The organism is Paralcaligenes ginsengisoli, from assembly GCF_054781135.1.
In genome coordinates this window covers 57672-171580 of sequence record NZ_BAAGUZ010000002.1, presented here as the reverse complement: position 1 = coordinate 171580, position 113909 = coordinate 57672, and the positions used below count along the sequence as shown (strand labels likewise).

The following is a 113909-nucleotide window of genomic DNA, read 5'->3' as shown; positions in this document are numbered from 1 at the left end:
CCCGCTGGATATCCACCGAACAATGATTGCAGGTTGGCTGGTGGGGCGCCGCTTCAGCCAATGGGCGGATGCAAGCACCCCGCTTTAGCAGATTGACGGCGCGATTGAATTTACAAACACAAAAGGAGACAAATCGTGATGAATTTAAAATGGAATCCCGCAGCATGTGTGGCGCTGGCGGCAGCCTTGATTGCCGGCAGTGCGGTGGCCGCTCCAGAGCGGACTAAAGTCACCATCGCCATCGGCACCAGCGTCATAGACGCCTCGCAGGCGAACAATACCTCTGTTCCCATCTACACGGGCTGTTGGCAACGCGAAGGCCTGGATGTGACGATCCAGCCGACCAACTCGTCCTCAGCCATGCAAGCCGTGCTCTCGGGTCAGGCACAGTTCGTGAACATGGGGCCGGGCGCCGCAATCCTCGCTCGGGCCAAAGGCGCGCCCATCAAGGCGGTATACCTGAACATGCGCCGCAACTTCCAGTTTCCGGTTGTACTCGCGTCCAGCTCCATCAAATCCATTCAAGACTTCAAGGGCAAGACGATAGGCGTGATTTCCTATGGTGCGCAGTTGGTGGAGATCATCAAGGGCATGCTTGCGGAGGCCGGCCTGGATCCCAATAAAGATGTTACCTTTGTGGAAACCGGTGCAGGCGCGCAAGCCATAGCGGCGTTGACCAGCGGCAGGGTGGATGTATGGGGTACCTGGGATTCGCAGATTGCAACGGCGGAGAACATGGGCATCAAGCTGCGCCGCTTCACCACCCCGGAAGCCGAGAAACTGGTTTTTGGCGGTTCCTACTTTGTGCGAGACGACTACGTCAAAAGTCACCCGGAAGTCATTGAGAAAGTGCTGCGCTGCGTGGCAGAAGGCTCCGCACTGGTGCTGGCCAATCCCGAAGGCGCGGTCAAGGCGCACTGGAAGGTCTATCCCAGCAGCAAGCCGACGAATCTGAGCGATGCGGAGGCCATGAAGCAGGCACTCAATCTGATCAAGGTTCGCAGTGAATTCCTTCGGCTTGAGCCCGGCATGCGCTGGGGTGAATTTCCTCCCAAGGCGGCAAAGGTGATGGTGGATTTCATGCGTGCCAACAAGCGTCTGAAAGGTGAGCTGGACCCCGAAACGCTGTATACCAACCAGTTTGTTCCCGCCATCAACAAGTTTGATCCGCAGTCTATCCAGCAACAAGCGGCATCGCTGGGGAAGTGATCCCGCGGTCTTCCGGAAGAGGTCCAGTCTATGCACAATCGAACTGCAACGCCGACGCCCATGGCGCGCCTGAGGGCACTGCTGGAAAGCCGATCCGCTGTTCCGGCCCCTGGCTGTCATGACCCTTTGGGGGCGTTACTGATCGCGGAGGCGGGCTTCGAGGCTGTCTCGCTGTCGGGGTATTCCGTGGCCGCAAGCCACGGCAAGCCCGATATCGGCTTGATCAGCGGAACTCAAATGGCTGCGCATGCCGGGGCTATCGCCGAAATAGTATCCCTGCCGGTGGTGGCGGATGCGGACACCGGGTACGGGGGCATCAGCAACATCGCCGAGACCGTAAAAGCCTATGAGCGCGCAGGAGTCGCTGCGCTGCATCTGGAAGACCAGCTCAACCCCAAGCGCTGCGGCGCGATGGCGTCAAAGTCCCTGGTTTCGGACGAGGAAATGTCCCAGCGCCTGCGCGCCGCCATTGCCGCCCGCGGCGAAATGCTGATCATCGGACGAACCGATGCATTGACCATCGCCGGCTTGCCGGAGGCCATCCGGCGATGCAAAAGCATGGCGGATAGCGGCGTGGATGCGGTCATGGTGCCTTCGCTATCTTCTTTGGAGGACATCGAGCGCGTCGTTCAGGCATCCCCGGTACCCGTCCTGCATACGGTAGCGGAAACCGTGCGGCCGCTTTATACCCAGTCGCAACTTGAATCGACGGGGCTGGGCATGGTGTTGTACTCGATTTCGCTCATCCAGGCCATCGTTCACGTGCAACGCGCGATCCTGTCCGAGTTGAAGCAGCGCGGCAGTACGGCGTCATTTGTCGATGCCATGCTTCCCCTGTCCCAGCTCTCTGATTTTCTCGGCGCCAGGCGCTACGCTGAATTCGAATCGCAAGTGCTTGCGAAGGCGGGGTAAACCATGGCAATGTCGCTGGCGCAAAAAATCCTTGCACGGGCAAGTGGAAAAGCCGTCGTGGAAGAGGGTGAAATTATCTGGGCCAAGCCAGACCTGGTCACGGTTCCCGAAGTGTCATTTCCCGCCTATGTGAAGCGCTTGAGGGATATAGGCATAACAAAGTTTGCCTATCCCGAGCGCATCGTCGTGGCCATCGACCATGAAGTGCCGGTGCACAGTCAGGCCGGCGCCGAGCGAAATCGCCTGACCCGGCAGTTGGCCGAGTCGTGCCGGGTGGGTCATTTTTTCGACGGAGAGGGCATCACGCATCCGCTCGTTGTCGAACGCGGCCTGGTGTCTCCCGGGATGTTCGTCGTCGGGGCGGACACGCATACTTCGGGCATCGGCGGAACCGGTGCGCTGGCCATACCCTTCGGCATGGAAGTGACCATGCCCATGGCCCGCGGCGACATCTGGATTCGCGTTCCGGGCACCGTGCGGGTACAGGTGAACGGAGTGCTTCCGGCCGGCGTCGGCGCGCGCGACATTGTATTGGCGGCGCTGAAACAGATCGATGAAGAGATGGCGAACTACAGGGTCATTGAATATGTGGGCGATACGATTCCCACCCTGTCCATTCCCGAGCGCATGACGATCGCCGGCCTGAGTATCGATTGCGGCGCGGAAACGGGCATTGTGCCGGCCGACGCCGCCGCTGTGCGGGCCTTGCGCGCGTTGGGCGTGAGCGATGCGGCAATACTCGCGGGCGATAGCGCGGCGCCGGTGCACCACGAGATCTACATCGACGCCAACCGCCTGGCGCCGCAGGTAAGCATTCCGCCCTCGCCCACGCAGGTTCGCGATGTGACGGAGCTGGAAGCGGTGCGGATCGACCACGCCTATATAGGCAGCTGTGCTTCCGGCAGCCTGGTCGAGCTGCAGGAGGCCGCCCGATTGCTGGACGGGCGTCGCGTTCATCCCGAAGTCCAGCTCCTGATCATCCCCGCCACACGCAAGATACATGAACAGGCCATGCAGGACGGCACTCTGAGTATCTTGATGCGCGCGGGCGCCCAGTTGGCGCCGTCCACCTGCGGGCCATGCTTTGGCGGGCTGGCACAGCTGGGCGCGGGCGAAGTCCGCATCAGCACAAGCACGCGGAATGATCGCGGCCGAATGGGCAGCCCCGACGCAAACATCTATCTTGCAAGCGCCCTGACCGTCGCGGCTTCGGCGCTTACCGGGCACATCACGGATGTGCGCACCTTCCTTTCTTCTCATGGATAGACCGGGCATGAATCTAGTTTACGAAGGACGATGCTGGAAACTGGACGCCGATGTTTCCAGCGACGAGCTGATCTCGGCGCGCCATGTGTTCGAGTACGACCCCCAGCAGCTGCGCAAACACCTGCTGGCGGAGCTGCGCCCCGCCTTTGCGCAGGAAGCCAAGGAGGGGGACCTCATCGTCGCCGGCAAGCGATTTGCGCATGGCAGCCAGCATACGCATCCCTTCCTGGCCATGAAAGCAATGGGGCTGGGATTGGTGGCGCACAGGCTTTTGCGCCCACCTTTTCGCCTGGCCATTTACTGCGGGGTTCCGCTGCTGGAAATAGGCGATGAGGCTTTGACAATGTTCGACGATGGAGACCGGATGCGTGTCGATTTCGAGACCGGCCAAATCAGCAACCTGAGCCGCAACCGGCAGGTTGAGGTAGCGCCCCTCCCGGCCTTTTTGTTGCAGATCGTTCAAGCCGGCGGCGGCTTGGGCTATTTAAGCACGAGCCACACCCGCTCCGCCTCAATGGAAGCCTCGCATGATTCCTGACATCAAAGATCGACACGCTGTCGCCTCCATGCCAAACCCGGCACAAGCCACGCCCCTGATTCAGATCGAAGGCCTGGAGAAATCCTATCGATCGCAGGACGGCGGCAGCATCCGGGCGCTGGGCCCCATAACGCTGGATATCCACGAAAAGGAATTCCTGACCATAGTCGGTCCGTCCGGATGCGGAAAGTCCACCTTGCTCAGGCTTTTGGCCGGGCTCATAGAACGAAGCTCGGGCAGCATTCGGATACGTGGCCAGGCGATCTTCGGCCCGCAGCAGGACATCGGTGTGGTCTTTCAATCGCCCGTGCTCCTGCCCTGGCGAACCGCGGTCGAGAACGTAATGCTGCCGGCCGCGGTAAACAAGCAGGACCCCACCCGCAGCAAGGCTCGCGCCCTGGACCTTTTGTCCATGGTGGGCCTGGGCGATTTTCATGCCAAATACCCGAATGAGCTGTCGGGCGGCATGCAGCAGCGCGTCGCCATTGCCCGGGCACTGATGCACGAGCCTTCCACGTTGCTGATGGACGAACCTTTCGGCGCGCTCGATGCGATGACCCGGGAAAACATGAACGTTGAAATTCGACGCTTATGGGCTGAAGCCGGGAAAACCGTGATTTTTGTGACCCATTCCATTCCAGAAGCGGTTTTCCTGGGAACCCGCGTCCTGGTGCTATCCAACCGGCCAGGGCAAATCGCAGAGATTGTCGAGGTCGACCTCGACGATGACCGCACACTGGATATTGTCGCGAGCGACGTCTTCGGTACCTATACGCGCCGCATACGCCGTCACTTCAATTCACATGGAGCTATCGAATGAGCGGCGCCAGCGTACCCAAGCACACCCGCGTTCCGCAGGGGGAACCCGCGAACAAGCAAGCCCAACCAGCGGCATTGGAGCCCTTGCCGTCCGACGACCCGCGTGGTCGTGGCAATTGGCTCGAATGGGTGTGCATACCGCTTTTATTTGTGGTGGTCGTCGGCGGCTGGGAGGCAACCGTAAGACTGCTCAAAATACCCATCTATGTCGTGCCGGCGCCATCGGCCATCTGGCAGTCATTGGTCAGGGGAATTTCGAGCGGACTCTTTATTTCCAATGGCCTGGTAACCCTGGGCGAGGCATTTCTGGGCTTTCTGGGTGCTTCCGTGCTGGCCATATTCCTGGGCAGTGTCATTGCGCAATCGCGATTCATGGAGCGGGTCATTTACCCGTATTTGATTGCAATTCAAACCACACCCAAAGTGGCTATCGCGCCCTTGTTCATTATCTGGTTCGGCTTTGGCATTTCATCCAAAGTGATTATTGCGGGAATCATCGCCTTCTTCCCTATTCTGGTGAACGTGATTGCCGGATTGCGTTCCACCGACCCGCAACGGATCGAACTGATGCGTTCGCTGCGGGCCTCTCGCTGGCAGATCTTCAAGATGGTGATGCTGCCCAGCGCCTTGCCCATGATCTTCGCCGGGCTTCAGGTCGCGGTGATCTTCAGCCTGCTTGGCGCGATTGTCGGTGAGTTCGTGGGGTCGCGGCAAGGGCTGGGGAACCTGATCATGCAGATGAATATCAACCTGGATACCGCGGGTGTTTTCGCTGTGCTGGTTTGCCTTTCCAGCATAGGGATCACACTGCACTTGATCATGCGTTGGCTGCAGCAAAAGCTGCTGTTCTGGGCTGATCAGAACAAGATTCCAGGCACCTGAACAATCCACGGATTCTATTAGGGAGGGAACGAATGAGCTTCAAAGTACGTAAACTGGGCTCCGCACTCGGAGCGGAAGTCATAGGGCTGGATCTTACGCAAACACTGGATGACGACACCATCGCCGCGCTGCTTGCCGCCTGGTCCGAACACCTGATTCTATTGTTCCGGGACCAATCCTTGACGCCGACGCAGCAGATTGCGTTCAGCCGGCATTTCGGCGAACTGGACGACCATGCAGCCATCCCGAAATTTCGCCATGCCGAGTACCCGGAGATACTGATGGTCAACAACCGCGAAGCGGCGACCAACAAGCGGCTGTCCGTCGGCCGCCAATGGCATTCAGACCTTTCCACGACCCTGCGGCCAGCCAAAGGGTCGCTGCTGCACGCCATCCAGCTGCCCGTGGTCGGCGGGGACACCATGTTCTGCAATATGTATCGTGCCTGGGACGGGCTGTCGCCCTTGTTGCAGGAATGGCTGTCCGGCAGGGACGCGATCCACGACATGACCATCGCCCGCGAGACACAGTTACAGCGTACGCATGCCGAACTGGAAGAAATCCGCCTGCGGAATCCCCGTGTCTATCAGCCCATCTGTCGAATTCATGAAGCCACAGGGAAAAAAGCGCTATACGTCAGCGAGATGACCACTTCCCAGATCGATGGCTTGACCAGGGAAGAGAGCCAACCTATCCTGGAATACCTGTATCGGCAAAGCACCGTGCATGAAAACGTTTATCGCCACGTCTGGCGTAAAGGCGACTCCGTGTTATGGGACAACCGCTGTGTAATGCATATCGCGCTGGCCGACTACGACGATTCTGAAAGGCGCACCATGCATCGAACCACACTGAAGGGCAGTCCGTCTGGACGCCTGGTCCAAGCCGCTTGAGCCCAATCGCCGACTTCAACCTTTTTTGGATAAGCTTCCGCCAGCCATGAAAATTCGTGAAATTGCCTCGGGGCTGCACTTTCCAGAAGGCCCGATCGCCATGGACGACGGATCCATTCTTTTGGTGGAAATTGCGGGCGGCACGCTTACCCGGGTGTCGGCAGATGGAAAGGTCCAGCGCCTTGTGGAATTGGGAGGAGGCCCCAATGGGGCCGCGCTCGCGCCCGACGGCAGCGTCATCATATGCAATAACGGCGGCATGCAATTTACAAGCCTGGGAGACGGCACCTTGCGCCCCGGGCATGAACCGGCAGACTACTCGGGCGGCCGAATCGAGCGTGTCGATCTCGCCACCAAACGAGTGGAACGCCTGTTCGATGCGGTCGAGGGCGAAAGGCTTAAAGGGCCCAACGATATCGTCTTCGACAAGCATGGCGGGTTTTATTTTACCGACCTGGGCAAGGCCAGGCCGCATAACCTGGATTGGGGCGGCGTCTTTTACGCACCGGGAATCCGGGCCGAACCCAAGGCCGTCGCCTATCCCGTCATGACGGCCAATGGCGTGGCACTGTCTCCCGACGGGGCCACACTGTACTATGCGGAAACCGAAGGGGCGCGCCTGTGGGCATTCGACATTGAAAGCCCCGGATGCGTCAGGCGCGAGCCCTGGCCATCGATGCAGGGAGGCCGACTGGTGGCGGCAGCGCCTGGTGGCCAGTACCAGCGTTTCGATTCCATGGCGGTGGATGTGCTGGGCAATTTGTATATTGGAACCCTGCTGCACGGCGGCATCACCATCATCTCCCCCGACGGGCTGATCTGCAAACACCTGCCTTTGCCGGATCGTTATCCAACCAATATGTGCTTCGGGGGACCGGATATGAGGACGCTGTACGTGACCTTGAGTGCCTCGGGGCGCCTGATTGCCATTGATGATTGGCCGGTGCCGGGGTTGAGGTTGAATTGATGGAGTGGGGGGCGAGGTAGGTGTTGATATGATTATTGGCCGGCGACTGGCTGCTGCTAGGACGTTTCAGTTGGTGCTTGCCGAATTGGTACGCCTTGGTGATGTGATAAGTCTTCCAGAATGACAATTTCTAAGGCCAAAAAGTCATCCACGTCTCGTTGACCGTTTGTACGTTCTCGGTAATTGCGGTCTCTGGGCCGACATCACCTTAACGGCAGCTATAGACAGCTCAACGAACAACAACTTGGAGACTTAGGTGAACGGTCGAAGGTGTTGAAGGGAATATCACCAGTAGCCGGTATTTGATACGGCATAGTTTTTGTAAAGTACTTTCATTTTACGATGTTCTTCTTAATACCGCCTCTTCTGGGTGTTCAATTGCGGAGAGGATATTTTCAGCAACCTTGTCCAGAAGTTTGCTACCCCAGAAAGGGTCCATCACGTCATAGTAGATGACGCGAATGTGCTTTAGATCGAATGGAATGTCGGCTTCGTTTGATGACACAAGAACAACTGGTTTCTCTAACGCATGAGCCAATCCCAACTCATAGAAGACATTTGGATTTCGTGTGGTCAGTTCTGCGACGAGAACTTTCGCGGCATTTATACCTGCCCATATTTGCTCAATAATTTTTCCTGTTCCAAATATTTCGGCGTCCGCTCTTACTGGACGCAAACCAGCCTTTTCAATGGCCGGTTTATATATTTTGGCGTAGTAGTCCCCAAGCGGAGACGCGAAAGGCATCATGACGAAACATGTGTCGCCAGCGTCAATCTTCACAGATTTTTCGAGCTTCTTTAACGTTGGAGACCGTGCGCCCGAAACGTTAGAGCCTTGAGAGACATCAAGTATCCTTAACTTTCCTTCAGTGTCGACTAGAAGTTCAGCCGCTTTTAGTGATTCGATAAAAATATCCTGAAACTCGAGAACTTTGTCAGCTGGAATAGCGAATGTATCGGTCAGAGCATTGTGAAAAAACTGGCTATCTGGAAGGTTCTCTCCGCGATAATGTCCGTAGACCTCCGATATAACGGGTGCATTCAGCACTGCTTCTCTCAAGCCGTCGAGCTTGTCTTGGGGATCCTGCGGACGTAATACACGCTTCGCACGGTCCGTTACAGCGATCTGCCCTGGGCTCGGCCGTTCGAGGAAGCCGTATTTAATGCCCGAGCTTACTTCTACTTGATAGGCACCTACAGATCCAACCCCCAAGAAAGTAGCCGACTCCTTGACCGTGCAAGCTTTCCCCGCATTCTGCTCGAGTATGGCTTTCGGTATTCGCAACGACTTATCAACAGCGTTTCGAGGATATTTTGCTGGAGCGGAGACGTTTTTTTCCCCAGATGCTTTAGCAATGGTTTTTTTTCTTGCAGGCTTACCTTGGGCGATTTTTTTGGCCACCATTATTATCCCTTTTTGCTTATATCCAACGGCTATGAAGCTCTACCAGCATGACGTGACATCGGAACCCTTGCAAATATCAGATAGAACTGATCGATGTGCCTAAAATATCAATTCATTAAGAGCGCTGCAATGAATGCGGCGTTTTCAAAGGCTAGTTGGCGCACGAAGAACAAAAGTCATGTGAAAAATTTTGCAATTTGTAAATGCATGTTATAGGAATCCCTTGTAGGCTGTCCAGCGTCACCTCTGGGTCGTGCCGTGCCTAAAGCTGCTGGCTTCGTCCGGATTTCTACACCATGGTCAGCTGAGTTGCTTATAGCTGTCGTTGAACTGACATTGGGCCAGTGGCGTCAATCGCGGAGGATATGACATAGGCTGTCGGCGCGTGAACGACTATTATCTGGGTTCATGCGACACGCAAGCGCCTGAATTGAGGGCCAAGGCACTGAATTCAGATGATGTTCAGGCCGGCCTGGGAAACTCTAGGTCGTAGTGATTAATAAGATGGTGGTTGCAGTAGCATGAGCCATAGTCAGCAATATTTCCTTCACTGCTAAGTTGAGCTATACGTGTGGCCATATCACATAAGAAATCAGTGAAGCCGATAATCATCTGGCTCAAGTTCACGTTGATTTCCTCCAGGCCTTTTTTTCCGTTTTTGGGCCTGACATTCATTAACAATGTAGGGAAATCGTCTCCTATTTTGGCTCTCACTGTCGTATTGAAATAGGAATGCTTGGCACTATTGTTGGCATCTGTCAGAGTCCTCAGAAAGCTATCGTTTTCCCCGATGAATAATTGCTTCAGCAGTTGGCGTTTACGTTTCAGCTCATCCTTTTCCTCTGTATTGAGAAGAAGGTTTTTATAGTTTGGCCAGTCCTTGAATGGCTTCTTGCTGCATAGCCATTGGAACGAATCTACATCGTAAAATCCTAGCTTTATGGTTTCGCTTCTGAACTGTTTATAGAAGTAGCTAACGAAAATATCATCAATCACCCGCCTCATCTGCATAAGAATGGCATCAATGCGGGAGTGGTATCTATAAGTAGCAGAACCATTTGTACGCTCTCTGTGACAGGTACGCCATTGATCCCAAGCGAGTTCCACGTTAGCGTTAATTTCATGGATTCGTTCTTTCAAATCCAAGCGGGCCATGCTGTTCGCCTTAACGCTTCGATCCCCTTTTGGGTATATCAGTTCTGTAAAATGCTCAACGCCGTTTAATGCAATGCTAGTATTGTTTTTTTGCCTAGCGTAAAAACTGATCAATGTGGGGCACGCGGTACTGTCCCGTCCTGAGTGGAAACAGGCCTCACTCCATACTAGCGGTGTGTGAGGCAACTGGTCGACAAAGCACCATTGATGTGTCGCAAAGTCGAAGATTGGCCATTTATTTGCTGGCCATAAGCCCCATGGTTTCGGAGACACCAGGGTCGCCTGATTCCGTCTTATTACTTCTTTAATGTTCTCGCTGACTACCATCTCGCTCCCAGCATATAAGCGATCGTCTGGATTAATGTAATGCAGCAATACGGAAGCTATTTTTTGTGCCATCTTGTCAATTGTAAAAAAATTCAATAAGTATCAATATAAATTGGGGGGAAGGGTTGGTCATATTGCCCGGTTTCAAGAGAGCATCCCCAAGAAGATGGTGTGTAATGAACTATATGTTGTTGCGCTTCAGGCACGAAGATAACGGTATATGCCGCCATCAACGTGTATTGCGTGTCTTTTTATGTTCGGCAGTCAGGGTGGCGCGTACATCCTGGGCGGCAATGCCACGCATTGGGCCCGCCTTGATGGTATCGTAAGCTGATGCACCTCATTGACTAACCAAGCGTGTATCGCCTTATCGCGGGCAGGCAATGCGCGCAGACCATCGCGGATCACTTCGCTTTCGCCGGCATATTCGCCAGAGGTGACTTTGCCGCGCACTAGCTGTGCCATCTCGGCCGATGTGCGTGAAGAGCCGGCAGGCTGTGACTACACATGATCATGTTCCAATGGTCGAATCTTGGCAAGCACATCAGCCAAAGCATCCTTGGCATATGCCTAGTCGTAGCTTAGCTGCAGGCCGGTCCAGAACTCATCAGAGGTCCCGAGTAGCGTGATAAACGCAGCCCGGTATCCACGGTTACCGCGCGCTTACCAGCAACAATCTCGCCGATGCGTCTTTGCGATACGCCGATCTCTTTGGCTAGCCGGTATTGACTGACGTTCATTGGCCTCAGGAATTCTTCCAGCAGAATTTCGCCAGGGGTGGGATAAGGTACGGTGCGCATGGCCGGCTCCTTAGTGGGTAATCCGCAATTTTCGGATAACTGAGCTTTTTGCGCGAGTACGAATAGGGGGCCGGCACATCAAAGTCTACTGTTATGCGAACGGTTATGGGAGCGATAGTGTCATGTGTAGACCGGTCACGCCAGCCGGATTGATCGACCCTGGCACGCTTCTGTTTCCCAAATTTCGCTTGATTTTATATCTTAAGATATATATCGTACGATATATTATCTTATGCAAGGACAGTCAAGATGAGACACGAACATTCCCATTCCCGGCCGGATTGCGAGGGCGGCGGTGCCGGCTTTCTTTCCCTCGATCGCTTTTCGCTGCACGCGCTGTGGCATGCCATAGGCCGCGGCCATCATGGTCACTACGGTCCGCGCGGCGGTGGTCCGTTTGGAGGCGCCGACTTCGGTTTCGGTTCGGGCGACGGGCGCATGCCGCGCGGGCGCAAGTTCACTTCCGACGATCTGCAGTTGCTGCTGCTGGCCCTGCTGGCGGAAGAGCCGCGCCACGGCTATGAATTGATCAAGGCACTGGAAGTGCGTTCCAACGGCTTTTACACCCCCAGCGCTGGCATGGTGTATCCGGCGCTCACGCATATGGAAGAACTGGATTATGTGACCGTGGAGGCGCAAGGCAACCGCAAGCGCTATGCGCTGGCCGCGGTGGGCCAGGCGTATCTGGCGGCGAATCGCGAGCGGGTCGATTTGATGTTCGCGAAGCTGGGGCACTTTGCGCGCAAGATGGATTCGGTGCGGCGTGCCTTTGCAGGCGAAGGTGGTTCGGACGATGTGTCGGACAACCCCGGTGGCTGGTTGCCGCAGTTCACACAGGCACGGCGTGCGCTGAAGCATGCGCTGCTGCTGCGTGATAACGCCTCGGTGGACGAGCAGCGGCGGCTTGCGGGCATTCTTGCCCGCGCCACGGCGGAGATAGAGTTGGTGGCTGCGCCTGCACGGGAGGGCAACGGCGATGAATGACATTGCTGCCTATCAAGCGGATTTGAGCGTCGTGCGCGTGCGGCATGCACTGAAGGCACGCTTGCTGCGGGTGACGCGTGTGCAGTCTGTCACGCCGCATTTGCTGCGCGTTACCTTGGCGGGTGGGGATATTGAAGGGTTCGAGTCGGCGTCGTTCGACGACCATGTGAAAGTGTTCTTTCCTGTGCCCGGGGAAGACAAACCGCTGATGCCGGTGTTTGGGCCGAATGGTCAGATCTTTTCCGCGCAGGAGCTCAGGCCAGTATCACGCGATTTCACGCCGCGCCGCTACGACGCTGATGCGGGGGAGCTGGATATTGAGTTCGCGCTGCACGGCACGGGGCCTGCCACACACTGGGCTGCACAAGCTCGGGTGGGGCAGTATCTGGGCATAGGTGGGCCACGTGGGTCGATGATTATTCCGACCGGTTTTGACTGGCATATGTTGATTGGGGATGAAACGGCACTGCCCGCGATTGTGCGGCGTGTCGAGGAATTGCCGGCGGGGACGCGGGTTATGGTACTGATGGAAGTTGGGCAGCCGGAGGCTCGGATCCCATTCGACACAAAGGCGGATCTTAGTGTGGAGTGGTGCTTTCGCAGCGAAGCCGAGTTTCCCGGCGCTGGCTTGTTGGCAACCCTGCGCGAGATCGCCATGCCCGAGGGGGAAGGGTATGTGTGGGCGGCCGGAGAATCCAGCCTGATCCGTGCCGCACGCCAGGTGCTGTGCGACGAACGCGGTATCGACAAGAAGCGTATTCGCGCAGCCAGCTACTGGAAGCGAGGATCGGACGCCGTGCATGAAACGATTGATGATTGAAAAAGCCTTTGTCGGATATTGGCCTGCAATGCAGGTCGCCAATAGCGATGCTCATCTGAAAAATCTGAGCTTTCTGATATTGAAAGAGGGCATTGCGCTTGCTCCGCATTATGACCTGCTGAGTGTGGCATGTTATGAGTGACCTGGGGTTTGACCATCCGTGGCGGATGCGCCAAATATGTAGCAGTCGTCAAGAGTGTTCCATGTCCTGGCTCATCCAGCCATGCAGGCCGGTAACCCAGGTTTCCGCCGGAAGGCCTAGCGTCGCGTGTATTTCCACAGCGCGTGCATAGAGGTCGTCAAAATCTACGGAGGGTGGCTGCTTGAATGCGATCGCCACCATGTTGCCGTCGTGTACTTCAGGCAGCCATGCCACTGCCTCGAAGGACTTCTCCATCATCTGGATATGGTGCAGGTGATCCGGCCAGTCGCAGTACAAGTTCACAGTCATCATGCCCTTGGCGGTCAGGCAGTTCGCGCATGCCGCATAGAAGGCGTCAGTGCTCAGCAGGGGGCCTTTCGCTTGTGCGTCGTACAAATCAACTTGCAGAATGTCGATTGAACGGCGACGGGAAAAGTCCGTCACATAATCCAAGGCATTCATGTTCAATACGCTTAGGCGCTCATTGTCGGGCGGCAGCGCGAAGTGGGTGCGGCAGATATCGACGACGTCGGGATCAAGCTCGACCGCGGTGACCGTGGCCGGCGCCAGGTGGCGGTCGCAGAATTTTGTTAGCGCCGCTGCGCCAAGGCCAAGCTGGACAATGTGCGCGACGTTGGCGCGAAACAGCAACCACATCATCATTTGCTGGACATATTCCAGTTCAATGTCGTCCGGGTGATCGATGCGCATGGCGCCTTGCACGGCAGGTGAGCCAAAATGCAGGGTGCGCACGCCATCGTTTTCCAGGATGTTCAGCATGGTCTTATTGGTGGGATGGGGAGATGGCATTATCGCCAATTCCTGTGGTCGGCGTTGTGTTGCCGGGATGCGTTGTGGGGGTTGACGGCTTTGAGCTTACAAGAGGTCAACGGCCTTTGTGGTAGGAAACAGCGTTAAGTGTGTATTGCGGCGGGGGATTTTTAGTTGGCGTGCGAAGGCGTTTTCGTAGGGAAGCGGGGTGAAAGTGAGCGTAGATTTATATAGTTAAAAATAATTATAAATCAGCAGGTTAGCGTAATTTCGTAAAAACCGAAAGAACTGATGTGTGTACCTGTACTGTACCGAAATAGGGTGCAGAGGTACAGTTCAGTACAGTCATCTCTGTGACGCGCTGTTGGTTAATGGGCGCCATCCAGGTTGTAGTGCTTGATGCGGCGTCGAACCTGACGTTGGCCTTCTTTTCGAACTACTAAGAAATCCTTAGTAGTTGCGCGACAATCGCGGCGGCCTTCAAGCGCTGATGGATGATACCTGTCAGTGCTTTTTACTCTTGTGTTTAAGGTCTTGTTCCAGCTGTTCGATTTCCTTCAAATCCGTAGCATCCGCTGCCTTGGCTTCCGCAATACGCCGCTGCTGATCGAAGACCTCATAACGCTCACGAGCAATCTTTTCCATGTTCTCGCGGCTAGCTGAGCCGGCACCGTCAAGGACGGCCTGGTCGTTGAAAGCCAGCATCCTGTCGATGTTGTTACGCCAGAAGTCCAAGGTCAGTTCCTTCTGCTGCTTGATTCGCAACTCGGCTTGCTCAAGGAAGATCACCACCAACCTATTCAGTGTGTCTATCTCATCAGCTGTCAGGTAGTTTTTGGCGACGATGACATCCTGTTTGCGCACCCGCGAGCCACTCCAGCTGGTCAATGCCATATTGGGCTGGCTGGGATCAGAGCGTTTCAGAATCAGCTCGGCGGCGGTGTGAGCAGTGGTAGCATAGAGCAGCTTGTTCTGTACCTCGGCAAAGAACAGCGCCGTTTCCCGCTCGCGAGCCCGGTAGTCAGAACTGAGCGAGAATAGATCACGAACCTTCTGGTAAAAGCGCTTCTCCGAGGCCCGTATGTCCCGGATCCGTTCTAGCAGTTCATCGAAGTAATCCCAGCCGCCGGGGTTTTTCAGGCGCTCGTCATCCATCACGAAACCCTTGCGCAAAAACTCCTTGAGGTGGGTGCTGGCCCACTGGCGGAACTGCACGCCACGAGGCGAACGCACGCGGTAACCGAGAGCCAGGATCAGGTCGAGGTTGTAGTAAGTAATCTTCCGCTTGACCTGCCGGCCACCCTCAGACTGAACTGTCAAGGATTCCTTGACAGTTGCCTCAGGGGCTAACTCATTGTCCTCAAATATGTTTTTTGCATGCAGGGAGACATTCTGCTTGGTGGTCTGAAACAGTTCGGCGATTTCCAACTGACTCAACCAGATCGTCTCAGTCTCCACCCGAAGGTGAAGCCGGGTTTGGCCGTCTTCGCTGGTGTACAGAATCAATTCACTCATGCCCTGTTCCCTTTGGCTTTTTTTCATCGCTGAAAACCGTAATGACGTACTTCGTAGTTCGTGCTTCGCCCACCGGCGGCAGTTTTCTGAAGCACGTCGTACTGCACTAACTCAGTAATGTCGCGAAGTGCTGTGTCTTGCGAACACTTGGCAATCGCAGCCCACTTGCTGGTTGTCAGCTTCCCTTCAAAGCCATCAAGTAGCCGATTCAGCACCTTAATTTGGCGCTCATTCATCGGAATAATCGCAGCCTGTTGCCAGAACTTCGCCTTGGCCAGCACTTGATCCAGGGTGCCATGTGCTTGTTCGACTGCTTTTAGCAAAGTTGTCAGGAACCATTCCAGCCAGCCAGTCACATCCATGTTGCCCTTTTGCGTGCGTTCAAGAATGTCGTAATAGGCTTTGCGTTCCCGCTGAATTTGCGCGGAGAGACTATAGAACCGCTGCGTACTTCCGTCAGCCCGTGCCAGGAGTAGGTCGCCTATGGCACGGGCAACCCGTCCATTGCCGTCATCTAATGGGTGTAGCGTGACGAACCATAAGTGTCCCAAGCCGGCACGCAGTAGGGTGGGTTCTTTGACGTTGGTGTTATTCAGCCAAGCCAGGAAGCGCTCCATCTCTGCAGACAGGTGTTTGGCCGGTGGCGCTTCAAAATGAACTTTCTCACGACCAATGGAGCCAGAAATTACTTGCATGGGACCGGTGGAGTCGTCGCGCCAAGTGCCGACGTGAATGTGGCTCATGCCTGAATAGCCGGTCGGAAACAATGCGGCGTGCCAGCCGAACAGGCGCTCAGCAGTTAGTGGGGTGGTCGCATGGCTGGTTGCGTCCAGTACCATATCTACTACGCCCTCGACGTGACGATCTACAGGGGCCAGAGCACCGATGTCTATGCCCAGGCGACGAGCGACCGAGGATCGAACAGAAGCTACATTCAGTGTTTCGCCTTCGATAGCGCTTGTTTGGACGACATCTTGGGTGAGTGCAGACAGGCTGGCTTCGGCACGCAAGGCCATGCCCACGTCTGCCAAGCGGCCGAGTAGCAGTCCTTGGGCGCGGCTAACCGCCGCCAAGGGTTCAGCCAGGGCGGCAAGGTCGTACTGCCAGTTTGGCCAATGCGGCGATTGCCAGATATATTCACCGTAGTTCATGCGGTGATTATGGGGTGTTTTCGCCTGACTGTCAATTGCTGCGTGTCTCCTTCAATGCTAACGCCAGGGGATGCTATTCAGTGCAACTTGGATTCGGGCAAGTTACTATCCCTTCTATTAGGTTAAGCCAGAACAGGTTAAGCAAATGGACCAAGTCATGCAAAGGTTGCGCCAGTTTCGCGATGATCGCGACTGGAAGCAATTTCATAACCCTAAAGATTTGGCGATGGCCTTGAGCATTGAAGCCAGCGAGTTGTTAGAAGCTTTTCTATGGAAGGCACCGGAAGCAGCCGATACCGAAAAAGTAAAGGAAGAGCTGGCGGATGTGCTGGCCTATGCCCTGCTGCTATCCGATGCTTACGGTTTTGATGTTCAAAAAATCGTCTTAGATAAAATTGAGCGCAACGAAGCAAAGTACCCTATAGATAAAGCCAAGGGTAGCGCCAAAAAATATACTGAGCTATGAGTCAGCAGCATCTTGTCGAAGTGAACCGATACGGTTTTTCGGTCGACACTTTGAACGGCATAAAGGCCAACGCCTACGCCACCAATAATTGGCCTCTGGTGTATATACTCAGCGATGGCATCACGCACCGTGCCTACGTTGGCGAAACCACCGACACGCTCACTCGTTTAGGCACGCATCTAAAGCATGTAGACAAAAAATCGTTAACTACGGTGCACCTGATCAGCAGTGAGCGTTTCAACAAATCAGCGACGCTTGATATCGAGTCGGGGCTTATTAAATATATCGCGGCCGACGGTCGCTTCAAGCTACTGAACGGCAATCTGGGTCTGGTCGACCACAATTACTACCAGAAAGACGAGCTTTATTCGCCGATCTTTCGTGAAACCTGGAACAAATTGCGGGCACAAGGGGTTGCAGAACACTCGCTCGAAGCCATCGATAACTCTGATGTCTTTAAGTACTCGCCCTACAAATCTTTATCAGTCGATCAACGGCAAGGCTTAATAGAGATAATGCGTGCCCTGCTGAACCCTGGGTTGAAGAATCTGGTGGTGGAAGGTGGCGCGGGAACCGGAAAGTCAGTTCTTGCCATCTTTCTTTTCAAGCTTATCCATTCCGATAATACCGACCTGAGCTTGCGCGAATTTTCTGAAGAAGAAACTGAGCTGCGCGACCTGCTGATGCGGCTTAAACAACGATACATAAAGCCGCGCATGGCGCTGGTCGTACCGATGGGTTCGTTCAGGAGCACTTTGAAAAAGGCGTTCAGGAATGTGGTTGGCTTGCATCCAGACATGGTCATCAGTCCTTCGGAGCTGGCAAAGCAGCGATACGATATTGTGCTTGTCGATGAGTCACACCGGTTGCGCAAGCGCGTTAACTTGGGGGCATACTTTGGCGCCTTCGACAAAGCCTGCACGACACTTGGGCTGGATAAGCACACCTGCAGCGAGGTTGACTGGGTAAGTCAGCAGGCAGATAAGGCGGTTTTCTTCTATGACCCGAACCAATCAATTAAACCATCTGATGCCAATGCCAGCGATTTCCAGAAAATTAAATCGTCGCCCGAATCGAAGGTAATGGCTCTGGTTTCCCAGTTTCGTGTTCAGGGAGGTCAGCACTATGTGGAGTTCATTGACGGTCTTCTGAATACACGCTTGGCAATAGACGAAGAATTCCGCTCAAAGAAATACGAGTTTTTGTTGTTCGACGACATGTCCGAACTGGTGAAGCAAATCGGACTGAGGAATAAACAATATGGTTTGGCGCGCTTGGTCGCAGGTTATGCGTGGAAATGGCGATCACAAGATGATCCGGATCAGCACGATATCGAAATTGACGGCGTCCAGCTCTACTGGAATCGCACCAATATCGACTGGATCAATTCCGCAGGCGCTGAAAACGACGTTGGCTGTATTCATACTACCCAAGGCTATGACCTTAACTACACTGGCGTCATTTTTGGGAAAGAAATCCGCTATGACAAAGAGAGCGGCCAGATTGTTATTTATAAGGACCATTATTTTGACCGCTATGGCAAACAAGCTATAAAAAACCCGGCTGAGCTGAAGCAATACATACTGAATATTTACCGAACCATTATGTTGCGCGGCATAAAGGGTGCTTTTGTTTACGCTTGTGATGATGGTCTTCGTGATTATTTGAAGCAGCATATACCCGTGTACAAACCTGCCGTTGGCAAGTTGATCAAGCCAGTTGCAACGCTAGTACCCTACGTCAATGCCGTGCCTTTCTACGACTTGCAGGCTGCTGCCGGCGGTTTCAGCGAGTTTCAGCACGTCGAGCATAAAAATTGGGTTGCTGTGCCACAAGGTGTAGTGGCGGGTGAAAACCTATTTGCCTGCCAGGTTGTGGGCGAATCAATGAATAAAATTATTCCTAATGGCTCAATCTGCCTTTTTCGTTTGAATCCAGGCGGGAGCCGAAACGGCAAAATCGTGCTGGTTGAGTGCGCCGACACCCAAGATGGTGATGCAGGCTCTCGGTACACAGTCAAGGAATACGAAAGTATCAAGATTGATACTGAAGAGGGGTGGCATCACGAGCAAATTCGCTTGAAACCACGGTCGACCGATCCAAACCTTGCTACGCTTGAGCTTAGCAACGACGACGAATATCGTTATCGTGTTGTTGGTGAATTCATATGCGTCATCAGTTAAGTTGCGTTTTTTAACGGAATGGACATTCATGTCGGCTGCCCACTGCCGTTAGTAGACGGAGCCAGTCTGATCCAAGCCAGCGACCAAAGCATCGGCTTGTACAGAAAAATCTTTAGGTTGGCGTTTACGGAGGGCTTCGAGATTGGCGAGCTTCCAGCGCAAGGCGGGAGGGTCGGCAGCATGGGTGCATTGCAGTAAAGACCAATCAGGTTCTGCACGCACCAACCCGGCCAGGAACTGCTTGTGTTTGTCAGTCAATCGCTCGGGAAGGTCTTGCCGTAACCGGGCGCGTGCTTCAAGTAGCACCTCCAGCGAGCAGTCCACTTTGGTCATGCCTACAAAAGCACGTTCGTACTCTGCCGCAATATCTTTGTCGTTGCCAAACAGCACCTCATGCGGCGGGCGATTGTGTCCAGCCAGGTAGATCACGAAGCATTCAGCCATGCCGTCGCTGAGGCCGCCCGACTCATACAGTTGCCACACATCGAACAAGTCGCATGGATGTTGTCGGTCCAAGGCGGCAACCAGTTTACCGGCGTACAGTGCATCACGAGCGACGATAGGTGTCTCGAACTCGACACCGAACAGGTCGCTGGGCTCTGGCGCTTAAGGGGCGATGTTCGACCGGCAGCACCGTACCTCGGAAAACAATATTTACTTCGATTTTGACTTGGCTGGTGTCATTCACGACGATCAACTTGGTGTCATTCAGATCCTTGCTGCGAATCAGGCGTGTCTGTACTCCAAGCGGTTCGACCCGTTGGGCGATAGCGGCCAGTTCATCGTTGATGGCTTTCAGCGCTTCATCGCGTTGTGTTTGCCAAGGCCGATTGAACCACGTCGATATCGACGGATAGACGCGGCATATCTTGTATGAAAAGATTGATCGCCGTGCCTTTCATCGCGAAAATATCGTTGTCGAAAACGGCAGGTGTAACGGCCAGCAGCACGCGAACCGTATCAACGTAGGTTTTATCCCTGTGGGTTCAGGCTTAATAATGTGCCGTCGGAGAGCTGGCTCATCCAACGCTTGTTGCTACCCGTGCGCAGGGGATAGCGAGCCAGGAGGTCATCAGAGTTCACCACCTCGGTTTCCCGCGCCCAGGTGAGGAACAGGCGAACGGTTTTCACGCTGGTGCAGCAAGCTAGCAACTGGCCGAGCAGTTCCTTGCGTGGTGAACGCAGGCCGTCAAAAAGATTGCGTGCTTCTTCCAGGCTTTGCCTGGTACCGGCGTCGTACAGCATTTCCAGCACGGCGCGTTCCGCAACCGGTACGCGCAGTCCATCGGGTTGGCCGGGCGGCGTGCCCAAGGTCTTGGCAGGCAGCGCGTTGTCGGACCAGTCGAAAAGGCTGGCGTAGACGTAGCGTGCCGGAAAGCGCGCGGTGAACCAGGCGGGCAGGGTGTGGCGGACATCACCCCACAACATCAGCGTATCGCGGCTGCCCAGGTTATGCCTCACGCCATGCAAGGCCAGTGCGCTCTTGCCCCCGACATGCAGGTCAGGCACGTGTTGCTGGAGAAGCTGTAATGCGCCGTAGACGCTGAAGTGGTCATTGGGGAAAGCGTAGACGCCTTGAGCCAAGCGCACGAGCCATCCATTGTTGGCATAGTCTGCGGCGAGCTTGGGCGACACCCCTAGCGCGGCCAGGGTGGTCAAGTCAAATGGCGCACCGCGTGGAAGGTCGGATTGCAGCCGTTTGATTAGATTATGTCGTAAATTTCCAGCCATAGGTTAAAACAACACAAAATCCAATCATTTTGTTGGGTTTTCAAAGACAGGCTATACGGCGTCAATCAAATCGGCGACATCGCTCGCACGGACGTAAACGCGTCGACCAACTTTTCGCTGTGCTGCGTTCGGTCTGTTTCAAGATGGCAATGATTTGGCTATCGGTAAAACGTGAGGTCTTCATGCAAAATTCCCTAAATGCTGCGGTTAGAAAATCCTACCTGTAACGCCGTTCATTTTTCGGGAGGATTACGACTATGGGAGGCGGATATCAAGGGCAAGCTCAAGCGAAAAAAACTTCGCGACTGAGCTGTAGCACCGGCTCAATGTACCAGGATGTATCGCCAAGACGGTGGATCAGGATGATGGGCGAGGTAGCGCGTTCTTCCTGTACTTCACGGTAGACCACATCGGTACGGATGCGTGCTGAAGAGGGAATCAGGCACACGCCGCCTTCGGCGGCGACCAAACCCAGCGCGGTCTGCAGTTCGCGTACTTCGATGACTTCCTTGGGGTGGATGGAGCCATCTCGCAACAAGCTGATCACGTAGTCGGCAAAGCTGGGCCTGGGCTCCTGCGGGTAGACGATCAGACTCTGACCCGCCAGTTCAGCGAGGCTTACTGCCGCCCTGGACGCCGCCAGGGCATGACCAGGCGGGGCGGTCAGTACCAGCTTTTCCTCGCCCAGCACGATGCGTTCCACGGACTCATCGGCGCTGCGGATACGACCTACGCCAATGTCAATGCGCCCTGCCTGCAATGCGCTCACCTCTTGCAAGGACGTAGTCAGTTCCAGCATTTGCAAATCAATGTCAGGAATGCGCTGGCGCAGCTTGCGGATCAGGATCGGCAAGCCACCATACAGCACGGAAGGCACGAAACCGATGACAAGCCTGCGCCGCTGATTAGCACCGCTTTGTTGTGTGGCCGATTTCATTTGCTCGATGCGCGCCAATACCTGGAGCGCTTGCTCATAGAACACGCGACCCGTTTCGGTCAAGCGTACCGGCCTGCTGTTGCGAAGAAGCAGCGTCACACCCAATTCGGCCTCCAGCATCTGGATTTGCCGACTCAGGGGGGGTTGGGCGATATGCAATTGTTTGGATGCAAGGGTGAAGTTGCGGCATTCAGCGACAGCAACAAAATAACGCAGTTGACGCAGTTCCATGCGAGATCCTTGGTTTAGGTAGATTTTGAAGTGCTTAGCGAGTATCTGAAAAGTCGCTTTTGAAGTCCATGATACTGAATTGAACCATTGAGCCAATAGCGTCTTGCCAGCATTCCTTGCAGTCTCCGGAGCGCTTCCTACAAGACAGAACAAATCAGCGCTGGTCGTTGACCTCGACATCACTCATGGCTTTCGGTTGCATGGATTTCCATTTAAATGGACGCCGGCGCTATTGGGGAAAACGATAGCTTATTCATTTCAAGCAATTCTAATGCATTGATATCTGTGATGGATTCAAATAATAATACCTTTTTGGTATCAAATAATACTGAAACAGCATTGGAGGCCAGGATAGCGCTGCGCTTTAATGACGCACATGTCCAGTATCAGTTCGCCGTCTGTCGCCACCTGAGTGGACTAAAGATTTCAAATTTAAAAAAGTCGATCATCCACTCACAGGATATTCAAAATGAGCAATCGATTTAAAGGGAAGGTGGCTATCGTTACAGGTAGCGCCCAAGGAATTGGCGCAGTTCTAGCCGAAAAATTTGCACAAGAGGGGGGAGCCGTCGTGCTTGCGGACCGTTCCTCTTTAGTCCGAGAAGTAGCACAAAGAATTGAGGAATCCGGTGGCACGGCATCTGCAGTTGAGGTGGATCTGGAAACCTACAGCGGCGCCGAGGAGATGGCGCTTCATGCAATAAACGCTTACGGCCAGATTGACGTGTTGTTCAACAATGTTGGCGGAACAATATGGACGAGGCCGTTTGAAAAGTACGATCCATCACACATTGAGGACGAGATCAGACGATCGCTCTTTCCAACATTGTGGTGCAGTAGGGCCGTTCTGCCGTTCATGGTGGAACGCGCAAAAGGCGTGGTGGTCAATGTTTCATCCATAGCAACCAGAAGCATTTACCGAGTTCCATATGCTGCGGCAAAGGGCGGAGTCAACGCATTGACTGCATCACTTGCCAAGGAAGTTGCCTCGAAGGGTGTCCGTGTCGTGGCTGTCGCTGTTGGTGGAACTGAGGCTCCTGTGAGGAGAGTCCCCCGCAATCCACTTGGAAATCCGTTTGACCTCCCGGATCAAGATCAGGCGTGGTACCAGGAAATTATCGATCAAACCAGGGAAAGCACATACCTTGGCAGATACGGAACGATAGACGAAATGGTTGCGCCATTGCTATTTCTTGCTTCCGATGAAGCTTCCTATATCACTGGATCAGTCTTACCTGCGGGAGGGGGGGATCAAGGGTGACGTCCCCATGATCCTCGTACTAATTAAATTTTTTTATGGATGAGACAAAATGAACGAATACACTCCATTCGATCGGTTCTTGCTGCAAGTTGGAAAAATCCCAGGGGCCCTGATGATCGTGCCACTCTTTCTGGGGGTAGTGGTCAACACCGTGGCCCCAGAAGCACTGATGATAGGTAGTTTTACCACTGCATTGTTCAAGAATGGACTCGCAGTTCTGATCGGACTGTTTTTTCTTGCGGTGGGCTCTCAGATCAGTTTCAAAGCTGCGCTTCCGTCCGTGGAGAAAGGGCTGGTGCTGTTATTGGCGAAGTTTGGCGTCGCTGTATTGTTTGGCCTGTCTGTCGCTTTCTTTGCCACTGATGGCACGTTCCTGGGGATGCTCCCCCTGGCCATCATCGCTGGGATGTCAAACTCAAATGGTTCTTTATACGTAGCGCTGACCAGCCAATTCGGAAACAGGACCGACAAAGGCGCAATCTCGATTCTTTCGATCAATGACGGCCCGTTTCTGACGTTGGTGGCTCTTGGGGTTGCGGGCTTGGCGGCTTTCCCGTTGATGGCTCTTTTTTCCGCTATTTTTCCAATGATTTTTGGATTTATCCTTGGGAATATCAGTTCCATTGCGCGAAAATTTCTTGAGGCTGGCGAAAAACTCATTATTCCATTTGCCGCATTTGCCATCGGCGCCAGCATCAACTTGCAAGTGCTCGTTGGCGAAGGTTCTGTTGGAATTCTCCTTGGTCTGGCAACGGCTATATTTTCAGGCGGAGCTGCCATTGCATCGCTTTACGTGTGGCACGTTGTTCGGCGTCATCCCGCACCATCAAGAAACCTGGTCAGCGCTGCCTCCGAGGCGAGCGTGGCAGGAAACGCCATTGCAACACCGGCGGTGGTGGCTGCGCTTGATCCTAGTTATCTTGCCGTTAAAGACGCTGCGACTGCTCAGATTGCCGCTGCAGTCGTGGTCACCGCATTCGTGCTTCCTTTCTTCGTCGCTTGGCTCGCCAACTGGCAAAAGCGTCGTGGCGTGACGCCCGAGAACGAAGAAGTTCTTTACGAATGCGGAAGTACCAAGGTTGTTCTGGAGGAAGCCACTGCTTAGTTGTAATTGTCTACCCATTCCCATATCTCGATCTGGCGGGACGTGCTGACACAAATGGCTCGGACCTATCCAAGTCGAGACGGGTTACAGAATAACCTGCTCGAATATCACCAACATGCTCGCTAAGTGCATGTTGGGTATTAAGGACATCATGCTGCAAAATACTATTTCCCCGACAACAGGCTCGACAGTTATTGAGCGGGTTGAAACTCTGCTGCTGGATTTACCGACGATCCGGCCCCATCAGCTTTCGATGACTATCATGCAGAGCCAGACTTTGATGCTGGTGCGCATCCACTGCTCGGATGGTAGTATCGGCGTGGGCGAAGGCACAACAATTGGCGGCTTGGCCTATGGCGCAGAATCGCCCGAAGGCATGAAGCTGGCTATCGATACTTATTTCGCCCCTTTGCTGATAGGCGCTGATGCCGATGCGGTACCGGCGGTGATGGCCCATATTGGTAATGCTATTCGCGACAATCGTTTTGCCAAATGCGCGGTGGAAACGGCCTTGTACGACGCACTTGGGCACCGGCTCGGTTTGCCGCTGTCCCAGCTACTGGGTGGGCGCCAGCGCGATCGGTTGCCTGTGGCTTGGACGCTTGCCTCTGGCGATACTGGTCGCGACATCGAAGAGGCGGAACAAATGTTGACTCAGCGCCGCCATCAGATCTTCAAGCTCAAGATCGGTCGCCGCAGCATACAACAGGACGTGGCCCATGTGGCTGCCATCAAGCAGGCTTTGGGGGATCGCGGCAGCGTGCGCGTGGATGTGAACATGGCTTGGTCCGAACTCCAGGCGCGCCAAGGTCTGGCGGCGCTAGCCGATGCAGGTTGCGAGTTGGTCGAGCAACCTGTGGCTACTGCCGAGGCATTGGCGCGGCTGCGCGGACGCTACCCGATTGCTGTGATGGCGGATGAATCCCTGACCGGTCCAGCCTCGGCGTTGGCGCTGGCGCGCGCCGAGGCAGCCGATGTGTTCGCGATCAAGATCGAGCAATCCGGCGGCTTACAGGCTGCCCAACAGGTCGCTGCAATTGGTGATGCCGGGCAAATTGAGTTGTACGGCGGTACGATGCTGGAAGGCCCCGTTGGTACTATTGCTTCGGCACATGTGTTTTCCACCTTCACCAACTTGCAATGGGGTACTGAATTATTTGGTCCTTTGTTGTTGACAGAAGAAATCCTGCAGCAGCCGCTGGAGTACAAGGATTTTCATCTTATTGTGCCGCAAGGCCCAGGACTAGGTATCACATTGGACGAAGAGCGCGTGCAACGCTTCAGGCGTGATCGCACTCAGGGCGTCAGCGTAAGCGTGCCGGCAGTGGCTGTGACGGCACTCTGACCAGGGCCTACACAATTCCCACACTGTTTTCCATTCTCGCTGCCATTCAGTGCAGCATCTTTATTCCGACAAGCAAAAGGAGAAGATCATGAGCGTCAAGATTTTTAATACCCAGGAAGTACAGGATTTTCTGCGCACTGCCGCAGGCCTGCCCAACGAAGGAGGCAGCCCGCGAGCCAAAGAGATCGTGCACCGCATTATCTCCGATTTGTTCAAGGCCATCGACGACCTGAACATCACTCCGGATGAATACTGGGCCGGTATTGCCTATCTGAATACCTTGGGCGCGCGCGGCGAAGCGGGGCTGTTGTCCCCCGGCCTGGGCTTTGACCGCTTCCTTGACATGCGCATGGATGCAGAGGACGAGCAACGTGGCGTCCAAAGCAAGACTCCGCGCACCATTGAAGGTCCGCTGTATGTGGAAGGCGCTCCAGTGGAACAAGGATTTGCCCGACTTGATGATGGCACCGACAAAGATGGTCATCCGCTCATTATGCAAGGTACGGTGTTTGGTGCTGATGGCAAGCCAGTTCCTGGCGCCAAGGTCGAGGTCTGGCATTGCAACACCAAAGGCTTTTACTCGCACTTCGACCCCACTGGCGAGCAGCAGCCTTTCAACATGCGCCGCACCATCATTGCCGATGATCAGGGCCACTACAAGTTCCAGAGCGTCCTCCCCAAGGGTTACGGCTGTCCGCCCGATGGCCCTACACAGGCGCTGCTGAACCAGCTCGGCCGCCATGGCAACCGCCCGGCACATATACACTTCTTCGTGACAGCGGATAACCACCGCAAATTAACCACGCAGATCAACATCGATGGCGATCCCTTGGTCTATGATGACTTCGCTTACGCCACGCGCGAAGGTCTGGTGCCACCACTGGTGGAGCATACCGACGAGGCCAGCATCAAGGCCAACGGGATGGAAGGTCCATTTACTGAGATCGTGTTCGACTTTGAGCTCACGGCTCTGGTCGGTGGCGAGGACAACCAGGTCGTGCTCCGCCCGCGCCTGGCGGCTTGAATATGATTGACAAGAGCGTCAACAGGGTAGCCTAGGCATTGGCCGATGTTCCTGGCGGAGCGACTGGCCTGGTGGGTGCGAAAGCCATGCAGCAAGCGATTGTCGGGGCGAGATTGACAACGATAGCGGCCTCGCATCTTTCGAACCTGGAGGCGCCGCATGCTTTCGAGGTGGTGCTCTCATTTTCAACACAAACTTACTCAAGGGCTGAATTATGCTCTTTCTCGTTCACATGATCGTCAACATTCCCGCCGATATCTCTGAAGATGAGGCCAATCGCATCAAGCTGTGTGAGAAGCGGTATTCTCAAGATCTACAACGGCTGGGGAAATGGCCACATATTTGGCGCGTAGTGGGCGAATATGCCAACTACAGCGTGTTCGATGCGGAGAGCAATGACGAGTTGCACACGTTGTTAAGCCAGTTGCCGCTGTTCCCATATATGCAAATCAAGGTTACGCCTTTGGCCAAGCATCCATCGGCAATCTGAGTCATGGTCATCGGCGAGGCCGGAATTCAAACTTTGTCGGGGGCTGGGCAACAAGCCGTGTTGGCAGTATTGCCAAACCAGGGCCGCGAGATCGCAAGACTGGCCAGGTTGTCGGATCCGGCAGGGTGGTGCGACGCGCCGGTGGTGACCGTGGTCGGCAAATATAACCATGGCAAGAGCCGCTTGCTCAACGAGCTGTTGGGGGACGATGCTTTCGTTGTGGCGGATCGGCGCGAGACAATTACACTCTCGGCTTGCTGTTGCGAGGACGTGCGTTGGCTGGATGCGCCCGGCCTGGACGCCGATGTCGACAGCGCTGACGATATGCTGGCCGAACAGGCGGTGTGGTTATTCTCAGACGTGCGACTATTCGTACATGCCGCGAAGGAAGGCGAGTTGGATGCGGCTGAACGACGGTGGCTCGATGAGCTTTGTCACGATGCCGGGCGTAGCCGCCGCACGACTCTCTTCGTTATGACTCAGGTGGATCAGTTGGCCGATGAAGCGCAATTGCAGGGCATTCAAGATGTACTGCAGACGCAGCTCCAGGCGCTGGGACAGGGAGAGGTGTTGGCGACGTATGCTGTTTCGGCTACACGGTACCGACGGGGGGTACAGGAGGGTAAGCGTTTACTCGTGGCAAGAAGCGGTATTCCTGAACTGCAAGCGGCGATTGCTCAGGTCGTGGCAGCGGTGCCGGCGGCACGACGTCATGAGCACGCCCTACTACATGCCGAACTAAAGAACGAATGCGAGTCGTGTGAAAAGACGGCATCCAATGCTCTGGCAGAATGCCAGGCTAACCAGCGCCAGCAGCGCAAGGCCTTCGAGGAAGATCTTGCGGCAGTGCTGGACAAGGTGAGCGAGGGTCTGCGAGAAATACTGATCAGCAGTGGCCCGGATTGTGCGCTAGAGCCGGATTCTTTTGCCACTATGTTCAAGGTCAGCGCCGGCAAGCGTGAGCGCGCACGGCTACAGATTGCTTATTCTCGTGCTTGCATCGAGATTGGTGGTGTGCTGATCAAGCACGGTGTAACCAGCCTGCCGAAAGCTCAGCGTGTCGAAGTGCAAAGCCTCAACAGCTTGGTGGTGGCGGTCATGGGTATTTCGGTGAAATACCGGGAAGATTTGCGCAAGATTTTTGCCGAAGAGGCTGGGAGGGCACGTCTGCAACGCGAATTCGGCCGCTATTTCACACTCTCGGAGGAACAGTGCGCTTTGGCAAACCGGATTACACAGCGCGAAGCAGGCCTCGCCGCTTGCGGGGAGGCGCTGGCTGTACTGAGAGTCTGGAAACCTGAGCTATGAATAGGCCTCGCGCCATGGCTGGTGAACAGCGCTTAATGCGCGTGTTGGCGGGCTCATCTGAGCCCGCAATCGATCTTGAGCGCATAGTGCACGGGATGTGGAACTGGCTGTCGCAACTGCAGACCATCCTGGACGAGTGGATGCCAGACACAGGCGAGCTGCGTGACGATAGTGCGCTAGCCGTGCAATTGCGGGCCTTGCGGGCAGTGGCGCGGGAGATCATCGACGAAAGGGCGGCGCAGTGGGACAGATTGCAGCTTGCGAGGTCGGTTGCTGAACGCTTTGATGATAAGTTGATGCTGCTGGTTTTTGGCAAGTTCAATGCCGGCAAGAGTTCATTATGCAACTTCTTGGCCGAGAGGCTGGCGATCCATGGCTGGAATGTTAGGCACTTCCAGCTTGAACACGGGCGCATCGTTCACACCGGCTTCGGCTTTGCCGAAGGCGCAACCGAAACGACGGCCTGTGTGCGAGGCGTGGAGATAGGTGACCGCCTTGTTCTGCTGGATACGCCAGGCTTGCACTCGATGACCGCCGAGAACACTGAGCTGACGCTGCGCTTTACCGACTGTGCCGATGCCGTGCTGTGGTTAAGTAGTTCCACCTCGCCCGGCCAGGTGCAGGAACTCGATGAGCTTGCGCGCGAGCTGCAACGTCACAAACCTTTGTTGCCAGTGATTACACGGAGCGACGTCTTCGACGAAGACGAAATCGGTGGCGAGATATGCAAAATTCTACGTAACAAGACTGCCGATAATCGCGGATTGCAAGAGTGTGATGTAGGCGCGCGGGCACACACCAAGCTCAAGCAACTCGGTGTGAATGCCATGCTGCTGCGGCCTGCACTTTCGGTATCGGTGCACATGGCCCTGGACCAGAACGATGAAGCCGGCCTGCGGGCGGCGGGCTTTGATCGATTGTTCACGGCGCTCGAGGAACTTGCTGCGTCAGCGCTGGCGTACAAGCAACGCAAGCCTGCTGAAGTGCTGCTGCACCACCTGCAAGAGCATGTGCAAACCCCACTTGAGCAGCGACTGTTGGTAGAGCTGGCGGCGCTGCAGAACACGTTGCACGCGGAACGCGCTCGAATGCATGCCTGCCCAACCAATGCAGGTAACGCCGTTTGGCGTAGCGTCATGTCCTTGTTGCCCGACTTGATCGACGCTCAAACGCGTAACGACCAGCAAGCACAATCCAGGCGTGATAAGGTTCAAACAGTGTGCGCACAGCTGTCACAGGCGTTGGATAGTGCCTTGCAAGCACAGTTGACGAAGCAACTGGCGTCTTGGCAGCCCATGCTGATTTTGCAGGCGAGCGGACTGGAAAGCCGTATGGGCAAGGGGTTATTGAGCGCACAAAGCCTGGAAGTGGCTGATTGGGGCGAGAAACTATATCTCCGTCTTAGCGAGATCGTGCAGCAGTACCTGAGCGATTCGGAGCTTGGGCGCTTGATTGATCCTTGTTGCGTAGCCGTGGATCGCTTGCTGAATGCATGCCTGCATTTGCAGACCATGTTACAAATGCACGCCCAAGAACTGGCCGAGCAGGCCAAGGCGCTACACCAACCGGCGCCGGTTTGAATGAGAGTGTCTGGAATTTTGTGGGCAGGGCATATCATGAGGAAAAAGGATCATGGATATGCCCGCGAAACAGAAAAACCATCGATTGCGGCCCAGGCGGCCGCCCGCGAAGCGTGGCTGGCCAAGCTGCCTGATCAATTTCCGGATGGCTTGGTCGAAGGCTCGATGTCAGCCAAGGAGGTCGAGGATCTGATCGATGGTTAGCGCCCGCCCAGCCAACACACCTTGAACGCCCCTGAGAGGCGTTGGGTAGAGCCTTGATTTTAAGCTGGTGCGGGGGCCGGAATCGAATCGGCACGCCTTGCGGCGGGGGATTTTGAGTTCGCGTGCGAAGGTGTTTTCGTAGGGAAGTGGGGTGAAAGTGAGCGTAGATTTGTATGGTTAAAGTTTATTATAAATCAGTAGGTTAGCGTAATTTCGTAAAAATCGAAAGAACTGATGTGTGTACCTGTACTGTACCGAAATAAGGTACGGCAGTACAGTTCGGTACAGCGAGAGTAGCTTTTAGACACGGCCAGCTCGATTTCGTCTTAGGCGTGCATCAGCAGCAAATGGCCGACTGGTTCCGGCGTTTTTCGTACACGGATCTCAATGTCGTAGCCCAAACGATTCAGGCAATCCATAAGCTTACGTTCGGAGAAGTTCGAGAACTCACCGCGCAGTAGACTCGAAACCTTGGGTTGGGTGAGGCCCATGCGCTCTGCTGCTTCGACCTGGGTGAATCCTCGCTCACGAATAGCCTTGGCGATTTCAACGGTTAGCCCTGATTTGATCTGAAGCTTGTCGGCATCGGGCAGGCCCAGGTCGGCGAATACATTACCTGAACTGACCTCGACTTCGACTCCTTCAACAATACGTTTATTCATTTTCCAACTCCTGCGCGACAATCGCCGCGGCCTTCAAGCGCTGACGGATGATATCCATGTCTGGCTTAGGTGTTTCAATACCGCGTTTGCTCTTTTTTTGAAAGACGTGCAAGACAAAGATAGCTTGAGCGAAACGCACGGTGTAGACGGTTCGGTAAGTGCCGCCAGCGTCATCTTCGACTATTTCCAATATGCCTGCACTGCCAAATCCTTTCAATACTTTCGCCGCTTCGGGTTGTTCACCACGTTGGGCGGCGTCAAGCGCATGGCCGAAGAATTTACGTACATCAACTGGTAGAGCTAGCAAGTCTTTCTTACTGCTACCTAGCCAGAGCAGTGGTTTCATATAGGAAGGCGTCACGTAAATATACCATTTATGGGATGATAAGGGGTGTTGTTACAGTTTGAGGACGTATTCGGTTTATGCTCGCCTGAGCCAGAGGACGTTTTCTGCAAGTGTGGGCAGCCTGCAATGGCTTGCCTGGGCCGCTCAGGTTGTTGTACCCATATTGGGTTTTATCATGCCCATTTTGGGGTTTTTGGCTGCTACAAGTAAACACATACAATGTATGCAACACACCCACCACGCTTAGCCCTGTCTGACAGGTGATGCGCATAATTGGTGGGTTTTTTTGCCTACGCGATACGCTACGCTAATCTTCCGCTTGACCTGCCGACCATCCTCAGACTGAGCTGTCAAGGATTCCTTGACAGCTGCCTCAGGGACTATCCGGCCGCAATGATTGCCGCCAGATTGTAGTGCTGGGTGTTATAACTCTTGCCATCGGCAGCAGTTATTCGAAATTTCCGAATAACTGAATTTCCCGATAGTTCATTATCTAGAAACATGCTTTTCCAGATGTGCGTTTTCATCGCTTAGAACCATAATGACGTACTTCGTAGTGTGTGCTTCGACCACCGGCTGCAGTTTTTCGGAGCACTTCGTACTGTACTAACTCAGTAATGTCGCGAAGTGCCGTGTCTTGCGAACACTTGGCAATCGCAGCCCATTTACTCGTTGTCAGATTTCCTTCAAATCCGTCCAGCAGCCGATTCAGTACCTTGATCTGGCGCTTATTCATGGGGATCGTTGCGGCCTGTTGCCAGAACTTCGCCTTGGCCAGCACTTGATCCAAGGTGCCATGTGCTTGTTCGACAGCTTTTAGCAAAGTTGCCAGGAACCACTCCAGCCAGCCAGTCACATCCATGTCGCCCTTTTGCGTGCGTTCAAGAATGTCGTAATAGGCTTTGCGTTCTCGCTGAATTTGCGCGGAGAGGCTATAGAACCGCTGTGTGCTTCCATCCGCGCGGGCCAGAAGCAGATCGCCTATGGCACGGGCAACCCGTCCATTGCCGTCATCAAATGGGTGTAGCGTGACGAACCATAAGTGTCCCAAGCCCGCACGCAGTAGGGTGGGTTCTTTGGGATTGGTGTCATTCAGCCAGGTCAGGAAGCGATCCATCTCTGCAGGCAGGCGATTGGCCGGAGGCGCTGCAAAATGAACTTTCTCACGGCCAATAGAGCCAGAAATCACTTGCACGGGGCCAGTGGAGTCGTCACGCCAGGTGCCCATGTGAATGTGGCTTATGCCAGAGTAGCCAGTGGGAAACAATGCGGCGTGCCAGCCGAACAGGCGCTCAGCAATTAGCGGGGTGGTCGCCTTGCTGGTTGCGTCCAGTACCATATCCACTACGCCCTCTATGTGACGATCCACAGGGGCCAGAGCGCCGATGTCTACGCCCAGGCGACGAGCGACCGAGGATCGGACTGAGGCTACATTCAGTGATTCGCCTTCGATGGCACTGGTCTGGACGACATCTTCAGTTAATGCAGAGAGGCTGGCCTCATCACGCAAGGCCAGGCCTACGTCCGCCAAGCGACCAAGGAGTAGTCCCTGACCACGGCTCACCGCTGCCAAGGGCTCTGCCAGGGAAGCGAGATCGTATTCCCAGTTAGGCCAATGCGGTGATTGCCAGATGTAATCTCCGTAATTCATGCGGTGATTGTGGGGTGTTTTCGCCTTGTCGTCAACTTTCGATATGAGAGCCGCTTGTGAGCGCGTGCGTAGTGCGCTAGGAGACGATGGTGCATTTATTTTTTTGAACTATACGGAATTTCCTAAGAGTTCAAACGGGATCAATCTCTGAGTTTTATATCATTCATAGAGCACTTCCGTCCGATATCTGTGTATTTTTTCGGACAAGGCAAGTTTGTCTGGAGTTTGTCGTCTAATTTCAGATGGAACAATTAGCTTCGACTCTGGCTGTGACTCTAGCTGTGACTCTAGCCGTGACTCTAGCCTCGCCCCTGGCTGAGTGCTGCTAGCAGGCTTCTGCGACGATGGTCATAGCCTGCCCAGCCAGGCGCACGCCGGTCGGGATTTCTGCGATTCTCGGTTTAGACAAACCTTGGCCCGTCGCATCAATAACAATCGGAAAGTGACCTCCGACTGGGCCCTTGACTGGGCCTCACGTGCAAAGTCAAATTGCAGTCGTTTGATTAGATAATGTCCAGAATTTCTTGCTATAGGTGAAAAACAGAACGAAATCCGATCAGGCTGTTGGATTTTCAAAGCCGGGTAAGCTCTTTCGGAAGTGAGGAACCGTCTTTGAACTATCCGGAATTTCCGGATAGTTGCTTATGGCGGGAGTTCAGTACTTGCAAATAAGCGCTATGCGGCGTCAATCAAGTCGGCGACGACGCTTGCACGAAAGTACACCCGTCGGCCAACTTTCCGCCGTGCGGCATTCCATTGCTCGGCGAATTCGGATTGGCTTCGTAACGAGATCCGCAGCCCATCAGGGCTACGTTTCAGCAGTTCAGATAACTCGACCAACGACAATAGCGGTCCATACCGTTCAATCAATTGCTCTTCGGTTGTCATCGAATGACTCCTGGTTATTTCTCCCTGCGTTGCAATATCTGCTGGGAGTGATTTGCTGCCTAGCAGCACAGTGAAGAAAACTGGCTCACGAGCGCATTGCGCCGGTGAGGCATGGGTATATCCTGAGGGTTCTGGACGCAAGACTCAGTAGGCGAGAGCCTTATTGCGCTCGATGAGAGCATGCACACTTGCGGCGGTGATACCGCTGGATCGCTTTCCAATCTTGATTAGTACCAGCTGGCCTTCGTTCACGAGTCGATAGATCGTGGACCTGGAAACCCCGAGTTTGGCTTCGGCAGTACGTATTCGGTAGAGAAGTGCTTGGTCGGACGGCTGCGAGACTTCGTTTCTGCCTACTGAATGGTCAGAAGGCTGTTGCTGGGAATGTTGCTGCATTTTTTCCTCCGTTAAACCTTGGGAAGCACCCTGGATGGTATGACCCAAGATGCTTTCCAAAGCAGGCGCGGCCAGCGCCTTCGTGATTGGTTCGCCAAGATGCCGCGATGGGAACCAGTTGCTTGGATCATTTTCGGTAGAGCCCGCCGCTGGCCCACTATTGTGGTTCGTCGGGATGCTGAAAACTGCGGTCTTTGCCGCTGTCATCAATGGATTACGCGCCATCCATCGAATGTGGCCTGCCTTTGGCAGCACCGGCGTCCGTTGTCACGGATCGTCATTACTTCTCTCGGTTTATGCCAGTCGCTACCAGCCCAAGAGAGAAATGATTTTTCACCTGCTTTACTCCTACCCAGGTGCTTGTCGCCCCGCATGATGCTGACGACACGGGTAGCCGCGCACTCGCACCGCCCGTTGTCGGGCAGGACGCGGTATTTATCGGTGTTGTGTTGTTAAAGAGCAGGGTTGTTGTAATCATTACGTATCTACTAAACAGAGTCAATACATAAGTAATTAGAATTGGTCATATAGAAGAGTAAAAACGTCGGAAAGTCAAAAAATATGGTTTGAATTGAGACAAAAAGAAACGCCCTGGTTCACTGTGGAACGCAGGGCGCTTCGGGTATTTTTTATTGTTTTCTTTTGTATCTGCGCGGCCGCTGAGGGCTTAATCCAACAGATTAGCTAGTTGATGCTTAATGGTCATCTTTGGTGTTTTTGGCTTGTTGGCCGATCTTCATCTTGATGTAGTCACCGATATCTTCCAGAACGGGGGCAGGCAGTTCCACCACTGTATATCTAGGGGTATCCGGCCATGGCCATTCCACCTCAAACATCTCTCCCTTGCCAGTGACAAGCCATTCAGCACGGACGTGAAGGGCTGCAGCAATCCAAACGATGTGACGCGAGGACTCATTGCGGCCGTTTTCAATATGGGCGATAGCGCTTTGGCTCAGCGGGGGATCGAGCAGGTTGGCCAATGCTTCCTGGGAAAGGCGGCGTTTCTTACGTGCGATAAGTAAGCGTTCGCCAATGCTGTTTATAGGGCTCGGCGTCATGGTATTTTTCAATTGGCGGATTCATTAAGAGTAAGTTGTAAGTATATATGTAATTAAAAAACAGTACTTAACTAATGAAAATTGAGAGGTGTCTTATTAGATAAGTAATCAGATTGGGCTATTGTGGCACTTAATGGCACGGAGTGAGAGGAAATAATTGTTAAGAACGAGTCTATCCACACGAAAGCAGTTGCAGTCGGACGGCTGGTATCTAGTATGGCCGGATCTTCGGAGGGCGAGGGGCGACTCCTCAAGCCGGCACGAAGGTTTTTTGTTGTGGGGTAGGAAACATTCTGCAAATTGACACATGATGCAGGCCTGTGATGATCCCGTTCGCCAATCCATGGAGTTGTCTCAAGTCGTTGCCTTATGAGAACTCCATTACCCCGGTCTATCACACCTGCCTACTGATTCAGGAGAGGAGGGGCCTCAGGGCATGGCTCGGCGGCTCGAATTCGTAGCTGGCGGCTATCATCTCGGCCGCCACGCTCTCAGTGATGAAAAACGGTTCGGTTTCGTTATGCAGTTTCATATGCAGTGGCACCAATAGCCGCTGAGCTGATTAGCCAACTCCACTTGCCAGATCACGAGTAGTCACCAGCCAGGCCGCTGCTGAACAACCCTTCCGCATCTTCGGCGACGGCAATCGCATTCCGCACTTCCTGGCGTTTCAAGTCGAGCACGCGCAGTTTGCCGTTTGCTTTCACCTGGGCGATGGACTCCATCCGGCGATAAACATCAGGGTGATTTGCGGCGTACAGCGCCAAACCTTGCAGCTTGGCAAGCGCATCGCTCAAATGCAGCCCATGCGGATCAACCAGGTCGACTACAAGGGAGCCATCCTGCTCGGCAAAGAACAGAAAGTCTGGGCGAACAATCCCATACTGACCGGCCTTCTCATAGGCGATACCGAGCGAAGATTGCCCTGGCTGCTGCGGGTTGCGATACCAGTAAAAGAACCCCGGCCTCGCCGATTCAGTCTCGACAACCGTCCGCTCCCAGTCATTCAGCTCAGCCGGGTACTTGCCAGCTTGTTCGCACAGCAAGTGACTATCCCAGACCGTGAGCACTCTCACCTTGCCGTTTTCGTTCGCCTTGGTCGCCTCATAACGCGCCTCAGGCTTCAGCAAGCCCACGTCCTGCGGCTCCGTACTCATTTCGATAATCTGCCTATAGGACTCCCTTCGATCATCGCTTAACGTCTTGATCTGCGCACCATACTTAGCCAGCCAGTCCTTAGCCAGCTTATCGGCCTCGACATCGAAATAAGCCTGCGCCTCCATCACCTGTCCCAAACCAGCAACGGTGACACGGGCTTCGACAATAGCCTCCAGAAATGTCTCCGGGTCATCTTCGCGGTCGACTTCCTTGCTCGCCAGATGATCAACATATGAATGGGCAATCGCCGGGCTGAAGATGCGCGCCGCACGGCGGTAGGCATCGTCGATTACCGCCACGTCAGCATCTTCCCAGAACTGTTCCAGACTCCGGCCCTGGCCCAGCATGTCTGCTTTCACGGTCTTGCCGTCCACAACTAACACGGACTGCCGCTTGGTCTTGATCTTGGCTTCGTTCTCGGCCTGAAACGCATCCAGGGCTGCGTGCATCTCGGCGTGTGCCAGCCTGCCTGCGCCGGACAGAATATCGTCGGACGCCAACTCATGTGCCAACGCAGTCAACCTGACCGCAGGCTTAGCACCAAGTTGTGGGCGCGTTTGTGACGGCAATGCCTCGAATGCCTCCCACACGGCCGGCGCAACAGCAGGATTAGGCCGCACCTCAATGTAGTCGATCAACACGCGCCCAGGCGTTGCCGCCTCACTGCCTGTCGTCAACTCATCGACCACCTGCTCCACAGCCTTGCGATTGAACCTAGGCAGCAAGCAGTCGACCGCGTTCAGGCGGTCGTTACCAGGAATGCGGCGAGCCAGCGGCGAACGCACCAGACGGCCCAACAACTGTGTGATGTGGGTCTTGTCGCTGGCCGCGCGGAAAGAAATCATAACCTCGGCACGCGGGCAATCCCAACCTGTGCTAATAGCATCTTTGGCGATCAGCACCCGCACCCACGTCGATTCTTCAACCCGCTGCGGCTCGATGTAGGGCACGTCGCGGCTGCCGAAGCGCTGCGTGGTGTGATCCCCGAAAACGTGCGCCACGCTGGCAGATGGCAATTCAGGGTAGCGCTCGAAAATGGTATCTAATGCCCGTCCGATTTCATCGGGGCCAGGCGTGTTGGGAACCTGCAAAACCATCAACGGCACGACAACATGGGCTTCCTGCTGCTGCTTGGAATAAGCCCCCCAGGCAAGGCTGGATTCCTTCAATTTATCCGTCGCACGCCGCACCAGCACGGTATCGAAATCGCCAACATTATCAGGAATATCCAACAGGATGGTGTCCTTGATAAGGCCGGACTCCTGCACCTTGGACGCATCAACGACCACATTTGGCAGTTTGATGTGCTTACCTGCCGACTCAATCGCCTTGTTGAATCGCTCCACGGTGGCCGAAATACCCCATACGGCCGGGATACCGGGCACACTGCCCACGCCATTGATGAGCCGCTGGACGATAGTACTCTTGGCGTTCTGACTGGCTGTCGTCTGCTGCCCCATACCACGGTGCGCCTCATCCAGCACTAGATAGAGCGTCAAATCCGGGTCTTCAATGGTGTTCTGGATGGTGTCCCAAATCGTGTAAGCCCGCAGGTCAGGACGCATATCAGGGAACGTTCCATCCACCTTGGCCGCCATTTCTTCAGGGTCATGGCCACGCACCAGCAAGCTGTTCTTGCTCAGCTTCTGAGTATTTAAGAAGTAGATTTTCCCCGCCTGGAACTTAGGCCTGTTAAATGTGTTTTCCACTACCACCAGGTCGTTGTAGTTAATACGGTCACTCGCCTCGATGAAGCGAAACCGGGTCTGCTCATTTAACGAAGGATCATCGCTGAACCAGATCACCACCGCGCCGGGGTCAGCATCAAAACTGAACTCGTCGTCACCGTGAAACAACGCCTCGAACGTGGCAGCGGCCATCACGGTCTTGCCCGCGCCGGTTACCGCAGTCAGTGAGAAAGCCGTCCCGTCTGCCTCGCCGTGCCACAGGCGCCGAGCCTTGCCCAGGTTGTTCAAGGATTCGCGGACGGCGTCGCGCTGGTAGTCTTTGAGCGTGAACTTCATCCGTTATTCCCCGTTAGTGAAGCTGAAATTAGTGAGATACGATTCGTACAGGCGCACCGGCTCAACGTCATCAGGTAAACGCTTGGCAATGGCCTGGAAGCGGCGGTCGTCGTCGGTGACGATATAGGCAATACGCATTCCATCGACCTTGGCCAGCGCCTTGATAAAGGGTGTTGCTGCATCCACATTGCTTAGCAAGCCGTAGGCATCAGCCACCGCCCAACCGTCGCTTGGCAGCTCGTTTATACGACTGCCCCGCGCCCCAGCTCGCAGCCACAGCAACGGCGCAATCCGGTTGAACGCCAGGTTGTAACTGACCGACACCGGCGTTTCATAGGTCAGAGTGAAAAACTCGGCGTTCGCCTCAAAACCTTCGGCCATCGGGAACTCGTCAGTGAATTTGTAATCACCCATGATCGGAGTATGGTCTGGCGTCTTGCCGGTGATAGCCGCAGCTACACGCGGCTTGGTGATGTAATCGCAGATCCCGTACTTTTCCCATTCCGCATCACCAGGACGCAAGTTTTTTTCACGCAGTGTCTTTTGTTCATCAGCTCCAACTTCGTTATTGGTAACGCAAATACACTGGCGATTTCCCCCGTCCTGCTTATTGAGTCGCATCACCGCATGCGCGGTCGTGCCTGAGCCCGAGAAAAAATCAAGAATGGTTGCACTCTTGTTGTTTGCTATGAATAGCAGCAACGAGTCTTCCACTGCGTATAAAGACTTTGGAAAAGGGAAGGATCTTGTTGGCAGTAGCGCTCCTAAAACTTTCTTTCCGTGATCAGGAGCACTATGCCTGCTTTCTGTCCACACCGTAGTTGGCCGCGTAGTTTTTCCGCTAGGCGCGATGACAATCTTGGTTCCATCTTCTCGAATACCCGATACGATGTACTCTCCAGATTCAACCTTGCTAATCGCTGGCGCGGTAAGGTAGGAGATTGCATATGGCTGGAGCGAGTTCGTGCGACTTGCCCGAGCGAAACCACCACGTACCGCGCGCATGAGGCTGGGTCCCGTGAGCCCCCACTCCATCTCGACCCCATCATCGCGGACAGGAAAAACCGCAACAAGCCCTAGAGGCGCGGTAATACTCTCACGCGGCACATCGTGGGCTAAAGGCTCGCCAACGCTCTTTATCTTCGAGGTGATCGAATCGACAAAAACCGGATAAAACTGTCGAGGGCGATGCCCCCGAGTCGATTGCTCATCTGATCGCCGCAAATAAGGCCAACGAACGGGCAGCCCCTGTGAGTCACTCACAGCTATTCCAGAAACAGTGGATTCTCCGATCAGAACAAAATATGCGAACTCATCCACTCTGGCGAACATATCAGGGCGAGACGCTCCTTTGGGGTTCGTGGTGATCGACACCATCTGAATCCGAGTTTCAGGAAATACCTGTTCCAGCAGTAGTCCCAGCCTCAGATATTCCTTCTCATCAATGGTAATAATTAGGACAGAATTCGCCGGATTCAGCAGTTGCCTCGCGATTAGCAAGCGCCGCTCCATCATCGCTAGCCACTTGCTATGGCGGTAGAGGTCATCGGCTTCTACGTAATCGTTATTGTATTTCCAGTCTTTCGCGCCAGTGTTGTAAGGCGGATCAATATAGATGGCATCCACCTTACCCCTGTGCGTGTAGGTCAACGCCTTCAGAACATGGTAATTCTCACCATTAATGACGGTGTGGCACGGCTTGTCACCACCACGCAGTACCTTACCGGTGCTGACCAGACCCGGATAGATGGTGTCGCGAAACTCAGCCACCACCACCAGATCATCCAGCGCCACGGTCTGCGTTTCGGCCTCTGCCCCACCCAGCAACTCCAAGACAGCCGTCCTCTTGGTTTTGTGAATGATCTTCACCTGCCAAAGCCGCTGGTCACCCTTCTTGGTAGAGCCACGCTCCGGCAGCACGCGCACCTTGTCGCCCTTGCGCACCGGCCGCAAGGGCAGCTCGACCGCTTCGGGGCTATGCCGTTCGAAGTTCAGCCCGAAGGGAAGACGCGACGATAGGAACTTGAACTCTCGATCCAACTCGGCCCCTAACGCCGGGTCTTTGGCTTTTGCCTTGGCAATTAAATCAGTCAGTCTGGACACGGAATTCTTTCTCTCTTTTGTATCTGCACTATTGATGACGCGGTTGTACTACGCCGCAATGCTTGTAAATGGTGGTTCGAGATACGCCATAGCGGCGCGCCACGTCCGCGACTTGGATATCGGGATCGCGCAGCAGGGCTTTGATCTCTCTAACCTGCTTCTCGTCCAGCTTCGGCTTGCGACCACCCGCCCGGCCTCGGGCACGCGCTGCAGCCAAACCAGCATGCGTGCGCTCCCGGATCAAGCCACGTTCAAATTCCGCCAATGCCGCGAACACATGAAAAACCAGTTTGCCCGCTGCACTGTCTGTTTCAATCTTTTCTGTCATACTTTCGAAGCCGATGCCGCGCTGCTCAAGGTCGGCCACGATCTGCACCAAGTCGGGCAGGCTGCGCCCGAGTCGATCCAGCCGCCACACCACCAGGGTATCCCCTGCCCGCAGTGCCTTGCGGCACTGCTCAAGCTCCGGCCGCGCTGTATTTTTGCCGCTGGCTGCTTCTTCGTAGATCACGCCGCACCCAGCCTGCTGGAGCGCGTCGCGCTGCAGCTCTAGGTGCTGATCGTCGGTCGATACGCGCGCGTACCCTATGCGTTGATTCATGGACGCATCCAGGACATTGAAAGATTGACGACTATCTTAACACCTGTAGGCGGCTTTCACGAAGGGAGAGTGCACCACTTACATCTGTTCAGAAAACCTCTGTTTTCCATGCTCAGGAAGTAGGAGATGGAGACCATTGATGGTCAGAAAGTAGCTCACCCGGATGCCGGATATCTGGCTCAGCACACGCAACCAATGTCACGTTTGGGCAGAGTAAGTGGCGCAAAAAAGCAGGAGCCACAGAGGCTTTCGGATTGCGATTCCTTATTATGAAGTCGCTTTACATGCGCTCTATCTTAGCAATCAAGCACTTATGTTCCGTTAGTTGCGCTGTAAAGGTGGTTTAGTTCACTATGCGGTTGACGATTGTTTGACAGTTTCCGTCCAATCGAGTTGTCGGTTGAATCCGGAATAGTTAATCTGCCGAAAACATCAGCAGCTTTCGGTTTACTTCCTCGCATGCGAGATTAGTGGTTAGGTCCAGTGCGCGTCGTAGGAAGGTATCGATTTCTCAGCAGTGGATCGATGGTAAGTTAATCTCGAAAACATTTGCTTGAATAGTGGAACTGGCGTGGATCGTGCCGCCATGAGCCTCGACAATCGACCTTGCTATCGCCAAGCCAAGACCAGCTCCCTCTCCGCTGCGTTGACGTGAGGCGTCAGTTCGATAGAACCTTTCAAAGATACGATCTATGTGTTCGGCGGGAATAATGGGTCCAGGATTCTCGACCCGTACTGTCGCTGTGTTCGGCCCTGCCTGAAGTGTGACGCTGACTGCATTCCCAACCGGCGTATAGCGAATAGCGTTCGATAATAAATTGCTCAATGCTCGGCGGACCATCAGCCTGTCCCCTAGGATGCAAATCTGCTCGCCGATGATGTCTAAGTCCACCTGGCGCTCTTCGGCCCAAGCACCAAAGTAGTCGAAAAGGATACGTATCTCGGACTCGAGCTCGATCTTGACGAGTTCCGGTTTAAGCAAGTTGTTGTCCGCTTGCGCCAGAAACAGCATATCGCTGACCATTTTGGCCATGCGCTCATACTCTTCCAGGTTGGAGTACAGAATTTCGCGGTACTGTTCCATAGTCCTGGACTGGGACAACGCCACCTCGGTCTGAGTTTTTAGGTTTGTAATGGGGGTACGGAGCTCGTGCGCAATATCGCCTGAAAAATCGGACAAACGACGAAAGACAGCCTCAAGTCGATCAAGCATTCCATTGAAAGAAGTGGCGAGCTCTATCAGTTCAGCAGGAACGGCTTCTGGCTGCAACCTTATATGCAGTTGATCGGACCTGATTTTCCGGATTTCGCGACTGATACGCCGTATCGGTGCATGGCCTTGATGCACTGCGAGCCAAGTGGCCAGAATCGCGATCAGGCAGGCGGCGACCGTGATGATTCGAAGGTAGGTTCGGAAGCTTTCCAAATAATGCAGGTGGAAGTTAATGCCGGTCGCCACAGCGATGGTCAGTTTGCTCGACCCGGGCAAGTTGTCAGCTGAGGTTCGTAGTACGGCCCCTCGAAATGTCGCTCCTTGATCTTTCCATATGCCAACTGTTTCAATTGTGATGTTTTCTACAGGTCGAGCAATTCTGGCAAACCTATCCAGGTTCGATCCTGGCGAAGCATAAATCTGGACGCCATCTTCCGAAGAGATGCGATATTCAGCGTTATGGTGGCCTGACACGGCATTGGCAAACCGCTCGTTCAACTCTCCAGGCGCTATGTTGGGCGGTAGCGTTGCCAGTGTATGTTTCAATGCCTGGACGACGGCATTGAGTTCGTCCACGTCTTGTTGGACGAAATGATCGTTGATCGATCGTTCAACGATCCAGCCGAATGTGAGTAGTACGACTGTTATGACCGCCCCAATGGAAACGGTAAGACGTACAGCTAGAGATGCCGGCCGAGTTTTCATTAACTATTCGGGAAGGGTCACATCGAGCATATAGCCCATGCCGCGCACCGTATGGATAAGCTTAGGGTCATAGTCGTCATCAATTTTGGCACGTAGGCGCCGGATTGCCACATCGATGACATTGGTGTCGCTGTCAAAGTTCATATCCCATACCTGGGAGGCGATCAATGAACGTGGCAGCACTTCGCCTTGCCGGCGTACCAAGAGCTCCAACAGGGCGAACTCCTTGTTTGTCAGATTAATGCGCACATTCTGCCGCTGAGCCCGACGCCGTGGAATATCGAGCACGAGATCGGCTATCTGTAGTTGGTCTTGAAAGGCAGGGGCGGAGCCTCGTCGCAACAAAGTGCGGACCCGTGCCAGAAGTTCTGAAAAAGCGAAGGGTTTTACCAAGTAATCGTCGGCGCCCAGCTCCAGCCCCTTGACCCGATCTTCTACGCTATCCCGGGCAGTTAAAAAGAGCACCGGCGTAGACGACTTGGCATCGCGCAATGCTTGCACGATTCGCCAGCCATCCACGTCTGGCAGCATGACGTCAAGGATAATTAGATCGTACGAACCCGTCAGGGCAAGGTGGTGGCCATCCAATCCGGTGCGCGCGAGATCCACGACGAAGCCGGACTCCACGAGCCCTTGGCGCACGTAATCACCCGTTTTGATTTCATCTTCGACCACGAGCAATTTCATGGGGTTATTCCTGTAAGCCTCTTAGGACCGCAATAAAAAGAATGGCCTCTTCAACCTGATCTCAATTATTAAACTGTAGTGCGATGGTGCTGACACGAACATGACGCTAGGATTACAAAATTGTAATGTTAGTCCGGAGTCATCGCGTATAAAACGCAGATCGCACGAAAATCGAGACTTTTAGGAGCAAACTGCTGCGTTTACGGCATTCGAATTGCTAAGTAAAGGTTGTGGTTTCGCAAAGCAAGCCACGTAACAACCACACCTCAACCTCGTTGGAGATCCAATATGCCTCATGAAAAGTTTCAATCGTGCATCGACGCTTGCTATGCCTGCGCCACAGAGTGCGACCACTGTGCTGCTTCGTGCCTTGCGGAACAAGACGTCAAAAGCATGGCGCGCTGCATAAAGCTGGATATGGATTGCGCACAAATTTGCCGCTTGGCGGCCAGTTATATGGCCAGGGGCAGTGAATTCGCCCAGGCGCTTTGTCGCCTGTGCGCTGATGTTTGCCAAGCGTGCGGAGATGAATGCGCCAAGCATCAAATGGATCACTGCCAGCGCTGCGCCGAGGCTTGCCGCAAGTGTGCCGAAGAGTGCAGGCGGATGGCGCAAATGGCCTAAGCGACCCGCACTACAGAACTGCTGCTCTATAAAGTGGGCAAACGATCAATCAGGGCCAGCGTGTACCACTGCACCTGGCCTTTTATGTCATTTTCAGAAGACGACTGCACCAATCAACGAGACATGAAGCCTGCTGTGCATACGGCTCCTGACAGCCCGATATCAGGACTCCTCTGCACGAAACTCGTCTATGCTCAATACTCGTGTGCACCAAAGCGAGGCGAGCATGGCGACCGATACCGTACCGATTGCCGAGCGCGGCGTAGCCACCCTGTCAGAACAGGCATGGGAGCGTGCTCGCTGCTGCGCGGAGATCATTGGGCCGTTGGCGCAGTCGGAGACGGTCGGGCATGAAGCGGCCGACGCAGCAGCCCAGGCGCTGGGTCTGTCCCGGCGGCAGGTCTACGTCCTGATCCGCCGTGCCCGGCAAGGTTCGGGGCTGGTCACTGATTTGGCTCTTGGACAGTCGAGCGGTGGCAAAGGTAAAGGCCGCTTGCCGGAGTCGGTCGAACGAATCATCCGCGAGCTACTGCAAAAGCGCTTCCTGACCAAGCAGAAGCGCAGCTTGGCGGCGTTCCACCGTGAAGTTGCGCGGGTGTGCAAGCTGCAAAAGCTGCGGATGCCGGCGCGCAACACGGTCGCGTTGCGGATCGCCAGCCTTGATCCACTCAAGACCACTCGACTTCGGGAAGGCCAGGATGCGTCCCGCATCCTGCAAGGTGTTGGCGGTGTTCCTCCGCCAGTCTCCGCACCGCTGGAGCAGGTACAGATCGACCACACAGTCATCGACCTGATCGTGGTGGACGAGCGCGACCGGCAACCGATTGGCCGTCCGTACCTGACCCTCGCCATCGACGTGTTCACCCGCTGCGTGGTTGGCATGGTGGTCACGTTAGAAGCGCCATCTGCCGTCTCGGTCGGCCTGTGCCTCGCACACGCCGGTTGCGACAAGCGCCCTTGGTTGGAAAGGTTGGACGTGGAAATGGACTGGCCGATGAGCGGCAAGCCCGCGCTGCTCTACCTGGACAACGCGGCCGAATTCAAGAGCGAGGCGCTACGCCGTGGCTGCGAGCAGCATGGCATCCGGTTGGACTATCGGCCTCTCGGGCAGCCGCACTATGGCGGCATCGTGGAACGGATCATCGGCACGGCGATGCAAATGATCCACGACGAATTGCCGGGGACGACCTTCTCCAACCCTGACCAGCGCGGGGAATACGCCTCCGAGAAGATGGCCGCCCTGACACTGCGCGAGCTGGAACGCTGGCTCGCATTGGCGGTTGGCACCTATCACGGCTCCGTGCACAACGGCCTGCTCCAACCGCCGGCCGCACGCTGGGCCGAAGCTGTCGCGCGTACCGGCGTTCCAACCGTCATCACTCGCACCACGGCTTTTCTGGTCGATTTCCTGCCCGTCCTCCGCCGCACCCTGACCCGCACTGGCTTCGTCATCGACCACATCCACTACTACGCCGATGCGCTCAAGCCGTGGATAGCTCGGCGCGACCGCCTGCCTGCGTTCCTGATCCGGCGCGACCCACGCGACATCAGCCGCATTTGGGTGCTGGAGCCGGAGGGGCAGCACTATCTGGAAATTCCATACCGTACCTTGTCGCACCCGGCTGTCACCCTCTGGGAACAACGGCAGGCGCTGGCGAAATTGCGGCAGCAAGGGCGCGAACAGGTGGATGAGTCGGCGCTGTTCCGCATGATCGGGCAGATGCGCGAAATCGTGACCACTGCGCAGAAAGCCACGCGCAAGGCGCGGCGCGACGCGGATCGACGCCAGCATCTCAAGTCAACGGAACAACCTGTCAAAACCACGCCACCAGCGGACACGGACATGGCAGACCCGCAGGCGGACAACCAGCCACCTGCCAAACCGTTCGACCAGATTGAGGAGTGGTAGCCGTGGACGAATATCCCATCATCGACCTGTCCCACCTGCTGCCGGCGGCCCAGGGCTTGGCCCGTCTCCCGGCGGACGAGCGCATCCATCGCCTTCGCGCCGACCGCTGGATCGGCTATCCGCGAGCAGTCGAGGCGTTGAACCGGCTGGAAGCCCTGTATACGTGGCCAAACAAACAACGCATGCCCAACCTGCTGTTGGTCGGTCCAACCAACAACGGCAAGTCGATGATCGTCGAGAAGTTCCGCCGCGCCCACCCGGCCAGCTCCGACGCCGACCAGGAGCACATCCCGGTATTGGTCGTGCAGATGCCGTCCGAGCCATCGGTGATCCGCTTCTACGTCGCGCTGCTCGCGGCGATGGGAGCACCATTGCGACCGCGCCCACGGCTGCCGGAAATAGAGCAACTGGCGCTGACACTGCTGCGCAAGCTCGGTGTGCGTTTGCTGGTGATCGACGAGCTGCACAACGTCCTGGCCGGCAACAGCGTCAACCGCCGGGAATTCCTCAACCTGCTGCGCTTCCTCGGCAACGAATTGCGCATCCCGCTGGTCGGTGTGGGCACACGCGACGCCTACCTGGCCATCCGCTCGGATGACCAGTTGGAAAATCGCTTCGAGCCGATGATGCTGCCGGTGTGGGAGGCCAACGACGATTGCTGTTCACTGCTGGCCAGCTTCGCGGCTTCGCTCCCGCTGCGGCGACCTTCGTCGATTGCCACGCTGGACATGGCTCGCTACCTGCTCACGCGCAGCGAGGGCACTATTGGCGAGCTGGCGCACCTATTGATGGCGGCGGCCGTGGCCGCCGTGGAGAGTGGTGAGGAAGCGATCAACCACCGCACGCTCAGCATGGCCGATTACACCGGTCCCAGCGAGCGGCGGCGGCAATTCGAGCGGGAACTGATGTGAAGCCAGCGCCACGCTGGCCACTGCATCCGGCACCCAGGGAAGCCGAAGCCCTGTCTTCGTGGCTCAACCGCGTGGCCCTTTGCTATCACATGGAAGTGTCCGAGCTGCTGGAGCACGATCTTGGTCACGGCCAGGTTGATGACCTGGACACCGCGCCACCACTGGCGCTGCTGGCGATGCTCTCCCAGCGGAGCGGTATCGAGCTGGATCGGCTGCGCTGCATGAGTTTCGCCGGCTGGGTGCCTTGGCTACTGGACAGCCTTGATGATCAGATTCCAGCCGCATTGGAAACCTATGCGTTCCAGCTCTCGGTACTGCTGCCGAGACTCCGCCGTAAGACGCGATCCATCACGAGCTGGCGTGCCTGGCTGCCCACCCAACCGATACACCGCGCCTGTCCGCTCTGCCTGAACGATCCGGAGAACCAAGCCGTACTGCTCGCGTGGAAGCTGCCCCTGATGCTGAGCTGCCCACTGCATGGCTGCTGGCTGGAATCCTATTGGGGCGTGCCAGGGCGGTTTCTCGGCTGGGAGAACGCCGACGCCGAACCGCGCACTGCCAGCGACGCGATTGCGGCGATGGACCAGCGTACCTGGCAGGCACTGACGACCGGCCACGTGGAGTTGCCGCGCCGACGCATCCACGCCGGATTGTGGTTTAGGCTGCTACGCACGCTGCTCGATGAGCTGAACACCCCGCTTTCGACGTGCGGCACCTACGCGGGGTATCTCCGCCAAATCTGGGAATGCTGCGGGCATCCGCTGCGTGCTGGGCAAAGTCTGTGGCGACCGTATGAAACCCTGAACCCGGCAGTACGGTTGCAGATGCTGGAGGCGGCGGCAACGGCAATCAGCTTGATTGAGGTGAGGGATATAAGCCCGCCAGGCGAGCACGCAAAGCTATTCTGGTCCGAGCCCCAAACCGGGTTCACCAGTGGCCTGCCGGCGAAAGCGCCGAAGCCCGAACCCGTCGATCACTGGCAGCGTGCAATCCAGGCCATTGATGAGGCCATCATTGAAGCACGACACAACCCCGAGACGGCACGCTCGCTGTTCGCGTTGGCTTCCTATGGTCGGCGCGACCCCGCTTCCTTGGAACAGTTGCGCGCCACCTTCGCGAAGGAAGGCATCCCCCCGGAATTTCTGTCACATTATGAGCCTAGCCTACCCTTTGCATGCCTTAGACAGAATGACGGGTTAAGTGACAAATTTTGACGTGCAGAGCTTCCCGATGCAAACTGTCACATAATCGAACGTATATGTGACAGGTACAAGATGCTGATTGGCTACATGCGAGTATCGAAGGCGGATGGCTCCCAGGCGACGGACTTGCAGCGCGATGCGCTGGTCGCGGCCGGTGTTGATCCGGCGCATCTCTATGAAGACCAAGCGTCCGGAAAACGCGAGGATCGTCCCGGTCTGGCGAGCTGTCTGAAGGCACTACGGCCAGGCGACACGTTGGTCGTTTGGAAACTGGATCGGCTCGGGCGCGACCTGCGCCATCTGATCAATACCGTCCATGACCTGACCGGACGCGGCATCGGCCTCAAGGTGCTGACCGGGCACGGCGCGGCCATTGACACCACGACCGCCGCCGGCAAGCTGGTCTTCGGTATCTTCGCCGCGCTGGCCGAGTTCGAGCGCGAGTTGATCGCCGAGCGCACCGTGGCGGGCCTGGCCTCAGCACGGGCACGCGGCCGGAAAGGCGGCCGGCCGTTCAAGATGACCGCCGCCAAGCTGCGGCTGGCGATGGCGGCAATGGGGCAGTCAGAGACCAAGGTCGGCGACCTGTGCCAGGAACTTGGCATCACGCGGCAGACCCTGTATCGGCATATTTCACCCAAGGGCGAGCTACGTCCAGATGGCGAGAAGCTACTCAGCCGAATTTGATGCCGACATGAGGCGACGTAGCGAAAGCGTGGTTTGTCTCAATTTGACGGCGGCGAACCGCAAGCGTTCGGTTCGCCGCTCGTTTCGGTCGCAGTGCTGGCCCGCGCCTGGAAACGTTGATAACACTCCAGCCCGCAGAAGTGCTCGACGTACTCCGCGCCTTCCGGTGTGAAGGCGGCATCGAGCGGAATTTCCTTGCAGCACACGCAGCAACTGGTGGCGGTCGGATCATTTGCATTCATGGTGGCACCCCTCCATTGACTGACGAAGACGGCGAATGCCGCCGCCGGCATCGGCTTTGCGAACAGAAAGCCTTGCCCGCGCTCGAACGCTTGGGCCCTCCGCCGTAGTCCATCCATCCGGCCGGGAAGCGCTCATGATCTTTCCCTGAATGCCCGCAACGCCCGCGCCAGTGACAGAAGAAACAGGCCGGTCAAACCGAGCGCCGTGATGACCCAATACTCGACAAGGAATGCACCGGCGGTTGTGCCGGCCAGCACGGCAGCGAGGATGGACAGGTGGCAGGGGCAAGTCAGCACGGCCAGCGTGCCCCACAGGTAGCCGGTGAACGGTTTGTGCGTCTCGGCCGGCATGCGCTCGGGGCTGTTCATGGCAAACTCTCCGCATGCTGTGCCGGCGCGGTCGGCATGGCGGCCAACTGCACTTCCAGATTGGCCAACGCTTCGCGCCGGCGTTCGACGAACTGACGCAGCACAGCAAGCTGCGCGGCAGTTTCATCGCAGTTCGCCGCATCCAGCGCCCGGCACAGCCGCGCCAATGCGCCGAGGCCGATGCCCGCCTCGAAGGCGGCCCGCACGAAGCACAGTCGCTGCAAGGCGGCGTCATCGAACAGGCCGTAGCCACCCGTGGTGCAGGCGACTGGCCGCAGCAATCCACGCAGCAGGTAATCGCGCACGATATGCACACTCACCCCGGCATCAAAGGCCAACCGGGACACCGTGTAGGCGTTCATCGAACACCTCCTTTTCCTCATCCGGCACAACACGAAAGCTGCTTCACGTCCTTGCTGAAGGTCTGCGCCGCGAGCTTCAACCCCTCGACCATCGTCAGGTAGGGGAACAACTGGTCGGCCAGTTCCTGCACCGTCATGCGGTTGCGAATGGCGAGAACAGCCGTCTGGATCAATTCGCCGGCTTCCGGGGCGACGACCTGCACGCCGATGAGCCGTCCGCTACCTTCCTCGATGACCAGCTTGATAAAGCCGCGTGTGTCGAAGTTGGCAAGCGCACGCGGCACGTTGTCGAGCGTGAGCGTGCGACTGTCGGTTTCGATCCCGTCGTGATGCGCTTCCGCTTCGCTGTAGCCCACGGTTGCTACTTGCGGATCGGTGAACACCACGGCCGGCATCGCGGTTAGATTGATGGCAGCATCCCCTCCGGTCATGTTGATCGCGGCACGGGTGCCGGCCGCTGCCGCCACATAGACGAATTGTGGCTGGTCCGTGCAGTCGCCGGCCGCGTAAATGTGTGGCGTGCTGGTGCGCATGCCCTTGTCGATGACGATGGCACCCTGCGCATTGACGGTGACTCCCGCCGCGTCGAGTGCCAGGCTGCGCGTGTTCGGTGTCCGTCCGGTAGCGACCAGCAGCTTGTCGGCACGTACTTCACCGTGTCCCGTGGTCAGCACGAATTCGCCGTTCACATGCGCGACCTGGCTGGCTTGCGTGTGTTCCAGTACCTTGATCCCTTCGGCACGGAAGGCCGCTGTGACGGCCTCGCCGATGGACGGGTCGTCGCGGAAGAACAGCGTGTTGCGAGCTAGGATCGTGACCTGGCTGCCCAGCCGGGCGAAGGCTTGCGCCAGTTCCAGCGCGACCACCGACGAGCCGATCACGGCTAGGCGTTCGGGAAGGGTGTCGCTGACCAGGGCCTCGGTCGAAGTCCAGTAGGGTGACTCTTTCAGGCCCGGAATCGGCGGCACGGCCGGGCTGGCACCCGTGGCGACTAAGCAGCGGTCGAAAGCTACCACGCGCTCGCCACCATCGTTTAAACGGACGACCAGGCTCTGCTCATCCTTGAAACGCGCCTCACCATGTACAACGGTGATGGCCGGGTTGCCGTCCAGAATGCCTTCGTACTTGGCATGGCGCAGTTCTTCGACGCGCGCCTGCTGCTGGGCCAGTAGTTTGCTGCGGTCAATCGCAGGCACAGTCGCCGCGATACCGCCGTCGAACGGACTTTCCCGACGTAAATGGGCGATGTGGGCGGCGCGAATCATGATCTTGGACGGCACGCAGCCGACGTTGACGCAGGTGCCGCCGATGGTGCCGCGCTCGATCAGCGAGACGTGCGCGCCTTGCTCGACGGCCTTCAGTGCTGCCGCCATTGCCGCGCCACCGCTACCAATGACGACGACCTGCAACGGGCGTTCGTTGCCACTGGGCTTATCAGCGGCCCCTATCCAGCCGCGCATCTTGTCGAGCAGGCCGGCGCGGTTGTCCGTCGGTGGCGCATCGGCAAGCGTTGCCTCGTAGCCCAGTCCGGCCACGGCGGTAGTCAGCGCATCCGATGACGTGCCCGCCTCAATGGCGAGTTGCGCTGTGCCCTTCGGATAGGACACCAGCGCCGATTGCACGCCGGGCACTTTCTCCAAGGCTTCCTTGACGTGAGCCGCGCACGAGTCGCAGGTCATCCCGGTGATTTTCAGGGTGGTCATGTATTTTTCCTTTTCTGTGGTGGCTACGGCTGTTGCCGTCAGCCACGTTGTTCTGGCAATTCACAGCTGTCCGGCCCGCAGCGGCGATGTGCTGGCGAGATGAAATCCCAGACCGACACCCCAACCATCAAGGCCAGGCCGACATAGAGCAGTCCACCGCTCTGCCAGCCGTAAGCCCGCATTAAAAACACCGCTGCCAGCACCAAGATCGGGCCTATCGTGCCGAGCGCCGTGCGTCGCCACTGTCGATGATTGAGCCAAGCGATAGCATTGGCGAGTAACGCGATGCCGGCGAACATCGGCAGCAGGATGCCAATGAATAGCCCCTCGTACTGGCTCAAGAAGCCCAGTCCGATGGCCGCGCCAAAGCTGGCGATGGCAGGAAAACAGGCGGCGCAGCCCATCGCGGAAACGACGCTGCCGAGCGCGCCGGTTTTGCCAGCGATGCGCGTGATGAGTCCCATGTGTCGCTCCCGAGTTCGGTTAACGGATCAGCGTTTGAGGCTGGACGGATAGCCCGCGTCCTCGGTCGCCTTGGTCAACTTCTGGACGTTGGTCTTGGCATCGTCGAAGGTGACGACGGCCTGGCGCTTGTCGAAACTTACGTCGGTCTTGCTCACGCCCTCAACCTTGGAAAGCGCGTGCTTGACAGTGATCGGGCAAGAGGCGCAGGTCATGCCAGGCACGGACAGCGTGACGGTCTGAGTGGCGGCGAACACGGGGGCAACGAAAGCGGCGAGAGCGAGGGAGGCAAACAGCTTTTTCATGATGAACTCCTGATTAGTAGAAAAATGGCATGACGTAGGGAAAACCAAGCGCGACCAAGACCAACACGGCGACGAACCAGAAAATGAGCTTGTAGGTGGTGCGCACTTGCGGAATCGCGCACACCTCGCCCGGCTTGCAGGCTGCGGTCGGTCGGACGATGCGCCGCCAGGCAAAGAACAGTGCAACCAGCGCCGCGCCGATGAAGATCGGCCGATACGGCTCCAATACCGTCAGGTTGCCGATCCAAGCGCCGCTGAACCCCAAGGTGACCAGAACCAGCGGCCCCAGGCAGCAGGCCGAGGCGAGGATGGCAGCCAGCCCGCCGGCGAAGAGCGCCCCGCGCCCGTTTTGTGGTTCAGACATGCGCGTGTCCTTTCGAATTTAAATTGGATAGCGTAACCTTACTTCCGTAGTCATGTACGGAGTCAAGCAATATGGAAAACAATTTGGAAAATCTGACCATCGGCGTTTTCGCCAAGGCGGCCGGGGTCAACGTAGAGACCATCCGGTTCTATCAGCGCAAGGGCTTGTTGCCGGAGCCGGACAAGCCTTACGGCAGCATCCGCCGCTATGGCGAGGCGGATGTAACGCGGGTGCGGTTCGTGAAATCAGCCCAGCGGCTGGGCTTCAGTCTGGATGAAATAGCCGAACTGCTGCGGCTGGAGGATGGCACCCATTGCGAGGAAGCCAGTAGTCTGGCCGAGCACAAGCTCAAGGACGTGCGCGAAAAAATGACTGACTTGGCGCGTATGGAGTCGGTGCTTTCCGAACTTGTGTGTGCCTGCCACCTGCGGCAGGGGAATGTTTCTTGCCCGCTGATTGCTTCACTGCAAGGGAAGAAAGAACCGCGCAGTACCGACGCGGTGTAGCCAAGGGAACTACGCCTAAGCGTGCTTTATTTTCCGTTTTCTGAGGTGACGTCAACCGTCAGAAAAAACCGTGCGGCCGACTTTTGATAATTCGTGCTATCGCCTTCTGAAAATGACATTTTAAGCTTTGCGCGATGGACTGTAGCCCGCCTCGCGGATCGCCAGTTCTACGGCCCCTGCGTCGCAAACGCCTTCCACGTGCACGCAATGCTGGGGCAAGTCAATAGCAACAACAGCTTCGGGCGCGACCCTCTTGACGGCCGCAGTGACAGCACCGACGCAGTGCCCACAGGTCATGTCGTTCACTTCAAACTGAAGCATTGCTTTCCTCTCTTCGTTACTCATCAAATCGAATACTGCAGCTTAAACGTTCCCATAGTGGCAATGTCAACCGATACGGTGGTTTTTGCTGGACGTTGTAAATAAAAAACGCTTTGTCTCAGGCAGGATAGCGCCAGTGAAGCAATGCGAGCGCTTTGTACATATGGCAACAAATCTCTTGCTTCCCGAGCTCTTTTTCCACAGATGACAGAGATGTAATGCCCACGCAATCAGCCTGACAGCAAGGAATCGGTACAGTAGGCTCATCGCTAGAATTTCGCATGGAGCGCTAGCTAGCGTTAAGTACAAGGAGAGCCGAAAATGAAATGCGATATGAAGACGATGCTCAAAGCCGGTCTTGGGCTAGTCGTGCTGATTGCTGTGGCCTATGCAACGTTGCCTGCTGCCCGTGAGTGGATTACTGCAGTAAGCCCGTTCTTATTCTTCTTGATCTGTCCGCTGATGATGGTTTTCATGATGAAAGGCATGCAGTCGTGCCACAACGATAATGGTCCAGAGAAGGGTGAATCCGCACAAATGCCAATGCCGGAAAGGGCTAATACCGAGGTCCACCCACGTCTACTGGAGTACAAGAAAGCGCTTTGAAGCTTGAGTAGGCCATGGGAATCAAATCCACACGAATAGCTGTTCTAGCGCTGGCCGTAATTGGGCTGCTGGCTGTATTGGCGTTCGTTTTTATGGGCGTCATGATGATCTGGATGATGAGTAGTTGAAGTGAGAAATTTAGAAGTACGGCCAGATCCACGAGTATTAGGGCGTTGGCTGCTGCTTCTTCGACCAATTAGAACCAATGTCCACCACATTACAAAAATGTAATTTCCAGGTCATCGGTGCGACAGATGCACTTCGGTAAAGTGCGAATAATCGCTCAATGTTTCGGTAATGCAGTTACCAGGCTGGGCGACAAAATTACGTAATTAACAGGATATGCACTCGTGAAACGCCCAACTACGCTAGCCGTTCCCATCCCGACCATGCCGCGACGCCGATTTGTTCAAGGCCTTGCGGCCGGTGGCGTGCTGCTTGGTCTGTCGCCATTTGCTCGTGCTGCTGGAGTGCGACCGGATGGAACGAGTACCGGCTCAGCGGCAGTGCTGAGTGGCACTGAGTTCGATCTGGAGATCGGTGAATCGCCCGTCAATTTCACTGGCAACGCTCGCATGGCGACGACAGTCAATGGCTCGCTACCGGCACCGACCTTGCGTTGGCGCGAAGGCGATACGGTCACCATTCGCGTCAAGAACCGCTTGAATGAAACCACCTCGATCCATTGGCACGGCATCATCCTGCCGTTTCAGATGGATGGTGTGCCGGGGATTAGTTTTACAGGAATTCCGCCTGGTGAAACGTTCACGTATCGGTTCAAAGTGCAGCAAAGCGGCACCTACTGGTATCACTCGCACTCGGGCATGCAGGAGGCCACGGGTGTCTATGGGGCGATCATTATTGATCCGGCGCAAGCCGACCCCATACGGGCCGATCGCGAGTACGTCGTTCAACTCTCTGACTGGACCGACGAAGATCCGATGCGGGTCTTAGCCAAGCTCAAGATGCAAGGCGACTACTACAACTATAACCAGCCCACCGCCGTGGATTTCTTCCAAGATGCGTCGCAGATGGGCCTGAAAGCGGCCATCGACAAGCGCAAAATGTGGAATGAGATGCGCATGAGCCCGACCGATCTGGCCGACCTGTCCGCGAACGTCCTGACCTATCTGATGAACGGCACCACGCCTGCAGGCAACTGGACGGGATTATTTCGACCAGGTGAACGTGTTCGGCTGCGTTTTATCAACGGTGCCGCCAACACCTTCTACGATGTACGCATTCCGGGCCTTCAGTTGACCGTGGTTCAAGCCGATGGTGTAAATGTCGAGCCAGTGACCGTCGATGAGTTCCGGTTCGGGCCCGGGGAAACCTATGATGTTTTGGTGCAGCCCAAAGACGATGCTTACACCGTTTATGCGCAAGCCATGGATCGCACGGGATATGCACGCGGGACGCTGGCTACACGTGCCGGGCTCGAAGCGCCTGTGCCCGCGCTTGACCCAGCGCAATGGCTAACCATGGCGGACATGATGGGTTCAATGGGTGGGGGCATGGCAGGAATGAGCCATGGCGCGGCCAGCCAATCTTCGATGGGCGGCATGGACCATGGCGGTATGGCAGGGATGAACCATGGCAGCATGCAGGGCATGAATCACGCAGGCATGGCTGGCATGGACCACGGCGCGATGTCCGCAGCTGGCGCTAGTGCCCAGGTGCGCCATGCCAGAACCGAGTACGCCGCTAGCACCGATATGCGGGTAGACATGCCGCGTACCAACCTAGACGATCCCGGCATCGGTCTGCGTAATAACGGCCGGCGCGTGCTCACACTCTCGGACTTGCACACCGTAGGCGGTGCGATGGATCCGCGCGGCGCAGAGCGTGAAATCGAGCTTCATCTGACCGGCAATATGGAACGCTATACGTGGTCGTTCGACGGTGTGGAGTTCGGAAAATCCACACCAGTTCACTTCCGTTACGGCGAACGGGTTCGGGTCATATTGCACAACGACACCATGATGACGCATCCCATGCACTTGCACGGCATGTGGAGTGAGCTGGAAGCGCCGGACGGGAAGTTTCAAGCCCGACGCCACACAATTCCCGTGCAACCGGCTCAGCGTATCAGCTTTCTTGTAACCGCCGATGCGCTTGGGCGCTGGGCCTGGCATTGCCACCTGATGCTGCATATGGATGCGGGGATGTTTCGCGAAGTGGTGGTGGCATGAAGACATTGAACGATACGTTAGGCATCCTGGTCATGAACAATCAATTGAAAAAGAAACTCCTTTCGGCGGTAATCGCTACAGTGGGGGTGATGCCCGTGTTTGCCTATGCGCAGACGCATGCGGGTCACGCCGGCCACACCTCCGCGCCGTCAGAAACCAGCACACAGCCGAAAACCTCAGGCATGGACCATGGTTCTATGGACATGTCAGGTATGAATCACGGTTCGACGGACATGTCCGGTATGAACCATGGAGCGGGGAAAGCGCCAGCCCAGGGTCATGACCCCATGAAGATGCCTATGAAGCAGACCGACCCCGGCAAAAGTACCTCCGCTATGCCGGGGATGAAGCACGGCCAGTCGGGCTCTAGTGCGCCAGCCCCTGACCACAATATGGGTGCGATGGACGATGGCGACGGCGAAATGGATCATGGCGATATGCAGATGCAAGGCGGCTCGGCCCCACCGGATGCTCGCGATCCGGATGCCTACTCCGATGGCTACGTGCGTAATGCGGGCAAGTATGCACTGCCACCATCCGATGCGCTAATCATGTCGGACATGCACAACTTCGGTTCCGTCAATTTTGACCGACTCGAGTACGTCAGAGCTCGAGGCGAGGAATGGGCGGCCTATGAAGGGGAAGCCTGGTATGGCAGCACCTATAACCGCGCCGTGATCAAGGTGGAAGGCGAAATAGCAAGCGGAAAACTGCAGGAATCCGAGACGCAACTGCTTTGGCGTCATGCGGTTTCGACATTCTGGGATACGGAACTTGGCGTTCGATTCGATCACGGCCAAGACGCACCGAACCGGGAATGGCTGGCATTTGGCGTTAAAGGACTAGCGCCTTACTGGTTTGAGGTGGATGCCACTGCCTATGTCGGGCCCAGCGGACGCACCGCTCTGGGGCTGAAGGCCGAATACGACATTTTGCTGACCCAGAGGCTCTATCTTCAACCGAGCGTCGAAGTGAATTTCTATGGCAAGGACGATGAACGTTGGGGTATCGGCAGCGGCTTGACCGACGGTACCGCAGGCTTGCGCCTCAAGTACGAAGTCACCCGTCAGTTTGTTCCCTACATTGGCGTTGAATGGGCCAGCAAATTTGGAAAAACGGCGGATTACGCGCGCGCAGCGGGCGACTCCAAGCAGGAAACCCGTTTCGTAGCTGGTTTAAGTTTTCGCTTTTGATGTTGCCTTTTCCTATGGGCAGCGTGAAGCGGCTGCCCGCCCAAACAAATCTCATGAGAGTATTTATGATGAAAAAAACCCTTTCTATTCTGGCTTTGAGCGTGTTGCCAGCCCTCGCATTGGCTGCGGGTAACCATGCCGGGGGGCATGGTGCGCCGGCGCACGGCATGCCTGGCCACGACATGTCCACGATGTCGAACGCACCGTCGCTAACTGGCCAGCCTGGTGACCCAGCTAAAGTGACACGTACCATCGAATTGACGATGGACGACACCATGCGGTTTACGCCTGGTGAAATCCAGGTTAGTGCCGGCGAGACCGTTCGCTTCTTTATAAAGAACACGGGGAAGATCCCGCATGAAATGGTGATCGGCTCCATTGCCGAACTGAAGGCGCATGCGGTCGAAATGCAAAAAATGCCAGGGATGCAGCATGCGGAGCCGAATATGATCACATTGGCACCGGGTAAGATTGGCGGCCTGGTGTGGAAGTTCGACCAAGCGGGCACCGTCGATTTCGCTTGCTTGATCCCTGGTCATATGGAGGCTGGAATGATCGGTAAGGTCAAGGTCAGCTGACCTGTCGCATAGAAATGTCACAGAGAACACTGATCTTTGGCGTGGTCGGCGTCGCCATAATGGGTGTCGCCGCCATCCTTTACAGTACGATGCGGCAATCAGGCCCGGCATTCATTGACCCTGCGAATCAAACTCTTGTGATGCAGGGCAAAGCCATTTACACGAACAACTGCGCCGCGTGCCATGGCGAATCGCTGCAAGGGCAACCGAACTGGCGTGAGCGCATGCCCAATGGGAAATTGTCCGCACCGCCGCACGACAAGACCGGCCATACCTGGCATCATCCCGACGCGATGTTGGTCGATATGGTGAGGAACGGCCTGGTCCCAGGGAAGACAGCGCCTGCGGGTTATGTAAGCGACATGCCTGCTTATGGCGGCATCTTGTCCGACGACGAGATTATTGCCGTACTCACTTATATCAAGAGTACCTGGCCCCCAAAGGTTCTGGAGGCGCAAAAAGAAGTCACTTTGCAACGCCAGAATTAAGCTACTCGAGCGTGGGTCCTTTATCTTTACTATGAAAAATTCAAGTTTTACGTTTTCCCTGGAGAGGGTTTCATGAAATTATGGCTAGCAGCGGTTGCCTTAACGGCCGCATCCTCCTTTGCACATGCGGCCAGCACGGCCATCACGGTCTACCAGGATCCCAATTGCGGCTGCTGCTCGGGCTGGGTCGAGCATATGCGGGAGTCCGGCTTTGATGTTACGGCGATAAAGACGGCCGACATGGCTTCGGTCAAGGAGAAACTCGGTGTGCCGTCGCAGCTTAGCTCATGTCACACTGGCGTAGTCGAGGCCACCGGCCAAATCATAGAAGGGCACGTACCGGCAAGCGTTGTCAACAAATTGCTCGACGACCGTTCAGTGAAGGGCGTGTCGGCGCCAGGGATGCCTTTGAACGCGCCAGGTATGGGAAAGCTTGACGGCAATCTGGTTACTGTTGACTTTACCGGCAGGCCGTTTTCCAGGGATTAAAGCTGCACAGAAAGACGGACAGAGTAAGCTACGTGGCGTTTACTTGTATGCCTTTGCGCTACAAAACACGCCAGCTTAGACTCTTGCCCAGAGGTCGGGGACGGCCAACCACGGGACAAACTGCATTCACGTGGATTTGCGAAGCCTGAGGGCATTAAAAACGACTGATGCTGAACTCAGGCTCATCGCTAATGCGGCAAACATTGGCGAGAGCAATAGGCCCACAAATGGGTACAAGACACCCGCAGCCAGGGGCACGCCCAGAGCGTTGTAAATGAATGCGAAACCTAAGTTTTGCTTCATATTGGCGATTGTTTGGTCCGATAAGTGGCGCGCAATGGAGATACCGCGTAAGTCTCCCTTTACCAATGTGACTTGCGCGCTGTTCATGGCCACGTCCGTACCGGTGCCCATTGCGATGCCGACATCGGCTTTGGCTAAAGCAGGGGCGTCATTAATGCCGTCGCCGGCCATCGCAACAATTCGGCCTTCCGCTTGGAGTTTGCTGACAAGATCAAGCTTGTCAGCCGGCTTCACTTCACCATGAACCTCGTCGATTCCGAGACGCTCCGCTACCGCCTTAGCAGTCGAAACGCCGTCGCCTGTTGCCATGATGACGCGAATTCCAGCCGCCTTGAGATCTTTGACGGCTTCCGGCGTACTTTTCTTGATTGGGTCAGAGACGGCCAGCAAGCCTGCTAATTGACCGTCTGTTGCTAAATACATGACGCTCGCACCCTTGGTGCGCAACGATTCGGCGGTGCTGGCCATGATCGTAACGTCAACATTTTCCTGGTCCATTAGGGCGGTGTTGCCGAGGGCAAGGCGTTTATCCTCGACCTGGCCACGCACGCCAATACCGCTACCCGATTCGAAGTCGGTGACGGCACTGAGGCTCAAGCCCCGCTCACGCGCTGCGCTGACAATGGCGTCTGCTAGCGGATGCTCGCTGCCTTGATCAAGGCTTGCCGCCAGACGCAGCACTTCGTCGGCCTCTGTGTCGCCAGCGGGGATAGCTTGCTCGAACGCCGGGCGTCCCTCAGTCAAAGTCCCCGTCTTATCAACGATGAGGGTATCGATTTTGCGAAAATTCTCAATGGCTGCCGCATCGCGAAACAGCACACCTTGCGTGGCACCACGACCGGTTGCCACCATGATTGACATGGGCGTGGCTAATCCCAATGCGCAGGGGCAGGCGATGATCAACACGGCCACCGCATTAATCAAACCATATACCCAGCTCGGTTGCGGACCAAAAGTACCCCAGACGAATAGGGTGATGATGGCAATGGCGACGACCGCCATGACAAAATAACCCGCCACTTGATCTGCCATGCGTTGCATCGGCGCGCGAGAGCGTTGCGCTTGCGCGACGAGCTGGACGATTTGCGAGAGCACTGTGGCCGAGCCGACCTTTTCAGCTCTAATCACAAGCGAGCCGGATGTATTCATCGTCGCGCCGATCACTTTGTCGCCAGGGCGCTTGCTCACAGGCAGAGGTTCGCCCGTGAGCATGGATTCATCCAGGGAACTGGCACCGTCTTCCACAACCCCATCGACAGGCACTTTCTCGCCGGGGCGCACACGCAAGCGATCACCTTCATGGACATGCGTCAGCGGCACATCTTCCTCTGTACCGTCCTTGTTGATACGGCGGGCTGTTTTGGGTGCCAGCCCAAGCAGCGATTTGATAGCAGCCGACGTCTGCGAACGGGCCCGAAGCTCGAGAATTTGACCAAACAGGGTCAACGAGATGATGACCACTGCGGCTTCAAAGTAGACGGCGATCCGGCCCATGGACATGAACGTTTCAGGAAAAATCCCTGGCGCCACTGTGGCGACGACGCTATAGATGAATGCAGCGGCTGTACCCAGACCGATGAGCGTCCACATATTGGGGCTGCGGTTGATCACCGACTGCCAGCCCCGTACAAAAAAGGGCTGACCGGCCCACAGCACTACGGGTATCGATAACACCAGCTCAATCCAAGTTTGGGCAGTCATGCTGAACCAGCCCAACTGGTGACCGAACATGGCCAACACTGTGACAATGATGGTAAATGGCAGTGTCCACCAGAATCTGCGCGTGAAATCTTTCAGCTCGGGATTGTCATCCTCTAGGCTAGGCATGAGCGGTTCGAGCGCCATGCCACACTTCGGACAGCTTCCAGGATGATCTTGTCGAATCTCAGGGTGCATCGGACAGGTATAAATCGTGCCAGGAGCTGCCTGCTCGATGGCCGCTTCGTTCTCGTTTTGCTGGGCGGTGAATTTTTCAGGATCATGCCCGAATGCTTCCAAGCACTTTGCACTGCAAAAATAGAAAGATTTGCCCTCACGTTCAAGGTGGTGAGGAGAGTCTTCTGTTACCTGCATACCGCACACGGGATCGGTGAGTTGGGAGCCCGAGTCCGCGTGTTTCACGTTGTGTTGGTGAGGATGTTCAGACTTGATCTGCGCCATGGCGATAAGCACCTTTCGAAGAGTGAGGGCGAGTCCAGCCGTGTACGAGCAGATATTCTCAACGCTCAGGGAGAACGCGACAGGACAAATTCCATAATGCCATATACCCATGCGTTTCAAGGCATTAACCTGCCTTCTGGCGCATTACATTTTTGTCATGTGGCTCGCCAAGGTGGACATGATAAGAGTGGTGCAGGGTGACTTTATGCAGACAGCCATTCGTAGTCTTAATTTGCTAAAGCTCGATAGAGACCAATCATGGACGACATGCAAACACAAGTCAGTATGAAAAACGACCGTTTTATGGACGTAGCGATACCGTGAGGCGACCACGGTAACGTAGCAAAGTTACGCAAGTTGAAGTTATATGGGATTCGCTATTTAAATCACAAACGTGATTATTGGAACTGATTAGCCAATAACACAGCATTAAGTTAGATCGCCCATCGGGCGATGGTGGCGCTCGCCGCGCGGGCCAGCATTCGCAATCAGTGCATATCGGGCTGTCGTTTCCATTGCCATGAGTGCGCCGCCCAAAACGCCGACTGTACCGCCATCCGTTGCCGCTGCCCTGGCTTTCGCGGCATAAACGGCGTCCTCCCCGCCAGGCGGGTCCCCTCCATATATTCCACGATCCTGTTCATCCTCCCCGGCCAGCAGTTCAGCACGGCAAGGCGACGAACTCACGGCAACGGCGGCAACCCCGCAGGAACCGTATTACTGCGAACGCCGAAAACCTACGATCGGGCTTGGAATCTTCGGCCCCGGTCAGCAGGAAAACTAACCGGCTTTTGAAGGAACAGGAAAATGGAACACGTTAACCACAATGCAGCTTTGGGCTATGACAACATGAATGCAGGGCAGACGCTTTATGTGCGCAGTCCATCGGGTCGGTATCATGCAGCGACTGATTCGCACGTACTGGCCGCAGCCAGGGTCGCCGCTGAAAGTTTGATCGGTGATCGGGCTGACATGGGAAACCCGAACGCCGTAAAACGGTATTTTCAGGCGAAACTGTCGGGCATGGGACATGAAGTAGCCGCTGTGCTGTACCTGAACAGCCAATTTAAGGTGATCCGTTACATGGAAATGAGCCATGGCACGCTGACGCAGGCCAGCGTATACCCGCGCGAAATCGTAAAAACGGCGCTTCGTCTGGATGCGGCCGCCATCATCATGTCGCATAACCATCCCAGCGGTATACCTGAGCCCAGCGAGGCTGATCTGGCACTGACGCGGCACTTAAAACATGCTTTGGCGCTGGTTGATGTTCGTTTGCTGGATCACATCATCGTTACAGGGCAGAACACGACTTCGCTAGCGGAACGAGGTCAGGTGTAAACCTAAAGCAGGGCGGGTGAGAGCCCGCCTGCACAGGTAGACGCTGCGCGCTGCGGCGCAAGTTGGACTTGTGCTGCCGCACAAGTGTTATCCGTTTTCTTCCTTCTCAACAAAAGCAGCCCGTCCCGGTGCACCAGGACGGGCATAGCGGCTTGCTGGCGCAAGCTGGATACAGCTGCGTAACTACCTTCAAGTTTGATCACCGGTTCGGTGATGGTGGCGCTCGCCGCGCGGGCTGCTGCCGGGTTGTGCGTTGTGACACCGCAAGCCTGGTCCGGAGGGTTCCATCGCCCTAAAACGCCGACTGTATCACTACGTTCCGGCGCTTCAAGGAGGTGTTCATAAAACCCGCTGCGCGACTTTTACAAATCTTCCCCCTTTCCGCTAGTCACTGCCTGATTCAGCACGGCAAGGGCGATGGAACTCACAGGACTGGCGGCAGAACGCGATAGGTCCAGCGCACAACTCGGCAGCAAAAACCTACCAACGGGCTCAAGAATCTTCAGGCCTGGTCAGCAATGAAATCACCACCGTGCCACCGCGCACTTTTTTGAAGGAAAGCGACATGAACCACTACGAAGCAAAGCAGGCAGACCGCAAGGCCAGACTAGAGGCCAGGGCAGTGCAGGCCGAGGCACAGGCTGCAACGACCTATGACCGCGCGAAGCAAATGGGTGAAGCGATTCCATTCGGACAGCCGATTCTAGTGGGCCACCACAGCGAAGGCCGGGACCGCAACTACCGGCAGCGGATACATAACACGTTTGGCAAGGCTTTTGATCTGCAAAAGAAGGCTGACCACTATGTGCAGAAGGCGGCTGCAGTAGGCGATGGGGGAGTATCCAGCGATGACCCGGATGCAATAGCAAAACTCCTGGGCCAGGTAGAGCAACTGACAGCGAATCAGGAACATATGAAGAAGATCAATCAGGTGATCCGTAAGCATAAGGGAGATGCAGAGGGCCAACGGCGTGCTTTGCTTGGGCTTGGATGCTCGGAAGAAAGCGCACAGAAGCTGATCACGCCGGACTATGCCGGGCGTGTAGGCTTCCCGTCTTATGCCTTGACCAACAATAACGCGAACATTCGCCGTATTGAGCAACGAATCAAACAATTACAGGCCAACCAGGAGCGCGCACCAATCCGCATACAGGGGACGGGGTATGCATACGCTGAGGACGTGGAAGAGAACCGTGTGATGTTTATGTTCGAAGGTAAACCGGAAAAAGCCACCCGCGAAATTCTAAAACGTCATGGTTTTCGGTGGAGCCCAACCCGTGGCGCGTGGGTGCGTCAATTGAACAACGCCGCCATATGGCAGGCAAAAGTCGTGATGCACCTTTTGAACGGCTCGACCGATAACTAAACCGAACCCCCAGGCCGCTTTATCGGCCTGGGACATTTGTCGGCCAGCACGCCGAACCACTACTAGGAGCAACAACATGGCATCAGTCAACAAAGTCATCATTATCGGCAACTTAGGTCGCGATCCAGAGATCCGCTATAGCGCGGATGGAGCCGGAATCTGCGCCGTTTCCGTGGCCACATCGACAAGCTGGAAAGACAAGGCCACCGGAGAAAAGCGAGAGGAAACCGAATGGCATCGGATTGTGTTCTATAACCGCTTGGCAGAAATCGCCGGGGAATACCTGCGCCAGGGTAGTGCGGTCTATGTAGAAGGGCGTTTGAAGACTAGAAAATGGCAGGATAAGGAAACAGGCGCTGATCGTTACAGCACCGAGATCGTCGCTGAGCAGATGCAGATGCTCGGGGGCCGTGGTGCAGAGGGCCAGGTGTTGTCAGCTAAACCTGTAGCGCGTAAGGCAGCTGCTGCTCCTGCCCCCACGAGTGGCGGTGCTGTCGTGGCGGATGATATACCGTTCAATCTGGCAGGTGCGGGACGCAGTTGGCTGTGCATGTAAGAAGGTCTGCCCCGGCTGTAGCCGGGGCATCAATTAAGACGGGAGAGCAGAATGCCATCTGAACCACGAAACGATTGGGAAAGCGCTGTATATGACTTGTTGAGTGAGCAGGGCGACATGACATGGTCAGATGCTCAGGCGATGATAGAAGCACAGGAAGTACAGGGTAATGACGTGTTGGCGTCAGCTTGGAACGACGGGCTGACAGTGTCTGAGGTGGTACGGAGTTTGCTTTAGGCGCATTTAGGTACGTATTGTTAAATGCGGTAAAGTAAGAGGCTGGTAACGGCTGCCATAAGCAGTCACTCGATCATTGGTCTTCTGCGCTCATCTAAGACTGCGTTCTTGAACTTTTTAGGTTTGCCTAAAAAGCTATTTTTCGCTTGTTTACTATCATTGCTGTGGCTAAAGCCTTTTTATTCAACCGACAATCGCGTATGATTTTTCGCCTAAATCTAGTCATGCCGCAATGGGGCATCCATGACAGTTCTCGATGAAATCCAAGCTGAGGCTTGGCACATCCTCACATCAATATATACCCATCAGCGACTGATGGAGGCTCTGCCTAAGAGCGCCACAAGATATGACCTTGCCAACCAACTTGTAGCCCTAAATGCACTGGGTGAAATTCTGGTGATTCGCATAGCCCGCCTAGCGGACAAGCGAAAGGACGCTAGATCTGTTTCGCTTCTTTTGAAACGAGGCATCTTCACGGCATCCAAAGCTAGCATTAAATCTGCGGCGGAAAAATTCCTTTCGCTTGCGGAACCCGTCGTTAAGATTCGGCATGAACAGATTGCGCATATGAAGCCCGGCATCCTGAGCAGCTTAGAGCCTCAAGACCTGCCAGTCGAAGCACTAAGAGCGACTGAATCTCTTATCGAATTGATTGATACTGCCAGAGAGAAGCCCGTTTCATACACGTACAAAGTTGGGTCCATGGAGTCCATCATTGATCTCAGAGCTTCATTAGCAGCTGGCGCAATGGTTGCGGCATAATAATTCATTCACGCTGAAGCCTCTTCGCGGCTCGGCTTAATTCAGGCGTTAGACCGCATGCCAAAAACTGCCGAGACTCAGAGCCAAAACCCGTTAACCGCACAAGAGTACGAGCGGATCTACCAAGTCATTCATGCAGTTCTTGAAGATCGCGCGAACACGCCCCACGCGTGCATGTTCTTTGCGATTGCCGGGTCCTTTATCCTCAACAAGCACCACGGGATCGCCGCACGGCCTGTCGCTGGCGCATTCCTATTGTGTGTTGATCCAACTCCGTCTGTACTTAGCATCGGCAAGAACGAGGGAAATACGATTGGTTGGGACCAAAACAACTTTCACATGTGGGTTCAAACAGAGCATCACATAATTGATTTTATTGCGCCCATATTCCTAGAGTCTGTGCAAGCTAGGCTTGTTGTTCCTCGCCGGATGTTTCAGCGCAGGCAAGAGAGCGAAAGTCCATCAATAGATGATCTTTCGTCGCCTGGAGATTTCTACACTTTTCCAGATCCAGACCTTAGCGAGCATTTCATCAATGCGTTAATGGACCGGCCCAATCACGTTGATCTACTTTTGGCTATAGACGCTTGGTACAAGCCGCACCCAGCCCCCTTGGCGGAAATGGCATTGCTGGACAACTACGGCAAGGTCGAGCCTCTCAGAATAGTTGCACCAAGAGTGGATGGAGCATGGTAATGCGGTCTAATTCAGGCGCTAGGGCTCACATGAGACATCCAGACATCCCACTAACTCCAGAAGAACTCGCATTGCTCTCAAAGATCCATTTCGACTGGAAAAACCATGACGAGCTGAGAGACTCACTTGAACCAATGGAGGCTCTCGCATCAAGCATTCTGGGGCGAGGCGTCGTCCCTCAAGTTCGGCTCGCTTATTTCACTGACCCTGACTGCAACCCGGGCGGCAGAGGCAAGTCTCGTCAAGAAGTATTTGAGAGAAACGGAACGTCTGGCGACGAAATACTGAGACACCCTCATTTCCTCAAACATCTTGAGTACTTTATCTGCGGCCCAGACTTGCCCGCAGACGCAATCAATAGGTTCAAAAGCGAATCCTCCTTTTCTGGCCACCTGACCGGAAGTGATGTCAACGACCTCACTCCCTATGCGCGATCGTGCGTGCGACAGAACCGTTTAGACCCGCATCAGGCTGGCGAGGAGTTCTTCAAGCTTGCCATCGAGTGCGGAGCAATGCCGGGCTTCGCGGAAAACGTTCGAAACTCCGTACGCGCGGTCAAGCTGAGTTAGTTGCTGTCTGCTATGGGTCGCTTTCAGTCTGTCATAAGAGTTGTCTCGGCAATTCCCCCATCTTCGATGGGGCCCTGACTGATGACGTTGCCAGATCTTCGATCTGGCTGGCACTTATAAATCCCCCAATTCGCTGCCGCTCATTTGTGGCCTTAAAAGTGCCACACAAGACGCACCCCTGACGGGGTAGGAAAAGCGCTTGCTTTTCAATCGCTTGTGAGCAAACAGTTATATCCCTTGCTGTAGGACAGACAGGGCGACAAAGAAGCGTAAAGCGTTGATTTCTTGGGTGTACTTTCGGCCACAGGTGTCGCCTTACCGCGTGTAGACGCTGCGGCCGGCCTGCACGCTCAACATAATGACTGCACACCGACGGCTTTCCATCTGCACTTTGGCTGCATCGAGACAGCATCAAGACAGCATGGGAGCTGCGCGATGACAGCATACAGGCTGCTGCGTAGTGACAGGACTGCTGCAACACGCCTACCAAAACTAGATCATCCTATTTCTAGCTCAGATTCTGGGCGTAGGGAAAGGGTGCCGAGTTCGTTCTGACCGTGCGTCAGGTCTTTGGCCACCACTGGCTGCAGGTCATGTGCCAGTCCCTTGTACGTCAGCTGGTCCACCCGCTCAGGCAGTTTTTTCGCATCGTCTGTGAACACAACAACCTCGTGCCGTTCGCGCGAGATACTGACATAGTAAGTGTCCTGGGCGGTTGTGCGGCTGAAGCTTTCGGCGTTGTAAAGGACTCGATCGCAGGTCAGCCCTTGGGCGCTATGTGCGGTGGTAGTGTAGGCATAGTCCATGTTTAACGGTCGATCTGTGGGCAGCTGCACGTGGCGGCCATTGGTTTCGATGGTGACGCTACTTGCATCAATCGCCGCGACCTTCGCCAGTTGACCGTTGACCAGGTCATTATGGGCATCGTTGCGTGTGACGCGGACATGGTCACCTACAGACAGCTCTGCCTGGCTCAGGTGGTAGACCGATAGCTTGCTCATAGTTTTCGGGATGATTTCCATGGGTTGAGTTTGCGATGGGCCGGGCTGGATCGGTTCGACCGTGATGCGGTCATGGCGTGTACTGCCGGTCACGCGGTACTGTTCGCCACGTTTCAGGCCGCACTGGTAGTCCCGTTCAGGAACGACAATGTCGCCCACGGTGTAATACCGCGCTACGCTGCGTTCTGCACGGGTGGTGTCATGGCGAGCTAGCAGTTGGCATTGATGTCCTTTGCCTTCCAAGCCGAGCAGGGCGTGGATCCGTTCATTGATGGCTACACGCGAAGCGTTGGTGCCGGTGACCACGATGGTGCCCGCTTGGTTTGCCGCTGAGAGCCGCGTATAGGTTTGTGCGATGCCCTCATATCGGGCGGAGCTGTCGCGGCTTTCGTGGCCATGCTCGTCGGTAGTGAACTGGTCCGGGATGGTGCGTATCTGATCCAGAAGCGGCAGGGATCGGCTGGCTTGGCCTTCGGCGGCCAATTGCACTGCCTGGCGCAGCCGTTCAGAGCGTTGGCGCTGGATGTCTGCCATCAATACGGTTCTCATGCCGTTTTCCTGCAGCATGGCAAACGCGCGGCCAGCCTCTATGGCCTTGGTCTGGGCGGTGTCGCCCAGTAACACGACTTTTGCGCCCGTCGGCTGAATGAGGGCCAGCAGCTTGTCCATCTGCCGCACCGGTACGACTCCGGCTTCGTCAATTACTACGACGGTTTTTGGTCCTAGTGTGTGGATGAAGGGGCGTTTGTCAGAGGCGGCGAGCACCGATGTAATGGTGTTGGCCTGTATGTCGTCTTCGCGCAGATTGCGAACCATGTTTCCGTATGGGGCCAGGGCCGTCATGGTGTGTCCCTGCTGCTGCAGGATGGCTTGGGCGTTTTGCAGAGCGAAAGATTTGCCGGTGCCAGCTAGGCCCTGGATCCCGGCGATCTGATCGGGACCAGTCGTGATTAGCATGACAGCTTCGCGCTGGCCTGGTGTCAGGCGTGTGTCCAAGCTGCTTTCGGCGCTGGTATTGGCGATCGTGGCCTGCCAGGCACTGCGGCCAGCTTGTTCGGCGACCAGTATCCTGGATTCGGCCTCAAAGGCCTTCCGAGTCGCATAGCGTGGGCTTTCCATCAGCAGGCGTCCTTCGCCAGTGGCTTGGTCAACGAGTTGCCGGGCGTTGCCCTGGGTCAGGCCGCGCAGGCGTATGACCTCTGTCGCCCAGCCTTCGCGCGTCATGGGAAGGGCCGTCCTGTCCTGGGTGCTGCGGTAGTGCGGTGCTTCCTGGATCAGTGCGCCGGACTCTACACGGACCTGGATCACTGCCTGAATGGCTGTGATGTCCGTATGGCCACCGGCATGGCGAACAGCGTTTTGCAGTAAATCCGCCAAAGGCATGACGGATTCCCTTTCAGCCAGATGTTGGATTGCCCAGTTCAGTGAGGCTTGAGCCACCAGGTCAGATGGCTGCCCTAATATCTGTATCGGTTGGATGTCTGCTTGCTCTCTGGCCTGATCAAACTGTATTCCGATGGAGGTAGCGGCGTCACGCCATTGGCGATGCAGCTCTGTGCGGCTGAGTTCCTGAGTCTTCGCCTGGCGGTGGGCCAGGGTGATGCCTTGGCGCAGGGCGTGAGGAGCTTCTTCACGACTGGTGCCGCGTGCTGACAGCTCAGCAGCAATACCGGCGCTGCGTTTACTGAAAAACTCAATCTGCTCGCGGCTGATATGGGCCAGTTCGATATGGCTCTTTTCATGGCGGACCGCGTATCCGAGCGCCCGGACATTGCGTTCCAGCTGTGCTTGGTAGATCGAATCCGTCACGCGCAGTAGCTTGAAGATTTCTTCATTGGACAAGGCCACCCAGCTGCCGTCGGCCCGCTGGGTCAGATTCATCAACAAGGCGTGGACGTGTAGGTGCGGGTCAGGGGCAGCGCCTTCGGTCGGGCGTGCGGTTTCGTGCCGGAATTTGGCAATGATAAGGTTGCCTGTGTGTTCTACCCGTGACTTGCCGTTTTCTTTGTGGCGTCCCATGGTCAGATGCTGCTCAACATAAGCAAGAGCGGCTGCGACCGCTTTATCATTGGCCTGGATTAGGCGTTCGTCGCCACCGATCAAGGCCTGCATGGTGATGCTTTTGGGCGCGCCGAAGGTGAGATCAAGGGCGGCACGCGCCTTCGCATCCTTGCGGATTGACCGGCCCGCTGCTATGCCACGACCAAAGTCGCCCTGCAACATAGCTTTGAAGCGTGCTGGATCGATTTGGCTGACAGCACCTAGACGGCGTGCGCCGTCGCCCTGCCAGGTGGCGGCACTACCGTCGCGGCTGTAGTAGTCATCGGCTTGGTCGGCGTAGTAATGGGTGGCAAAGGACGCGCGGGCGCGGTAGATCTGGCTGTGCGAGATCATGGAGGCTCCGGGAGAGAGGGACGGGTGGTGAGAGATTAGCTAGCGAGAGCTTGGATGCGCCAGTGCTAGCGTTTGAGGGGAAGGGCAGTGGATTTACACACGTTTATCCACAGGTTCTGTGGATGACTGGGCGGTGGCTAACGACCCCTATGCGTAGGTCGCAACAACTATACTTAGTTACCGTCCGCAAAATGCCTAGTTATCAACGAAGACGCGGCCACTGCGGGCTTGATGCCGGGTGCATCTATGCATAGTTTTCACGTCAAAGTGTACTGGCATCTCCACAATTGGAGATTGTCATGAGCATCAAGCGTTCTTCTCGATCCAAATCTTCTGGCCGGGAGATAAAAGGGTATAGCTATCATGCGTCTGGATACGCCCGACACAAGCCCAAGCGCTTCCGCGCCAACAACGACCTGCTGAGGTTCCTGCAGAAGCTGTAACTATGCGCAGAATTCGCTGCATCTCAGTGTTTGCCACCGTAGGGGCCAGAGTCATCCGCGTCCGACCACCTGGGCATAGTTGGGATCTGCGTATAGGGGCGCTACGCAAAGCTCTACATAGCGCCCCGTTGTTGCCATTCGATTTTTGCCAGCCAACGTCTGTTCCGCAGCGGTCGGGGTCATTCGTCGCAATGGGCTGAAGTCACGCTGATCGAACAATGGTGGTCGTTGGCATAACCACCAGTGCAGCGACGATTAGTCGACCCCAGCTTAGCTCTTGGTTAGATCAAGCACCGACTCGCCCAGCCATGGCGGAACCTGGATTTCAGGACGCTTGTCGTCGCTATGCATCCATGTCAGATCCACGACCAGGAAGTCAAGCCAAGCCGGCTCCAGACGCCGTTCGCCTGCCTTTGGTGCCGGTTGCTGATGACGGTCCTTGAGCCAGACCAAGATGCGCTCGCGGATGGCGCGTGGATCCCCGAAGAAATCTTTAAATATTTCCACTTTGTCTCCACCCGTCTCTGGATTTAGCGTGCCGTTCTCCTTGTCGTCGAGCAGCGCACTCAACGCATCGGTGAATTGATTGCGGATATGTAATTGGCCACATGCTTCCGGGAACACCTCATTCGTCAACATCTTGTGCAGGCTGTCACATCCCTCCCGCGTCAATTCGTTGCTCAATGTGTTTGCCAGTCCGGCAGCGTTTTTAGCCTTGTCTATCACTTCCACAACGGGTAAATACGCCACCAGAGACATAGGTTCGGGCAGCAATTGTGGGCGTGGCTTGCCACTGACCACATGAACCGGGTCGAGATCCACTACCACCAAGGCCTGATCGGCTGCGGACAAGGCCCCTTTGCAGTCAGGCTGCAGGATGCCCTTGCTCCAACCGTGGTACGGGGTCAGTAGGCGTACGATGCCTGTGTGTTCAGATTTGGCGCTGCTTACCGAGTCGATCCCGATAAAACAGCTACCGCCGACGCTGATCTTCTTGTTGGCGGCATTACAGAATACGGTGGCAGTGCCCGACGCCAGGACACTGGCCTGGCCGGCATGCCAATAGTCGTTACTCCGGCTTGTACAGGCGGGAACCAGCAGCACGGACCGCCTCTCACGCTGCCGTTGCGCGAAAGTCAGTAGTTCGCCAAGCGCAATAACGTCATGGTTAACAAGCTCTTTGGCGTCAGAGGGATCTCTGCCAAACAGTTGCAACATCTTGGCCAAATCCTGCTCCAGCGGCTGCCGGTTGGCTGGGCTTGTCAGCATAAACAGCTCAGAGCAAATCAGCTCCATGCAATAACGCAGCCTCTGAGGACCATGGATCAGCGCCTGAAACAGCGGAATCAGTTGATCGGCTGACCATTCGTCCTTCTTCGCTCGACGTCGTATGCGACGCAATTCCTCCAGCAACTTTTCTTCGGTGTACAGCGGCTGCAACTTGTCGGTGTCAGGCCGGAACAGTTCATGGGCAGCCACGGCACGGTACTTCTTGCCACGCTGCAACTCAATGACTTCCGTGTCACCTTCCAAACCAAACGGTACTTCCAGGGCTTTGTCGGGCTGCCACAGCAGGGTCAGATTCTCCCTCAAGTGATCGCTGCCGTCGGTTGCCTCGAACTGCCTATAGGTACCCGCCAGTACGGCCAACCCAGGGTGATTTGTAAGCTGCTTCTTCAACCACGCGACCGTATCTGGCCGAACCGACACCTCGGGCAAGACTAACAGTTCCACTTTTAGGTCTCGACATGCCTTCAGTGCTTGGCTTAGCAACGCCCGGCGCCGATGCTCGGGCCACGAGATGACCTTTTGATCATCCTGCCAAGAAAATTCACAACCTCGCTGAGTTGCCTTGCCCACGGCTTTTAGGTAGCCATCATCCTTCAATCGAGCACGGAGCGCCTCTTGCGATGACTTGGCTAGAGGCAAGCCACCCAGGCCAACTTCGGCTATCGGATGAGCGTAACTTTCGTCCACCCGAAACTGGAACAGCGCGACGCGAAAGTGGGAGCTAATTCGTGCTTCTTGGTCGAGGCTAGTCTCGCCTCCGATACGCTTTTTCCACGACTCACTTTGCCATTCATTGAGCCGATCGAGAATCAGAGAAGCTGAGGAGTTTTCGGCCTGCGTGTCAGGATGCTGGGTTCCAGGGGACTTCTTGTCTGCAACCTCTGACTGTGGATTCGGTGCCACCACAGTGTGATCGGTTGCCTCATCTGAACGCTCCCACGAATCATTCGGTCCACTAGAGGGTAATGAAACCGTCACTCCAACGCCATCCGTTGCGGCGTGTTGAGACTGCACTATGGTCTCTTCAATCAGTGCATCAGTTTGCTGGCCGACTGAAAGATTCTCCTCTGCAACTTTTGGTTGCGGATTCGCAGACACCGCCGGGCTGTCGACTGCTTCATTCACAAACATCTTTGACCCGTCCAGCACAGCGGGTGGAAACGAAACTGCCGTGCCCGCTTCAACCTCGTTGATCGCATCCCGTGGAGACGGCAGCCACTTACCTAGCTTGGTGTCTAGAGTGTGCAAGGCGAGTAGGTCATCGTCAGCAATACGGCGCGTTTCGGTCCAAACTTTGAGTATCCGGCCGTCCTCATGAGGGCGGTGTTCTTCGATGGAGTTGGCGTACAGGCTGGTGTACTGCGTCTTACTCATTTGCCAGCCGGCCCCCGTGGAGTCCGTGAACTCGTTTGTGTCGCGGCTACGACCAAACGTTCTGCCATGAACGCACACGACGCGCATACCTCGCTCACGATCAAGAGCGCACAGCGCCTCGGGTAGTGCCTGCATTAAGGCTTCGCATTGCTGCAGTGTGAGTCTCGGCAAAGCATCGAAGGGCCAAGGTTCTTCGGCCGCTTTAGCATCACCGGCGCGGGCAGGCTTGGTCTGCCAGGCGCTGAGGGCCTTGAATAGCTCTTTCAACGAACGCAGATTGAAGGCCTGCGCGAAGCTGGCATCGAGCAAGCCGATCAAGGCCAGCATCCATTGCCACGGGCTGGCCTTGCACAGTTCGGGCCAATCGCCATCGAACAGGGTTTTTCGTATGACCCGGTAATCGCCCTGGGGATCCAGACGGGCCATGTCGGGCATTGCCCAATTGGCCGGTAGGTTCAGGCTTTCGGCCATGCGGCGCGAGCCCAAGTTCGCAGCATAGCCCCAAAGTGCCGCCACGCTGCCGCGCAGGCCAATGCCTACGGCCGCCAGCGCCAGCGCCATTTGCAGCGATGACGCCAGGGTTTCAGTCTCAGTTTTGGCTGGTACGGGATACAGCGAGTGGTACAGGGCCAACATCAGCGCTGGTTCGGGGCGCAATGGGCCCGTTTTGCCGATTGGGCGCCGTAACTTAAGTCCTGCCACGGCCCACAATGGCAATCGCGCCAATACATCTGGGAACGCCCGATGCAGAGTATGTCGCAAGTCATCGCCGCCGCGTGTTTTCATCCGCATGGCCATGGCTCGGCTCTCGGCCTCCATCAGAATTACATGCCGCACCTGCGCGTCCAGGCATTGGTCGGCAGGGAAGTCCTGCAACCACTTAAGCGCCCGCGTCACCGTACCCGGCAACGAAGAGGCTGTGTCGCCTGCTATCTCAATGTGCGCTGAAGCCAGGTAGGTTCCCTGGAGCTTGCGCAGTTGCTGGCGTAGCACGTAGCCTTCCAGCGCCTGCTTGGCATGTGCTTCTTCGTCCGACTCGTCGCTGTCGTTGAGTCGCTCGTCGCGCTCGCCAGTCTCACCCGCCATGTCTGATGCTACACCGAGCACATCGGCAACAGCCCAGCCCACGCGCCACATATTTGCACCTGTCAGCGGTACGTTTTCCGACTGAACCCGTCCATCGCGGTCGTGGTACCAAGCACTCACGCCCAACAAATTGCGCGGAACCGGATCGGCCAACAGATGAAGCGTCGGCTGATCTTCCTCGCCTTCTTGGAACAATTGAGGCCGGAAGGGAACATAGGTCGTTTGCGCTTCGTCGTCCCCTTGCAACTGATGCATCGCCAGCAAAGCTAAAAACAGGCGCGCTGCCAAATGGGTTTTGGCTTCCGGACCTGTTGCGGCAGCGGCATGTAAGTCGTCCCACACCTGAGGGAGCACGCTCTCGCCTCGGTGAATCGTAGAGGTATTGGTTTCAATCAATTTGAAGTGCGCTTGCCTCATTTTAGCCGCGCAGGGCTGCCCCGCAAGCATTGTCACTTGCACGAACTGAGACACCACTTCGGGCATATCAGATGCCTCACTCCGGAGCGAGCAACGGTACAGATATCTGCCGTCAGTCCTCGCTTCCGCATCGATTTCATAAATCGATGCAGCCCCATAATTGAGAACAGGCAGATGCGGAATCAGACGCCGCTTTTGGTCGCCTCCGATCCTTGAAAGCAGTTTAGGGAATCTGGACAGCGCGGTCAGTCGCTCATTGCGCCGTGCACTTCTCACGATAAAGTCGATGGCAAGACCAACGTGTGCACCGGTTGTGCTCCTATCTTCTTTCCTCATCAATTGATCAACGACGCATTGTGCGAGCTCCAGTCCATCATGTTGAACAGGCTCGCGGCCTATAAGCGCAGCCAAGGGATTCTCGCTTAACGCGTTAATCAGTACCGTACCTGCCAGACATAACCATTCGATAGTCGTTAGCTCACTGCTGACTTGTGGTGCCACTACCGGTGGCGGTGGAGCCGATTCGTCACCAATCAAGCGCCAAGCTTTACGGGCTACCAACCACTCCCGCCGCTTTATGTGGTCGCTGTTCGTGACGGGTCTGACGCACTCGAAGAAGTCGTGCCTGTAGACCAAGCGCGCCAAAGCAATGCGGTTCTTGCGGCTCTTGTCACGCTCGGTCAGGAACTGACCATTCGCTTGCCAGGGATTGGGATCGAGCAATTTATCCAGCCCTTCGACCGCAAAGAGTACGTCGTAACCACGTTCCTTGAAGGCTGCAGCCCAGTCGTGGCCCTCACAAACTTCATTCCATTGAGTCCAAAAATGCGCCCATGCAGCCACAGGATCAGCCGGTTGATGTACGACGGCGACATACCACCATAGCCACCGCGCACATAAGCCTAGGTCATTAGCCCGCAGATCGGGCGCGGTCATCGCCGCCTTCACTTGATCGGCAATGTCCTCAGGCCGATCCATTAACGCGGGATGCCGCAGCATCTGCAGGGCACACTGGCGATCCACCTTGGGCAGGTCGTCACCCAGGCTCCAATCGGACTCGCCGTCACCCACGATGGGAGGCTCCCATGCCGGCACGGACGCCGCGAGGCCTCGCCCGTCATTAAGCTGGTACATCACCTGAGAGGCCGTGCCGGAGCGCACACGTTCACCCTTGTGGATTAAGGCAATTGAATGTTCGGCTGCTTTGGCTTGCAGCACTTCGCGCAGTTCCTTCAATAGTGCCTCGCTGTCTGCGAAGAGCACGACGTCGTCCACGTAGCGCGCGTAACCAACTCGCGGGCGCCGTTTTCCATTGGAGCTAGGTTCTTCCGTACGGGTGCGACGGATAAACTTGCGGGCAGCATCGTCCACCGGAAACAGCGCAATGGTGCCGATGTAGGCTGACAGGACCGGCCCCTGTGGAATGCCTGTCACTTCTTCACTGCGCCGGGTTCTCCCCATTACCTCGGGATCTTGGTACTCGTGGCCGAATATCAGCCCGGCTAGAAGTCGCTCCAGCGTACCATCCAGTTCCGGCGAATCAGCAACCAGACCGAACATGCTACTGAAGCCCTCTGGGTTGTGGTCTCGCAACGCGGCAGACAACGGCTTCAGCAGTTCCTCCCTCACCACGTAGCGCTGGATCGAGTCGTAGTAGCGCTTGGCGTCCAGGCGTAGCACGTGCACCCGCGGGCCGATAGCATGGCACTGCTGCGTCAGGCTAGCCATGAAATCACGCCAGCATTGGCCGAAAGGTCGGAACATGCCCTGATCCGACGGGGTCTGGTCGCCCTCCAGAACATCCATGTCGATCTGGTAGCCGAAGCTCAAGGTCTTGGGCTCATCTAACTCGAGATCGGGCTCGTTGAGGTCCTGATACATGCCGGTAACCACCACCTCCTGCCGTGACGCATACCAACGCACTGCTGGGATGCACGCCGAGAACGCTTGGCCACTTGCGCTCAGGCGATCGTGCCTTTGGGTGAGTAATTCATTAAGGAACAATTGCTGCGCATGCAGGTCGGCCGGGTGGGGCATGACCTTGCGGCGTGGGTCGTCAAGCACGTTCTTGTCTGCCGTCAGCTTGCGTGGCAGATGCACGGCGTCGAAGGGCGCAGCTTGGTGCCACTGGTCTCCCTGAATAGTGGCTTTTAGGCGATCCAGAGCTGTCTGGTCAAACAGGAACTCATTGCTATTTAAAATTTCCCAGGCACCTTCATCGCAAGGAAGTTCGCCACGGCGCGAACCGTGGTAAGCAAGCCTTCGAGCCTGAGCAGCGCGCGGGAGATCTTCCTCCAGGTAGAGACTGCGTTCAATAGGTGGCTTGGGACCAGAGGAGCCCACCAAGATCGCTTGCAGCCGCTGAGTCCACGGCCATGGGCTGTCATTGAGCCTCATCGCAGGCACTTCAATCAATCTGGGACCGTATAGGCGCTTGACTGTCATGGCAGTTCTGAACAGTGCCCGTTCGCGAACGGTCGGAGCTAGCTGATTCCAGCGAGGCACCTGAAGCTCGGATGCGTCTTGACTTCCAAGTTCTCCCGCAAGGAGTATCCCTTCGGCTGGCAGCTCGAAGCGCTGTAACCAGGCAGCGGCTTGCTCGGGCGACGCAAAACCACGCAGGCAAGTGTCAGGGTCTTTGCCCAGCGCGGGCTCAGTGCGCCAAGGTAGGCCCACCCAGCGCAAATCCATGCCTTGAAGGTCAAGGAGTCTGCGCACCAAGCGATTGCCGCCGCCAAAGCCGGCGGAGTCGCTGTCGAGAAAAACGCTGTACACCAACTCGCCCGTTCCAGAGGTGTTCTCAGCCAGTGCCTTCAGCAGTTCCAGCTGGCCATTGCTCAGGCTGATGCCCATCAGCGCAACGGCAGTCTGCCCTAGGGACTGCAACCGCAGCGCGTCGAGGAAACCCTCCACCAAATAGAGCTTGGCCGGCTGGCCGTTCTTCAATGCCTGTTCAACAGCCTTGAAGGCATCGGTTGCATTAAATAGATAATTGCTCTTATCGAAGCCCGACGTGAGCAGGTACTTCGCAACCCCTTCTGGAGGCACAGCCTGTAGCGCACGGCCCGCAAAACCGACCACTGCAGGATATTTGGCATCAGCGCTGCGAATGGGGATGATGACGCGGCCGTCGTGGAAGCTGTCTCGAAACTGGTCGAGCAAATCCAGTTTCCATTGCTCGGCCGGGGATTGGGAACGCAGGCGCTTGATCAGTCCCAGACTCTCCAGCCCATCGATCAGTTCGGCGCGCTCGCCCAAGTCTTTACTCTGCAAGGCCTCCACCAAAACGCCACGGGCAATGCAACGCAGCCCCTGACCATACAGAAACTCGTCGTTAAATTCCCGTTCTGCGCACCAGAACTTGAACCGCTCATCGTCGTGCTGTGCGTCAAAGGTGCGAAGCGCAAAGTTGAGTGCGGTTTCACTTGCAGCCCTGCGTTCACCCTTTTTCGCAGATTGATGGCGTGGGGCCTTTAGGCCGAATTGCTGAGCCAGCCATTTCACAGCTGGCAGGAATTCCAGTCCCTCAACCTGCTTAACTAGGTCGATGGCAGTTCCATGGGCACCACAAGCAAAGCAGTGAAAGTGCGCAGGGGAAGCGCCATCTGCCGGATACAGATTCAGTGAAGGTCGGGTGTCTTGGTGAAACGCGCAAAGCGCCCGGGTCTGTGAGCCGCGTCGCTCGGTCTCGATGCCCAGTCGCCTGACCACGTCCTCTAGCGGAACCTTGGTCAGAAGGTCACCGATATCGTATCGATCCACGTATTCTCCCCGAGTTTTTTCGAACTTATTTGGGGTCAGTTTAGCAGGCGCTAGGCATCGTTGACGGCTCCTCAGCCGGAACTCTCCGTCGCAAGTATCGTGCGATGACTGGCATCCACGACAGCAGTCGTTCGGTCAGCAATACCGGATGACCGCACCCAGTCTCAAACGGTCATGCAACTTGCAGGGCCGATCGACTGCTCTTGGCAGGGATTTGCGACTCTTGAGCTAGAGAATATCGGTGCGCAGTACTAAGAAACGCTAGGATACCGACTTAGTAAAAAATGTTATACATCAATGAGCGTTTTATTATGGGTGTCCCTGAATGAGGCATTCGCCCTGATGACATGCAACACACAGCAAAATAAGGTTAAATCATGCCTCTTTATGAAATGACCGGTGAGAACCTGTCCCCGGTAAGTGGCCGTACCTTCACCGATTTTGGCCTGACGGAACGCCAGAACCTACAGCGGGCGATACGCGCCTCAATCGATGCCATTACGCCCGACCCAGACGTTAAAACTATGGTTCTGGCTGAAGAATTCGGGGATTGGGTAGGTGCCAACCGACGCATTGACCTGCTGTGCTTGGACGAAAACGCCAACTTGGTGGTGGTCGAGCTTAAACGAGAAAGTGCCACACACATGGAACTCCAGGCGCTGCGCTATGCAGCCATGATTTCCACCATGCGCTTTGATCAAGCTGTCCAGGCCCATGCCAAGTATTTAGAGTCTATCGGCTCAGAAGGTGATGCCGAGCAGTCCATCCGCGAATTCCTAGGAGTCGAGGACGGACCCGTAGCCTTTTCTGAAAAAGTAAGAATTGTCCTAGCAGCTTCAGAGTTCAACTCTGAAGTCACCACCACGGTACTCTGGCTTAACGAGCAAGGCCTAGATATTCGGTGCGTACAGCTACGACCCCATGATGTAGATGGGCGCGTGCTCGTAGACATCCAGCAGATCATCCCGTTACCGGAGGCCACCAGCTACCAAGTAGCCCTGCGCGAGAAAACGAATGAACGCGTGGTTGCCAGGTCCAACAATCGGGACATGACACGCTACGACTTAACAATAGGTGACCATGTATTTACCAACTTGCCTAAACGCCGGTTGATGTATGAAATCACCGCTGAAGTGATTAGCCGTGGCGTCACACCTGAACAGATGGCGACCGTCGTACCGTGGAAAAGTAGCTCGATGTTCGCTCAAGCCGATGGCACGCTTGATAAGTCGAGTTTTATTAAGCTGCTCCCGAAATACCAAATAGACCGATGCTATACGGACGATAAAGATCTTTTTCATCTCAATGAAAAGACCTTCGCCCTTACTAAAATGTGGGGCGACCGTACCATAGAGGCAATCGAAGCCATCACTAGCTTGAACCCCAATGGGCGACAAATCGACTTCGAGCCCGCGATCACAGGCACTACAGAGGCTTCCTACAAAGACTATGTAATCACGCGGTTTAGCACGGGCCCTATCAAGCTAGAGCGTGATGGCCTCCCCATAGAACCTGTCTTGCCCGAACTTCGACGCCTGGCAGGCGAGCTTAACGTTTCCACGGCAAACAAGCAGGGCAATCCGCACAACACCCAAGTTTTGGGTAGAGAGCTAATCAAAGCTATCAATGCGCTTTAGTGATGTGATTTAAGGGCGCTAGTCAACGGGCCTTCTGGATATTCTATCCGTCAGATGGTGTCACCGTGGCTTCAGTAGTATTACGCGCTTTCCTGAAACGCCGCCGCAGCCACCGCAAACTCCCTGAACGGCAAGCTTACTCTCGCAATTGGAAAATCCCCCGCCAAGGCCACATACCCGCCCAGCGCGGGCAGCGCCTGTATCTGTGCTGCCGTCACCACGTCTTCCGTCGTCCGATCCATATTATCCGAGGTGTTGCGATGGTCCACACTCCGGCTGATGCTGTACTTGGGGCGTTCAACTTCATGTTTGCCCAGGCTTTCGCTCATATCTTTCGCCGTCTGCGGGTCGGTGCGGGAGCCGCCCAGTACAGCCAGGTTGCGAAAACTCGCCCGAATAGTAGTGGCCATGGTGCGACCGTAGATGTGTTCCAACTGGGATGTGCTCTGCAACCCCGCCACAATACGCAGGCCATTTTTCCGGCCCTTGGTTAGGCCCGCTTCCAGTGACGGCAGGGCTTCCAGGCTAGCCAGCTCATCAATGAACAACCACCAGCGTCGGTGGGTGCCTTCAGGCATGGATAAGATGGACGTGATGAACACGTCAGCCCATGACGACACCAGCGGCTTCATGGAGCTCATCATGTCTTCGCGCCAGTTGATGTACAGATTCCCACCGTCGGGCTTGGCCAGCCAGTCTCGGATGGAGAACCGCCCAGGCTTCATGCCGGTGTGCTCGGACAGCTTGTTCGAAAGCACGAAGCGGGCGGAAGACAGCGCCTTGCTGGCTTCGCTGGAACCAACAAAAAGGGATTCGGCCAAGGTGCCTTCCAGGAACTGCTTCAAGACCTTGGGGTCTTCGATAGTGCATAGGCGAAAGAGATCCATGACGCTAGCCTCGTTGCCCTGCAACTGATGAAGTTTCTTGGCCGTCTCGCGTAATAGCAGGCGACCGAAGTCGTTCCATTCTTCAGCGTTTTTGTCCTGGCTCATGGGAACCATGGAGTGGGCCAGCCGCTTCCAGTCGTAGTCGGCACGGACTTCATTGAAGAATGCCCAACCCTGGCTGCGGGCATCATAGGGGTTCAGGATTACGTCGCCCGGTTGCCAAAATTTGCTGAGTAGATCGCCGTTGGGGTCGATGACGATGGTGCGGTCATTGCGACTGGGGGACTGGCTTGGCAGGATGGTTTTCATGCTGTGTTGTGAACGATTCAGCACGGAGGCGGCCATGTTTCGTAGTAGCACCGATTTACCGGAACCCGTCGCGCCGCTAATCAGCAGGTGCAGGTTTTCATTGGCGGTCGGCATGGGGATACCGCCCACGTCGATTTGCTGCTTGCCCCTTTCTTCGCACAGGTGAGCCAGGCTTTTGGCTGAGGTGGTACGGGTGCCGCGAATGAAGCGGGTGTAGGCGGCACCTTCAAACCCTTCGGTCTTGGCAGTGCGTCCGACAAACAGAATCAATGTCAGCGCCAGCATCAGGCCAGCGCCCAATGCGTAGTAGAGCAAGGGGTACTGAGGTGTGAGCAGTACGAAATGCTGGAATGTTTTGGCATTCCAGTCTCGCCAGTGCATGTGGCTGCCCCAGGTGGCAGCGGCCATCCAGGTGCCCGTTGGAAAGATGGCCAAAGAGAACGCGGCAATGCGCCGCCGCGTAATGGGGGATATCAGGGTGGACATGAGTATCGGTCCTCAAGAGATCAGAATCTGGCCCAATCCCAGGCCTGCCAGTAAGCCCCCCAGAATGCCTGCTGCGCCGCCCACTACCAGTGCCGTCAGTGCCATACGTCGTGCGGACTGGTGGGCGATGCTGGCGTACTGGGCGGCATCTCGGGTAAGTGTGTCCAGGCGATTGCTTGTGTCATTCAGCATGGCCTGAATGGCGTGTTGCGTGTGCTGGTTGATGGGCTTGGCTGTCGCTTCCATCGTGGCGGTCAGGTGGCGGCTGAGTTGATCAGGTAGGACTTGTTGCGCGTTGGCCATGGTCTGCATGTGCTTTTGCACAGCATCCAGGGTTTGGGTTGCGTTTTCTAGCCTATCTACGAGGCCAGCTACTTCACCCAGCACCTCGTAGTACAGCAAATCCAGCTTGGTACGTGCGCCACTGGGATTCGGGTGTGATTCCATGGTGGCCCAGCTCAGGAAAAGAGGGCAGTGAAAGCTGCGTTCATCTGCCTGTCTACCGGCTTGGCCAGGGCGCGTAGGGCGTGCCGGTTGCTTAGGTGTGAAATACGCACATGGTCCTCAGGATCGGCAGTCCGAAGCAGTGCGCGGTAATCCGTCTGGTCGGCCAATACGTCGGCAATGGTCGTTCGTTGGTCTGCCAGCAGTTCAAAGACTTCGTTTTCGTAGATGGCGGCGTTGGGGCTGGCCTGCACTTCGCCTGTTTTGGCGGCATAGGCCAGGATGGAAGGGAACTCATCCTGTACGCTGCTATCGACACGATTGAAAAGGATCCGCACCCGTTCTGGATCAACGCCCAGTTCAGACAGGGCAGCCACGGTCTTGATGGTTTCCCGCTGAGCTTTGCCGGTGTTAATCACTGGCAGCACGAAGTAGCTCATTTCTTCGTGAGCGTCTTCGTAGCGCATCATGTGCGTCAAAAAATCCTCGATGTTGCTGGCACCCACATCGACAATTGCATCTTCGCGGGTGAGCAGCTCTCGAAACAGTCGCCCAAAATGTTCGCCGCGCAGCTGATCGACATTCAGACCGAGGTCGGCGCCAGTTTCATTGGTGGATTCCACTGCAAAAATCTGGGCACCGTTCATACGTGGTGCCAGAAGGTGGGAGGCTGCCACTGTTTTGCCAACGGAGCCGGTGTAGTTGAGAACGGCGACTTTCATGGTTCATTCCTTTTCGTGGGGTTGTTGTTGGTAGATTGGGTACGACTGGCCAAGCCTTCACGACGCAGGGCTTCCAGGTCTATCTGCATGTCGCGAATCTTGCGTAGATCGCCAGGCGTCTGGATGTTGCGCGGTCGGCCCTGAATGGCATCGAGTGCCGGAGGAGGTGGGGACGGCTTCACTGCGGAAGTCGAAGGGCAGGCTGCTGTTCGCTGGGCTTTGCGCCAGCGGTACAGCGTGATGGCGTAGGTGCTGCGTTGCACGGTTAGGCCCGCAGCGGCCAGATCGTCCAGTACGGCAGCGTGCGGGACGCCAGCAGCCAGCTCAGCTTCGATCATGGGAAATAGCGCGCGCAGTTGGGCTGAAAGGCTGATGCGTGGGTCAAGGGCAGAAAGCGCAGCCCGATAGCGTGACACGGGTTGGGGTGAGTTCATGGGTTTCCAAGAGTTGGGTTGAATACGGTGTCGCTTAGTGGGACAGCTCAGGAAAGATCTCGGTCTGCTTGTCAGCCAGCCAGGAGCAACCTGCAGCCAGCGCTTCGTCGTAGGCAGACTGTTCGTCGGCGAACTGGACCGACTTGCCGCGTGGGCAGAACTGTCCGCCGCCGATCTCCTGACCATCACTTAGCAGGCGCAGGGTGTAGCCGCCGGTATCGGAGTGGTGAGGGACGATTTCGAAGGAGAACCGTAGTCGGGCCTGTGTCACTTCGGTGTGAAATTTTCGGGCGACTTCGGCCAGGCGGGCAGCCCAGTGCGGGCCGATGCGATCCAGGGCCTCGGCGATGCTGTAGCCTCGCTCGTCCAGCCAGTCGCTGCGATCTAGTACCAGGGCGGCGGTCAGTGCTTCGCCCAGGCTCATGGTGCCAATGCCGTAGTGGGCGGCTTGTTGCGCGATGTGCAATATCCGGGTGTCTATGGTTGTGTGCATGAGGACTCCTTTGCCGTGCAGCTTGAAGGGCAGTGATGGGGGATGAGGGTGAGATTTGCCCGAAGGGGCGGATGTGGCCAACTGCAGACCGATGCAGCCGCTGTGCGGCTGCTCAGCGTGAGAATTCAAAATGGCGTGGGTTATGTAGGCAGGATGTTGCACTCAGGTCGAGTGGAGATCGGACTTATCCACACGCTTTTGTGATAGAGATAAGGTAGAAGTAAGGTAGAAGGCGTTTCGATGGCTGGAAGCGGCCTGTTTATGCGGGTTTCCAGAAATTATGCGCGATGCTATGACGAGAAAACGCGATGTTATGACGATAAGCCGCGATCTTATGACGACGCAGGCGCGATGCTATGACGACGGTAAAAGGCACTTATCCACAGCCTAGAAAAGGTTCTGAAAATCAGCTTTCTGGAACATCTGCGCGATGCTATTACGATGGAGAATTTAACGATCCAACCGTATCCAGACCGCTTGTTGGTGGCCCCTGGTGGCGGTTTCTATACGTGGTTCTGCGATTACTTTCAAGGTTTCCAGTTCTGTCAGGCTGCGCTCCAGACTTGTCCGAAAATCACGCATGCGACCGGTGTATTGAGCGCGTTGCTTCAGGATGTCTAGGCTGTACTTTTGCTGGATGTCGGCGGAGGTCCCAATCAGGCGTTGCAGGCTTTTGGAGAGGTCATGTCGCATCAACAGGCGTTTGGTCCAGTCCACCAGGGCGTACTCCCGATTGCTAAAAATCTGTGCCCAGCGAGGATCAGCGTAGATCGTGTAGCTGCCGGAGGTTTCGTCATAATCGAAGCCGCCGATCATCGCCAGTACGCGGGTCGATGGATGGTTGCCGTAGCTGTATTTGACTGAGCCATCCTTTCTGCGGGCCTCGATGCAGAGGGTGAAACGGGCCAAGTCTTTCATGCCATCATGCAGCCATTCATAGGCGCTGCCGCCTGTGGGTCTACCCATGCCGCGCAGGAAATCTGCCCGGTTAATGATTGGCGCTTCGCCCAACAGGGCCGTGGTCTGCAAGTACATGGCATGCATCCAGATGTCGGCGTGGTCTTCGCTTAACTGCTTGCCGGATCCTTTAAGTAGGATGTTGCTGCCTTCCAGAAACACGGTCTCGTCGTGTAGGGTGCGCCATCCCCGGCGAACCGGCGCAAAGATGGCGCTTCGGGCGATATAGTTGGGAATGGCTCGGGCCGTTTCATTGATGCCAGGCAGTATGAACGGGGCAGGGGTGACTGCCTGCTTTTCTGCGGCAGCGGCCACGGCCTGGTTGGCCTTTTCCTGGGCGCGCTGCATGGCAGCCGACAGACGCAGCAAATTGTTGTCTCGGTGAAAGGGCAGGCGAGTGGATGAGGTCATGGGTAACACTCCAGACGAGCCCATACAAGGCCTGCCCGGAGCGTGTGCAGTGCCTCACACGGGTTCAGGGGTAGGGTGACCGGGCAAAAGGAAGCCAGGTCAAAGGGATTGGGATAAATACCCGTTAGGGCGTCGTTATCGGCTGACTTGCCTGCTGGGTTCAAACCAAAGTTCTTTCAGCTGAAACCGCTCGAAATACAGCACGATGTCTACTGTCTGGCGCAGAAATGCTTGGATCGTTGCCAAGTCGAGGTTGCCGCCGGTAGGCGATTGCTTGATAAGCACTGCCAAGCGATGAAACGTATCAGCCGCCCCATTGGCATGGGTAGTGGTGACCGACCCTGGGTGGCCGGTGTTCAATGCTGCCAGGTAATCCCAGGTTTCGGGGCCGCGCAGCTCGGCCAGGAATATCCTGTCGGGCGACAGGCGCATGCAGGCTGCCAGGCTCTCCGTTGCCGAGACACGGCCCCGCGTTCCGCCATACATCAGGTGAACACGGTTTCTATGCCTTGGCAGGATGAGTTCATGAACATCTTCAATCGTGACTAGGCGTTCATCAATGGACACCCGGTCGATGAGAGATCGGGCAAAGGTGGTTTTGCCAGATCCTGTCGCCCCGGAAATGACCAGGTTCTTGCGTGCCTGTACTGCGGCATGAAGGAATTGGGGAATGTCGCCAGCAGCCTTCAGGGCCAAGAGTGTCTGGTCGGTCTTCGAGAGGCCGCCTATTGCGCAGTCGGCGGCAGTGTCGTGGGTGGCTTCAAAAGCACCTTGCGCTTGCAGTTCCTCCAGGGAGAGGGCCACTTGGGCGTGCTTTCGGATATTGATGGCCAGCGTGCTGTCGATGCAGGCCGGAGGCTGCACGATCTGGCCGCGTTCGCCGTCGGGCAGGACGACCGATTGAATGGGACTACGTGCCATGTGGTTGTAGGCGGCCAAGGCTGTAGCCAGGGCTTCCAGGTGTGGGTAGGAAAGCTGGGCGCGTTCGTGCAACTGCCAGGCCCCGCGTGTGCGGGTGTAGAGTTCACCAGGGCGCACGATGGCGATTTCAGTCACGGCGGGGTCCTGCAGATGGGCGGCCAGTGGGCGTAGAAACGTACGAACAGCGATGGCCCGATCAAAGGGAATAGGTTCAGGGGATGGGTTCGAGCTCATAGACTTTGCTGAAATCCAGATCGCGGGCGACCATGATGCCGATGCGCTCGCCCTGGTTTTTGTAAAGGGTGGGGGGTATATTCAGGGACTTTTCCAGAATCTTGGAAACAGCTTCCTGGCCGCCTTCGCTGGTGTTCTCAAAACGGATGTTGTTGCTGCCGGATTGCCCTTGGTCGGAAGCCCAGTTGCCGAGGTCACCGATCAGTGAAAGCAGGATGGCGTTACCAAAGCGGTCCCAGAAGTGGTTGTCGATATGGCCGTCTAGCCCTGCTTCGCCCAGGGGCCCCGTTCCGGGCGAGCTCAGATTCACGATGACACCGGTGGGCGTTTCCAGGCGGTTCCAGGTCACGAAGGCGCGGGCTTGGCCCTGCTGTATGCCCCCAGACTGATAGCCCGTGAATTTGGTGCCAGCATCAATCAGTTTGACCTTACCGTTGGCGCTCATGACGTCGTGCGTGGCCAAGCAGGTCAGAAGACCGGCCTGGGTGCTGACGAGCTTGGTTTGCAGGGTGCAGTCAATCATGGTGCCTTGTGTCAGCAGAAAGTTTCGGTCGCCCAGCTGGCCTGCCACTGACGGGGAGAGCTCTAGCGGTCGCAGTTTGTCAGCTAAGGGGCCAGCATCGCTATACGGGCCTTGCTTGCCACTAGCTTGATCTGTCGTCGCTCCGCTCTGCTCGGTGCCGCCTGCTTGCAGTGGGCTGGCCAGTCGTCGCTGGGCGACCTCATTGACGGGCGCTGGCGCATTTGGCATTGGTGGCGGAACGTAATAGCTTCGCGCAGCCTCGGGTTCAGCGGCCGGTTGAGGCACGGATGGTGGTGGCGCGGGGCGTTCGACCTTTGGGGCTTTAAGGCGATTGGTGATGCCACTTTGATCGACCTCCAACCCGGTATCCGCCTTTTCCCGGGTCTCACGGCTCCAGGTCTTTACGAGCACGCCGACTGCGACAGCCAGTGCGATTAATATCGTGAGCCAGAGGAAGGCCCGAGCACCACGAGGTGTGCTGTGCCCGGTTGTGTCCAAATCGGCCGTCTCCCGTTCCAGGCCACTATCCGGTTGGTTTGATGGGTGATCGTGGGTTAAATCATCATCTTGATGCCTGGCTGCTGCTGGATCTGAGCCTTGTTCGGTTTCCGTCATGGGGTGTTCCTTCATTGCGTGACTTCGCGTATCCGTATGGTGGGTACGGGTGCTACAGCGGCGGGTTGTTCGGCGGCAGCGCCTTTGACACGGCGCTTCACAGCTGGCGATGTGGTTCCGGTATGTGCTGGTACGGCTGTCGCGCCGTAGGCGTTGTTGTAGATGGCCAACACTTGCTCGCCCAGGCGAAGATGCCATAGCGCAGAAGTGCGATGCAGCACCATGGTGCGTTCATCTGCCATGTGGTAATTCGTAATGATTTCCTGGCCGTCTGGTGTGACACGGTACACAGTCGGGATGTCGGCCTGTGTGGCGAACTGCAGCCAGGTTTGACGGCCATCATCCCAGGCATGTACCGGTGCGATGTCTGCATCGCCGCTGCGGGTGTAGGCCTGCCAGTGCAAAGCTGCGCCAGTGGCCTGCAAGGATCGTTCAAGGGCGGCCTTCTGTGTGGCCTTGGTTCGCTGTCTGGCTTCAGCCTCTGGGTAACGGATCACGAGCTTGTAAAGGGCCGGTGAGCTGTGGCTGCTGCTATATGAGAGCCTAAAGCTGTAGTCGCGACGGTTAGTGATCACGATCAGATTGGTGTTGGCATCTTCTGCGGTTGGTTTGAAGAACAGATGATTGTCCTTGTGCGTAAACGCATAGGCCTGGCTATCGCCAAAGACGTGATAGACGTAGTGCTCACCGGGCTCCAGCACAATGTGAGAGGCCACGCCGATGACGGCATCGAGCTGGATGACATTGGCCGTGTTGTAGTTCACATAGCGCACTCGATGGTCGAGCCGTGAGTTGCGAGGTGTCTCCAGCGCCAAAACGCTGGTAGGTACGGCCAGGCAGAGAAACAAAGCCAGCGCCTGCCGACTGGGGAAATGTTCAAACATAAGGATTCCTTCTAAGCCTTGCAGGTGTCAGCGAGATAGGTCAGCAGCCAAGTCATAGCGCATGACCTGAAAGCCCAGCGGGTTTAGGCGGGCGACTTCCTCGGTGAGTGGGACGTCGGTGTATTGATAGGCCATGGTGGCAATCAGATGTCGGACCTTGGTGATATTGCCAGTAGTGACTTCCCGCTCCGTCTTGGTGAAGCGGACAATGGCGGCCTGGTTGGCCCCTAGAGTGATTGAATGAACTTGCACATCCACGGTGCTGTGTGCACCAAGGCGTGTCGTGACGGCATCTGGGCCTTCGAATCGTTTGCCGTATTGGATCTGAGTGGGTGCGGAGGAAAGCAGGGCGCAGGTGTCGAATTGCTCCTGAATGGTTTGCCAGCTATAGCCTTCGCAGTTCAGCACATAGGTATTCAGAAAATACTTGGCGATACGCTGGCCATAATCTTCCATGGGCTGGCCAAGACTGCTGACATGCTCGATGGTTCCAGTCGCGTTATCCACCCGCACCACATACATTTCGGGCGGCTGCTTGAGCGGTGTGAGACCGGCAACAGCGGCAACGGAAGCGAAAGCAATGAGGCCTGATGCCATGGCTACCTGCCAGGCGCGTTTTCGGCTGTTGATGAGCTCGCCAAGGTGATCGCGCTCCAGGCCGCGCGACTGCTCCAGGTAGGCAGCAATGTCTTCGGACTTGAGAGGGTCGGACATGAATCAGACTCCTTTTAACAAGGGCGGCGTAGCATTTACCGGTACACGTGGCGTGTCGGTTGGCTGCGGTGGCTGGGGTGCATGAAAGGCGCAGCCAACCAGTAGCCCGGCCAGCGCCAGGGCGGCGATGATATTTTTCATGAGTAAAGGATTCCTAACCCGCTCGACTGGCAGGTGGATGGGAAATATAAAGAGGTTTGATCGACCTGAAGTTGGCAGGTAGCGAGGTTTTGCTTACTTAGCGCGCAGGCGTAACATGCTGCGCAGCCGCAGGATGGAGAAAGCGCCTTTGGCTGCAGTTCCGACGCCCAGTTGAGCACCGAAACCATTGGATAGACCGGCAGCCAGGCCTGGGATCATCACCATGACTACGAGGCTGGCTACACCGACTAGTACCTGTGCTCCGAACAGAGAGAGCACGTCTGCCATGCCAGTCTCAATCTGGTCGGCGATCATACGGATCAGCTGAATGTTGAGCTGAAGAATGAGACCGAACACGAGACCGGCAAGTAAGGCCAGGAATATGAAATTCAGTGCTTGAGACACCCAGCTGTTAAAGAGGGGCTTGGTGGGCTCAAACAAAGTGGCAGCAATGAAGATCGGGCCTGCTGCGACAACTAACGCCATCCCCACTTTGCAGACCACGACAATCACCATGATGATGCTGCCCACCACGGCGGCATTAATGCGCAATAGGGTAGCCAGGATGCTGACGAGCACCTCCTTTGTTGAAGGCATGAAGTTGTACCAAGGGCGATCACTTGAGCCCAACATGGCATTCGATGCCTCGCTGGTTTCGCTCTGCAGTTTGTCCACCTCTAGAGCGACATCGCCTGTGCCCAGCGCCAATTGCGTAATGTCATCGGGCAGCTCAATCATGGCCTGGGCGATATCGCCTTGATACAGGCCGCCCACACCAAAAATCATGGAGACAATGGCGACCAGAATCGCCTTGCGAAAGAACTCAGTCACGGTCATGTTGCTCTGTCCGTGCATGAGGGCGAAAGCGTAGACGACAAACTGAAGGGTGAGTCCCACCACAATCACAGGCATAAGTGCTTCAAACAGTGCTTGCATGGGGTTGTTGATGGCACTGCTCAGGACACTTTCAGTCTGGCTCATGACCCATTGGGCAATTTCGCTGGGTGCCGAGGGAGGTGCGAGGGGAGGATTTAGGTCGGCCATGGTGCTGGAGCCTATTCTGTGGCATCGGCGTTATTGCCAGATACCGAACTGCTTCCAAACCAGCCGCCATATACCCGTTCCGCCCTGGCCTGTAGCAGATGCCGCTCAGCCTCAAGTTGCTGGGAAGCCAGCTGAGTGCGTGTCTGCTCCGCAGCAATATTGGCGTGTTCGATTTGGATGCGAGCTTGCAGTTCGGCGATTTCTTTGGGGTTGGTGGTTTGATTGATCTTGTCTTGCAGGGCATCGACATTGGCTAGACGCCGGGTCATGGAGTCATAGGCACGTTCACTCATGGCCTTTGCGGTTGCCTCGATATTCAGTGCGCGTTTTGAGAGCTGCTGACGATCATCTCCGAAATTGACGGGTGCCATCACATCGTCTGTTATCCGTGCGACATCTCCATTAAGACCCGAGCTGCCAGAGCGATCCAGAAGGTCTTGGGCGCTTGTTGGTAGCGCAGCGCGCAGTTGGTCTCGGATATCTGGGTTGCCCACCACGTTGCCGAAACCAGTCGACTGAGTGAAAGCGTTTAGCTGACTTTTTGCTGTTTGCAACTGCTCTGTGAGATTCTTCAGCTGGTCGCGAGCGGTTAATAACTGTTGCTGTAGTTGGGCGACGGTAGCTGCGTCCACAGTAGGAATGCCGCTGGCGCGAACAGGACTTAGGAATGCGACGGACAAGGCAATGCCCGCCGCCAAAAATTGGTAGCGCTTCATGGGAACTCCAGGAGGATTGGGGGACGGCGAAGGGATTCGCCGTGTTTTAAGGTCGTGCTCCAGAAGGAGCAGAAGGGACTACTTGCGGGAAATGGCGGCCTGATACTCGGCTTCTGTGATGCGCCGGGCCTTCAAACTGTCGGAGACGATCTGGTCATCTGCTTCTTTGTAGGCTACCTGTGCCGAGTCGGCCACCACGAGGATGTATTCCGAATCTTTGACCGTAGCGGGCACCGAATTGGAGCGATAGCCAACTTTGCCCAAATTATTCCAGGCGGTTTCTGTGAATAGAAAGCTATCGCCATTACGCTCGATATGAACCAGGGTAGGTGGATAGCGACCATTATCTGAAAACCAGTAGCCAATGAACTTTTCACCAGAGGGCTCTGTTTTGCAGCCAGCAAGAATTGCCAGGGCAGTAGCACTGGCGGCTGTGATGAAATGTCGTCGATTCATTGGGTTTCCTATGGTTAACGGTTGTCTAAGCATTCTTGGCAGTGCTTGATGGCTGCCTAGATGCTGGACACGCTGCGGACATGTTCGGTCTTTGTACGCCAGCAGGCCCGTTGCTCAGGTTTCAAAATGTTCCTCAATGCCATGCTCAAAGCATCAGTGCAAGCGCAGGCCGCTCAACTACGGAAGGCGTTATAGACATAGGTCTGGGCCCTCCTGCTTTGCTTCTTGTAAGTTGAAAGCGTGATCAAAGCGTACGCTGATCAAATTGGCTATCCGCTGATAATCGGCGGGCTCAGGCCGGTGTCCGTTCACGTCATGGATGTGCAGGCTGTAATATTTTTGTACACCTTGTTCAAAATAAGCACGATCTTCGCGTGGATAAGTGGAGCGGAACCAAATGTCCGAACTCATCCGGGGATCGGTGCAAGATGGTTCGGAGAGACCATATTCTCGGCCATGGAGCACCAGATCATGAGCATCGGCTGTGACGTGGTCAAGCTCGACCTTGCGGGTGCCGGCTTCGCTTGCTTCGAGTTCTTCATGCGTCCAGCATTCACAATGGACGGAAACAACAAAAATGTCCGCCGGGACGCTGGTTTCAGTTTCAGGGCCGGAAAGGCCCATGCGAGCATAGAAATCTTGATTCACGGTGTCTCTTCCTATGGGATGATGGTTTAGTTGTGGCCTTGTTTGACGGTAGCCAAGTACACGGGCAGCCAGGCAGCCGGATCGTTCCCAGCCTGAGCGACCGCTTGCTCGGCAATTTCTGCCATATCAGGGCTACCGGAGAACACCAGCAGTTCATCTTCGCAACCGGACAAGTCCAGCTGGGCGACCGTGACGCTGGATCCCTGCTTGATGAGGAACTTGCGGCTGGCCTCGCCCAGTGTTTTCAGCAGCTCGAACTCGGCGGGTGTCAGGCCAAAGCCCTCAATATAGTCGCGAGCTTTTGCTTTTGGATTAGGCAACAGGATTAAGGTGGCTGTTTGCTGTACCAGGGAGGGTCCAACCGGGTTATCTGTGATGGCTCCTGGCTCTTGGGTGGCGAAGGCTAGTACGCCGTTTTTCTTGCGTATCGTGCGGCTGGCATCTTGCATACTCTCTTGAAAGTGCTGGTCTTTCAATGGGTGCTGACACTCGTCGTACAGATTGATGATGCGGCGACCATCGTGCAGGGCGTCAATGCGGTGCTTTAGATACATCGTTGCCGCGCCTCGTACCGCGTCATCGTCCAGCAACTCGGTGAGGTCAAAGCCGAAGATAGGGGGCTTACCTACTTCATTGGCCAGGCTCAGCTCATCAGCAGGGTTGTCGAATACCCAGCCGTACTCCCCGCCTTGGCACCATGGGGCCAAACGAGCATGTACAGTGCTTGTGGTTTCATCCTCGCTGTACGGGTTAGGTAGCAACGTATTCAAGGTGGAAAGTGTTCGGGCGTTGTGGTCAATTAGGGTGACCAACTGCTGGACTGCCTGTGTGATATCAGCGTGCTGGCGTGTGTTGAGCGCTTCGCCCCTACGTTCGGCCAGGAATACGACCAGGCGCACCATGAACGCAATATTCCCTTTGGTGGGCTCCATTTGAAATGGGTTCCAACCTGTTGCTTCTCCAAGGCGGATGTTGAAATAGCAGCCACCAAGCGCCATGATCAGTACCTGCATGCCCTGATCCTTGTCCCAGACTACGCATGTCGCACCAAACTTCTGGGCCTGAGTGAGCAGCATTCCCTGCAGTACGGTCTTGCCCGTGCCGGTCATGCCGATAATCATGGTGTTGCCTGGACGTCGTTTGCCGGTCTCGTCCAGATCTTCGGTCGAGGCATGGAAGTTGAAGAAGAACGGGCTGCCTGTTTGGGTTTTGAGCAGAGTAACTGCCGGTCCCCAGGGGTTCCCGACCGGCTTGCCGATTAGCTGATTGTGCAGACTGGAAAAGCACAGAAAGTTAAGCGATGTAATCGGTACAGGGCGTGGCCGCCAGTGCCAGTTGCCGGGCAGTTGCGCCCAGAAACCGGCTTCCAACGCCCGGTCCAGAGTTCTGAAGCCAATGGCATCTTCGGCCAGTGCCGTGGCGCTTTGGGCCAGCGCCTGGCGTACCCCTTCTGCGGTGTCGCCATAAACCAATATCGTGGCGTGGTGGTCCCCCAGGCCGAGGCGGGCTGAAGTCAGATCGTCCATGACGTCGGCCAGCTGGGTAACCTGGCTGGTTGAGTCATCGCCGGAATCAACCAGCAGCTTGTGGTGTTTCTTGACCAGCTTTTTGGCGGCTGCCCCTGTGTGACTGCCCCAGGATTGCGTGAGCACGAATTCATGGGGCAGGCTCAGCAAGCGATCCAGGTGGCCGGGTTTGGTGGTTTCGGGATAGTCGCGTAGCTCCATCATGCCGAAGATGCGGGAATCCGCGATACTGCGCAGTTCTCCGAGCTCCCCACGACGGCTAAAAATCGGTCGGGCAAAGGGGAGGGTTTCACGCAAGCGTTCCCGGCTGATGGGCACTGACCGATGAACCCCAGAGAGCAGATAGCCCAGGAACTCTGCGGCTTCGCTAAAAGCAAAGCCTTTGCGATCCACAATCCCTAGAATCTGAGGATCGTAGCGGTACAGGCCTGCAGTCATGGTTCGCAAGATATTGTTCAGCCGTTCGATGGATTCGGCCTGCCAGAGGGTAAGGCGCTGGGCGTCAGCCTTCTCTAGGCTGGCGAAGGTGCCCAATATTGGGTCCTGAACCGGGTGAATGAGTATCGTCAGGTACAGGTCGTTAATCATCAGTCCAGAGGCATCAAACGTCGCCCGATAGGCAGCATCGAATCGACCAGCAAATGGCTGGGTAAAGGTACTGTCGGGATATTCGGTCACCCGGCGACGGACGACGTGGGAGTACAGGCCAAGTGTTCCCATGGGTAGCCCGCGCAATACGTTATGCAGCGCTTCTATCCATTCCTTTAGTTCGTCTTGCGCATAGGCGTCTGGGGTGCGGCCTGCCACCTTGATGACGGCCAGGTACTCGTGGTTGTCGCAAGCAATAATCTGATCGGTGACGTGGTGAGAGTACGGCAGGTAACGTGATACCAGCCGTTCGTCCACAGCCAAGGTGGCAGCAGCAGTCATGGAGTTTTCCTTTATTTGATGAGGTGGCGCCAGGGCCGGTGTCGGTGATAGCCCTGAAGGGCATAGCTTGATCCGCGCCAGAAGCGCTGGTTGCGGTTGCGACGCCGTGTTTTGAATTCAAGCCAGAGCACGTCCAGCGCCTTATCGTCATCACGGGTGAGGAGGGCAAGTGCGGGTATGACCAGGAAAAGCAATCCCCACCAGGCCAAGCCAGCCATCATGGCGATGATCGCTACGCAGGCGAAGGCTCCGAGCAACAGCGTGGTGGGGATACCCATAAACGTGGCCTTTCGGCCCAGCCCTTTGAAGACGGGATAGGAGTTGGCTGCCATCGCTTACTTCCAGAGCAGTATGACGAGCTCTGCTGCAGAGCCCGCCAACAGCACACCAATGCCCCAACGGATGGCATCGTCCTTGCGCATGACCTCTGCGGAATACAGTACGAAGATAATGACACCGATGATGACGGCGGCAATAGGCAGAATCACATCAAGATTGTCCTTGAGTGTCTGTAGTGTGGATTGCGCCCTGGACAAGCCGCCGATGGACTGTGCAAGTGCAGCCTGATGGATACCTATCAGTAGCCATGCAGTAGTCAGTTTGTTAATCATGCGTAGGAAGGGTGCTGCCATTTTGAGTTGCTTCAGTAGCGACATGGAAAGGCTCCTGCCCCAGGGCGCTGTGTGGCGTTGGGGTCATAGGGGATAGTAGAAAAAGGGAATGTGTGGGTATAGCCCTGCAGGCGTTAGAGCGCCGAGCCTTGGTCAGCTTTTGACTCTGCCTCGTGCTTCTGTACAAAACCGTCGGTCGCTGGGTTCGCGCTGAAACCGTCTGGAGTCCCTTCAACTTGAGCAGGCGCTTCTTGGTCGGGATTCTGTGTTGACGGTGGTTTTGGCGATTCGCCATCCCTTGTGGGGCCAGATGCTTCTGTTTTCAGGGGTGCTAATGCAGGCACCTTGATGTCGGCCTTGGCCAGGACCTTGCCAACATACCCATTGGTGAAGCCGCGCGTGAAGTTGCCGGTGTTGTAGCAAGACAGTGCGGCACGCAAAGCCTGTTGTGGGGCCTTGTGCCGAGATAATGATCGGGCATAGCACTCAGCAAGCACCGTCTGGGCAGCCGCCAGATTGCGGCAGGGATCGAAGACGGTTTTGGTGTCCAGGTTTAGCCAGGCCCAGTTTCGTACGTTGATCTGCCCCAAACCGGCATCGAAGTCGATACCTTGATCAATGAGGCCCTGTGCTGCTTCGGTGGCTTCTGTTAACGTTCGAGGCTGTTGCCGCAGGTGCTTGCCCTTGCGGTTTACGCCGATGGCGTACTGACGGGCGCGAGACTCATGGCTGATCAATGCATGGAGCGTTATCGGGTGAATATTAGGTGCGCAGGCAAGGGCCAGGGCGGCAAGTTCAGCGATCATGGAATGGCCCCTATCAGTGATCGGCCCTATGGCTGGGATCCGTTAGCGAAAAATTCCAGCCGCTGGCCCAAAGTCCGTTATGGTCGGCATCCCATTTGGCTTGCGCTGTCTCGTAATCTTCAACTTTGACCCAGTGCCCGCCCATGGTGGGTCTCCCTACGTAGCGCACAGACAGCTCATGAGTCCAGGAGTGATCGTTGTAAACGACACAATACGTGGGCAATTGATCGAGTGTGACAGTAGGAAGCGAATGGACTTCGTAAACGGTCTGCCCGCTGTCGCCGCCGTACTCGTGCTTACGCCATTTGTAGGCCGTATCGGCATAGGCTTGGTTCAAATATTCTGGGTCGCATTTCCCGGCCCCGCGTGAGATGGCGTCAATGCGTTCTGGCATGCCCTGATCGGTTGATGCTGGGCACTGGGATAGAAAGGAGCGTCTGGCGTCGACGGTTGCTGACCAGTCCAGGCCATGTTTGCTGTATTTTTTGATGTCGAAGTAGTGATCCAGGGATGGGCTGCATTCGTTGGGCCGCAAGCCGGAGGATAGGCACAGCGTTGCTTCGCAGGCTAGGCGAGGGATACCGGTGAGTAGACCATCGGCAGCGACAGCATGGGTGACAGGAGCCAGGACGCAGGCGAGCGCCAGCGCCCCAGCCCGCAGATCGGGAAAGGATTGCATGAAGGTGTCTCCGGGGAAGGGGTACAGCAGATGGCCAGGGAACAGGCCGGGGATGGGTTAGCGTTGGCGCTGCAGATTCTGTTGGGCGATGGCGATCTGTTCAGGCTTGGCCATGGCCCGCACGAGATGGGCGGTTTCGATGGTGGCCTGTCGGGTATCGCGCAACTGCCCCAAGTCGGCCACGATCTGGCGCAGCAGCGTCAATTCTTCCTGCAGCGTGTCGTCAGCGGACAGCCGCCGCCTTATATAGTTAGAGAGGGACAGCCCGGAAAGGGCGGCTGCTTCGCCCAGGCGTGCAGCATGAGACGAGGTCACCCGGATGCGGATGACCTCGGAGAGGGGTTCGTTCATGAGTGGACCTATAGGCGGGGTGACGTAGTGAGCTTGTGTCGGTACAGCAGTTATTGTCTCAAATGTCTTAATCTAGACACAATATGACATATATGGTTAGATGCGTTAGGGTGGGTCTGGTAAAAGCCGCTGATGGCCAGAAGCCGATATCAAATTTATGGTTTAACCGCAGGAGTTTTTTATGGCCGATACGAAAATCGTCTTCGTTGCCTTCGCAATCGAGGATGTACGGATCCGCGACATGATCAAGGGGCAGTCTTTGCATACCGATTCGCCCTTCGAGTACGTCGATATGTCGGTTAAAGAAGCCTATGATGAAGAATGGAAGAAGAAGGTGCGGACCCGTATCCTTCGGTCGGATGGCGTTCTCGTGATCGTCAGCAAGAACTCCCTCAGTTCCAGCGGGCAGAAGTGGGAGATTCAATGCGCCAAGGAAGAGAAGAAGAAAATTCGCGGCATCTGGGCATACAAGGAAGATCGCACGGATCTCGCCGGCGTGAATACAATGGTTTGGACTTGGCCCAATATTGCTGCCTGGATTGATAGCCTCTAATGCGCAAAGCACTTATCGTTGGTATCGACCACTACACTAATGTTTCGCCGCTCTATGGGTGTGTGAACGACTCCTTTGCGGTTAAGGCGATGCTTGATCGACATGCCGATGGGTCGGTGAATTTCGGTGTGAAGCATCTAACCGCCACTGGGCCGAGCGATCCTGTAGAGCGGGATGATCTTCGGCAGGCCATTGAAAGCCTCTTCGCTGATGAAGGTGAAGTGGCGGTCCTTTTCTTTGCGGGGCACGGTCATATCGAAGCAACGGGTGGCTACCTCTGCTCTTCCGATGTGAAGAGCGGAAACGATGGCGTACCATTAGCCGAGATTATGACCATGGCCAACCAGTCGAAAATTCAGAATCGAGTGATCATTCTGGATAGCTGCCACAGCGGTGTCGCAGGAGGAAGCGCGTTGCAGCAGAACATAGCGGAGATCAGCGATGGAGTGACCATCCTCACTGCCTCAACTGCGGAACAGTATGCGACCGAGGAAGATGGGGCTGGGGTCTTTACCAGCTTGTTAGTCGACGCGCTCGGCGGTGCTGCCGCAAACCTTGTTGGGGATGTAACTCCAGGCGGTGTCTATGCGCACGTGGATCAGTCGTTAGGGCCATGGGCCCAGCGGCCTGTTTTCAAAACCAATGTTAAGCGCTTCGTATCTTTGCGGAAAGTGCAGCCTCACTTAGAAGTATCCGAACTTCGTCGGATTTCAGAGCTTTTCCCGGCTCCTGGGTTTCAATTCCAACTCGACCCCACGTATGAGCCAGAGCGGCACGAATCCTGGGCGACGAACCCGCAAGGCATTCCAGCCCCCGACCCGGATCACAACGCGACCTTCAAGATCCTACAGGAATACAACCGCGTAGGGATTGTCGTCCCTGAAGGTGCTCCGCACATGTGGCATGCCGCCATGGAGAGCAAAACCGTCCGTCTTACCGCTCTCGGCGAGCACTATCGGCGGCTAGCGGCAAAAGGATTGATATGAGTACCAGCATGCTTGATAGCACATGGAGCGCAAGCTAGCATAACAATTCTTCTTAGACTGCACCTTAAACGCAGGTCAACATCAAATGGTTAATTGGCCAGTACTTTTTCGGATCAGTATTATCTTTCCAACTGATCCAGTTTCCCCACCAAATCCTCAGCCCTAAGATGCGTATATCGTTTCAGCATCTGCATAGACTTATGTCCGCTGATCGCAGCCACTTCCTGATCTGAAAGCCCGGCCTCCACCAATCGGCTAACCGCTTCATGCCGTAAATCATGAAATCGGAAATCAACTAGGTCAGCCGTTTTCTTGGCGTCATTCCATGCCTTATCAAACAGATAGGACCGTCGGATACCATCACGGCCTGGCTCACCAAAGAACACTAGATCCGTCTCCGATGGCCGTAACGGATTGTCCAGTGCAGCTTGAAACGTGCTTGTCGCGGCCTTGGTCAGCGGCACAGTACGTGGTGATGAGTTCTTGGTATGTTCCAGCCTGACGACACGCTTTTGCATATCCACCTGGCCCACCCGCACCCCTGCAATTTCCGACAGGCGCATCCCGGTTTCCAGCGCGATACGCACTATCCAGCTAAACATCGGATTCGAATAGGCATCCACTGCTGTCAGTAGCCGTTTATTCTCTGCCGATGTTAGCCGTCGGTTACGCCCAGCACCAGGGGCAGGGCGGCGAATATTAGACACTGGATTGAACGGCAGCCCAATGCCCCATTCCTTGATCGCAACGGTGAATAGGTGGCCAAGCAGGGCCAGTTCCAGCCGTACAGTGTTATTGCTACGCGGAACGCGCTTGCCGTCTGCATCCTCATCGCCAGCCAGACGAGCATCACGGTACTGGGCAACAATATCAGCACTTAAGCTAGCGAGCGAATATTTACCCAAATGCTTGATCAGCGCCTGGGATTTCTTATGTTCGCCAATTTGGGTCGATGCTCGCTTAGTTGGGGTAACTTCCCGCAGATAACGTTTCAGCGCCGCTTCAACGGTCATCCGTTCAGCCGGCGCACGATGTATGTACATTCCGCGTACCATTTCATCTTCAGTACGGCGCGCCCAGTCTTCGGCGTCTCTTTTAGTGCGGAAAGTTTTGGCGGTAGCAGGCCAGCCAGTTTTGCGGATTAGTGCCTTCCAGGTACCGGAAGGAGTCTTGACGATAGTGGCCATTTAGGCTCCGGATGATGCTCAACGCTTCACCACTGTACCGAAACTGTACCTAACTCGCAATCTTGGAAAATCCCCCAGTCTTGGGGTAGAGGTCTGAATCCAGCTAAACACTTGTAAACACAGTGTATTTTAAGCTGGTGCCCGGGGCCGGAATCGAACCGGCACGCCTTGCGGCGGGGGATTTTGAGTCCCCTGCGTCTACCAATTTCACCACCCGGGCCTTGGAGCAGAACGCACAACCAACAACCGTGCGCTTGATAGGAAAGAACGCGATTATAGCAGCTTTGCCAACCTTGCAAAATCGCCCCACTCCTCCGAAATCATGGCGGCGGCACGGCCTTGGTGTTGTCGATATTGGTGCATATCGTCAATATATCGGCCGGCTCTTTGCTGATCGACAAATACTTGTGCCCCAGGGTGCTGTTGAAGTAGGCCGATTCGCTTTTCTTCAGGGTAATGATAGTGGCATTCTCGAAATGGATCTGCACGGCGCCGCTCAGCACCATGACGAATTCCTGCCCGGGGTGGCGGATATAGTCTTCGAAGTCTTCCAGCTTGCGCGAGAGGATTTTCGCCTGCATGGGGATCATGATGCGCTGGGCGGAGTCGCCGAACAGGAACTTGATTTCGTAGTTGTCGGTGGAGTAGGTCTTGGGTGTGGCGTCGGCAGAGGTCAGTATGCTGTCGTGCGCGTCGTCGTGGGGCCCTTTGGACTCGAACAGTTCCGACATGTCCACGCCCAGGGCCCAGGAAATGGCCACGAATTTCTCGTAGCTTAGCGAGGTTTGCCCAAGCTCCGCCTTGGACAGGGTCGATAGCGCGACGCCGGATTGCGCGGATAGGGCCTTCAGTGTGAAGCCCTTTTTCTTGCGGATGGCGCGCAGGCGCAGGCCCAGTGCTTCTTTGGAGACGATTTCGGAAAAGGGTTTGGCGGGGTGCGCGCTCATGGCATGCATTGTATAGGTTGGGCTTTATACAAAGTGGCAGGCGGCCTGCTGCTCGCCGTCGATGGTTCGAAGCAGGGGTGTTTCCTGGGCGCAGCGGGCCTGGGCCATGGGGCAGCGTGTGCGGAAGGCGCAGCCCGAGGGCGGGTTCATGGGGCTGGGGATTTCGCCTTCCAGGCGCTGTACGTCGGCCTTGCCGCTAACGTCGGCAAATCGCGGCACGGCGGCGATCAGGGCTTGGGTGTAGGGGTGCCGGGGGTGGTTGAAGATGGCGTCGCGGGTGCCGGTTTCTACGACGCGGCCCAGGTACATGACGGCGACCCGGTGGCTGATGTGCTTGACGACGCTCAGGTCGTGCGAGATGAAAATATAGGTCAGGCCCAGTGATTTCTGCAGGTCGGTCAGCAGGTTGATGACCTGGGCCTGCACCGATACGTCCAGCGCCGACACGGGTTCGTCGCAGACGATGAATTCGGGTTCCAGGGCCAGGGCGCGGGCGATGACGATGCGCTGGCGCTGGCCGCCGGAAAATTCGTGCGGGTATTTTTTCAGGGCCTCGGGCTTGAGGCTGACGAGCTTGAGCAGCTCGGCGATGCGCCGGTCGGCGTCTTTGCGGGCGTAGTTGAAATTGCGCAGGGGCTCCATCAGTATGGATTCGACGCGCATGCGGGGGTTCATCGATGAAAACGGGTCCTGGAAGATGAACTGGATTTTCTTTCTCAGGGCGCGCAGTTCATGGCCCTTCAGGCCGGTGATGTCCTGCTGGTCGAAGCGGATTTCGCCGGCGGATGATTCCAGCAGGCGCGCCAGGCAGCGGCCCAGTGTGGATTTGCCGCAGCCGGATTCGCCGACGATGCTCAGGGTTTCGCCTTTGCGAACGACCAGGGATACGCCGTCGACGGCTTTCAGCAGGGCCGTGCCCTGGCTTTTCTTGACCTTGAAGTATTTCTTCAGGTCGCGGACTTCGACGTAGGGGTGGGGGGCGCCGTGGTCGGCGGGCTGTGTGTGCATAAGGAGTCTCGCTTTGGGTGCGCTTAGTGGCCAGGCAGGCCGTCGCGGCACCAGATGCGGTGCGTGCCGCCCACGGCCAGCTCGGTCAGCGCGCGGCTGGCGCAGGCGTCCAGCGCCTGGCTGCAGCGGGAGTAGAAGGGGCAGCCTTGCGAGTCCGGCGTCATGGTGGGGACGATGCCGGGCAGTTCGACCAGCCGCGTGCTTTCGCCCTGGAAGTCGGAATAGGCGGGCAGGGAATGGATTAGGGCCTGGGTATAGGGGTGGCTGGGCTGGAACAGCACTTCCGCGACGCGGCCTTCTTCTATTTTCTGCCCGGCGTACATCACCATGACGCGTTCGCAGGCCTCGGCCACGACGCCCAGGTCGTGGGTAATCAGAATAATAGCGGTGCCCAGCCTTTGGCGGATGTCGCGCAGAATGTCCAGGATCTGCGCCTGTATGGTCACATCCAGGGCGGTGGTGGGTTCGTCGGCGATCAGGACGTCGGGCTGGCAGGCCAGGGCCATGGCGATCATTACGCGCTGCCTCATGCCGCCCGAGAGTTCGTGGGGGTAGTTGTTCAGGCGTCGCTCGGGGTCGGAGATCTGCACCAGTTTCAGCAGTTCGATGGCATCGGCCCGGGCCTGGCTTTTGGATTTTTTCTGGTGCAGGACAATGGGTTCGATGATCTGCTGGCCGACGCTGAACACGGGGTTCAGCGAGGTCATGGGTTCCTGGAAGATCATCGAAACCTTGTTGCCGCGAATCTTGCGCAGTTCCGCTTCGGATTTGCGCAACAGGTCTTCGCCTTCGAGCAGGATGGCGCCGGTGGCGATTTTGGCGGATTTGCCCAGCAGGCCCATGATGGCCAGAGACGTTACGCTTTTGCCGCAGCCCGATTCGCCGACAATGCCCAGGATCTCGCCACGGCCCACGTGGAACGACAGGTTCTTCACGGCCACGACGGAGCGTTCCAGCCCCTGGAAATGCACGCTCAGATTCTGCACATCGAGTATTTTCTTGCGGGTGTCGTGCATGGGCGATCCTATATTTTCTTGGCCAGCTTCGGGTCCAGCATATCGCGCAGGCCGTCGCCCAGCATATTGATGGCCAGCACCGTCACGGCCAGGAACAGGCCCGGAAACAGGATGATATGGAAGGCGATGGCCAGGTAGTTGCGGCCCTCGGCCATGATGTTGCCCCAACTGGGAATCTGCGGCGGAATGCCCACCCCCAGGAAACTCAGGACCGCTTCGGTGATGATGGCCGAGGCGGCGATAAAGGTGGCCTGCACCATCAGCGGCGCGAACAGATTGGGCAGGATGTGCTGCACCAGAATCTTGGGCGTGCGCGAGCCCAGCGCCACCGCCGCTTCCACATAGGGCTGGTTGCGGATGATGATGACCAGCGCCCTGACAAGGCGTACGACGCGGGGAATTTCCGGAATCACGATGGCGAAGATGACGGTGGCCAGGCCGCCGCGAAAGGCGGCCATCAGGGCAATGGCCAGCAGCACTCCGGGGATGGCCATCAGGCCGTCCATGATGCGCATGATGAACATGTCGATGTGCCGGAAGTAGCCGGCGATCATGCCTATGGCCACGCCCGCAGCGACGCTGATGAACGAGACGGCGATGCCCACGATCAGCGACACGCGCGAGCCCCAGAGGGTGCGGGCGTACACGTCGCGGCCCAGGCCGTCGGTGCCGAAGAAGTGCGCCAGCGAGGGCGGCTTCATGCGCGCCAGCGGATCGATGTCGAGCGGGTCGATGCGGCTCAGCCAGGGGGCGGCCACGGCAATGAAGGCCAGCAGCAGCAATACCAGCATGCCCAGGTACATCATGGGATGCTGTCTGAAGGAATAATAAAAGCGGGTTCGCAATTTCATGGGATGGGTACCTGTGGTCCGGCGGCGCTATTGGTCGACGCGGGGGTCGAACAGGCGATAAGACAGGTCTACCACCAGGTTGATCAGCACATACACGGCCGATGCCAGAAGCAGGATGCCCTGGATGACGGGGTAGTCGTGGCTGAGTACGGAATCGACGGTCAGCCGCCCGATGCCGGGAATGGCGAACACGGTTTCGGTGACGACCACGCCGCCGATCAGCATGGCGATGCCAACCCCCACGGTCGTGACGATGGGGTTGGCGGCATTCTTGAAGGCGTGCCAGATGATCTGCCGGCTGCCCAGGCCTTTGGCGCGGGCGGTGCGGATGTAGTCTTCCGACAGGGCTTCCAGCATGGTGGCGCGGGTCATGCGCGTGATGAGCGCCATATAGATCAGGCCCAGCGACACGCAGGGCAGCACCAGGTGGCTGATGTAGGCGCCCAGCCCTTGCGCGTAGGTTCGGTAGCCCTGCACCGGCAGCCAGCCCAGCTTGATGGAAAACACATAGACGAAGCCGTAGGCGATCAGGAACACGGGCACCGAGAAAGCCAGCACCGACAGGAACATGACCAGCCTGTCGGTGATTGCGCCGGCCCGCCAGGCGGCCAGGATGCCCAGCGGGATGGCGGCGAGTACGGCAAACAGGATGGTGAACAGGGCAATCGACAGGGTCGGGCCGGCGCGCTGGCCGATCAGCTTAAGCACCGGTTCGCCGGTGGTAATGGAGGTGCCCAGGTCGCCCTGCAGCACATGCGCCGACCAGGTGCCGAACTGCACCAGCAGAGGCTTGTCCAGGCCCAGGTTGGTCCTGATTTTCTGTATGTCGTCGGCGGTCGCCTGGTCGCCCGCCATGACGGCGGCGGGGTCTCCGGGCGAAATGTGTATCAGCAGGAACACAAAGACCGCCACCACCAGCATGACCGGTATGGTTGAAAGCAGTCGTCTCAATACATAAAGCACGTTATGGATTCCTTTCTGTTGCTTTGTGTCCTGCCGCGAAGGCGCGGTCTATTTGGTTTTCTCCACGTTCCACATGACCGCGATGCCGGATTTCATGGGCGTGTAGTCTTTCAGGCCGCGCGTGGCGAAGACCTGCTTGTATTCGCCCCACATGACATAAGGCACGCTCTGGTAGGCCTCGACCTGGATGTCGGCCGCCAGCGCCTTGCGTTTTGCGGCGTCCGATGTTTGCATGAATTGCGTGCGCAGTTCGTCGAGTTTCTTGTCGCAGGGCCAGCCGGGCAGGCTGTTGCCGCAGGCGGCCGCCAGCCAGGGGCTGGCCAGCGGATTGTTGATGTCGAAGTAGCCGGCCTGGGTCAGGAAGATGTTCCAGCCGCCTTTGTCGGGGGCGTCCTTCTTGATGCGGCGCGCCGACAGCGTGGCCCAGTCCATCGATTGCACATCGACGTTCACGCCGGCTTTCTTCAGGTTCTGGGCGATGACCAGCGTGGCGGGTGCGATCACCGTGTCGGTGGGATGCAGCACCACGACTTTTTCACCGTGGTAGCCGGCTTCTTTCAGCAGTTCCTTGGCCTTCTCGATATCCATGTTCTTAAAGGGCGCCGCGCCGGCATCAGTGGCGTAGGGCGAGCCGCAGGAGTACAGCGAGGGGCAGTACTTGACGCGATATTTTTCAGGAACGCCGACCGCGGCCAGGTATTCGTTTTGATTCACCAGGTAATACAGGACCTGCCTGGCCTTGGGGTTGTTGAAGGGCGGGAACAACTGGTTGGGAACCATCAGGCCTTCGGACGAGACCGAAGTGCTCAAGGTAATGTCCTTGTTCCCTTCCAGCACCGGCAGGAAGTCGGGCGAAACCTGTTCGATCATGTCCACTTCGCCGTTCATGAGCGCAGCCGTGGCCGTGTTGCCGTCGGGAATGTAGTTCCATTCCACGCGGTCGACTTTCACAACCTTGCCGCCGGCCAGGCCGTCGGCCGGTTCGGCGCGCGGAACGTAGTTGGGGTTCTTCACATAGACCGCCTTGCTGCCGGGCACCCATTCGTCTTTCTTGAACAGGAAGGGGCCGGAACCGACCATTTCCTTGATCGCGACGCTGGGCTCGGTATCGGCCAGCCGCTTGGGCATGATGAAGAGCGCATAGCCAGAGGGCTTGGCAAAGCCGTCGAGCACAAAGCCGAATGGCTCGTTGAGAGTCAGTTCGAAGGTCTTGGCGTCCACCGCCTTGAACTGCGCGCCGGCCTTCATCATGGCCTTGCCCAGGGAATCTTTCTTGGCCCAGCGTTCGATCGATGCGATGCAGTCTTCGGCGGTGACGGGTGTGCCGTCGCTGAACATCAGTTTGTCGCGCAGGGTGAACGACCACTTCTTGCCGTCGGCGGAGGTCGACCATTTGTCGATCATTTCGGGCTTGATGTCCCCTTTGCTGTCCTGGGCGAACAGGGTGTCGAAGACCATGTAGGCGTGATTGCGCGTGATGTACGCGGTGGTGAACATGGGGTCGAGAATCTTCAGGTCGCCGTTGGGCACCAGTTTCAGCGTGGTGGCCGAGGCGGTGCCAAGCAGCGCGCCGCTTATCAGCAGGCCCAGCGCCAGTTTTTTGTAGAAGCCGTATGGTTTTGCTTTCATGTCATTCCTCTCTGGATATATTCGTTTTGGAGCGATCAGTGTTCTTGCCGGCGGACGGGCCATTTCGGGAAGCGGACCTTCTTGTATTTCAGGATGGCCAGGTCCCTGGGTACCGACCCCGGCGAGTCGACGTAAATAATGTTGCGGGAGACTTTTGAGAATTCGGCCTGGAAATGCTGTGAGGACTTGACCACGATCAGTTTCTGCCTGGCCAGGTCGATGCCGAACTGGGTGAACAGGTCTGTGCCTATGGCCTGGTTCCGGGCCGTGACCAGCACAATGGTGATGCCTTCCACCTCGATGACTGCCACGTTGCCGAGCCGCGACGGCGAGCCGGACAGCCCGGTCATGATGGCTTCTTTTTTCAGTTCCTTGACCACGCACACCACGTCCACGGGATTGCCGGAGGCGGGCGAGGTTTTCCCGCCGATGCGCAAGGGCAGGCGCGCGCCCACGCCCGCGTCCTGGCAGATCTGGATGGCGACCGGATCCCAGAGCGGCCCGAGCACCACGTCCTTGACATGGCGCTTCAACAGTTCTTCAAGAATGAAGGTCGAATCGCCGGCTGCTCCGCCGCCGGGATTGTCGGCCGAGTCCGCCAGTATGGCGGGGAATACCGGGCCGACGAGGGCCTGGTCGATGGCCGCCGAAACGCTGGGGTAAGGCGCCTGGAGGCGGTCGCGGAATTCGATGATTTCCTGGCCCAGTTGTTGGGCCAGGGCGGCGGCCTTGGCGGGGTCGTCGTCGGTATACACAATGACTTTGGTGCCCATTTCCGGCACATCGCCCCAGGGAAAGCTCTGGGCAATCGAAATGGAAATGATGCCGGGCTGTTTTTCAAGTTCGAACAGGCGGTCCACGAAGCTGCGCATGGGTTCGCGGGAGGTATGCATCATGGACGCCATCTCGCAGTCGAACACGGCGACGCTGGGCTTGATCTTGCCCTGCTGCATGGCCACGCAGTGGTCGACCAGATCTAGGCCGCGATCGAGAATGTCGGTGTGGGGGTATTCCTTGAAGCAGATCAGCAGGTCGGCGCTGTCGGCCATGAGCGGCGTGAAATGGCAGTGCGGATCGAGCTCGGCGCCTATCACCACCTCTTTGCCGACGATGGCGCGCACGCGGCTGAGAATATCGCCTTCGCAGTCGTCGTAGCCGTCGGCGACCATGGCGCCGTGCAGCCCCAGCAGCACGATATCGACTTTGCCGGCTTTTTTAAGGTCGGCCAGGATTTCATCGCGTAGGGTTTCGTAGGCGTGGCGGGTGGTCAGGCCCGCCGGCATGGCTCCGGCCGCCGTGCCTTCCACGACCTGCCAGTCGGTGCCCTTGGCGCGCAGCCGGGTTGCCCAGGTGGGGCCGGCAAAATGCATCATCTGGTCGGGATGTTGCCCGGCGGGAAAATAGCCGCGGGCATGAAAACAGTCCAGGCCGGTGGGGATGGGCGAGAAGGTATTGGTTTCGGTTGCGATCGCTGCGGTGAATATTTTCATGCTGGGCTGCCAGGTAACAGGGGAAGAGTTCAAACGACGGGGGCCGGCCGGAAGCGGCGCGGCGACATGATTTCGGGGCGGATCCGTTCGGCGGCCAACGATGGGTCGAGCGCCTGGCCGAGCACCAGGTTGCTGGCCAGGAGCGAGGCGGCCACGCAGGTCTGGATGCCGTATCCGCCCTGCGCCACCAGCCAGAAGAATCCGGTTTGTTCAGGATCCCAGCCCATGACAAGTTCGCCGTCCGGCACAAAGCTGCGCAGGCCGGCCCACACATGGCTGGGCCGGCGGATTTCCAGGGTGGTGGCCGACTGGATGCGGTCGATGCCGATGGCGATATCGAGCTCTTCGGGCACCACATCGTGGGGCTCGACCGGGTCTTCGTTGGCGGGCGAACCCAGCAGCTGCCCGGCGTCTGGTTTGAAATAGAAGCTGTTGTCGATATCGACCACCGCCGGCCAGTGTTCCGTGTCGGGGTAGGCGTCGGCCTTGAAGGTAAAGGCCGAACGCCGCTTGGGCTGCAGGCCGACGGGCTGCACGCCAAAGAGCGCGGCAACGCTGTCGCCCCAGGCGCCCGCGGTGTTGATGACCGACGACACGGTTAGATCGCCGTGGCCCGCCAGGCTGAGGTTCCAGGCCTGGCCCTGGCGCCGGGCGGCCGTGACGCGCGTGCCGAGCAGGATTTCGGCTCCGGCCTGCCGGGCGCCCTTCAGGAAGCCCTGGTGCAAGGCGTCGACATCGATGTCTTTGGCGTCGGATTCTTCGATGGCGCCGATCAGGTCCTGCGCTTTCACGCAGGGGACTTTGGCCAGGACGTGGCTGCTGGAAACCCGCTCGACGCTGGCCCCGCAGGCCCGCAGATCCTTGAGCGTTTCCTCCAGCAGGGTTTCCTGGCCCCGGTGCGCAATATAGAGAACGCCGCGATCCTTGATCAGTTCGTGCGTGCAGAAGTTAGGCGGCGGCGATTCCAGGAAGGCGCGGCTGGCCCGGGTCAGGGCCTGTATGGTCGGCGTGCCGTAGCTTTCCATGAACATGGCGGCCGAGCGCCCTGTGGAATGGTAGCCGGCCTGTTTTTCCTGTTCGATCACCAGCACGCTGGCCTGCTGCGCAGCCAGCCTGTAGGCCAGTGACGCGCCGGCAATGCCGGCGCCGATGATTAAATAGTCGTAGTGTTGCTTGAGCATGGATAAGCGGCTGTTGCGTCCTGTGGTGTGGCTTCAGCGCCTGATCGAGGCTGCGGCGGGCGATGCCTGGATGGGGCCGGGCAGGCGGGTACCGTGGCGCTGGCGTGGAAAATTATCTGATATGAGAATTTTCGAATATGAGAATTCTTGAACAAATCGACGCCAGGGTCAATACGAAACAGTTGGTGATTACCCTAGGGCCAGTGCGGCTGCCCTTTTCGCGTTGACAGGCCCTAGGCCTTTTGGCGCAGGGCGCCTGTCAGGCCCGCCGCTATGATCAGGACCGCGCCTATATAGCTGAACTGGTCGGGCAATTCGCCCCAGACGAGCCAGCCGAAGAACGTGGCCCATAACAGGCCCGAGTAATCGAAGGGGGCGACCACAGAGGCCGGGGCCAGGCGAAAACCCTGGGAAATCAGGCTGACCCCCAGTGTGCTGAAAATGCCGATGGCAAAGATGCTTATCCAGTCGCCGCCGGCAACGGGCTGCCACAGCCACGGCATCAGGACGATGCTGAACACGACTTGGGGCAGGACGGAATAAAACATCAGCGTGGGGAAGCTGTGGCCTGCGTCGATGCGCCGCGCGCTGACCATCATGCAGGCGTAGGTAAGAGCCGTTATCAGCGGGTAGATCGAGGCAAGCTGGAAGGCGCTGCTGCCGGGGCGGACGATGATCAGCACGCCTGTAAAGCCCAGGGCGACGGCTATTGTGCGGTAGATATCGAGCTTTTCTTTCAGGAGCCAGGCGGACAGCAGCACGACAAAGACCGGCGCGGCATAGGCAATGGCGGTGGTTTCGGCCAGTTGCAAATGCACCAGCCCCTGATAGAAGGCGCAAGCCCCGACCACATTCAGCAGGCCGCGCCAGGCATGCAGGTTCAACTGGCGGGTGCGCAGGGTCCAGCGCCCGCCCAGGCTCAGGGCCAGCGCGGTGACCAGCGGCAGCGCGACCGCCGAGCGCAGGAAAAGGATTTGCAGGGCGTTATAGCGGCCGTCCAGGGATTTGACCGCGGCGTCGCTCAGGCTCAGCGCCAGGGTGCCCAGGAGCAGACAGCAGATACCGGCATTGATGTTCGGCGTGGTCTTGGACATAGGGATAATCGGAAAATGGGGTTGTACCGCGGTAGCCGGGCCGGATCATGATAGCGTGTTGCGCCGGCAAACCATGCCGTGCCGGAAGTATTATCGGTATTGCAATGCGCGGGGATGGGCTCTTGAAAATTGCGCCTTCGCCCCCATATACAAACCTGTTCGGCCCGCCAGGCGGGCTTCTGTCCATTAAATCATTTACTAATTCAAAGATTATGAGCGAATCCGATACTTCCGTTCAAGGCGCCGAAACACTGGGTTTCCAGGCCGAGGTCAAGCAACTGCTGCATTTGATGATTCATTCCTTGTACAGCAACAAGGAAATCTTCCTGCGCGAGCTGGTATCCAATGCGTCGGATGCGTGCGATAAATTGCGCTTCGAGGCCATAGACCAGCCGGATTTGCTGCAAGGCGATACCGATCTGCGCATTCGAGTGGAATACGACAAGGCGCAACGCACGGTTACGATTTCCGATAACGGCGTGGGCATGTCGCGCGACGAGGCGGTGGCCAACCTGGGCACGATAGCGCGCTCGGGCACCAAGGAATTCTTTTCGCATCTGACCGGCGACAAGCAAAAAGATGCGCAGCTGATCGGCCAGTTCGGCGTGGGTTTTTATTCTTCGTTCATTGTGGCCGAAAAAGTGTCGGTGCTGAGCCGTCGCGCCGGCGCGGTGGAAACCGATGCCATCTTGTGGGAATCGGACGGCCAGGGCGAATTCTCGATCATGCAGGTCGAGAAAGCCGATCGCGGCACCTCGGTTACCTTGTATCTGCGCGAAGGCGAAGACGACTTTCTAAGCGGCTGGAAACTGCGCGAAGTGCTGCGCCGCTATTCCGATCATATCTCGCTGCCTATTCAGATGCTGAAGGAAGAATGGGACAGCGAAAAATCCGAGCAGGTCAAGAAGACCGAATGGGAAACCGTCAATCAGGCCAATGCCTTGTGGACGCGCGGCAAGTCCGATATTACCGACGAGCAGTACCAGGAGTTCTACAAGCATATTGGGCACGATTTCGACAACCCCCTGGCCTGGACGCATAACCGGGTCGAGGGCCGCAGCGAATATACGCAGTTGCTGTACATCCCCAAGCATGCGCCCATGGATCTCTGGGATCGCGAAGGGCGGCGCGGTGTCAAGCTGTACGTGAAACGCGTCTTCATCATGGACGATGCCGAACAGCTCCTGCCCATGTATTTGCGCTTTGTGCGCGGCGTGATCGATTCGTCTGACCTGCCTTTGAATGTGTCGCGCGAAATCCTGCAGGAAAGCCGCGACGTGCGCGTGATCCGCGAGGGTTCCGCCAAGCGGGTATTGTCCCTGCTGGAGGATCTGGCGGAAAACAAGCCGGAGCAGTATGCCGAGTTCTGGGAACAGTTCGGCCAGGTGCTCAAGGAAGGTACGGGCGAAGATGCCGCTAATAAAGAGCGCATCGCCAAGCTGTTGCGGTTTGCCTCCACGCAGGCCGATAGCGCCGCGCAAACCGTGTCTTTTGCCGATTATGTCGGTCGCCTGAAAGAAGGGCAGGACAAAATCTATTACGTCAGTGCCGATTCCTACGCGGCGGCCAGCAACAGCCCGCATCTGGAGATTTTCCGCAAGAAAGGGCTGGAAGTCCTGCTGCTGTCCGACCGCGTAGACGAATGGATGCTGTCGCATCTGCGCGAATTCGAGGGCAAGTCGCTGGTGTCGATCGCCAAGGGCGGCCTGGACCTCGATCAGCTGGCCGACGAAGACGAGAAAAAGCATCAGACCGAAGTCGCCGAAACCTTCAAGCCTTTGATCGAACGCCTGAAGACCTCGCTGGCCGACAGAGTGAAAGACGTGCGGGTGACCGTGCGCCTGGTGGATTCGCCGGCCTGCGTCGTGGTCGATGAAAACGAGCTCAGCCCGCACCTGATGCGCATGCTGCAGGCGGCCGGGCAGGAAGCGCCGCAGGTCAAGCCGATATTGGAAATCAATCCCGAACACGCCTTGATCGGTCGCGTGCAGGATGCGGCCGACGGCGATTTCGGCGAATGGGCCCAGTTGCTGCTGGACCAGGCCATGCTGGCCGAAGGCGCACACCTGGCCGACCCGGCCTCGTTCGTCAAGCGCATGAACCGTTTGCTGCTCAATACCTGAACGGGTGGGCGCAAGGCCCGCCCCTACGCTTGATGCGTGAATATTGTCGATTCACCGTAGCGGCGGCCCTGGTGGCCGCCCCTCGTTGACGTATCGTGACGTGTACGGGCGCAAGGCCGCCCTTACCAGCCTTGGCGCTGTCGACAAATTCAATTAAACCGGTGGCATCTGCCTTTTGAACCAGCCGCACTCTTGCCCGAAACGGCCCCAGTCGAAACCGGGGCCGGGGTCGGTCTTGCGGCCGGGGGCAATGTGTTCGTGGCCGCGCACCGCCTTCAAGGCATGCCGGCAACGCAGGGCCGAATTCAAGTCGGCCAGCGTCCGGTACTGGTCTTCGGTATAGGGCGTGCAATCGGTGCCTTCCAGCTCGATTCCGATGGAAAAATCATTGCAGCGCTCGCGGCCTTCAAAAGACGATACGCCGGCATGCCAGGCGCGCTGGTCGCTTGAGACGAACTGCACCACCGTGCCGTCGCGGCGCACGAAAAAATGCGCCGACACCCGCAGGCCGCGCAGGCGCGGCAGCCAGGGATGGGTGGAGTAATCGAGGCGGTTCAGAAATAGATCGACCACTTCCGTGCCGCCGAATATTCCCGGAGGCAGGCTGATATTGTGGACGACCAGCAGGATGGGATCGATGCCTTGCGGGCGTGTATCGTGATTGGGCGAGGGGGCGTGGGCTACTTTCGGGTGGTGCCGCAGCCAGCCGTGGCGGTCCAGCGCCAGCGGGCTCACGAGCGTACGCCCAGCTTGGCATGCTCCTGGCTGCACCAGGTCTGGCCGTTGATGAGAACGGCTTCGGAACGCGGCATGTGTATGCCGCAGTGGGCGCAGCGCACCATGGATTCAGGATGCTGGATGGGCGGGGCGCCGCGGCGGGCCGCCTGCTTGGGCTGGCGGGTGCCCGCCTGGTTGTTGGCATTGTGTTGCGCCAGGATGCGGGCCAGCAGCATGCCGCCGACGATCAGCACTATCCAGAATAATACTTTTCCCACTTTAACCTCGTTGCAGTATGACTTCGAGCACGAATCGGCTGCCTGTATAGGCGAGCAATAAAAAGGCAAACCCCACCAGCGTCCAGCGCAGGGCAATGCGGCCGCGCCAGCCCCGCGCATAGCG

108 protein-coding genes, 1 tRNA gene and 2 pseudogenes (2 of these 111 cut by a window edge) are annotated in these 113909 nt (G+C 56.6%); 45 read left to right on the top strand and 66 right to left on the bottom strand.

Annotation, left to right across the window (positions count from 1 at the left end; all coding sequences use genetic code 11):
• The 9 genes in view from ACYVIS_RS00990 to ACYVIS_RS00950 are tightly spaced (at most 50 nt apart) and all read left to right on the top strand, a layout consistent with a single transcriptional unit that may run on beyond the window.
• Positions 1–88 carry the end of an acyl-CoA dehydrogenase family protein gene (locus ACYVIS_RS00990; protein WP_232742400.1) on the top strand. It extends 1076 nt beyond the left edge of the window, so the window shows 88 of its 1164 coding nt (coding positions 1077–1164); the start codon falls outside the window, past its left edge; its stop codon occupies positions 86–88.
• 50 nt (positions 89–138) lie between these two features.
• A complete protein-coding gene (locus ACYVIS_RS00985) occupies positions 139–1209 on the top strand; it encodes an ABC transporter substrate-binding protein (protein WP_232744765.1) in 1071 nt (356 codons plus the stop codon).
• A 30-nt stretch (positions 1210–1239) separates the two neighbouring features.
• Positions 1240–2121, top strand: a complete 882-nt coding sequence (locus ACYVIS_RS00980; RefSeq protein ID WP_232742401.1) for an isocitrate lyase/PEP mutase family protein — start codon at positions 1240–1242, stop codon at positions 2119–2121.
• A 3-nt stretch (positions 2122–2124) separates the two neighbouring features.
• A complete protein-coding gene (locus ACYVIS_RS00975; RefSeq protein WP_232742402.1) occupies positions 2125–3387 on the top strand; it encodes a 3-isopropylmalate dehydratase large subunit in 1263 nt (420 codons plus the stop codon).
• Positions 3388–3394: 7 nt separating this feature from the next.
• Positions 3395–3925 (top strand): 3-isopropylmalate dehydratase small subunit, encoded by a 531-nt coding sequence (locus ACYVIS_RS00970; RefSeq protein WP_232742403.1) that lies wholly within the window; start codon positions 3395–3397, stop codon positions 3923–3925.
• Positions 3926–3953: 28 nt separating this feature from the next.
• Positions 3954–4745, top strand: a complete 792-nt coding sequence (locus ACYVIS_RS00965) for an ABC transporter ATP-binding protein (RefSeq protein WP_232744766.1) — start codon at positions 3954–3956, stop codon at positions 4743–4745.
• A complete protein-coding gene (locus tag ACYVIS_RS00960) occupies positions 4742–5626 on the top strand; it encodes an ABC transporter permease (protein ID WP_460873023.1) in 885 nt (294 codons plus the stop codon). Before ACYVIS_RS00965 ends, ACYVIS_RS00960 begins: the two co-directional genes overlap by 4 nt.
• A 32-nt stretch (positions 5627–5658) precedes the next feature.
• Entirely contained in the window at positions 5659–6519 is an 861-nt protein-coding gene (locus ACYVIS_RS00955) for a TauD/TfdA dioxygenase family protein (RefSeq protein WP_460873022.1), read from the top strand.
• Between the two features lie 46 nt (positions 6520–6565).
• Positions 6566–7486, top strand: a complete 921-nt coding sequence (locus ACYVIS_RS00950) for an SMP-30/gluconolactonase/LRE family protein (RefSeq protein ID WP_460873021.1) — start codon at positions 6566–6568, stop codon at positions 7484–7486.
• A gap of 337 nt (positions 7487–7823) precedes the next feature.
• Here the strand turns inward: ACYVIS_RS00950 and ACYVIS_RS00945 are convergent, their stop codons facing one another.
• The 3 genes from ACYVIS_RS00945 to ACYVIS_RS00935 form a co-directional block, all read right to left on the bottom strand.
• Positions 7824–8891, bottom strand: a complete 1068-nt coding sequence (locus tag ACYVIS_RS00945; RefSeq protein ID WP_460873020.1) for a hypothetical protein — start codon at positions 8889–8891, stop codon at positions 7824–7826.
• Positions 8892–9353: 462 nt separating this feature from the next.
• Positions 9354–10469, bottom strand: a complete 1116-nt coding sequence (locus tag ACYVIS_RS00940; protein ID WP_460873019.1) for a hypothetical protein — start codon at positions 10467–10469, stop codon at positions 9354–9356.
• Positions 10470–10954: 485 nt separating this feature from the next.
• Positions 10955–11173 (bottom strand): HigA family addiction module antitoxin, encoded by a 219-nt coding sequence (locus tag ACYVIS_RS00935; protein WP_460873018.1) that lies wholly within the window; start codon positions 11171–11173, stop codon positions 10955–10957.
• Positions 11174–11422: 249 nt separating this feature from the next.
• Here ACYVIS_RS00935 and ACYVIS_RS00930 point away from each other — a divergent pair, with 249 nt between their 5' ends.
• Genes ACYVIS_RS00930 through ACYVIS_RS00920 form a run of 3 tightly spaced genes read left to right on the top strand, consistent with a single transcriptional unit; the run spans position 11423 to position 13119 of the window.
• Positions 11423–12157: a PadR family transcriptional regulator gene (locus ACYVIS_RS00930; RefSeq protein WP_460873017.1), complete on the top strand. Its 735-nt coding sequence runs from the start codon at positions 11423–11425 to the stop codon at positions 12155–12157.
• Entirely contained in the window at positions 12150–12977 is an 828-nt protein-coding gene (locus ACYVIS_RS00925) for a siderophore-interacting protein (RefSeq protein WP_460873016.1), read from the top strand. The genes ACYVIS_RS00930 and ACYVIS_RS00925 overlap by 8 nt, the downstream gene beginning before the upstream one ends.
• Positions 12970–13119 (top strand): HipA domain-containing protein, encoded by a 150-nt coding sequence (locus ACYVIS_RS00920; RefSeq protein ID WP_460873015.1) that lies wholly within the window; start codon positions 12970–12972, stop codon positions 13117–13119. The genes ACYVIS_RS00925 and ACYVIS_RS00920 overlap by 8 nt, the downstream gene beginning before the upstream one ends.
• A gap of 48 nt (positions 13120–13167) precedes the next feature.
• On the opposite strand, the gene ACYVIS_RS00915 is transcribed toward ACYVIS_RS00920, so the two are convergent.
• The 3 genes from ACYVIS_RS00915 to ACYVIS_RS00905 form a co-directional block, all read right to left on the bottom strand.
• Positions 13168–13899: a spermine/spermidine synthase domain-containing protein gene (locus tag ACYVIS_RS00915; protein WP_460873014.1), complete on the bottom strand. Its 732-nt coding sequence runs from the start codon at positions 13897–13899 to the stop codon at positions 13168–13170.
• A 495-nt stretch (positions 13900–14394) separates the two neighbouring features.
• The gene (locus ACYVIS_RS00910) at positions 14395–15405 is read right to left on the bottom strand and encodes a virulence RhuM family protein (protein WP_232742410.1); all 1011 of its coding nucleotides are present in this window, start codon (positions 15403–15405) and stop codon (positions 14395–14397) included.
• A 23-nt stretch (positions 15406–15428) separates the two neighbouring features.
• Positions 15429–16556 (bottom strand): Fic family protein, encoded by a 1128-nt coding sequence (locus ACYVIS_RS00905; protein ID WP_460873013.1) that lies wholly within the window; start codon positions 16554–16556, stop codon positions 15429–15431.
• A gap of 145 nt (positions 16557–16701) precedes the next feature.
• On the opposite strand from ACYVIS_RS00905, the gene ACYVIS_RS00900 reads away from it, so the two are divergent.
• Positions 16702–17022, top strand: coding sequence for a nucleotide pyrophosphohydrolase (locus ACYVIS_RS00900; RefSeq protein WP_232742412.1), 321 nt, complete (start codon positions 16702–16704; stop codon positions 17020–17022).
• Positions 17019–19205 (top strand): DNA/RNA helicase domain-containing protein, encoded by a 2187-nt coding sequence (locus ACYVIS_RS00895; RefSeq protein ID WP_232742413.1) that lies wholly within the window; start codon positions 17019–17021, stop codon positions 19203–19205. The genes ACYVIS_RS00900 and ACYVIS_RS00895 overlap by 4 nt, the downstream gene beginning before the upstream one ends.
• Before the next feature lie 48 nt (positions 19206–19253).
• On the opposite strand, the pseudogene ACYVIS_RS00890 reads toward ACYVIS_RS00895, so the two are convergent.
• The 3 genes and pseudogenes from ACYVIS_RS00890 to ACYVIS_RS00880 all read right to left on the bottom strand — a co-directional run bounded on the left by ACYVIS_RS00890 (position 19254) and on the right by ACYVIS_RS00880 (position 22104).
• Positions 19254–20155, bottom strand: a pseudogene (locus tag ACYVIS_RS00890) (nucleotidyl transferase AbiEii/AbiGii toxin family protein).
• 22 nt (positions 20156–20177) lie between these two features.
• The gene (locus ACYVIS_RS00885; RefSeq protein WP_460873012.1) at positions 20178–20936 is read right to left on the bottom strand and encodes a type IV toxin-antitoxin system AbiEi family antitoxin domain-containing protein; all 759 of its coding nucleotides are present in this window, start codon (positions 20934–20936) and stop codon (positions 20178–20180) included.
• A 283-nt stretch (positions 20937–21219) separates the two neighbouring features.
• Positions 21220–22104: a LysR family transcriptional regulator gene (locus tag ACYVIS_RS00880; RefSeq protein ID WP_460873011.1), complete on the bottom strand. Its 885-nt coding sequence runs from the start codon at positions 22102–22104 to the stop codon at positions 21220–21222.
• A 469-nt stretch (positions 22105–22573) separates the two neighbouring features.
• Between ACYVIS_RS00880 and ACYVIS_RS00875 the strand changes: the two genes are divergently transcribed.
• The 8 genes from ACYVIS_RS00875 to ACYVIS_RS00840 all read left to right on the top strand — a co-directional run bounded on the left by ACYVIS_RS00875 (position 22574) and on the right by ACYVIS_RS00840 (position 30421).
• Positions 22574–23365 carry a 1,6-dihydroxycyclohexa-2,4-diene-1-carboxylate dehydrogenase gene (locus ACYVIS_RS00875; protein WP_460873010.1) on the top strand — a complete coding sequence of 264 codons (792 nt, stop codon included), beginning with the start codon at positions 22574–22576 and terminating at the stop codon, positions 23363–23365.
• Between the two features lie 49 nt (positions 23366–23414).
• Positions 23415–24470 (top strand): 2-keto-3-deoxygluconate permease, encoded by a 1056-nt coding sequence (locus ACYVIS_RS00870; protein ID WP_460873009.1) that lies wholly within the window; start codon positions 23415–23417, stop codon positions 24468–24470.
• A gap of 130 nt (positions 24471–24600) precedes the next feature.
• A complete protein-coding gene (locus ACYVIS_RS00865) occupies positions 24601–25815 on the top strand; it encodes a muconate/chloromuconate family cycloisomerase (protein ID WP_460873008.1) in 1215 nt (404 codons plus the stop codon).
• An 88-nt stretch (positions 25816–25903) separates the two neighbouring features.
• Positions 25904–26839 carry a catechol 1,2-dioxygenase gene (gene catA / locus ACYVIS_RS00860; RefSeq protein ID WP_460873007.1) on the top strand — a complete coding sequence of 312 codons (936 nt, stop codon included), beginning with the start codon at positions 25904–25906 and terminating at the stop codon, positions 26837–26839.
• Positions 26840–27053: 214 nt separating this feature from the next.
• On the top strand, positions 27054–27329 hold the full coding sequence (gene catC / locus ACYVIS_RS00855) for a muconolactone Delta-isomerase (protein ID WP_460873006.1): 276 nt from the start codon (positions 27054–27056) through the stop codon (positions 27327–27329).
• Between the two features lie 3 nt (positions 27330–27332).
• Positions 27333–28637, top strand: a complete 1305-nt coding sequence (locus ACYVIS_RS00850; RefSeq protein WP_460873005.1) for a GTPase — start codon at positions 27333–27335, stop codon at positions 28635–28637.
• A gap of 14 nt (positions 28638–28651) precedes the next feature.
• Positions 28652–30217, top strand: a complete 1566-nt coding sequence (locus ACYVIS_RS00845; RefSeq protein ID WP_460873004.1) for a dynamin family protein — start codon at positions 28652–28654, stop codon at positions 30215–30217.
• Between the two features lie 36 nt (positions 30218–30253).
• Positions 30254–30421, top strand: coding sequence for a hypothetical protein (locus ACYVIS_RS00840; protein WP_460873003.1), 168 nt, complete (start codon positions 30254–30256; stop codon positions 30419–30421).
• A 326-nt stretch (positions 30422–30747) separates the two neighbouring features.
• Here ACYVIS_RS00840 and ACYVIS_RS00835 read toward each other — a convergent pair whose 3' ends face one another.
• From ACYVIS_RS00835 to ACYVIS_RS00785, 11 genes are all read right to left on the bottom strand, one after another.
• Entirely contained in the window at positions 30748–31083 is a 336-nt protein-coding gene (locus ACYVIS_RS00835; RefSeq protein ID WP_180016054.1) for a helix-turn-helix domain-containing protein, read from the bottom strand.
• On the bottom strand, positions 31076–31429 hold the full coding sequence (locus ACYVIS_RS00830; protein WP_460873001.1) for a type II toxin-antitoxin system RelE/ParE family toxin: 354 nt from the start codon (positions 31427–31429) through the stop codon (positions 31076–31078). Before ACYVIS_RS00830 ends, ACYVIS_RS00835 begins: the two co-directional genes overlap by 8 nt.
• Before the next feature lie 523 nt (positions 31430–31952).
• The gene (locus ACYVIS_RS00825) at positions 31953–33080 is read right to left on the bottom strand and encodes a Fic family protein (protein ID WP_460873000.1); all 1128 of its coding nucleotides are present in this window, start codon (positions 33078–33080) and stop codon (positions 31953–31955) included.
• A 675-nt stretch (positions 33081–33755) separates the two neighbouring features.
• Complete coding sequence (locus ACYVIS_RS00820; RefSeq protein WP_180016057.1) at positions 33756–33968, bottom strand: DNA-binding protein; 213 nt, start codon at positions 33966–33968, stop codon at positions 33756–33758.
• 144 nt (positions 33969–34112) lie between these two features.
• Positions 34113–34589, bottom strand: coding sequence for a helix-turn-helix transcriptional regulator (locus ACYVIS_RS00815; RefSeq protein WP_233208377.1), 477 nt, complete (start codon positions 34587–34589; stop codon positions 34113–34115).
• Between the two features lie 470 nt (positions 34590–35059).
• Positions 35060–35434, bottom strand: coding sequence for a helix-turn-helix domain-containing protein (locus ACYVIS_RS00810; protein ID WP_460872999.1), 375 nt, complete (start codon positions 35432–35434; stop codon positions 35060–35062).
• A 572-nt stretch (positions 35435–36006) separates the two neighbouring features.
• Positions 36007–38604 (bottom strand): DEAD/DEAH box helicase, encoded by a 2598-nt coding sequence (locus ACYVIS_RS00805; protein ID WP_460872998.1) that lies wholly within the window; start codon positions 38602–38604, stop codon positions 36007–36009.
• Between the two features lie 3 nt (positions 38605–38607).
• Positions 38608–40707 carry a site-specific DNA-methyltransferase gene (locus ACYVIS_RS00800; protein WP_460872997.1) on the bottom strand — a complete coding sequence of 700 codons (2100 nt, stop codon included), beginning with the start codon at positions 40705–40707 and terminating at the stop codon, positions 38608–38610.
• Between the two features lie 28 nt (positions 40708–40735).
• Complete coding sequence (locus ACYVIS_RS00795) at positions 40736–41308, bottom strand: recombinase family protein (RefSeq protein WP_460872996.1); 573 nt, start codon at positions 41306–41308, stop codon at positions 40736–40738.
• 511 nt (positions 41309–41819) lie between these two features.
• Positions 41820–43226, bottom strand: coding sequence for a Cu(+)/Ag(+) sensor histidine kinase (locus ACYVIS_RS00790; RefSeq protein ID WP_460872995.1), 1407 nt, complete (start codon positions 43224–43226; stop codon positions 41820–41822).
• A 3-nt stretch (positions 43227–43229) separates the two neighbouring features.
• Positions 43230–43913 (bottom strand): heavy metal response regulator transcription factor, encoded by a 684-nt coding sequence (locus ACYVIS_RS00785; RefSeq protein WP_102075217.1) that lies wholly within the window; start codon positions 43911–43913, stop codon positions 43230–43232.
• A gap of 288 nt (positions 43914–44201) precedes the next feature.
• Between ACYVIS_RS00785 and ACYVIS_RS00780 the strand changes: the two genes are divergently transcribed.
• From ACYVIS_RS00780 to ACYVIS_RS00760, 5 genes are all read left to right on the top strand, one after another.
• Positions 44202–44537, top strand: coding sequence for a four-helix bundle copper-binding protein (locus ACYVIS_RS00780; RefSeq protein ID WP_102075216.1), 336 nt, complete (start codon positions 44202–44204; stop codon positions 44535–44537).
• A gap of 190 nt (positions 44538–44727) precedes the next feature.
• Entirely contained in the window at positions 44728–46446 is a 1719-nt protein-coding gene (locus ACYVIS_RS00775) for a transposase (protein ID WP_460872994.1), read from the top strand.
• A gap of 2 nt (positions 46447–46448) precedes the next feature.
• Positions 46449–47357, top strand: coding sequence for a TniB family NTP-binding protein (locus ACYVIS_RS00770; protein ID WP_013741668.1), 909 nt, complete (start codon positions 46449–46451; stop codon positions 47355–47357).
• Entirely contained in the window at positions 47354–48571 is a 1218-nt protein-coding gene (locus tag ACYVIS_RS00765) for a TniQ family protein (protein WP_009288528.1), read from the top strand. Before ACYVIS_RS00770 ends, ACYVIS_RS00765 begins: the two co-directional genes overlap by 4 nt.
• A 60-nt stretch (positions 48572–48631) precedes the next feature.
• Positions 48632–49246, top strand: coding sequence for a recombinase family protein (locus ACYVIS_RS00760; protein ID WP_010981357.1), 615 nt, complete (start codon positions 48632–48634; stop codon positions 49244–49246).
• Positions 49247–49284: 38 nt separating this feature from the next.
• Here ACYVIS_RS00760 and ACYVIS_RS00755 read toward each other — a convergent pair whose 3' ends face one another.
• From ACYVIS_RS00755 to merT, 7 genes are all read right to left on the bottom strand, one after another.
• Positions 49285–49488: a DUF3330 domain-containing protein gene (locus ACYVIS_RS00755; RefSeq protein WP_005413391.1), complete on the bottom strand. Its 204-nt coding sequence runs from the start codon at positions 49486–49488 to the stop codon at positions 49285–49287.
• A gap of 132 nt (positions 49489–49620) precedes the next feature.
• Entirely contained in the window at positions 49621–49857 is a 237-nt protein-coding gene (gene merE, locus ACYVIS_RS00750) for a broad-spectrum mercury transporter MerE (RefSeq protein ID WP_005413392.1), read from the bottom strand.
• A complete protein-coding gene (merD, locus tag ACYVIS_RS00745; protein ID WP_005798827.1) occupies positions 49854–50219 on the bottom strand; it encodes a mercury resistance co-regulator MerD in 366 nt (121 codons plus the stop codon). The genes merE and merD overlap by 4 nt, the downstream gene beginning before the upstream one ends.
• 17 nt (positions 50220–50236) lie before the next feature.
• Positions 50237–51922, bottom strand: a complete 1686-nt coding sequence (merA, locus tag ACYVIS_RS00740) for a mercury(II) reductase (protein WP_005798829.1) — start codon at positions 51920–51922, stop codon at positions 50237–50239.
• Positions 51923–51960: 38 nt separating this feature from the next.
• Positions 51961–52386: an organomercurial transporter MerC gene (gene merC / locus ACYVIS_RS00735; protein ID WP_000522996.1), complete on the bottom strand. Its 426-nt coding sequence runs from the start codon at positions 52384–52386 to the stop codon at positions 51961–51963.
• A 27-nt stretch (positions 52387–52413) separates the two neighbouring features.
• Positions 52414–52689, bottom strand: a complete 276-nt coding sequence (merP, locus tag ACYVIS_RS00730; RefSeq protein ID WP_004178136.1) for a mercury resistance system periplasmic binding protein MerP — start codon at positions 52687–52689, stop codon at positions 52414–52416.
• A gap of 13 nt (positions 52690–52702) precedes the next feature.
• Positions 52703–53053, bottom strand: a complete 351-nt coding sequence (gene merT, locus ACYVIS_RS00725; RefSeq protein WP_005798838.1) for a mercuric ion transporter MerT — start codon at positions 53051–53053, stop codon at positions 52703–52705.
• 71 nt (positions 53054–53124) lie between these two features.
• Here merT and merR point away from each other — a divergent pair, with 71 nt between their 5' ends.
• Positions 53125–53559 (top strand): Hg(II)-responsive transcriptional regulator, encoded by a 435-nt coding sequence (gene merR / locus ACYVIS_RS00720; RefSeq protein WP_005798840.1) that lies wholly within the window; start codon positions 53125–53127, stop codon positions 53557–53559.
• Positions 53560–53679: 120 nt separating this feature from the next.
• On the opposite strand, the gene ACYVIS_RS00715 is transcribed toward merR, so the two are convergent.
• Entirely contained in the window at positions 53680–53880 is a 201-nt protein-coding gene (locus tag ACYVIS_RS00715; protein ID WP_460872993.1) for a heavy-metal-associated domain-containing protein, read from the bottom strand.
• A gap of 321 nt (positions 53881–54201) precedes the next feature.
• On the opposite strand from ACYVIS_RS00715, the gene ACYVIS_RS00710 reads away from it, so the two are divergent.
• From ACYVIS_RS00710 to ACYVIS_RS00685, 6 genes are all read left to right on the top strand, one after another.
• Entirely contained in the window at positions 54202–54486 is a 285-nt protein-coding gene (locus ACYVIS_RS00710) for a DUF2933 domain-containing protein (RefSeq protein ID WP_460872992.1), read from the top strand.
• Between the two features lie 389 nt (positions 54487–54875).
• On the top strand, positions 54876–56678 hold the full coding sequence (locus ACYVIS_RS00705; protein WP_460873182.1) for a copper resistance system multicopper oxidase: 1803 nt from the start codon (positions 54876–54878) through the stop codon (positions 56676–56678).
• A complete protein-coding gene (locus tag ACYVIS_RS00700; protein WP_460872991.1) occupies positions 56675–57871 on the top strand; it encodes a copper resistance protein B in 1197 nt (398 codons plus the stop codon). The genes ACYVIS_RS00705 and ACYVIS_RS00700 overlap by 4 nt, the downstream gene beginning before the upstream one ends.
• Positions 57872–57939: 68 nt before the next feature.
• A complete protein-coding gene (locus ACYVIS_RS00695) occupies positions 57940–58449 on the top strand; it encodes a cupredoxin domain-containing protein (protein WP_199173356.1) in 510 nt (169 codons plus the stop codon).
• 14 nt (positions 58450–58463) lie between these two features.
• Positions 58464–58937, top strand: a complete 474-nt coding sequence (locus ACYVIS_RS00690; protein WP_460872990.1) for a c-type cytochrome — start codon at positions 58464–58466, stop codon at positions 58935–58937.
• Positions 58938–59009: 72 nt separating this feature from the next.
• Positions 59010–59426 (top strand): DUF411 domain-containing protein, encoded by a 417-nt coding sequence (locus tag ACYVIS_RS00685; protein WP_102075212.1) that lies wholly within the window; start codon positions 59010–59012, stop codon positions 59424–59426.
• Between the two features lie 126 nt (positions 59427–59552).
• On the opposite strand, the gene ACYVIS_RS00680 is transcribed toward ACYVIS_RS00685, so the two are convergent.
• Entirely contained in the window at positions 59553–61889 is a 2337-nt protein-coding gene (locus tag ACYVIS_RS00680) for a heavy metal translocating P-type ATPase (RefSeq protein WP_460872989.1), read from the bottom strand.
• 807 nt (positions 61890–62696) lie between these two features.
• Here ACYVIS_RS00680 and ACYVIS_RS00675 point away from each other — a divergent pair.
• The 6 genes from ACYVIS_RS00675 (at position 62697) to ACYVIS_RS00650 (ending at position 67416) form a co-directional block, all read left to right on the top strand.
• Entirely contained in the window at positions 62697–63230 is a 534-nt protein-coding gene (locus ACYVIS_RS00675) for a JAB domain-containing protein (protein WP_460872988.1), read from the top strand.
• A gap of 565 nt (positions 63231–63795) precedes the next feature.
• Positions 63796–64596: a DUF3560 domain-containing protein gene (locus ACYVIS_RS00670; protein WP_460872987.1), complete on the top strand. Its 801-nt coding sequence runs from the start codon at positions 63796–63798 to the stop codon at positions 64594–64596.
• 76 nt (positions 64597–64672) lie between these two features.
• Complete coding sequence (gene ssb, locus ACYVIS_RS00665) at positions 64673–65152, top strand: single-stranded DNA-binding protein (RefSeq protein ID WP_460872986.1); 480 nt, start codon at positions 64673–64675, stop codon at positions 65150–65152.
• A 480-nt stretch (positions 65153–65632) separates the two neighbouring features.
• Positions 65633–66151: a hypothetical protein gene (locus ACYVIS_RS00660; RefSeq protein ID WP_460872985.1), complete on the top strand. Its 519-nt coding sequence runs from the start codon at positions 65633–65635 to the stop codon at positions 66149–66151.
• Between the two features lie 57 nt (positions 66152–66208).
• On the top strand, positions 66209–66847 hold the full coding sequence (locus tag ACYVIS_RS00655) for a DUF2026 family protein (RefSeq protein WP_460872984.1): 639 nt from the start codon (positions 66209–66211) through the stop codon (positions 66845–66847).
• Positions 66848–66876: 29 nt separating this feature from the next.
• Complete coding sequence (locus ACYVIS_RS00650) at positions 66877–67416, top strand: hypothetical protein (RefSeq protein ID WP_460872983.1); 540 nt, start codon at positions 66877–66879, stop codon at positions 67414–67416.
• A gap of 497 nt (positions 67417–67913) precedes the next feature.
• Here ACYVIS_RS00650 and mobF read toward each other — a convergent pair whose 3' ends face one another.
• Complete coding sequence (mobF, locus tag ACYVIS_RS00645) at positions 67914–70811, bottom strand: MobF family relaxase (RefSeq protein ID WP_460872982.1); 2898 nt, start codon at positions 70809–70811, stop codon at positions 67914–67916.
• 299 nt (positions 70812–71110) lie between these two features.
• On the opposite strand from mobF, the gene ACYVIS_RS00640 reads away from it, so the two are divergent.
• Complete coding sequence (locus ACYVIS_RS00640; RefSeq protein WP_460872981.1) at positions 71111–71254, top strand: hypothetical protein; 144 nt, start codon at positions 71111–71113, stop codon at positions 71252–71254.
• Between the two features lie 270 nt (positions 71255–71524).
• Here ACYVIS_RS00640 and ACYVIS_RS00635 read toward each other — a convergent pair whose 3' ends face one another.
• Positions 71525–79183 (bottom strand): CHC2 zinc finger domain-containing protein, encoded by a 7659-nt coding sequence (locus tag ACYVIS_RS00635; RefSeq protein ID WP_460872980.1) that lies wholly within the window; start codon positions 79181–79183, stop codon positions 71525–71527.
• Positions 79184–79560: 377 nt separating this feature from the next.
• Between ACYVIS_RS00635 and ACYVIS_RS00630 the strand changes: the two genes are divergently transcribed.
• Positions 79561–80820, top strand: coding sequence for a hypothetical protein (locus ACYVIS_RS00630; RefSeq protein ID WP_460872979.1), 1260 nt, complete (start codon positions 79561–79563; stop codon positions 80818–80820).
• Between the two features lie 80 nt (positions 80821–80900).
• On the opposite strand, the gene ACYVIS_RS00625 is transcribed toward ACYVIS_RS00630, so the two are convergent.
• The 21 genes from ACYVIS_RS00625 to ACYVIS_RS00525 all read right to left on the bottom strand — a co-directional run bounded on the left by ACYVIS_RS00625 (position 80901) and on the right by ACYVIS_RS00525 (position 97762).
• Positions 80901–82502: a type IV secretion system DNA-binding domain-containing protein gene (locus tag ACYVIS_RS00625; RefSeq protein ID WP_460872978.1), complete on the bottom strand. Its 1602-nt coding sequence runs from the start codon at positions 82500–82502 to the stop codon at positions 80901–80903.
• A 12-nt stretch (positions 82503–82514) separates the two neighbouring features.
• Entirely contained in the window at positions 82515–82949 is a 435-nt protein-coding gene (locus tag ACYVIS_RS00620) for a hypothetical protein (RefSeq protein WP_460872977.1), read from the bottom strand.
• An 11-nt stretch (positions 82950–82960) separates the two neighbouring features.
• Entirely contained in the window at positions 82961–83668 is a 708-nt protein-coding gene (gene stbB, locus ACYVIS_RS00615) for a StbB family protein (RefSeq protein WP_460872976.1), read from the bottom strand.
• Positions 83665–84102 (bottom strand): hypothetical protein, encoded by a 438-nt coding sequence (locus ACYVIS_RS00610; protein WP_102075738.1) that lies wholly within the window; start codon positions 84100–84102, stop codon positions 83665–83667. The genes stbB and ACYVIS_RS00610 overlap by 4 nt, the downstream gene beginning before the upstream one ends.
• Positions 84103–84136: 34 nt before the next feature.
• Positions 84137–84595, bottom strand: coding sequence for a hypothetical protein (locus ACYVIS_RS00605; protein WP_460872975.1), 459 nt, complete (start codon positions 84593–84595; stop codon positions 84137–84139).
• Positions 84596–85045: 450 nt separating this feature from the next.
• Positions 85046–85963, bottom strand: coding sequence for a TrfA (locus ACYVIS_RS00600; protein WP_460872974.1), 918 nt, complete (start codon positions 85961–85963; stop codon positions 85046–85048).
• 135 nt (positions 85964–86098) lie between these two features.
• On the bottom strand, positions 86099–87118 hold the full coding sequence (gene virB11, locus ACYVIS_RS00595; RefSeq protein ID WP_460872972.1) for a P-type DNA transfer ATPase VirB11: 1020 nt from the start codon (positions 87116–87118) through the stop codon (positions 86099–86101).
• Complete coding sequence (gene virB10 / locus ACYVIS_RS00590; protein ID WP_460872971.1) at positions 87096–88256, bottom strand: type IV secretion system protein VirB10; 1161 nt, start codon at positions 88254–88256, stop codon at positions 87096–87098. The genes virB11 and virB10 overlap by 23 nt, the downstream gene beginning before the upstream one ends.
• An 11-nt stretch (positions 88257–88267) precedes the next feature.
• Positions 88268–89140, bottom strand: coding sequence for a TrbG/VirB9 family P-type conjugative transfer protein (locus tag ACYVIS_RS00585; protein WP_460872970.1), 873 nt, complete (start codon positions 89138–89140; stop codon positions 88268–88270).
• Positions 89141–89167: 27 nt separating this feature from the next.
• Complete coding sequence (locus ACYVIS_RS00580; protein WP_460872969.1) at positions 89168–89854, bottom strand: VirB8 family type IV secretion system protein; 687 nt, start codon at positions 89852–89854, stop codon at positions 89168–89170.
• Positions 89855–89857: 3 nt separating this feature from the next.
• Positions 89858–89995, bottom strand: coding sequence for a conjugal transfer protein (locus ACYVIS_RS00575; RefSeq protein ID WP_460872968.1), 138 nt, complete (start codon positions 89993–89995; stop codon positions 89858–89860).
• Positions 89996–90088: 93 nt separating this feature from the next.
• Positions 90089–90976 carry a TrbL/VirB6 family protein gene (locus tag ACYVIS_RS00570; RefSeq protein ID WP_460872967.1) on the bottom strand — a complete coding sequence of 296 codons (888 nt, stop codon included), beginning with the start codon at positions 90974–90976 and terminating at the stop codon, positions 90089–90091.
• Positions 90977–91050: 74 nt separating this feature from the next.
• Positions 91051–91755 carry a TrbJ/VirB5 family protein gene (locus ACYVIS_RS00565; protein ID WP_460872966.1) on the bottom strand — a complete coding sequence of 235 codons (705 nt, stop codon included), beginning with the start codon at positions 91753–91755 and terminating at the stop codon, positions 91051–91053.
• Between the two features lie 78 nt (positions 91756–91833).
• Positions 91834–92211, bottom strand: a complete 378-nt coding sequence (locus tag ACYVIS_RS00560; protein ID WP_460872965.1) for a hypothetical protein — start codon at positions 92209–92211, stop codon at positions 91834–91836.
• 189 nt (positions 92212–92400) lie between these two features.
• A complete protein-coding gene (locus tag ACYVIS_RS00555) occupies positions 92401–92859 on the bottom strand; it encodes a hypothetical protein (protein ID WP_460872964.1) in 459 nt (152 codons plus the stop codon).
• A 26-nt stretch (positions 92860–92885) separates the two neighbouring features.
• Complete coding sequence (locus ACYVIS_RS00550; protein ID WP_460872963.1) at positions 92886–95315, bottom strand: VirB4 family type IV secretion/conjugal transfer ATPase; 2430 nt, start codon at positions 95313–95315, stop codon at positions 92886–92888.
• Between the two features lie 11 nt (positions 95316–95326).
• Positions 95327–95647, bottom strand: coding sequence for a VirB3 family type IV secretion system protein (locus tag ACYVIS_RS00545; protein WP_460872962.1), 321 nt, complete (start codon positions 95645–95647; stop codon positions 95327–95329).
• Between the two features lie 3 nt (positions 95648–95650).
• The gene (locus ACYVIS_RS00540) at positions 95651–95971 is read right to left on the bottom strand and encodes a TrbC/VirB2 family protein (RefSeq protein ID WP_460872961.1); all 321 of its coding nucleotides are present in this window, start codon (positions 95969–95971) and stop codon (positions 95651–95653) included.
• 89 nt (positions 95972–96060) lie between these two features.
• Complete coding sequence (locus ACYVIS_RS00535) at positions 96061–96732, bottom strand: lytic transglycosylase domain-containing protein (protein ID WP_460872960.1); 672 nt, start codon at positions 96730–96732, stop codon at positions 96061–96063.
• A 13-nt stretch (positions 96733–96745) separates the two neighbouring features.
• On the bottom strand, positions 96746–97411 hold the full coding sequence (locus ACYVIS_RS00530; protein WP_460872958.1) for a TrbM/KikA/MpfK family conjugal transfer protein: 666 nt from the start codon (positions 97409–97411) through the stop codon (positions 96746–96748).
• Positions 97412–97468: 57 nt separating this feature from the next.
• Positions 97469–97762: a plasmid mobilization protein gene (locus ACYVIS_RS00525; protein WP_460872957.1), complete on the bottom strand. Its 294-nt coding sequence runs from the start codon at positions 97760–97762 to the stop codon at positions 97469–97471.
• A gap of 181 nt (positions 97763–97943) precedes the next feature.
• On the opposite strand from ACYVIS_RS00525, the gene ACYVIS_RS00520 reads away from it, so the two are divergent.
• Positions 97944–98315: a TIR domain-containing protein gene (locus ACYVIS_RS00520; protein WP_460872956.1), complete on the top strand. Its 372-nt coding sequence runs from the start codon at positions 97944–97946 to the stop codon at positions 98313–98315.
• Positions 98315–99301 (top strand): caspase family protein, encoded by a 987-nt coding sequence (locus ACYVIS_RS00515; RefSeq protein WP_460872955.1) that lies wholly within the window; start codon positions 98315–98317, stop codon positions 99299–99301. Before ACYVIS_RS00520 ends, ACYVIS_RS00515 begins: the two co-directional genes overlap by 1 nt.
• A 119-nt stretch (positions 99302–99420) precedes the next feature.
• On the opposite strand, the gene ACYVIS_RS00510 is transcribed toward ACYVIS_RS00515, so the two are convergent.
• From ACYVIS_RS00510 to ACYVIS_RS00460, 11 genes are all read right to left on the bottom strand, one after another.
• The gene (locus ACYVIS_RS00510; protein ID WP_460872954.1) at positions 99421–100488 is read right to left on the bottom strand and encodes a site-specific integrase; all 1068 of its coding nucleotides are present in this window, start codon (positions 100486–100488) and stop codon (positions 99421–99423) included.
• Positions 100489–100623: 135 nt separating this feature from the next.
• Positions 100624–100708, bottom strand: a tRNA-Leu gene (locus ACYVIS_RS00505).
• A 100-nt stretch (positions 100709–100808) separates the two neighbouring features.
• A complete protein-coding gene (locus ACYVIS_RS00500; protein WP_232742436.1) occupies positions 100809–101435 on the bottom strand; it encodes a helix-turn-helix domain-containing protein in 627 nt (208 codons plus the stop codon).
• A gap of 24 nt (positions 101436–101459) precedes the next feature.
• The gene (locus tag ACYVIS_RS00495; RefSeq protein ID WP_460872953.1) at positions 101460–102443 is read right to left on the bottom strand and encodes an ABC transporter ATP-binding protein; all 984 of its coding nucleotides are present in this window, start codon (positions 102441–102443) and stop codon (positions 101460–101462) included.
• 23 nt (positions 102444–102466) lie between these two features.
• The gene (locus tag ACYVIS_RS00490) at positions 102467–103459 is read right to left on the bottom strand and encodes an ABC transporter ATP-binding protein (RefSeq protein WP_460872952.1); all 993 of its coding nucleotides are present in this window, start codon (positions 103457–103459) and stop codon (positions 102467–102469) included.
• An 8-nt stretch (positions 103460–103467) separates the two neighbouring features.
• Positions 103468–104310, bottom strand: coding sequence for an ABC transporter permease (locus ACYVIS_RS00485; RefSeq protein WP_460872951.1), 843 nt, complete (start codon positions 104308–104310; stop codon positions 103468–103470).
• Positions 104311–104337: 27 nt separating this feature from the next.
• Entirely contained in the window at positions 104338–105273 is a 936-nt protein-coding gene (locus ACYVIS_RS00480; RefSeq protein ID WP_460872950.1) for an ABC transporter permease, read from the bottom strand.
• Between the two features lie 48 nt (positions 105274–105321).
• Positions 105322–106902 carry an ABC transporter substrate-binding protein gene (locus tag ACYVIS_RS00475; protein ID WP_460872948.1) on the bottom strand — a complete coding sequence of 527 codons (1581 nt, stop codon included), beginning with the start codon at positions 106900–106902 and terminating at the stop codon, positions 105322–105324.
• 35 nt (positions 106903–106937) lie between these two features.
• A complete protein-coding gene (locus ACYVIS_RS00470; RefSeq protein WP_460872947.1) occupies positions 106938–108392 on the bottom strand; it encodes a M81 family metallopeptidase in 1455 nt (484 codons plus the stop codon).
• Positions 108393–108421: 29 nt separating this feature from the next.
• Positions 108422–109573 carry an NAD(P)/FAD-dependent oxidoreductase gene (locus tag ACYVIS_RS00465; RefSeq protein WP_460872946.1) on the bottom strand — a complete coding sequence of 384 codons (1152 nt, stop codon included), beginning with the start codon at positions 109571–109573 and terminating at the stop codon, positions 108422–108424.
• Positions 109574–109806: 233 nt separating this feature from the next.
• Positions 109807–110667 (bottom strand): DMT family transporter, encoded by an 861-nt coding sequence (locus ACYVIS_RS00460; protein ID WP_460872945.1) that lies wholly within the window; start codon positions 110665–110667, stop codon positions 109807–109809.
• 212 nt (positions 110668–110879) lie between these two features.
• Between ACYVIS_RS00460 and htpG the strand changes: the two genes are divergently transcribed.
• The gene (htpG, locus tag ACYVIS_RS00455; protein ID WP_460872944.1) at positions 110880–112790 is read left to right on the top strand and encodes a molecular chaperone HtpG; all 1911 of its coding nucleotides are present in this window, start codon (positions 110880–110882) and stop codon (positions 112788–112790) included.
• Positions 112791–112943: 153 nt separating this feature from the next.
• Here the strand turns inward: htpG and ampD are convergent, their stop codons facing one another.
• The 3 genes and pseudogenes from ampD to ACYVIS_RS00440 form a co-directional block, all read right to left on the bottom strand.
• The gene (gene ampD, locus ACYVIS_RS00450) at positions 112944–113525 is read right to left on the bottom strand and encodes a 1,6-anhydro-N-acetylmuramyl-L-alanine amidase AmpD (protein ID WP_460872943.1); all 582 of its coding nucleotides are present in this window, start codon (positions 113523–113525) and stop codon (positions 112944–112946) included.
• A complete protein-coding gene (locus ACYVIS_RS00445) occupies positions 113522–113785 on the bottom strand; it encodes a PP0621 family protein (RefSeq protein ID WP_232742447.1) in 264 nt (87 codons plus the stop codon). The genes ampD and ACYVIS_RS00445 overlap by 4 nt, the downstream gene beginning before the upstream one ends.
• A gap of 1 nt (position 113786) precedes the next feature.
• Positions 113787–113909: pseudogene (locus tag ACYVIS_RS00440) on the bottom strand (cytochrome C assembly family protein); it runs 720 nt beyond the window's last position.

Excerpts from the sequence above, each read along its gene's own strand:
- ACYVIS_RS00985 (WP_232744765.1), top strand. The coding sequence starts at position 139 with ATGAATTTAAAATGGAATCCCGCAGCATGTGTGGCGCTGGCGGCAGCC.
- ACYVIS_RS00980 (WP_232742401.1), top strand. The coding sequence starts at position 1,240 with ATGCACAATCGAACTGCAACGCCGACGCCCATGGCGCGCCTGAGGGCA.
- ACYVIS_RS00975 (WP_232742402.1), top strand. The coding sequence starts at position 2,125 with ATGGCAATGTCGCTGGCGCAAAAAATCCTTGCACGGGCAAGTGGAAAA.
- ACYVIS_RS00970 (WP_232742403.1), top strand. The coding sequence starts at position 3,395 with ATGAATCTAGTTTACGAAGGACGATGCTGGAAACTGGACGCCGATGTT.
- ACYVIS_RS00965 (WP_232744766.1), top strand. The coding sequence starts at position 3,954 with ATGCCAAACCCGGCACAAGCCACGCCCCTGATTCAGATCGAAGGCCTG.
- ACYVIS_RS00960 (WP_460873023.1), top strand. The coding sequence starts at position 4,742 with ATGAGCGGCGCCAGCGTACCCAAGCACACCCGCGTTCCGCAGGGGGAA.
- ACYVIS_RS00955 (WP_460873022.1), top strand. The coding sequence starts at position 5,659 with ATGAGCTTCAAAGTACGTAAACTGGGCTCCGCACTCGGAGCGGAAGTC.
- ACYVIS_RS00950 (WP_460873021.1), top strand. The coding sequence starts at position 6,566 with ATGAAAATTCGTGAAATTGCCTCGGGGCTGCACTTTCCAGAAGGCCCG.
- ACYVIS_RS00945 (WP_460873020.1), bottom strand. The coding sequence starts at position 8,891 with ATGGTGGCCAAAAAAATCGCCCAAGGTAAGCCTGCAAGAAAAAAAACC.
- ACYVIS_RS00935 (WP_460873018.1), bottom strand. The coding sequence starts at position 11,173 with ATGCGCACCGTACCTTATCCCACCCCTGGCGAAATTCTGCTGGAAGAA.
- ACYVIS_RS00930 (WP_460873017.1), top strand. The coding sequence starts at position 11,423 with ATGAGACACGAACATTCCCATTCCCGGCCGGATTGCGAGGGCGGCGGT.
- ACYVIS_RS00925 (WP_460873016.1), top strand. The coding sequence starts at position 12,150 with ATGAATGACATTGCTGCCTATCAAGCGGATTTGAGCGTCGTGCGCGTG.
- ACYVIS_RS00920 (WP_460873015.1), top strand. The coding sequence starts at position 12,970 with ATGATTGAAAAAGCCTTTGTCGGATATTGGCCTGCAATGCAGGTCGCC.
- ACYVIS_RS00915 (WP_460873014.1), bottom strand. The coding sequence starts at position 13,899 with ATGCTGAACATCCTGGAAAACGATGGCGTGCGCACCCTGCATTTTGGC.
- ACYVIS_RS00910 (WP_232742410.1), bottom strand. The coding sequence starts at position 15,405 with ATGAGTGAATTGATTCTGTACACCAGCGAAGACGGCCAAACCCGGCTT.
- ACYVIS_RS00905 (WP_460873013.1), bottom strand. The coding sequence starts at position 16,556 with ATGAACTACGGTGAATATATCTGGCAATCGCCGCATTGGCCAAACTGG.
- ACYVIS_RS00900 (WP_232742412.1), top strand. The coding sequence starts at position 16,702 with ATGGACCAAGTCATGCAAAGGTTGCGCCAGTTTCGCGATGATCGCGAC.
- ACYVIS_RS00895 (WP_232742413.1), top strand. The coding sequence starts at position 17,019 with ATGAGTCAGCAGCATCTTGTCGAAGTGAACCGATACGGTTTTTCGGTC.
- ACYVIS_RS00885 (WP_460873012.1), bottom strand. The coding sequence starts at position 20,936 with ATGGCTGGAAATTTACGACATAATCTAATCAAACGGCTGCAATCCGAC.
- ACYVIS_RS00880 (WP_460873011.1), bottom strand. The coding sequence starts at position 22,104 with ATGGAACTGCGTCAACTGCGTTATTTTGTTGCTGTCGCTGAATGCCGC.
- ACYVIS_RS00875 (WP_460873010.1), top strand. The coding sequence starts at position 22,574 with ATGAGCAATCGATTTAAAGGGAAGGTGGCTATCGTTACAGGTAGCGCC.
- ACYVIS_RS00870 (WP_460873009.1), top strand. The coding sequence starts at position 23,415 with ATGAACGAATACACTCCATTCGATCGGTTCTTGCTGCAAGTTGGAAAA.
- ACYVIS_RS00865 (WP_460873008.1), top strand. The coding sequence starts at position 24,601 with ATGTTGGGTATTAAGGACATCATGCTGCAAAATACTATTTCCCCGACA.
- catA (WP_460873007.1), top strand. The coding sequence starts at position 25,904 with ATGAGCGTCAAGATTTTTAATACCCAGGAAGTACAGGATTTTCTGCGC.
- catC (WP_460873006.1), top strand. The coding sequence starts at position 27,054 with ATGCTCTTTCTCGTTCACATGATCGTCAACATTCCCGCCGATATCTCT.
- ACYVIS_RS00850 (WP_460873005.1), top strand. The coding sequence starts at position 27,333 with ATGGTCATCGGCGAGGCCGGAATTCAAACTTTGTCGGGGGCTGGGCAA.
- ACYVIS_RS00845 (WP_460873004.1), top strand. The coding sequence starts at position 28,652 with ATGGCTGGTGAACAGCGCTTAATGCGCGTGTTGGCGGGCTCATCTGAG.
- ACYVIS_RS00840 (WP_460873003.1), top strand. The coding sequence starts at position 30,254 with ATGAGGAAAAAGGATCATGGATATGCCCGCGAAACAGAAAAACCATCG.
- ACYVIS_RS00835 (WP_180016054.1), bottom strand. The coding sequence starts at position 31,083 with ATGAATAAACGTATTGTTGAAGGAGTCGAAGTCGAGGTCAGTTCAGGT.
- ACYVIS_RS00830 (WP_460873001.1), bottom strand. The coding sequence starts at position 31,429 with ATGAAACCACTGCTCTGGCTAGGTAGCAGTAAGAAAGACTTGCTAGCT.
- ACYVIS_RS00825 (WP_460873000.1), bottom strand. The coding sequence starts at position 33,080 with ATGAATTACGGAGATTACATCTGGCAATCACCGCATTGGCCTAACTGG.
- ACYVIS_RS00820 (WP_180016057.1), bottom strand. The coding sequence starts at position 33,968 with ATGACAACCGAAGAGCAATTGATTGAACGGTATGGACCGCTATTGTCG.
- ACYVIS_RS00815 (WP_233208377.1), bottom strand. The coding sequence starts at position 34,589 with ATGGCGCGTAATCCATTGATGACAGCGGCAAAGACCGCAGTTTTCAGC.
- ACYVIS_RS00805 (WP_460872998.1), bottom strand. The coding sequence starts at position 38,604 with ATGAAGTTCACGCTCAAAGACTACCAGCGCGACGCCGTCCGCGAATCC.
- ACYVIS_RS00795 (WP_460872996.1), bottom strand. The coding sequence starts at position 41,308 with ATGAATCAACGCATAGGGTACGCGCGCGTATCGACCGACGATCAGCAC.
- ACYVIS_RS00790 (WP_460872995.1), bottom strand. The coding sequence starts at position 43,226 with ATGAAAACTCGGCCGGCATCTCTAGCTGTACGTCTTACCGTTTCCATT.
- ACYVIS_RS00785 (WP_102075217.1), bottom strand. The coding sequence starts at position 43,913 with ATGAAATTGCTCGTGGTCGAAGATGAAATCAAAACGGGTGATTACGTG.
- ACYVIS_RS00780 (WP_102075216.1), top strand. The coding sequence starts at position 44,202 with ATGCCTCATGAAAAGTTTCAATCGTGCATCGACGCTTGCTATGCCTGC.
- ACYVIS_RS00775 (WP_460872994.1), top strand. The coding sequence starts at position 44,728 with ATGCTCAATACTCGTGTGCACCAAAGCGAGGCGAGCATGGCGACCGAT.
- ACYVIS_RS00760 (WP_010981357.1), top strand. The coding sequence starts at position 48,632 with ATGCTGATTGGCTACATGCGAGTATCGAAGGCGGATGGCTCCCAGGCG.
- ACYVIS_RS00755 (WP_005413391.1), bottom strand. The coding sequence starts at position 49,488 with ATGAATGCAAATGATCCGACCGCCACCAGTTGCTGCGTGTGCTGCAAG.
- merE (WP_005413392.1), bottom strand. The coding sequence starts at position 49,857 with ATGAACAGCCCCGAGCGCATGCCGGCCGAGACGCACAAACCGTTCACC.
- merD (WP_005798827.1), bottom strand. The coding sequence starts at position 50,219 with ATGAACGCCTACACGGTGTCCCGGTTGGCCTTTGATGCCGGGGTGAGT.
- merA (WP_005798829.1), bottom strand. The coding sequence starts at position 51,922 with ATGACCACCCTGAAAATCACCGGGATGACCTGCGACTCGTGCGCGGCT.
- merC (WP_000522996.1), bottom strand. The coding sequence starts at position 52,386 with ATGGGACTCATCACGCGCATCGCTGGCAAAACCGGCGCGCTCGGCAGC.
- merP (WP_004178136.1), bottom strand. The coding sequence starts at position 52,689 with ATGAAAAAGCTGTTTGCCTCCCTCGCTCTCGCCGCTTTCGTTGCCCCC.
- merT (WP_005798838.1), bottom strand. The coding sequence starts at position 53,053 with ATGTCTGAACCACAAAACGGGCGCGGGGCGCTCTTCGCCGGCGGGCTG.
- merR (WP_005798840.1), top strand. The coding sequence starts at position 53,125 with ATGGAAAACAATTTGGAAAATCTGACCATCGGCGTTTTCGCCAAGGCG.
- ACYVIS_RS00715 (WP_460872993.1), bottom strand. The coding sequence starts at position 53,880 with ATGCTTCAGTTTGAAGTGAACGACATGACCTGTGGGCACTGCGTCGGT.
- ACYVIS_RS00710 (WP_460872992.1), top strand. The coding sequence starts at position 54,202 with ATGAAATGCGATATGAAGACGATGCTCAAAGCCGGTCTTGGGCTAGTC.
- ACYVIS_RS00705 (WP_460873182.1), top strand. The coding sequence starts at position 54,876 with ATGCCGCGACGCCGATTTGTTCAAGGCCTTGCGGCCGGTGGCGTGCTG.
- ACYVIS_RS00700 (WP_460872991.1), top strand. The coding sequence starts at position 56,675 with ATGAAGACATTGAACGATACGTTAGGCATCCTGGTCATGAACAATCAA.
- ACYVIS_RS00695 (WP_199173356.1), top strand. The coding sequence starts at position 57,940 with ATGAAAAAAACCCTTTCTATTCTGGCTTTGAGCGTGTTGCCAGCCCTC.
- ACYVIS_RS00690 (WP_460872990.1), top strand. The coding sequence starts at position 58,464 with ATGTCACAGAGAACACTGATCTTTGGCGTGGTCGGCGTCGCCATAATG.
- ACYVIS_RS00685 (WP_102075212.1), top strand. The coding sequence starts at position 59,010 with ATGAAATTATGGCTAGCAGCGGTTGCCTTAACGGCCGCATCCTCCTTT.
- ACYVIS_RS00680 (WP_460872989.1), bottom strand. The coding sequence starts at position 61,889 with ATGGCGCAGATCAAGTCTGAACATCCTCACCAACACAACGTGAAACAC.
- ACYVIS_RS00675 (WP_460872988.1), top strand. The coding sequence starts at position 62,697 with ATGGAACACGTTAACCACAATGCAGCTTTGGGCTATGACAACATGAAT.
- ACYVIS_RS00670 (WP_460872987.1), top strand. The coding sequence starts at position 63,796 with ATGAACCACTACGAAGCAAAGCAGGCAGACCGCAAGGCCAGACTAGAG.
- ssb (WP_460872986.1), top strand. The coding sequence starts at position 64,673 with ATGGCATCAGTCAACAAAGTCATCATTATCGGCAACTTAGGTCGCGAT.
- ACYVIS_RS00660 (WP_460872985.1), top strand. The coding sequence starts at position 65,633 with ATGACAGTTCTCGATGAAATCCAAGCTGAGGCTTGGCACATCCTCACA.
- ACYVIS_RS00655 (WP_460872984.1), top strand. The coding sequence starts at position 66,209 with ATGCCAAAAACTGCCGAGACTCAGAGCCAAAACCCGTTAACCGCACAA.
- ACYVIS_RS00650 (WP_460872983.1), top strand. The coding sequence starts at position 66,877 with ATGAGACATCCAGACATCCCACTAACTCCAGAAGAACTCGCATTGCTC.
- mobF (WP_460872982.1), bottom strand. The coding sequence starts at position 70,811 with ATGATCTCGCACAGCCAGATCTACCGCGCCCGCGCGTCCTTTGCCACC.
- ACYVIS_RS00640 (WP_460872981.1), top strand. The coding sequence starts at position 71,111 with ATGAGCATCAAGCGTTCTTCTCGATCCAAATCTTCTGGCCGGGAGATA.
- ACYVIS_RS00630 (WP_460872979.1), top strand. The coding sequence starts at position 79,561 with ATGCCTCTTTATGAAATGACCGGTGAGAACCTGTCCCCGGTAAGTGGC.
- ACYVIS_RS00625 (WP_460872978.1), bottom strand. The coding sequence starts at position 82,502 with ATGTCCACCCTGATATCCCCCATTACGCGGCGGCGCATTGCCGCGTTC.
- ACYVIS_RS00620 (WP_460872977.1), bottom strand. The coding sequence starts at position 82,949 with ATGGAATCACACCCGAATCCCAGTGGCGCACGTACCAAGCTGGATTTG.
- stbB (WP_460872976.1), bottom strand. The coding sequence starts at position 83,668 with ATGAAAGTCGCCGTTCTCAACTACACCGGCTCCGTTGGCAAAACAGTG.
- ACYVIS_RS00610 (WP_102075738.1), bottom strand. The coding sequence starts at position 84,102 with ATGAACTCACCCCAACCCGTGTCACGCTATCGGGCTGCGCTTTCTGCC.
- ACYVIS_RS00605 (WP_460872975.1), bottom strand. The coding sequence starts at position 84,595 with ATGCACACAACCATAGACACCCGGATATTGCACATCGCGCAACAAGCC.
- ACYVIS_RS00600 (WP_460872974.1), bottom strand. The coding sequence starts at position 85,963 with ATGACCTCATCCACTCGCCTGCCCTTTCACCGAGACAACAATTTGCTG.
- virB11 (WP_460872972.1), bottom strand. The coding sequence starts at position 87,118 with ATGAGCTCGAACCCATCCCCTGAACCTATTCCCTTTGATCGGGCCATC.
- virB10 (WP_460872971.1), bottom strand. The coding sequence starts at position 88,256 with ATGACGGAAACCGAACAAGGCTCAGATCCAGCAGCAGCCAGGCATCAA.
- ACYVIS_RS00585 (WP_460872970.1), bottom strand. The coding sequence starts at position 89,140 with ATGTTTGAACATTTCCCCAGTCGGCAGGCGCTGGCTTTGTTTCTCTGC.
- ACYVIS_RS00580 (WP_460872969.1), bottom strand. The coding sequence starts at position 89,854 with ATGTCCGACCCTCTCAAGTCCGAAGACATTGCTGCCTACCTGGAGCAG.
- ACYVIS_RS00575 (WP_460872968.1), bottom strand. The coding sequence starts at position 89,995 with ATGAAAAATATCATCGCCGCCCTGGCGCTGGCCGGGCTACTGGTTGGC.
- ACYVIS_RS00570 (WP_460872967.1), bottom strand. The coding sequence starts at position 90,976 with ATGAGCCAGACTGAAAGTGTCCTGAGCAGTGCCATCAACAACCCCATG.
- ACYVIS_RS00565 (WP_460872966.1), bottom strand. The coding sequence starts at position 91,755 with ATGAAGCGCTACCAATTTTTGGCGGCGGGCATTGCCTTGTCCGTCGCA.
- ACYVIS_RS00560 (WP_460872965.1), bottom strand. The coding sequence starts at position 92,211 with ATGAATCGACGACATTTCATCACAGCCGCCAGTGCTACTGCCCTGGCA.
- ACYVIS_RS00550 (WP_460872963.1), bottom strand. The coding sequence starts at position 95,315 with ATGACTGCTGCTGCCACCTTGGCTGTGGACGAACGGCTGGTATCACGT.
- ACYVIS_RS00545 (WP_460872962.1), bottom strand. The coding sequence starts at position 95,647 with ATGGCAGCCAACTCCTATCCCGTCTTCAAAGGGCTGGGCCGAAAGGCC.
- ACYVIS_RS00540 (WP_460872961.1), bottom strand. The coding sequence starts at position 95,971 with ATGTCGCTACTGAAGCAACTCAAAATGGCAGCACCCTTCCTACGCATG.
- ACYVIS_RS00535 (WP_460872960.1), bottom strand. The coding sequence starts at position 96,732 with ATGATCGCTGAACTTGCCGCCCTGGCCCTTGCCTGCGCACCTAATATT.
- ACYVIS_RS00530 (WP_460872958.1), bottom strand. The coding sequence starts at position 97,411 with ATGCAATCCTTTCCCGATCTGCGGGCTGGGGCGCTGGCGCTCGCCTGC.
- ACYVIS_RS00525 (WP_460872957.1), bottom strand. The coding sequence starts at position 97,762 with ATGAACGAACCCCTCTCCGAGGTCATCCGCATCCGGGTGACCTCGTCT.
- ACYVIS_RS00520 (WP_460872956.1), top strand. The coding sequence starts at position 97,944 with ATGGCCGATACGAAAATCGTCTTCGTTGCCTTCGCAATCGAGGATGTA.
- ACYVIS_RS00515 (WP_460872955.1), top strand. The coding sequence starts at position 98,315 with ATGCGCAAAGCACTTATCGTTGGTATCGACCACTACACTAATGTTTCG.
- ACYVIS_RS00510 (WP_460872954.1), bottom strand. The coding sequence starts at position 100,488 with ATGGCCACTATCGTCAAGACTCCTTCCGGTACCTGGAAGGCACTAATC.
- ACYVIS_RS00500 (WP_232742436.1), bottom strand. The coding sequence starts at position 101,435 with ATGAGCGCGCACCCCGCCAAACCCTTTTCCGAAATCGTCTCCAAAGAA.
- ACYVIS_RS00495 (WP_460872953.1), bottom strand. The coding sequence starts at position 102,443 with ATGCACACACAGCCCGCCGACCACGGCGCCCCCCACCCCTACGTCGAA.
- ACYVIS_RS00490 (WP_460872952.1), bottom strand. The coding sequence starts at position 103,459 with ATGCACGACACCCGCAAGAAAATACTCGATGTGCAGAATCTGAGCGTG.
- ACYVIS_RS00485 (WP_460872951.1), bottom strand. The coding sequence starts at position 104,310 with ATGAAATTGCGAACCCGCTTTTATTATTCCTTCAGACAGCATCCCATG.
- ACYVIS_RS00475 (WP_460872948.1), bottom strand. The coding sequence starts at position 106,902 with ATGAAAGCAAAACCATACGGCTTCTACAAAAAACTGGCGCTGGGCCTG.
- ACYVIS_RS00470 (WP_460872947.1), bottom strand. The coding sequence starts at position 108,392 with ATGAAAATATTCACCGCAGCGATCGCAACCGAAACCAATACCTTCTCG.
- ACYVIS_RS00465 (WP_460872946.1), bottom strand. The coding sequence starts at position 109,573 with ATGCTCAAGCAACACTACGACTATTTAATCATCGGCGCCGGCATTGCC.
- ACYVIS_RS00460 (WP_460872945.1), bottom strand. The coding sequence starts at position 110,667 with ATGTCCAAGACCACGCCGAACATCAATGCCGGTATCTGCTGTCTGCTC.
- htpG (WP_460872944.1), top strand. The coding sequence starts at position 110,880 with ATGAGCGAATCCGATACTTCCGTTCAAGGCGCCGAAACACTGGGTTTC.